Source organism: Curtobacterium sp. UNCCL17, from assembly GCF_000686685.1.
Classification (GTDB): Bacteria; Actinomycetota; Actinomycetes; order Actinomycetales; family Microbacteriaceae; genus Curtobacterium; species Curtobacterium flaccumfaciens.
Genome location: NZ_KK366000.1, coordinates 57,672 through 172,107, shown reverse-complemented (window position 1 = coordinate 172,107; position 114,436 = coordinate 57,672). Strand labels below are relative to the sequence as shown.

At 71.5% G+C, this 114,436-nt stretch carries 107 protein-coding genes, 1 pseudogene and 1 riboswitch (2 of these 109 only partly in view); of the genes and pseudogenes, 38 read left to right on the top strand and 70 right to left on the bottom strand.

The genetic code is table 11. The features are described from left to right. The 4 genes from ctaD to BR70_RS0105620 all read right to left on the bottom strand — a co-directional run. A protein-coding gene (gene ctaD, locus BR70_RS0105635; protein ID WP_027465266.1) for an aa3-type cytochrome oxidase subunit I crosses the window boundary here: on the bottom strand, positions 1-302 show its 5' end (the start). The gene continues 1,435 nt to the left of window position 1, outside the view; the window shows 302 of its 1,737 coding nt (coding positions 1-302); it begins with the start codon at positions 300-302; its stop codon lies beyond the left edge, outside the window. Between the two features lie 11 nt (positions 303-313). Further along, on the bottom strand, positions 314-1,216 hold the full coding sequence (gene ctaC / locus BR70_RS0105630) for an aa3-type cytochrome oxidase subunit II (protein ID WP_027465265.1): 903 nt from the start codon (positions 1,214-1,216) through the stop codon (positions 314-316). Between the two features lie 293 nt (positions 1,217-1,509). Further along, entirely contained in the window at positions 1,510-1,878 is a 369-nt protein-coding gene (locus BR70_RS0105625; RefSeq protein ID WP_035808216.1) for a HesB/IscA family protein, read from the bottom strand. A gap of 58 nt (positions 1,879-1,936) precedes the next feature. Continuing rightward, positions 1,937-3,382: a dipeptidase gene (locus BR70_RS0105620; RefSeq protein ID WP_027465263.1), complete on the bottom strand. Its 1,446-nt coding sequence runs from the start codon at positions 3,380-3,382 to the stop codon at positions 1,937-1,939. A 52-nt stretch (positions 3,383-3,434) separates the two neighbouring features. Between BR70_RS0105620 and BR70_RS0105615 the strand changes: the two genes are divergently transcribed. Further along, a complete protein-coding gene (locus BR70_RS0105615) occupies positions 3,435-4,010 on the top strand; it encodes a DUF3043 domain-containing protein (RefSeq protein WP_027465262.1) in 576 nt (191 codons plus the stop codon). Positions 4,011-4,171: 161 nt separating this feature from the next. Here the strand turns inward: BR70_RS0105615 and BR70_RS0105610 are convergent, their stop codons facing one another. The 26 genes from BR70_RS0105610 to BR70_RS0105485 form a co-directional block, all read right to left on the bottom strand. Further along, positions 4,172-5,248: a quinone-dependent dihydroorotate dehydrogenase gene (locus BR70_RS0105610; RefSeq protein ID WP_081827266.1), complete on the bottom strand. Its 1,077-nt coding sequence runs from the start codon at positions 5,246-5,248 to the stop codon at positions 4,172-4,174. Continuing rightward, positions 5,245-5,745, bottom strand: coding sequence for a transcriptional regulator NrdR (gene nrdR, locus BR70_RS0105605; protein ID WP_027465260.1), 501 nt, complete (start codon positions 5,743-5,745; stop codon positions 5,245-5,247). Before nrdR ends, BR70_RS0105610 begins: the two co-directional genes overlap by 4 nt. A gap of 13 nt (positions 5,746-5,758) precedes the next feature. Then, entirely contained in the window at positions 5,759-7,066 is a 1,308-nt protein-coding gene (hisD, locus tag BR70_RS0105600; protein WP_027465259.1) for a histidinol dehydrogenase, read from the bottom strand. Further along, positions 7,063-7,908 (bottom strand): hypothetical protein, encoded by an 846-nt coding sequence (locus BR70_RS0105595; protein ID WP_027465258.1) that lies wholly within the window; start codon positions 7,906-7,908, stop codon positions 7,063-7,065. Before BR70_RS0105595 ends, hisD begins: the two co-directional genes overlap by 4 nt. Next, positions 7,905-8,255, bottom strand: coding sequence for a DUF2200 domain-containing protein (locus BR70_RS0105590; protein ID WP_027465257.1), 351 nt, complete (start codon positions 8,253-8,255; stop codon positions 7,905-7,907). The genes BR70_RS0105595 and BR70_RS0105590 overlap by 4 nt, the downstream gene beginning before the upstream one ends. A gap of 11 nt (positions 8,256-8,266) precedes the next feature. After that, positions 8,267-11,746 (bottom strand): DNA polymerase III subunit alpha, encoded by a 3,480-nt coding sequence (gene dnaE, locus BR70_RS0105585; protein WP_051596774.1) that lies wholly within the window; start codon positions 11,744-11,746, stop codon positions 8,267-8,269. 850 nt (positions 11,747-12,596) lie between these two features. Further along, complete coding sequence (locus tag BR70_RS0105580) at positions 12,597-13,526, bottom strand: RluA family pseudouridine synthase (RefSeq protein ID WP_035808215.1); 930 nt, start codon at positions 13,524-13,526, stop codon at positions 12,597-12,599. After that, on the bottom strand, positions 13,523-14,209 hold the full coding sequence (gene lspA, locus BR70_RS19755) for a signal peptidase II (RefSeq protein ID WP_231495654.1): 687 nt from the start codon (positions 14,207-14,209) through the stop codon (positions 13,523-13,525). The genes BR70_RS0105580 and lspA overlap by 4 nt, the downstream gene beginning before the upstream one ends. Before the next feature lie 2 nt (positions 14,210-14,211). Continuing rightward, positions 14,212-14,889: a DivIVA domain-containing protein gene (locus tag BR70_RS0105570; RefSeq protein ID WP_027465254.1), complete on the bottom strand. Its 678-nt coding sequence runs from the start codon at positions 14,887-14,889 to the stop codon at positions 14,212-14,214. A gap of 185 nt (positions 14,890-15,074) precedes the next feature. Further along, on the bottom strand, positions 15,075-15,371 hold the full coding sequence (locus BR70_RS0105565; RefSeq protein ID WP_017886631.1) for a YggT family protein: 297 nt from the start codon (positions 15,369-15,371) through the stop codon (positions 15,075-15,077). Positions 15,372-15,439: 68 nt separating this feature from the next. Then, positions 15,440-16,024, bottom strand: coding sequence for a cell division protein SepF (locus tag BR70_RS0105560; RefSeq protein ID WP_027465253.1), 585 nt, complete (start codon positions 16,022-16,024; stop codon positions 15,440-15,442). Positions 16,025-16,065: 41 nt separating this feature from the next. Next, on the bottom strand, positions 16,066-16,791 hold the full coding sequence (locus BR70_RS0105555) for a YggS family pyridoxal phosphate-dependent enzyme (RefSeq protein ID WP_027465252.1): 726 nt from the start codon (positions 16,789-16,791) through the stop codon (positions 16,066-16,068). 7 nt (positions 16,792-16,798) lie between these two features. Continuing rightward, positions 16,799-17,959, bottom strand: a complete 1,161-nt coding sequence (gene ftsZ, locus BR70_RS0105550) for a cell division protein FtsZ (protein ID WP_027465251.1) — start codon at positions 17,957-17,959, stop codon at positions 16,799-16,801. Between the two features lie 146 nt (positions 17,960-18,105). Further along, positions 18,106-19,380 (bottom strand): cell division protein FtsQ/DivIB, encoded by a 1,275-nt coding sequence (locus BR70_RS22180; protein ID WP_051596681.1) that lies wholly within the window; start codon positions 19,378-19,380, stop codon positions 18,106-18,108. Next, positions 19,377-20,798, bottom strand: coding sequence for a UDP-N-acetylmuramate--L-alanine ligase (murC, locus tag BR70_RS0105540; protein WP_027465250.1), 1,422 nt, complete (start codon positions 20,796-20,798; stop codon positions 19,377-19,379). Before murC ends, BR70_RS22180 begins: the two co-directional genes overlap by 4 nt. Then, positions 20,795-21,892: an undecaprenyldiphospho-muramoylpentapeptide beta-N-acetylglucosaminyltransferase gene (gene murG / locus BR70_RS0105535; protein ID WP_027465249.1), complete on the bottom strand. Its 1,098-nt coding sequence runs from the start codon at positions 21,890-21,892 to the stop codon at positions 20,795-20,797. The genes murC and murG overlap by 4 nt, the downstream gene beginning before the upstream one ends. Beyond that, positions 21,889-23,154: a putative lipid II flippase FtsW gene (ftsW, locus tag BR70_RS0105530; RefSeq protein ID WP_027465248.1), complete on the bottom strand. Its 1,266-nt coding sequence runs from the start codon at positions 23,152-23,154 to the stop codon at positions 21,889-21,891. Before ftsW ends, murG begins: the two co-directional genes overlap by 4 nt. Further along, positions 23,117-24,652, bottom strand: a complete 1,536-nt coding sequence (murD, locus tag BR70_RS0105525; RefSeq protein WP_027465247.1) for a UDP-N-acetylmuramoyl-L-alanine--D-glutamate ligase — start codon at positions 24,650-24,652, stop codon at positions 23,117-23,119. The genes ftsW and murD overlap by 38 nt, the downstream gene beginning before the upstream one ends. Positions 24,653-24,656: 4 nt before the next feature. Next, the gene (gene mraY, locus BR70_RS0105520; protein ID WP_027465246.1) at positions 24,657-25,760 is read right to left on the bottom strand and encodes a phospho-N-acetylmuramoyl-pentapeptide-transferase; all 1,104 of its coding nucleotides are present in this window, start codon (positions 25,758-25,760) and stop codon (positions 24,657-24,659) included. After that, positions 25,757-27,265 carry a UDP-N-acetylmuramoyl-tripeptide--D-alanyl-D-alanine ligase gene (locus tag BR70_RS0105515; RefSeq protein ID WP_027465245.1) on the bottom strand — a complete coding sequence of 503 codons (1,509 nt, stop codon included), beginning with the start codon at positions 27,263-27,265 and terminating at the stop codon, positions 25,757-25,759. The genes mraY and BR70_RS0105515 overlap by 4 nt, the downstream gene beginning before the upstream one ends. After that, entirely contained in the window at positions 27,262-28,908 is a 1,647-nt protein-coding gene (locus BR70_RS19745) for a Mur ligase family protein (protein WP_035808210.1), read from the bottom strand. Before BR70_RS19745 ends, BR70_RS0105515 begins: the two co-directional genes overlap by 4 nt. Before the next feature lie 14 nt (positions 28,909-28,922). Next, on the bottom strand, positions 28,923-30,692 hold the full coding sequence (locus BR70_RS0105505; RefSeq protein ID WP_027465244.1) for a peptidoglycan D,D-transpeptidase FtsI family protein: 1,770 nt from the start codon (positions 30,690-30,692) through the stop codon (positions 28,923-28,925). A gap of 49 nt (positions 30,693-30,741) precedes the next feature. Then, positions 30,742-31,428 (bottom strand): cell division protein FtsL, encoded by a 687-nt coding sequence (locus tag BR70_RS22175; protein ID WP_051596679.1) that lies wholly within the window; start codon positions 31,426-31,428, stop codon positions 30,742-30,744. A 1-nt stretch (position 31,429) separates the two neighbouring features. Next, positions 31,430-32,395, bottom strand: a complete 966-nt coding sequence (rsmH, locus tag BR70_RS0105495) for a 16S rRNA (cytosine(1402)-N(4))-methyltransferase RsmH (RefSeq protein ID WP_027465243.1) — start codon at positions 32,393-32,395, stop codon at positions 31,430-31,432. A 106-nt stretch (positions 32,396-32,501) separates the two neighbouring features. After that, positions 32,502-32,933, bottom strand: a complete 432-nt coding sequence (mraZ, locus tag BR70_RS0105490; protein ID WP_017886616.1) for a division/cell wall cluster transcriptional repressor MraZ — start codon at positions 32,931-32,933, stop codon at positions 32,502-32,504. 749 nt (positions 32,934-33,682) lie between these two features. Then, positions 33,683-34,075 (bottom strand): DUF3040 domain-containing protein, encoded by a 393-nt coding sequence (locus BR70_RS0105485; RefSeq protein ID WP_027465242.1) that lies wholly within the window; start codon positions 34,073-34,075, stop codon positions 33,683-33,685. Between the two features lie 96 nt (positions 34,076-34,171). Here BR70_RS0105485 and BR70_RS0105480 point away from each other — a divergent pair, with 96 nt between their 5' ends. Then, on the top strand, positions 34,172-35,290 hold the full coding sequence (locus BR70_RS0105480; RefSeq protein WP_027465241.1) for a polyprenyl synthetase family protein: 1,119 nt from the start codon (positions 34,172-34,174) through the stop codon (positions 35,288-35,290). A 70-nt stretch (positions 35,291-35,360) separates the two neighbouring features. Here BR70_RS0105480 and BR70_RS0105475 read toward each other — a convergent pair whose 3' ends face one another. Beyond that, complete coding sequence (locus BR70_RS0105475; protein ID WP_173033316.1) at positions 35,361-35,717, bottom strand: Rv2175c family DNA-binding protein; 357 nt, start codon at positions 35,715-35,717, stop codon at positions 35,361-35,363. Positions 35,718-35,889: 172 nt separating this feature from the next. On the opposite strand from BR70_RS0105475, the gene BR70_RS0105470 reads away from it, so the two are divergent. Further along, positions 35,890-37,161 carry a LysM peptidoglycan-binding domain-containing protein gene (locus tag BR70_RS0105470; protein WP_027465239.1) on the top strand — a complete coding sequence of 424 codons (1,272 nt, stop codon included), beginning with the start codon at positions 35,890-35,892 and terminating at the stop codon, positions 37,159-37,161. 82 nt (positions 37,162-37,243) lie between these two features. Continuing rightward, positions 37,244-39,301 carry a Stk1 family PASTA domain-containing Ser/Thr kinase gene (gene pknB, locus BR70_RS0105465; protein ID WP_027465238.1) on the top strand — a complete coding sequence of 686 codons (2,058 nt, stop codon included), beginning with the start codon at positions 37,244-37,246 and terminating at the stop codon, positions 39,299-39,301. A gap of 291 nt (positions 39,302-39,592) precedes the next feature. On the opposite strand, the gene BR70_RS0105460 is transcribed toward pknB, so the two are convergent. The 3 genes from BR70_RS0105460 to BR70_RS0105450 form a co-directional block, all read right to left on the bottom strand. Continuing rightward, positions 39,593-40,978, bottom strand: a complete 1,386-nt coding sequence (locus BR70_RS0105460; protein ID WP_051596677.1) for a class II 3-deoxy-7-phosphoheptulonate synthase — start codon at positions 40,976-40,978, stop codon at positions 39,593-39,595. A 105-nt stretch (positions 40,979-41,083) separates the two neighbouring features. Further along, positions 41,084-41,809, bottom strand: coding sequence for a lysophospholipid acyltransferase family protein (locus tag BR70_RS0105455; protein ID WP_027465236.1), 726 nt, complete (start codon positions 41,807-41,809; stop codon positions 41,084-41,086). Positions 41,810-41,859: 50 nt separating this feature from the next. Then, entirely contained in the window at positions 41,860-42,813 is a 954-nt protein-coding gene (locus BR70_RS0105450) for an ROK family glucokinase (RefSeq protein ID WP_017886608.1), read from the bottom strand. A gap of 121 nt (positions 42,814-42,934) precedes the next feature. Here BR70_RS0105450 and BR70_RS0105445 point away from each other — a divergent pair, with 121 nt between their 5' ends. Continuing rightward, positions 42,935-44,953, top strand: a complete 2,019-nt coding sequence (locus tag BR70_RS0105445; RefSeq protein ID WP_027465235.1) for an AMP-dependent synthetase/ligase — start codon at positions 42,935-42,937, stop codon at positions 44,951-44,953. A 489-nt stretch (positions 44,954-45,442) separates the two neighbouring features. Here the strand turns inward: BR70_RS0105445 and BR70_RS23840 are convergent, their stop codons facing one another. The 3 genes from BR70_RS23840 to BR70_RS0105430 form a co-directional block, all read right to left on the bottom strand. Next, a complete protein-coding gene (locus BR70_RS23840) occupies positions 45,443-45,574 on the bottom strand; it encodes a hypothetical protein (protein WP_258366694.1) in 132 nt (43 codons plus the stop codon). A gap of 142 nt (positions 45,575-45,716) precedes the next feature. After that, on the bottom strand, positions 45,717-46,220 hold the full coding sequence (locus tag BR70_RS0105435; RefSeq protein ID WP_027465234.1) for a peptide deformylase: 504 nt from the start codon (positions 46,218-46,220) through the stop codon (positions 45,717-45,719). Between the two features lies 1 nt (position 46,221). After that, positions 46,222-49,632: a pyruvate carboxylase gene (locus BR70_RS0105430; RefSeq protein WP_027465233.1), complete on the bottom strand. Its 3,411-nt coding sequence runs from the start codon at positions 49,630-49,632 to the stop codon at positions 46,222-46,224. A gap of 60 nt (positions 49,633-49,692) precedes the next feature. Here BR70_RS0105430 and BR70_RS0105425 point away from each other — a divergent pair, with 60 nt between their 5' ends. Next, positions 49,693-50,505 carry a ParA family protein gene (locus tag BR70_RS0105425; protein WP_027465232.1) on the top strand — a complete coding sequence of 271 codons (813 nt, stop codon included), beginning with the start codon at positions 49,693-49,695 and terminating at the stop codon, positions 50,503-50,505. A 737-nt stretch (positions 50,506-51,242) separates the two neighbouring features. Here the strand turns inward: BR70_RS0105425 and BR70_RS0105420 are convergent. The 5 genes from BR70_RS0105420 to BR70_RS0105400 form a co-directional block, all read right to left on the bottom strand. Beyond that, complete coding sequence (locus BR70_RS0105420; protein ID WP_027465231.1) at positions 51,243-51,803, bottom strand: MerR family transcriptional regulator; 561 nt, start codon at positions 51,801-51,803, stop codon at positions 51,243-51,245. A 184-nt stretch (positions 51,804-51,987) separates the two neighbouring features. Next, positions 51,988-52,692: a transcriptional regulator FtsR gene (gene ftsR / locus BR70_RS0105415; protein ID WP_027465230.1), complete on the bottom strand. Its 705-nt coding sequence runs from the start codon at positions 52,690-52,692 to the stop codon at positions 51,988-51,990. Next, complete coding sequence (locus tag BR70_RS0105410; RefSeq protein ID WP_051596676.1) at positions 52,692-53,171, bottom strand: FHA domain-containing protein; 480 nt, start codon at positions 53,169-53,171, stop codon at positions 52,692-52,694. Before BR70_RS0105410 ends, ftsR begins: the two co-directional genes overlap by 1 nt. A 158-nt stretch (positions 53,172-53,329) precedes the next feature. After that, positions 53,330-54,361: a FecCD family ABC transporter permease gene (locus BR70_RS0105405; RefSeq protein ID WP_231495652.1), complete on the bottom strand. Its 1,032-nt coding sequence runs from the start codon at positions 54,359-54,361 to the stop codon at positions 53,330-53,332. Beyond that, complete coding sequence (locus tag BR70_RS0105400) at positions 54,358-55,392, bottom strand: FecCD family ABC transporter permease (RefSeq protein ID WP_027465227.1); 1,035 nt, start codon at positions 55,390-55,392, stop codon at positions 54,358-54,360. The genes BR70_RS0105405 and BR70_RS0105400 overlap by 4 nt, the downstream gene beginning before the upstream one ends. 159 nt (positions 55,393-55,551) lie before the next feature. Here BR70_RS0105400 and BR70_RS19735 point away from each other — a divergent pair, with 159 nt between their 5' ends. Further along, positions 55,552-57,036 (top strand): trypsin-like peptidase domain-containing protein, encoded by a 1,485-nt coding sequence (locus tag BR70_RS19735; RefSeq protein ID WP_231495651.1) that lies wholly within the window; start codon positions 55,552-55,554, stop codon positions 57,034-57,036. Positions 57,037-57,055: 19 nt separating this feature from the next. On the opposite strand, the gene BR70_RS0105390 is transcribed toward BR70_RS19735, so the two are convergent. Both BR70_RS0105390 and BR70_RS0105385 read right to left on the bottom strand, forming a co-directional pair. Next, positions 57,056-58,213 (bottom strand): hypothetical protein, encoded by a 1,158-nt coding sequence (locus BR70_RS0105390; RefSeq protein WP_027465226.1) that lies wholly within the window; start codon positions 58,211-58,213, stop codon positions 57,056-57,058. Positions 58,214-58,418: 205 nt separating this feature from the next. Further along, complete coding sequence (locus BR70_RS0105385; RefSeq protein WP_231495650.1) at positions 58,419-58,676, bottom strand: hypothetical protein; 258 nt, start codon at positions 58,674-58,676, stop codon at positions 58,419-58,421. Positions 58,677-58,709: 33 nt separating this feature from the next. On the opposite strand from BR70_RS0105385, the gene BR70_RS0105380 reads away from it, so the two are divergent. Continuing rightward, positions 58,710-59,072 (top strand): RNA-binding S4 domain-containing protein, encoded by a 363-nt coding sequence (locus tag BR70_RS0105380; RefSeq protein ID WP_027465224.1) that lies wholly within the window; start codon positions 58,710-58,712, stop codon positions 59,070-59,072. Here BR70_RS0105380 and BR70_RS19730 read toward each other — a convergent pair. The 5 genes from BR70_RS19730 to BR70_RS0105355 form a co-directional block, all read right to left on the bottom strand. Next, entirely contained in the window at positions 59,066-59,440 is a 375-nt protein-coding gene (locus tag BR70_RS19730) for a hypothetical protein (protein ID WP_051596675.1), read from the bottom strand. The two genes, BR70_RS0105380 and BR70_RS19730, sit on opposite strands and share 7 nt — an antisense overlap. Then, positions 59,440-60,375, bottom strand: a complete 936-nt coding sequence (locus BR70_RS0105370) for a J domain-containing protein (protein WP_027465223.1) — start codon at positions 60,373-60,375, stop codon at positions 59,440-59,442. Before BR70_RS0105370 ends, BR70_RS19730 begins: the two co-directional genes overlap by 1 nt. 173 nt (positions 60,376-60,548) lie before the next feature. Beyond that, positions 60,549-61,625, bottom strand: coding sequence for a winged helix DNA-binding domain-containing protein (locus tag BR70_RS19725; protein ID WP_051596674.1), 1,077 nt, complete (start codon positions 61,623-61,625; stop codon positions 60,549-60,551). Further along, complete coding sequence (locus tag BR70_RS0105360; RefSeq protein WP_027465222.1) at positions 61,622-62,368, bottom strand: phosphotransferase enzyme family protein; 747 nt, start codon at positions 62,366-62,368, stop codon at positions 61,622-61,624. The genes BR70_RS19725 and BR70_RS0105360 overlap by 4 nt, the downstream gene beginning before the upstream one ends. A 105-nt stretch (positions 62,369-62,473) precedes the next feature. Continuing rightward, complete coding sequence (locus BR70_RS0105355; protein ID WP_027465221.1) at positions 62,474-63,370, bottom strand: NUDIX domain-containing protein; 897 nt, start codon at positions 63,368-63,370, stop codon at positions 62,474-62,476. 68 nt (positions 63,371-63,438) lie between these two features. Further along, positions 63,439-63,534: riboswitch (TPP riboswitch) on the top strand. Here BR70_RS0105355 and thiM point away from each other — a divergent pair. From thiM to thiD, 3 genes are all read left to right on the top strand, one after another. Next, positions 63,523-64,389, top strand: a complete 867-nt coding sequence (thiM, locus tag BR70_RS0105350) for a hydroxyethylthiazole kinase (RefSeq protein WP_051596673.1) — start codon at positions 63,523-63,525, stop codon at positions 64,387-64,389. Its footprint overlaps the riboswitch before it by 12 nt. Next, positions 64,386-65,138 (top strand): thiamine phosphate synthase, encoded by a 753-nt coding sequence (locus BR70_RS0105345; protein WP_027465219.1) that lies wholly within the window; start codon positions 64,386-64,388, stop codon positions 65,136-65,138. Before thiM ends, BR70_RS0105345 begins: the two co-directional genes overlap by 4 nt. Continuing rightward, positions 65,135-66,703: a bifunctional hydroxymethylpyrimidine kinase/phosphomethylpyrimidine kinase gene (gene thiD, locus BR70_RS19720; RefSeq protein WP_081827264.1), complete on the top strand. Its 1,569-nt coding sequence runs from the start codon at positions 65,135-65,137 to the stop codon at positions 66,701-66,703. Before BR70_RS0105345 ends, thiD begins: the two co-directional genes overlap by 4 nt. Here the strand turns inward: thiD and BR70_RS0105335 are convergent. From BR70_RS0105335 to BR70_RS0105320, 4 genes are all read right to left on the bottom strand, one after another. Beyond that, complete coding sequence (locus tag BR70_RS0105335) at positions 66,648-67,157, bottom strand: metallophosphoesterase family protein (RefSeq protein WP_027465218.1); 510 nt, start codon at positions 67,155-67,157, stop codon at positions 66,648-66,650. The two genes, thiD and BR70_RS0105335, sit on opposite strands and share 56 nt — an antisense overlap. Then, complete coding sequence (locus BR70_RS22170) at positions 67,154-67,624, bottom strand: MarR family winged helix-turn-helix transcriptional regulator (protein ID WP_051596672.1); 471 nt, start codon at positions 67,622-67,624, stop codon at positions 67,154-67,156. The genes BR70_RS0105335 and BR70_RS22170 overlap by 4 nt, the downstream gene beginning before the upstream one ends. A gap of 83 nt (positions 67,625-67,707) precedes the next feature. Next, entirely contained in the window at positions 67,708-68,169 is a 462-nt protein-coding gene (locus tag BR70_RS0105325) for a VOC family protein (RefSeq protein ID WP_027465217.1), read from the bottom strand. Between the two features lie 21 nt (positions 68,170-68,190). Continuing rightward, positions 68,191-68,487 (bottom strand): GNAT family N-acetyltransferase, encoded by a 297-nt coding sequence (locus tag BR70_RS0105320; protein WP_027465216.1) that lies wholly within the window; start codon positions 68,485-68,487, stop codon positions 68,191-68,193. Between the two features lie 75 nt (positions 68,488-68,562). Here BR70_RS0105320 and BR70_RS0105315 point away from each other — a divergent pair, with 75 nt between their 5' ends. Next, positions 68,563-69,198, top strand: coding sequence for an NADPH-dependent F420 reductase (locus tag BR70_RS0105315; RefSeq protein WP_027465215.1), 636 nt, complete (start codon positions 68,563-68,565; stop codon positions 69,196-69,198). 144 nt (positions 69,199-69,342) lie between these two features. On the opposite strand, the gene BR70_RS0105310 is transcribed toward BR70_RS0105315, so the two are convergent. Next, on the bottom strand, positions 69,343-70,311 hold the full coding sequence (locus BR70_RS0105310) for an aldo/keto reductase (RefSeq protein WP_027465214.1): 969 nt from the start codon (positions 70,309-70,311) through the stop codon (positions 69,343-69,345). A gap of 112 nt (positions 70,312-70,423) precedes the next feature. On the opposite strand from BR70_RS0105310, the gene BR70_RS0105305 reads away from it, so the two are divergent. Next, entirely contained in the window at positions 70,424-71,626 is a 1,203-nt protein-coding gene (locus BR70_RS0105305; protein ID WP_027465213.1) for a hypothetical protein, read from the top strand. Positions 71,627-71,804: 178 nt separating this feature from the next. Here BR70_RS0105305 and BR70_RS0105300 read toward each other — a convergent pair whose 3' ends face one another. After that, positions 71,805-72,662 carry a LysR substrate-binding domain-containing protein gene (locus BR70_RS0105300; protein WP_017886578.1) on the bottom strand — a complete coding sequence of 286 codons (858 nt, stop codon included), beginning with the start codon at positions 72,660-72,662 and terminating at the stop codon, positions 71,805-71,807. A gap of 171 nt (positions 72,663-72,833) precedes the next feature. Between BR70_RS0105300 and BR70_RS0105295 the strand changes: the two genes are divergently transcribed. Continuing rightward, positions 72,834-74,156: an MFS transporter gene (locus BR70_RS0105295; protein ID WP_027465212.1), complete on the top strand. Its 1,323-nt coding sequence runs from the start codon at positions 72,834-72,836 to the stop codon at positions 74,154-74,156. 177 nt (positions 74,157-74,333) lie between these two features. Here the strand turns inward: BR70_RS0105295 and BR70_RS0105290 are convergent, their stop codons facing one another. Continuing rightward, positions 74,334-74,981: an NAD(P)-dependent oxidoreductase gene (locus BR70_RS0105290; RefSeq protein ID WP_027465211.1), complete on the bottom strand. Its 648-nt coding sequence runs from the start codon at positions 74,979-74,981 to the stop codon at positions 74,334-74,336. Between the two features lie 108 nt (positions 74,982-75,089). On the opposite strand from BR70_RS0105290, the gene BR70_RS0105285 reads away from it, so the two are divergent. Both BR70_RS0105285 and BR70_RS0105280 read left to right on the top strand, forming a co-directional pair. Continuing rightward, positions 75,090-75,452, top strand: a complete 363-nt coding sequence (locus tag BR70_RS0105285; RefSeq protein WP_027465210.1) for a winged helix-turn-helix transcriptional regulator — start codon at positions 75,090-75,092, stop codon at positions 75,450-75,452. A gap of 50 nt (positions 75,453-75,502) precedes the next feature. Continuing rightward, entirely contained in the window at positions 75,503-76,534 is a 1,032-nt protein-coding gene (locus BR70_RS0105280) for an NADPH:quinone reductase (protein ID WP_027465209.1), read from the top strand. 97 nt (positions 76,535-76,631) lie between these two features. Here the strand turns inward: BR70_RS0105280 and BR70_RS0105275 are convergent, their stop codons facing one another. Both BR70_RS0105275 and BR70_RS0105270 read right to left on the bottom strand, forming a co-directional pair. After that, positions 76,632-76,817, bottom strand: a complete 186-nt coding sequence (locus BR70_RS0105275) for a hypothetical protein (protein WP_027465208.1) — start codon at positions 76,815-76,817, stop codon at positions 76,632-76,634. Positions 76,818-76,858: 41 nt separating this feature from the next. Beyond that, the gene (locus tag BR70_RS0105270) at positions 76,859-77,668 is read right to left on the bottom strand and encodes a GAF domain-containing protein (RefSeq protein ID WP_027465207.1); all 810 of its coding nucleotides are present in this window, start codon (positions 77,666-77,668) and stop codon (positions 76,859-76,861) included. 113 nt (positions 77,669-77,781) lie between these two features. Between BR70_RS0105270 and BR70_RS0105265 the strand changes: the two genes are divergently transcribed. Continuing rightward, complete coding sequence (locus BR70_RS0105265) at positions 77,782-78,678, top strand: patatin-like phospholipase family protein (protein WP_027465206.1); 897 nt, start codon at positions 77,782-77,784, stop codon at positions 78,676-78,678. Continuing rightward, positions 78,675-80,734 (top strand): annotated as a pseudogene (locus tag BR70_RS19710) (alpha/beta fold hydrolase). The gene BR70_RS0105265 and the pseudogene BR70_RS19710 overlap by 4 nt, the downstream one beginning before the upstream one ends. Before the next feature lie 39 nt (positions 80,735-80,773). Here the strand turns inward: BR70_RS19710 and BR70_RS0105255 are convergent. Continuing rightward, positions 80,774-81,955, bottom strand: a complete 1,182-nt coding sequence (locus BR70_RS0105255; RefSeq protein WP_027465205.1) for an acyl-CoA dehydrogenase family protein — start codon at positions 81,953-81,955, stop codon at positions 80,774-80,776. Positions 81,956-82,014: 59 nt separating this feature from the next. Here BR70_RS0105255 and BR70_RS0105250 point away from each other — a divergent pair, with 59 nt between their 5' ends. Both BR70_RS0105250 and BR70_RS0105245 read left to right on the top strand, forming a co-directional pair. Next, complete coding sequence (locus BR70_RS0105250; RefSeq protein WP_027465204.1) at positions 82,015-82,623, top strand: QsdR family transcriptional regulator; 609 nt, start codon at positions 82,015-82,017, stop codon at positions 82,621-82,623. Further along, the gene (locus BR70_RS0105245) at positions 82,620-83,063 is read left to right on the top strand and encodes an acyl-CoA thioesterase (protein ID WP_027465203.1); all 444 of its coding nucleotides are present in this window, start codon (positions 82,620-82,622) and stop codon (positions 83,061-83,063) included. The genes BR70_RS0105250 and BR70_RS0105245 overlap by 4 nt, the downstream gene beginning before the upstream one ends. Positions 83,064-83,267: 204 nt before the next feature. Here BR70_RS0105245 and BR70_RS0105240 read toward each other — a convergent pair whose 3' ends face one another. Together BR70_RS0105240 and BR70_RS0105235 are read right to left on the bottom strand one after the other, a co-directional pair. Continuing rightward, entirely contained in the window at positions 83,268-83,708 is a 441-nt protein-coding gene (locus BR70_RS0105240) for a VOC family protein (RefSeq protein ID WP_027465202.1), read from the bottom strand. 223 nt (positions 83,709-83,931) lie between these two features. Then, positions 83,932-87,414 carry a proline dehydrogenase family protein gene (locus BR70_RS0105235; RefSeq protein WP_027465201.1) on the bottom strand — a complete coding sequence of 1,161 codons (3,483 nt, stop codon included), beginning with the start codon at positions 87,412-87,414 and terminating at the stop codon, positions 83,932-83,934. A 105-nt stretch (positions 87,415-87,519) separates the two neighbouring features. On the opposite strand from BR70_RS0105235, the gene BR70_RS0105230 reads away from it, so the two are divergent. The 6 genes from BR70_RS0105230 to BR70_RS0105205 all read left to right on the top strand — a co-directional run bounded on the left by BR70_RS0105230 (position 87,520) and on the right by BR70_RS0105205 (position 96,415). Further along, on the top strand, positions 87,520-88,422 hold the full coding sequence (locus BR70_RS0105230; protein ID WP_027465200.1) for a LysR substrate-binding domain-containing protein: 903 nt from the start codon (positions 87,520-87,522) through the stop codon (positions 88,420-88,422). A 166-nt stretch (positions 88,423-88,588) separates the two neighbouring features. After that, complete coding sequence (locus tag BR70_RS0105225; RefSeq protein WP_027465199.1) at positions 88,589-90,193, top strand: hypothetical protein; 1,605 nt, start codon at positions 88,589-88,591, stop codon at positions 90,191-90,193. A 227-nt stretch (positions 90,194-90,420) separates the two neighbouring features. Next, on the top strand, positions 90,421-91,761 hold the full coding sequence (locus BR70_RS0105220) for a hypothetical protein (protein WP_027465198.1): 1,341 nt from the start codon (positions 90,421-90,423) through the stop codon (positions 91,759-91,761). Between the two features lie 196 nt (positions 91,762-91,957). Further along, positions 91,958-93,835 (top strand): hypothetical protein, encoded by a 1,878-nt coding sequence (locus BR70_RS0105215; protein ID WP_027465197.1) that lies wholly within the window; start codon positions 91,958-91,960, stop codon positions 93,833-93,835. 209 nt (positions 93,836-94,044) lie between these two features. Further along, positions 94,045-95,658, top strand: a complete 1,614-nt coding sequence (locus tag BR70_RS0105210) for a putative Ig domain-containing protein (RefSeq protein WP_027465196.1) — start codon at positions 94,045-94,047, stop codon at positions 95,656-95,658. Between the two features lie 124 nt (positions 95,659-95,782). Beyond that, the gene (locus tag BR70_RS0105205) at positions 95,783-96,415 is read left to right on the top strand and encodes an FMN-dependent NADH-azoreductase (RefSeq protein WP_027465195.1); all 633 of its coding nucleotides are present in this window, start codon (positions 95,783-95,785) and stop codon (positions 96,413-96,415) included. 2 nt (positions 96,416-96,417) lie between these two features. On the opposite strand, the gene BR70_RS19705 is transcribed toward BR70_RS0105205, so the two are convergent. Further along, entirely contained in the window at positions 96,418-97,461 is a 1,044-nt protein-coding gene (locus tag BR70_RS19705; protein ID WP_051596671.1) for an MBL fold metallo-hydrolase, read from the bottom strand. 199 nt (positions 97,462-97,660) lie between these two features. Here BR70_RS19705 and BR70_RS0105195 point away from each other — a divergent pair, with 199 nt between their 5' ends. The 3 genes from BR70_RS0105195 to BR70_RS23130 all read left to right on the top strand — a co-directional run bounded on the left by BR70_RS0105195 (position 97,661) and on the right by BR70_RS23130 (position 99,148). After that, positions 97,661-98,704, top strand: coding sequence for an ATP-dependent DNA ligase (locus tag BR70_RS0105195; RefSeq protein ID WP_027465194.1), 1,044 nt, complete (start codon positions 97,661-97,663; stop codon positions 98,702-98,704). 142 nt (positions 98,705-98,846) lie between these two features. After that, entirely contained in the window at positions 98,847-99,008 is a 162-nt protein-coding gene (locus BR70_RS23135; protein ID WP_155896789.1) for a hypothetical protein, read from the top strand. Beyond that, on the top strand, positions 99,005-99,148 hold the full coding sequence (locus BR70_RS23130; protein WP_155896788.1) for a hypothetical protein: 144 nt from the start codon (positions 99,005-99,007) through the stop codon (positions 99,146-99,148). The genes BR70_RS23135 and BR70_RS23130 overlap by 4 nt, the downstream gene beginning before the upstream one ends. Before the next feature lie 22 nt (positions 99,149-99,170). Here BR70_RS23130 and ligD read toward each other — a convergent pair whose 3' ends face one another. Further along, entirely contained in the window at positions 99,171-100,193 is a 1,023-nt protein-coding gene (ligD, locus tag BR70_RS0105180) for a non-homologous end-joining DNA ligase (RefSeq protein ID WP_027465193.1), read from the bottom strand. 153 nt (positions 100,194-100,346) lie between these two features. On the opposite strand from ligD, the gene BR70_RS0105175 reads away from it, so the two are divergent. Genes BR70_RS0105175 through BR70_RS0105165 form a run of 3 tightly spaced genes read left to right on the top strand, consistent with a single transcriptional unit; the run spans position 100,347 to position 103,003 of the window. Next, on the top strand, positions 100,347-101,183 hold the full coding sequence (locus tag BR70_RS0105175; RefSeq protein WP_035808202.1) for a DUF429 domain-containing protein: 837 nt from the start codon (positions 100,347-100,349) through the stop codon (positions 101,181-101,183). Positions 101,184-101,192: 9 nt separating this feature from the next. Continuing rightward, the gene (locus BR70_RS0105170) at positions 101,193-102,395 is read left to right on the top strand and encodes a glycosyltransferase (RefSeq protein ID WP_027465191.1); all 1,203 of its coding nucleotides are present in this window, start codon (positions 101,193-101,195) and stop codon (positions 102,393-102,395) included. Beyond that, positions 102,392-103,003, top strand: a complete 612-nt coding sequence (locus BR70_RS0105165; RefSeq protein WP_035808200.1) for a uracil-DNA glycosylase — start codon at positions 102,392-102,394, stop codon at positions 103,001-103,003. Before BR70_RS0105170 ends, BR70_RS0105165 begins: the two co-directional genes overlap by 4 nt. A gap of 51 nt (positions 103,004-103,054) precedes the next feature. Here the strand turns inward: BR70_RS0105165 and BR70_RS22165 are convergent, their stop codons facing one another. Continuing rightward, positions 103,055-103,483, bottom strand: a complete 429-nt coding sequence (locus BR70_RS22165; protein WP_051596670.1) for a DUF6892 domain-containing protein — start codon at positions 103,481-103,483, stop codon at positions 103,055-103,057. Positions 103,484-103,580: 97 nt separating this feature from the next. On the opposite strand from BR70_RS22165, the gene BR70_RS0105155 reads away from it, so the two are divergent. Continuing rightward, entirely contained in the window at positions 103,581-105,035 is a 1,455-nt protein-coding gene (locus BR70_RS0105155) for an APC family permease (RefSeq protein WP_027465189.1), read from the top strand. 356 nt (positions 105,036-105,391) lie between these two features. Then, a complete protein-coding gene (locus tag BR70_RS19695) occupies positions 105,392-106,012 on the top strand; it encodes a hypothetical protein (protein ID WP_051596669.1) in 621 nt (206 codons plus the stop codon). 4 nt (positions 106,013-106,016) lie between these two features. Here the strand turns inward: BR70_RS19695 and BR70_RS0105140 are convergent, their stop codons facing one another. From BR70_RS0105140 to BR70_RS0105130, 3 genes are all read right to left on the bottom strand, one after another. Next, on the bottom strand, positions 106,017-106,451 hold the full coding sequence (locus tag BR70_RS0105140) for a hypothetical protein (protein ID WP_027465188.1): 435 nt from the start codon (positions 106,449-106,451) through the stop codon (positions 106,017-106,019). Positions 106,452-106,547: 96 nt separating this feature from the next. Further along, positions 106,548-107,021 (bottom strand): DUF6264 family protein, encoded by a 474-nt coding sequence (locus BR70_RS0105135; RefSeq protein WP_442854635.1) that lies wholly within the window; start codon positions 107,019-107,021, stop codon positions 106,548-106,550. After that, positions 106,994-107,374, bottom strand: a complete 381-nt coding sequence (locus tag BR70_RS0105130; RefSeq protein WP_027465186.1) for a DoxX family protein — start codon at positions 107,372-107,374, stop codon at positions 106,994-106,996. The genes BR70_RS0105135 and BR70_RS0105130 overlap by 28 nt, the downstream gene beginning before the upstream one ends. A 90-nt stretch (positions 107,375-107,464) precedes the next feature. Here BR70_RS0105130 and BR70_RS0105125 point away from each other — a divergent pair, with 90 nt between their 5' ends. Continuing rightward, positions 107,465-107,797, top strand: coding sequence for a hypothetical protein (locus BR70_RS0105125; RefSeq protein WP_035808197.1), 333 nt, complete (start codon positions 107,465-107,467; stop codon positions 107,795-107,797). Between the two features lie 93 nt (positions 107,798-107,890). Here the strand turns inward: BR70_RS0105125 and BR70_RS0105120 are convergent, their stop codons facing one another. Next, positions 107,891-108,391, bottom strand: coding sequence for a DUF427 domain-containing protein (locus BR70_RS0105120; RefSeq protein ID WP_027465184.1), 501 nt, complete (start codon positions 108,389-108,391; stop codon positions 107,891-107,893). A 232-nt stretch (positions 108,392-108,623) separates the two neighbouring features. Here BR70_RS0105120 and BR70_RS19690 point away from each other — a divergent pair, with 232 nt between their 5' ends. Continuing rightward, positions 108,624-110,057: an amino acid permease gene (locus BR70_RS19690; protein WP_051596668.1), complete on the top strand. Its 1,434-nt coding sequence runs from the start codon at positions 108,624-108,626 to the stop codon at positions 110,055-110,057. Between the two features lie 139 nt (positions 110,058-110,196). Then, positions 110,197-111,180: a matrixin family metalloprotease gene (locus BR70_RS22160; protein WP_051596667.1), complete on the top strand. Its 984-nt coding sequence runs from the start codon at positions 110,197-110,199 to the stop codon at positions 111,178-111,180. 157 nt (positions 111,181-111,337) lie between these two features. On the opposite strand, the gene BR70_RS22155 is transcribed toward BR70_RS22160, so the two are convergent. Together BR70_RS22155 and BR70_RS22150 are read right to left on the bottom strand one after the other, a co-directional pair. Further along, the gene (locus BR70_RS22155) at positions 111,338-112,282 is read right to left on the bottom strand and encodes a M15 family metallopeptidase (RefSeq protein WP_027465183.1); all 945 of its coding nucleotides are present in this window, start codon (positions 112,280-112,282) and stop codon (positions 111,338-111,340) included. A 114-nt stretch (positions 112,283-112,396) separates the two neighbouring features. Beyond that, positions 112,397-113,398: an AraC family transcriptional regulator gene (locus BR70_RS22150; protein ID WP_027465182.1), complete on the bottom strand. Its 1,002-nt coding sequence runs from the start codon at positions 113,396-113,398 to the stop codon at positions 112,397-112,399. 436 nt (positions 113,399-113,834) lie between these two features. Between BR70_RS22150 and BR70_RS0105090 the strand changes: the two genes are divergently transcribed. Continuing rightward, on the top strand, positions 113,835-114,436 hold the 5' end (the start) of the coding sequence (locus tag BR70_RS0105090) for a DEAD/DEAH box helicase (protein WP_155896787.1). Its footprint extends 2,839 nt past the window's final position; the window shows 602 of its 3,441 coding nt (coding positions 1-602); its start codon is at positions 113,835-113,837; its stop codon lies off the right edge, out of view.

Below are 114,436 nucleotides of genomic sequence, written 5' to 3'. Positions count from 1 at the left end.
AACAGCGGCGTCGCGAACATCAGCAGCATGATCGTGCCGTGCATCGTGAACAGCTGGTTGTACTGCTCCTTCGTCGCGACCACGTGCAGGCCGGGTTCGAAGAGCTGGGCACGGATCACGAGGGCCATCACACCTGCGAGCAGGAAGAAGATGAACGACGCGATCAGGTACATGTACCCGATGGTCTTGTGGTCGGTGGAGGTGATCCACCGAACGACGATGTTGCCCTTCCGACCCACCTTCGACGCCTGGAAGTCCGGCGACGAGGTCTGGGTCGGTTGGCCGACGAGTGACGTTGTCATCTGACGAGCCCCTACTTGTTCTCGCTGGACGCCTCGACCGGCGCCTTGTTGTTCGGTTCGTTGGTGTTGGTGTTGTACTCGTCACCGAGCAGACCGACCTTGCCCTGGTCCTTCAGGGTGTCGAGGTAGTCCTGGTACTGCGCCGGCGTGACGACCTTCACCTGGAAGAGCATCAGCGAGTGGTACTCACCGCAGAGCTCCGCGCACTTGCCCTGGTACGTGCCGAGCTTCTCCGGGATGAAGTACTCCCAGTTGGTCTTGCCCGGGAGCATGTCCTTCTTGTAGAGGAAGTCGATGACCCAGAAGGAGTGGTCGACGTCGCGCGAGGAGAGCTCGATCGCGACCTTCTTGCCCTTCGGCAGGTAGAGGGTCGGCAGCTGCGACTCGTCGATCGCCCCGTTGGCGTTCTCTTCTTCCTGGGCCTGGATGCCCTGGTAGTAGACGCTCTCTTCGGGGTTGTCCTTGTTGATGTAGTTGAAGTCCCACGCCCAGCGCTTGCCGTACACGTGCACGGTGGCGTCGGGGTCGGCGAAGGGCTTCTCGATCGCGGCCTGGTCCTTCGCGGTGAAGGCGAAGAAGCCCAGCACCAGGATCAGCGGCACGATCGTGTAGAAGATCTCGAGCGGCATGTTGTACCGCATCTGCACGGGCAGGCCGGTCTGGCCCTTCCGGCGGCGGTAGACGATCGCTGCCCAGATGATCAGGCCCCACACGATGAGACCGACGGCGAGGAGAACGACCCAGCTGGTGGTCCACAGGCCGACGATGCGGCTCGTGTGGTTGGTGACGTTCTTCGTCTCCTCCGTGCCGGGGAGCCATCCATTCATCTGCTGCTGCGTGCAGCCAGCCAGTGCGATGACCAGACCGACGGCCACCGGGACGGCCGCCCAACGTATACGGCGATTCGAACGCACTGTTACCTCTCGCAAAAGACGTGAGCTTCAGGAGGTCAGCCCGTCGAGTCCGACGGCGAGCCGCACGAAGGCGGCGCATGGCTGGCTCCCAGCTTGATTGGAACACTCCTAGCTTACTCGCAGCTCGGTACCGCTCGCGCACACACGACACGGTTCTGGCCTCGATCCGCACGTCGGCGGGCATCATTTCGCCCGGTCACGCCGCGCCCCGGCGCGCCACGTCCGGCCACACGAACGCGAGCGGGGAGCGACCGTTCCGGTCGCTCCCCGCTCGCGTGTCGGATCGCTGGTGATCAGTGGAAGCTGTCACCACAGGCGCAGCTGCCCTGCGCGTTCGGGTTGTCGATCGTGAAGCCCTGCTTCTGGATCGTGTCCTCGAAGTCGATCGTCGCGCCGTCGAGGTACGGGACGCTCATCTTGTCGACGACGACCTCGACCCCGTCGAACTCGGCGGTGACGTCACCGTCGAGCAGACGCTCGTCGAAGTACAGCTGGTAGATCAGGCCCGAGCAGCCACCGGGCTGGACGGCGAGGCGCAGGCGCAGGTCGTCGCGGCCCTCCTGCTCGAGCAGGCTCGCCACCTTGCCGGCAGCGGCGTCGCTCAGGAGGACGCCGTGCGACTGCGTTTCGGTCGCCGGTGCTTCGGTGATGGTGTCGCTCATCGCGCGTCTCCCTCCGGGCGGTGCTGGTCACCGCGCCTGGCGTCGATTGTAAGCACCCTCAGCTGCGCGTCGCGAGCCTGGCGAGCAGGATCGTCTCCGACGCGATGGCACGGTGCAGGACACCGAGGTGCTGCGACTCGTTCGGGCTGTGCGCACGGGTGTCCGGGTCCTCGACGCCGGTGACCAGGATCTGCGCGTCCGGGAACTCCGCGGCGAGGTCGGACACGAACGGGATCGACCCGCCGATGCCCTGCTCGACCGCCTCGGCGCCCCACCCCTCGCGCATCGCCGTGCGCGCCTCCTGGACGGCCCAGCCAGCGGTGTCGACGAGGAACCCGTCGCCGCTGTCCGGCTCGGTGATCTCCATCCGTGCGCCGAACGGGACGTGCTCGCGCAGGTGCCGCTCGACGGCCGCGGACGCCTGCCTGGCGTCCTGGCCGGGGGCGACGCGGACCGAGACCCGTGCCGAGACCGTGGGCAGCAGGGTGTTCGAGGCGTTCGCGACGCTCGGCACGTCCATGCCGGTCACCGTGATCGACGGCTGGAACCACATGCGCGACAGCACGGCGCCGGTGCCGATCGGGCGCACACCGGGGACGAGCGCGGCGTCGGCGGCGAGTTCGTCCTCGGTGCGCTCCGGCACGTCGGCCTCGTACGAGGTCAGCCCGTCGACGGCGACCGAACCGTCGGCGTCGTGCAGCGAGGCGAGCAGCCGCACCATGGGGATCATCGCGTCCGGGGCCGCTCCCCCGAACATGCCGCTGTGGCTGGCGTGCTCGAGCGTGGTCAGGGTGAGCTTGAAGGTGACGTTGCCGCGCAGGGAGACCGTGATCGACGGCACCTCGGTCGACCAGTTGTCGCTGTCCGCCACGACGATGACGTCGGCGGCGAGGTGCTCCTTCTGCTCGCGCAGGAACGTGCGGAACGAGCGGGAGCCGAACTCCTCCTCGCCCTCGACGAACAGCACGATCCCGAGGTCGAGGTCGTCACCGAACTGGGCGTGCACCGCGCGGAGCGACGCGATGTGCGTCATCACGCCGGCCTTGTCGTCCGAGGCGCCGCGGCCGTACAGGCGGTCACCGCGCAGGGTCGGCTCGAACGGTGGCGTCTCCCACAGGGCCTCGTCGCCCTGCGGCTGCACGTCGTGGTGGGCGTAGAGCATCACCGTCGGCTTGCCGTTCCGCGCCGGGCGCACCGCGAGCACCGCGGGCTGGCCGAGCTCGGCGTCGGCCTCGGCGACGTCGGCCGTCGAGCCGGACACCGCCGACCGCACGATCCGGACGTCGTCCGCACCGAACACCCCGGTGGACCGGGCGAGGTCCGCGACGGCCTCGGCACTCGCGCGCACGTTCGCCGGGTCGAAGGCCGACCAGGACACCGACGGCAGGCGCACCAGCGCGGACAGGTCGGCGATCGTCGTGGGCAGTGCCCCCTGCACGTGTTCGCGCAGGGCGTCGAGGAGCGCGGGGTCGGTCGCGGGGCTGTGCTGTTCGCTGTCGGTCATGCCCGGTAATCTAGAGGAGATCCCGCACGCACACCGCCGTTAGGAACGCACCGTGGCGAAGGCAGCCCCCAAGACCAACACGACCGTCAACCCGACCGACGCCGAGCTCCTCGAGCAGGGCAAGGGCCGCCCCACGCCGTCCCGCCGCGAGCGAGAGGCAGCGAACCGCCGCCCCCTCGTCGGCAACACGCCGGTCGACAAGAAGGCTGCGCGCGCACGTCTCAACTCGGAGCGCGAGCGTGCCCGGGTCGGCATGGCCAACGGCGAGGAGCGCTACCTGCCGGCGAAGGACCGCGGTGAGCAGCGACGCTTCGTCCGCGACTGGATCGACGCCCGCTGGAACGTCGGCGAGGTCATGATGCCCGTGCTCGTGCTGTTCCTGATCGTCGGGTTCGCGGCCGCGCAGACCGTGATCGCGTCCTACTCGCTCCTGCTGGTGTGGGCGTTCGTGGCGCTGTTCATCATCGACTGCGTGGTGCTGTGGCTGTCGCTCCGCCGCAAGCTCACCGCCAAGTTCGGCGATCTCCAGCGCGGCACGTTCCTCTACATCCTCACGCGGGCGTGGCAGCTGCGCTTCCTGCGGCTGCCGAAGCCCCAGGTCCGGCGTGGGCAGTACCCCACGCTCTAGCCACACGCACACGACGAAGCGCCGCCCGGCCTGCCGGGCGGCGCTTCGTCGTTCCCGCTCCCCCATTCCTGCTCACGAAGCGGCCGTGAGCGCACCCACACGACGGACTGGAGGCCCGTGGCGGTGTCGCCACGGGCCTCCGGTCCGTCAGGTGGTCGCGTCTACCGCGCGGCGCGACGCAGCCGCCGTCGGCGCAGCCGGTTGATGCGCGCGGCCCAGGTCGGTCCCTCGTAGAGGAACGCCGTGTAGCCCTGCACGAGCGTGGCCCCGGCGTCGATGCGGTCCTGCACGTCCTGCTCGGTGGTCACACCACCGACGGCGATGACGCAGAAGTCGGCGGGCACCGCGGCGCGGACGCGACGCAGGACCTCGAGCGAGCGGGCGGCGACCGGCGCACCGGAGAGGCCCCCGGCACCCATCGCCTCGACGTCGGACGGATCGGCCGTCAGGCCCTCACGGGAGATCGTCGTGTTGTTGGCGATCACCCCGGACAGTCCGAGCTCGACCGCGAGGCCCGCGATCGCGTCGATCTGCTCGTCGGTCAGGTCCGGTGCGATCTTGACGAGCACCGGCGTCCGGCCGGCGGCGTCACGCACCGCGGACAGCAGCGGTCGGAGCTGGTCGAGTTCCTGCAGTCCGCGCAGGCCGGGCGTGTTCGGCGAGCTGACGTTGACCGCCAGGTAGTCCGCGAACGTCGCGAGCCGACGGGTGGACTCGAGGTAGTCGTCGATGGCGTCCTCGACGGAGACGACCCGGCTCTTGCCGATGTTCACGCCGATGACCGGTCGGCCGGGGTTGCGGCGGGCGCGCTCGAGGCGTCGGGCGGCCGCAGCGGCGCCGTGGTTGTTGAAGCCCATGCGGTTGATCAGGGCGCGGTCGCCGATCAGCCGGAACAGGCGCGGGCGCTCGTTGCCGGGCTGCGGCTTGGCGGTGATGGTGCCGACCTCGACGTGGCCGAAGCCGAGCAGGCCGAGACCGGCGATGCCGCGGGCGTCCTTGTCGAACCCGGCGGCCAGGCCGAAGCGCGACGGGAAGTGGATGCCCATCGTGGTGACGCCGTCGGACGCCGCGGGACGGCAGTACCGCTCGACGACGCCGCTCAGGAACGGCACGCGGGGCAGCCCCGCGATGACGGCGAACGCCAGGTGGTGGGCGCGCTCCGGGTCCATGTTCGCGAACACGGAACGGAACACGACGCGGTAGCCGCCGCGCACGATCCGTTCGGCGATGCCGCTCACGCGCGCGTGCCGGACGGTGCGGACGACCCGGCGGCCGTGTCGGATGCCCCGTGGTGGTCGCGGCGGAGCTGGCCGATGGCGTCCTCGAAGTCCTCGAGCGAGTCGAACGCCTGGTAGACGCTCGCGAACCGCAGGTAGGCGACCTCGTCGAGCTCCCGCAGGGGCGCGAGGATCGCGAGGCCGATGTCGTTCGCGTCGATCTGGCTGGATCCGGAGGACCGGACGGTCTCCTCGACGCGCTGCGCGAGCACGGCCAGGTCGCCGTCGGTGACCGGGCGGCCCTGGCACGCCTTGCGCACGCCGGAGACGATCTTGTCGCGGCTGAACGGCTCGGTGACACCGTTGCGCTTCACGACGTTGAGCGATGCGGTCTCGGTGGTCGAGAACCGTCGACCGCAGTTGGGGCACTGACGACGGCGGCGGATGGAGGTTCCGTCGTCGCTCGTCCGTGAGTCGACGACGCGGGAGTCCGGGTGGCGGCAGAAGGGGCAGAACATGTCGTTCCCCAGGCTATCGGTTCGTGCGCTCCGTCACGGCGGCCCCGTGCGCGGGGAGCTGCTCCTCGGTGGACAGCGCGACGATGTGCGGCGCGACCTCGGCCAGGGCCTCGGGCGTGTACCGCACGATCTGCTGAGGTCGCAGGAACGTCGACGCCGACAGTCCGGACCCGAACCGGGCCTGGCCGCCGGTCGGCAGCACGTGGTTCGACCCCGCCAGGTAGTCCCCCAGGCTCACCGGCGTGCTCGGTCCGACGAACACCGCACCGGCGGCGTCGATGTCGGCCAGCACCGCGTCGTCGTCGACCGTCTGGATCTCGAGGTGCTCCGGCCCGTACGCGTTGCTCACGGTCGCCGCGTCGGTCAGGGAGTCCACCAGGACGATCGCGGACTGCGGTCCGTCCAGGGCGGCCTGGAGGCGCGCAGCCGTCCCGAGCACCGCCGTGCGTTCCGGGATGGCGGCCTCGACCGCGTCGGCGAACGCCGCGGACGTCGTCACCAGCACACTGCCGGCCTGCTCGTCGTGCTCGGCCTGGCTGATGAGGTCGGCGGCCACGAACCCGGCGTCGGCGGTGTCGTCCGCGATCACGAGGATCTCGGTCGCTCCGGCCTCGGAGTCGATGCCCACCACCCCGCGCACCAGGCGCTTGGCCGCGGCGACGTAGTTGTTGCCCGGACCGGTGACCAGGTCGACCGGCTCGAGGTCGATCTCGGCGACGCCGTACGCCAGTGCGCCGACGGCTCCCGCGCCGCCCATGGCGTAGACCTCGTCGATGCCGAGCAGCCCCGCCGCCGCGAGGATCGTCGGGTGCACCGCGCCGCCGTGGTCGCGCTGCGGCGGCGACACGAGGGCGATCGAGGACACGCCCGCGACCTGGGCCGCGACGACGTTCATCACGACGCTGGACGGGTAGACGGCCTTGCCACCGGGCACGTAGAGCCCCACCCGGCGCATCGGCTGCCAGCGCTGGTGGACCTCGGCGCCGTCGGCCAGGGTCGTCACGGACGGGGCGGGGATCTGCGCGGCACTCGCGGCCCGGACCCGGCGGATGGCCTCGTCGAGGGCTGCTCGGACCTCGGGGGTGAGCCCGGCCACGGCGGCGGTGATCTCGGCAGCGGGGACCCGGACGTCCGCGGGGGCCCCGCCGTCGAAGCGCTCGGCCTGGTCGTGCAGGGCCGCGGCACCACGGTGCCGGACGTCCTCGATCAACTCGCGCGCGGCGTCGACCGCGTGCGACACGTCACCCGCGGCGCGGGGCATGAGTCGGAGGAGTTCGGCACGGGCGGGGAGGCCGCCGCGGAGGTCGATTCGCTGCATCATGAGGCCTCCAGCGTACCGGCGGCGTGCTGCACGACGGCGTCGACCACGGGCCGGTGGCGGACCGTCTGCTCGGCGTCCCACGCGTCGAGCAGGTGCAGCGTGGCGATCCGGAACGCCAGGGCACGGACGAGCAGCTGCGGCCACTCGGGGACGCCGGTGCCGAGCACGCCGAGCCGACCGACGGCGACCCCGTGCCAGCACACGGCGTCGACCGCGGCGATCGCGGCGCCGAGGCCCGCCGGGCGCCAGTACGGTGCCCAGTCGAACACCGTGGGCGGCTCCCCCGGAGCGAAGAGCACGTTGCCGAGCAGGTCACCGTGGACGAGCTGCGACGGGGACGTCACCGGCCGGAACGTCGCGGCCAGGCGGTCCAGCGTCGGGTCGTCGGGAAGGGCTGCTCCGCCCCAGGCCGCGCGGTCCGCCCGGCTCCAGGGCTCGTCGCGGTCGTCGAGGAAGTCCGGGCGTGGCAGATGGGCGATCGCCCGGTGGAACGCTGCGCCCGCGGCGATCACGTCGTCCACACGAGTCGGGTCGGTTCGACCGTCGACCCACCGCCAGGCCTCCCAACCGTCGCTGTCGGCGTCGCCGGCAGCGGCGCGGGCGTCCACGACCCAGTCCCCGGACGTGGCGGCGACCGGGCGCGACGTCCGGAACCCGGCCGTGTGGTCGAGGCCCGCCAGCGTGGCAGACCGCCACCGGGCCTCCAGGCGGTCACCGGACGGGCGGAGGACGACGTCCCCGGCGCGCCACGTGAGTCCACGCCCGCCGCCGAGGCGCTCGAGCGCCCGGTCGTGCACGCCGAACGCCCGGAGGACGTGCGGTGCCGGCTGCCCGTCGGTCACGCGGTCCGCAGGATCTTCACCATCGGCCGGCCCTTGGCGACCTCGTCGACGAGCTTGTCGAGGTACCGGATCTGCCGCATGAGCGGGTCGTCGAGCTCCTCGATCCGCACCCCGCAGATCACCCCGGTGATGAGCGGGGCGTTCGGGTTGAGGTGCGCGCCGGCGAAGAAGTCCTCGAACGTGGTCCGGTCGGCCAGGTGCTGCGCGAGCGCCAGGTCGTCGAAGCCGGTCAACCACTCGATGACGGTGTCGAGCTCCGCCTTCGTGTGGCCCTTCCGCTCCACCTTCGCCAGGTAGTGCCCGTAGACGTCCGCGACGGGCGTCCCGAAGATCCGGTGACCGGCCATGGTCGACGCTCCTACACCAGGCAGCGGGGTCCGAGCAGGCTCTTCAGCTCGCCGAACAGGTCGGGGGTCAGGTTCACCGGGAACGGCAGCTCGAAGGTGCGCGCGACGTCGTCCTTGAGCAGCTTCAGCCGGACCTCGGTGTCACCCTGGTGGCGGCCGAGCACGGCGGCGAGTTCCGTCACCGTGGTCGTCGTGGCCTGTCGCTCCGGCAGGGACAGGGTGAGCGGGCCGGAGCCCATCGCGTCGCCGACGTTCGGCTGGAACATGCTCACCGCGTGCAGGGCCTTGCCGTCGTCGCGGACGTTGACGCGGCCGCGCAGGACGACGATCGAGTCGGGCACCAGGGACGGGCCGAACTCCTGGTACGTCTTGCCCAGGAACATCACGCCGATCTGACCGCCGAAGTCCTCGATGTCGACGATGCCGTACGGGTTGCCGCTCGTCTTCGCCACCCGGTGCTGCACGCTCGTCAGCAGACCGGCGACGGTGACCGTCTCGCCCTCGATCGAGTCGTCGGCCGTCAGCAGGTCGGCGATGGTGATCGACTGGTGCTTCGCGAGCTCGATCTCGAGCCCGGCGAGCGGGTGGTCGGACACGTAGAGCCCGAGCATGTCCCGCTCGAACGCGAGCTTGTCGCGCTTGGACCACTCCGGACGGTCCGGCACCTGCGACACCGCGGCGCTCGGGGCGTCCTCCGCTGCCTCGGCGAAGAGCGAGTCGAAGTCGAACCCGACGTTGCCGTGGGCCTCGTCGCGCTTGACCTTGACCGCACCCTCGACCGCGCCCTCGTGGATCTCCACCAGGGCACGCCGGGTGTCGCCGAACTCGTCGAAGGCACCGGCCTTGATGAGCGACTCGACCGTGCGCTTGTTCGCCGACGAGATCGGGATCTTGCGCAGGAAGTCGTGGAACGACTCGAAGGCGCCCTTCTCGGTCCGGGCCTTGACGATGTCGTCGACGACGTTGAACCCGACGTTGCGGATCGCACCCATGCCGAACCGGATGTCGTCGCCGACGGCGGCGAAGAAGCCGATCGACTCGTTGACGTCCGGCGGCATCACCTTGATGCCCATCCGGCGGCACTCGTTCAGGTACAGGGCGAGCTTGTCGCGGGCATCGCCGACGCTCGTCAGCAGCGCCGCCATGTACTCGGCCGGGTAGTGCGCCTTGAGGTAGGCGGTCCAGAAGGACACCACACCGTAGGCCGCCGAGTGCGCCTTGTTGAACGCGTAGTCGGAGAAGGGCAGCAGGATGTCCCACAGCGTCTTGATCGCCGCGTCGGAGTACCCGTTGTCCTTCATGCCCTGCTGGAAGCCCGCGTACTGCTTGTCGAGCTCGGACTTCTTCTTCTTGCCCATCGCGCGGCGGAGGATGTCCGCCTGGCCGAGGGAGAACCCCGCGACCTTCTGCGCGATGGCCATGACCTGCTCCTGGTAGATGATCAGGCCGTAGGTCGTGCCGATGATGTCCTTGAGGGGCTCTTCGAGCTCCGGGTGGATCGGCGTGATCGGCTGCTCGCCGTTCTTGCGGAGCGCGTAGTTCGTGTGCGAGTTCGCACCCATGGGCCCCGGGCGGTACAGGGCGATGAGCGCGGAGATGTCCTCGAAGTTGTCGGGCTTCATCAGCCGCAGCAGGCCACGCATCGGCCCACCGTCGAGCTGGAACACGCCGAGGGTGTCGCCGCGCTGCAGGAGCGCGTACGCCTCGGGGTCTTCCAGACCCATGTTCTCGAGGTCGAGCTCGGTCCCACGGTTCGTCTTGATGTTGTCGAGGGCGTCACTGATGATCGTGAGGTTGCGGAGCCCCAGGAAGTCCATCTTGATCAGGCCGAGCGACTCCGCTGCCGGGTAGTCGAACTGCGTGACGATCTGGCCGTCCTGCTCCCGCTTCATGATCGGGATGATGTCGATCAGCGGGTCGCTCGACATGATGACGCCGGCCGCGTGCACGCCCCACTGGCGCTTCAGCCCCTCGAGCCCGAGTGCGGTGTCGAAGACGGTCTTCGCCTCGGGGTCGGTCTCGACCACAGTGCGGACGTCGACGGCTTCCTTGTAGCGCGGGTGGTCCTTGTCGAAGATCCCGGTGAGCGGGATGTCCTTGCCCATCACGGGCGGCGGCATCGCCTTCGTGAGCTTCTCGCCCATGCCGAACGGGAAACCGAGGACGCGCGAGGAGTCCTTGAGCGCCTGCTTCGCCTTGATCGTGCCGTACGTGACGATCTGCGCGACGCGCTCCGACCCGTACTTCTCGGTGACGTACTTGATCGCCTCACCGCGGCGCCGGTCGTCGAAGTCGACGTCGAAGTCGGGCATCGAGACGCGGTCCGGGTTGAGGAACCGCTCGAAGATCAGGCCGTGCCGGATGGGGTCGAGGTCGGTGATGCGCATCGCGTACGCGACCATCGAGCCAGCACCGGAGCCACGCCCCGGACCGACGCGGATGCCGTTGTTCTTGGACCAGTTGATGAAGTCCGCGACCACCAGGAAGTAGCCGGGGAAGCCCATCTGGTTGATGATGCCGACTTCGTAGTCGGCGCGGTCCTGGACCTCTTTCGAGATGCCGTCCGGGTACCGGTAGTCCAGCCCCTTCGCGACCTCTTTCTCGAACCAGGAGTGCTCGGTCTCGCCCTCGGGCACCGGGAACTTCGGCATGTAGTTGGCCGAGGTGTCGAACTCGACGTTGCAGCGTTCCGCGATGAGCAGCGTGTTGTCGCAGGCATCGAGGTTGTCGCGGAAGACGTGCCGCATCTGCGCCGGGGTCTTCAGGTAGAACTCGTCGGCGTCGAACTTGAAGCGGTTCGGGTCGTTCAGGGTCGAGCCGGACTGCACGCAGAGCAGTGCCGCGTGCGACTTGGCGTCGTGGGCGTGCGTGTAGTGCAGGTCGTTCGTGCCGACCAGCGGGATGTCGAGGTCCTTCGCCAGGCGGATCAGGTCGCTCATGATCCGGCGTTCGATCTCGAGGCCGTGGTCCATGACCTCGGCGAAGTAGTTCTCCTTGCCGAAGATGTCGCGGTAGTCGGCGGCCGCCTGCACTGCTTCGTCGTACTGGCCGAGACGCAGGCGCGTCTGGATCTCCCCCGAGGGGCAGCCCGTGGTGGCGATGATGCCCTCGTGGTACTCCTGCAGGAGCTCGATGTCCATGCGGGGCTTGAAGTAGTAGCCCTCGAGCGACGCCTTGGAGGACAGCCGGAACAGGTTGTGCATGCCCGTCGTGTTCTCGGCGAACATCGTCATGTGCGTGTACGAACCGGCGCCGGACACGTCGTCGCCACCACCGTCACCCCAGCGCACTCGGGTCTTGTCCGAACGGTGCGTGCGCGGCGTGATGTACGCCTCGGTCCCGATGATCGGTTTGACGCCACCGGCCTTGGCGGCCTTCCAGAACTCGAAGGCGCCGAACATGTTGCCGTGGTCGGTCACCGCCACGGCGGGCATCCCCTGCGCGGCGGTCTCCGCCACGAGGTCGGAGAGCCTGGCGGCACCGTCGAGCATCGAGTACTCGCTGTGCACGTGCAGGTGGACGAAGGAGTCGGAATCCGACACGGAACCTCCGGTTCGTACGGTGTGCTGCGGGGTGGGAACAGCCTAACCGCGGCCGCCCACATTCCCGCGCGCGTCGGGGCGGGCTGGACGCGCGTGGCGGGGCCGCACCGTGCCTCCAGGCCCGCAGCCGGACGCGACGCGCGCGGGGCGCGGCGCCGAGCGGGCAGGACACGCCGTACGCCAGCCGCGGCGGGTGCGGAAAGCGTCGCCTGGCGGCCTCCCAACCGACAGTTCGTGACCCCTCAGCGAGAGAGGTCGGGCGCGTCGTCGGGCGCGTCGGGCGCGTCGGCCTGGAGGCGCGTGGCGGGGCCGCACTGCGCCTCCAGACCGGCAGCGGGTCGCGACACGCGCGGGGCGCGCCGCCCAGCGGTCAGGACACGCTGCGCGGGGGCCGCCGCGGGTACAGAACCCGTCGCCTGGCGGCCTCCCAACCGACCGTTCCTGACCCTTCGGCGCAAACGGCGGGGTGCGGCGGCCTGGAGGCACGTGGCGACCCCGCACCGCGCCTCCAGACCGGCAGCGGGACGCGACACGCGCGGGGCGCGCCGCCGAGCGGTCAGGACATGCCGCACGCGAGCCACGGCGGGCGCGGAAAGTGTCGCCTGGCCGCCCCCCGCCGACAGTTCGTGACCCCTCGGCGCAAGCTGCCGGGCGCGCCGGCCTCGGGTCGCGACACGCGCGGGGCGCCCGCCGAGCGGTCGGGACACGCCGCACGCGCGCCGCCGCGGGTACAGAATCCGTCGCCTGCCGGCCTCCCCGCCGACAGTTCGTGACCACTCGGCGCAAACGGCCGGGCGCGTCAGAGCGACGCCCTCCGGATCTGCTCCAGCGCGGCCTGCAGGTCGTCCGGGTACTGCGCCTCGAACGACACCCACTCGCCCGTGCGGGGGTGGTCGAAGCCCAGTCGGACGGCGTCGAGCCACTGGCGGGTCAGCCCGAGCTCGGCCGCCAGCACCGGGTCGGCGCCGTACATCGTGTCCCCGACGAGCGGGTGGCGTGTCGCCGCCATGTGCACCCGGATCTGGTGGGTGCGCCCGGTCTCCAGGTGCACCTCGAGCAGGGTGGCCGAGCGGAAGGCCTCGAGCGTCTCGTAGTGGGTGACGCTCGGCTTGCCCTCGGACGTGACCGCGAACTTCCAGTCACTCGACGGGTGCCGGCCGATCGGAGCATCGATCGTGCCCGACGTGGGGTCGGGGTGGCCCTGCGCGAGCGCGTGGTAGACCTTCTCGACCGTGCGCTCCTTGAACGCCCGCTTCAGGTGCGTGTACGCCAGCTCGGTCTTCGCGACCACCATCAGGCCCGAGGTCCCGACGTCGAGGCGGTGCACGATCCCGGCACGTTCGGCGGCACCGGACGTCGCGATCGTGAAGCCGGCGGCGGCGAGGCCCCCGGGCACGGTCGGCCCGTCCCACCCCGGCGAGGGGTGCGCGGCGACGCCGACGGGCTTGTCCACGACGACGATGTCCTCGTCGTCGTGCACGATCGTCATGCCGGGCACGGCCGCCGGAACGATGCGCGGCGGCTCCTTCGGGGTCCACTCGACCTCGAGCCAGGAGTCGGCATGGAGCCGGTCCGACTTGTCGACGGGCACCCCGTCGACGCGGACGCCCCCGGCGGCGACGACGTCGGCCGCGAACGACCGGCTGAAGCCGAGGAGCTTCGCGATGGCGGCGTCGACGCGCTCACCGGCGAGCCCGTCGGGCACGGGAAGAGAACGCGATTCGCTCACGTGGCGTCGTGGCCCAGCGTGTCGCGACGGTCGCGTTCCTCCGGCCTGGAGGCGCGGGTCGGCTCGTCGAACGCAGCATCACCCGACGAGAACGCGGCCCCACCGTCGAGCGGCTGCGCCGCGTCGACCGGCTGCGCCGCGTCGAGCTGCGCCTGGCGCTTGGCCGAGAGCGTGCGGGTGCCGTCGAGGTTCACCCCGAGGATCACCAGCAGCACGAAGACCACCATGCTGATGCAGATGAAGGAGTCGGCGACGTTGTAGATCGCCGGCATCATCCACGGCGTCGAGATGAAGTCGACGACGTGGCCCCGACCGAAGCCGGGCTCACGGAAGAGCCGGTCGAGCAGGTTGCCCAGCGCGCCGCCGAGCAGCATGCCGAGCACGATGGCCCACCACATCGACCGGATGCGACGCGAGTACACGATGATCGCGACGACGACCGCGGCCGAGATGACCGAGAACACCCAGGTCATGTTCACCGCGAACGAGAACGCGGCCCCCGGGTTCCGGACGTACAGGAACTGCAACGCCCCGCCGAGGACCGGGACGGGGGTGCCGTACGGCAGGTTCGCGACGACCAGCGTCTTGGCGACCTGGTCGAACGCCACCACCACGACAGCGGCGAAGGCCAGTGCCGCGATCGCGCGGACACTGACCTTCGCTCGTGATGCTGGTCGCGACAACGTCAGTTGCCGAAGCCCTGCGCCGAAGCCGGCGCCGGGGTGAGACCGGACTGCTCACCGGAGTCGAGCTCGGAGAGCTGCCCCTGGATGTAGCTCTTGAGCTGCGCACGGTAGTCGCGCTCGAAGGTCCGGAGCTCGTCGATCTTGCCCTCGAGCTGGCGCTGCTCCTGCTCGAGCACCGCAACACGCTGACGGTTCGTGTTCTCGGTGTCGGCGATGATCTGGCGCTGCTTCGCCTCGGCCTCGGAGACCAGGCGAGCGGCCTGGGCCGTGCCCTCGGCGATGAGTGCATCGCGCTTCTCGATGCCCTCGCGGACGTGCTCCTCGTGGAGACGACGCGCCAGGGTCAGGAGGTTCGTGGTGCCCTCGGTGTCCTCGTCGGCGGGGACCGTGGTGGTCGGTGCCGCCGCGGCGACCGGAGCGGGCTCCGGTGCTGCCTCGACCGGGGCCGGGGTGGGCTCCGGCTCGGCTGCGGGGGCGGGCTGCTCGGCCTGCGCCGACTGCGGGGCCGATTCGGCCGCCTGCAGGCGCTGGCGGAGCTCGTCGTTCTCCGCGGTCAGGCGACGGAGCTCGACCACGACCTCGTCGAGGAAGTCGTCGACCTCGTCCTGGTCGTAGCCCTCGCGGAACTTCGTCGGCTGGAACCGCTTGTTGACTACGTCTTCCGGCGTCAAAGCCATTGCCGTCACCTCAATAGAACTGCTGAACGTGTGGAACCGCGTGCGGTGCGACCGAATGTACCAGTCGTACCGTGCGGTGCGGATGCGCCACCGGAGCGGGCATCGATCCCGACCACCGTACACCGACGATGGGGAGGAACCGTGCCGCGCGCCTGGCGTGGCGCGTGTCGCGGACGGGAGTCCGCTCAGATACCGCGTGCCAGGGCGGCGACCACGAACCGGGCGATGATGACGACGAGCATCACGATCGTCCAGCCGAAGTCGAGCGCCACCGGCCCCAGGCGGAGCGGCGGGAGGACCCGTCGCACCGCTCGGATGGGCGGATCCGTGATCGTGTAGACGAACTCGGACACCACGAGCATGCCCCCGCGCGGACGCCAGGAACGGTTGAAGCTCTGCACGAGGTCGAGCGCGAAACGCCCCCACATCACGAAGAAGTACAGGAGCAACGCGAGGGAGATGATCCCTAGGATCACGGACACGATGGGGCTCGCTCGTCTCGGGCGAGCGTCGTCAGACGACGCTCAGGGGCGGGTGTGCCGGGTACGGCTCAGGACTGGGCGAAGAAGTTCGCCTCGATGTCGGACTCTACCTCAGCAGGCTCACCGCTCACTGCGACGTGCGCCGGCGACAGGAGGAAGACCTTGTTCGTGACGCGCTCGATCTTGCCGAACAGACCGAGCGACAGCCCGGAGGCGAAGTCGATCATGCGTCGGGCGTCACCCTCGGTCATCTGCGAGAGGTTGATGATGACGGGGATGCCGTCGCGGAAGCTCTCGGCGATGGACTGGGCGTCCTTGTACTCGCGCGGGTGGACGGTGAGGATCTCGTTCATTTCCTGGACCGGGGTCGCCTTCTGTGCGGTCGTGTGCGAGCGGCGGAGCGGAGTGACCTGGGCGCCGCGCTGGTGGGTGTGCGTCTTGGTGGGAGCCGGGACGGCTGCGGGAGCGGCCGCGGGGGCTGCTGCCGCCGCGGGGGTCTCCTGCGGCTCGGCGGGCGCCGGAGCAGCCGCCGCGGCCTGGCGTGCAGGGGCTGCCTGCTGGCGCGCGGGCTCGGCCTGCTGCTCGTCCTCGTAGTCGAGTTCCTCATCGGCGAGGCCGAGGTAGACCATCGTCTTCTTCAGCGGGTTGGCCATGGTTCCTCCGGGGTTCGTGCTCGTGGTGCCCTGCAACGAGGCTAGGGTGCGGGCGGCCGGTTTCCCGTGATTGCGGTGCCGATCCGCAGGTGTGTCGCGCCCTCGAGGATCGCCTCGGCGTAGTCCCCGCTCATGCCGGCCGAGATGTCGGTCGCAGCGGGTTCGAGCGCCACGACCCGTTCGGAGATCGAGCGGAGTCGGGCGAAGGCGGCTCGGGGCTCCTCGTCCAGTGGCGCGACCGCCATGACACCCCGCAGTCGGATCGTCCCGGTGTCCAGCACGCGCGACACCATGGCCTCGACGTCGCCCGGCTGCACCCCGCCACGGCCGGGGTCGTCGGTGAGGTTCACCTGCACGAACCCGTCGATGACCGGGGGTTCCGGCTCGGCCTCGGTCGGGGCGAACGCGTCGACGACGGACCCACGGTCGAGCGACTGCACCACGTGGGCGTACCGCCGGGCCTGCCGGGCCTTCTTCGACTGCAGCTGCCCGACGAAGTGCCAGGTCAGGCCGAGGTCCGCCAGCTCGGCGGCCTTCGCCTGCGCCTCCTGGTGGCGGTTCTCCCCCACGTCCGTCACGCCGAGTGCGGCGAGCTCGCGGACGAGCGACGCCGGGTGGTACTTCGTGATGACGACGAGCGTCAGCTCGTCGGGCGAGCGCCCTGCGGCGCGCGCCGCGTCGGCGATGCCGCTCCTGACGGACGCGAGACGCGCCTCCGGTCCGTCGTCGGGTGACGAGGCGGACGGGAGGCGCGTGTCGGCTACCAAGGGTGGGTTACTTCAGGAAGTCGGGGACGTCGAGCTCGTCGTCGTCGTCGAACGCCGGGTCGGCGGCGCGCTGCACCGGCGGCTGGTGCTCCTGCGAGGCCCAGGACGGGCTCGACGTGGTCGAGTCCTCGATCGCGCCGGTCGAGGCGGCGACGGGCGCCGCGGCGCTCGACTCCGGGTCGACGTAGCTCGAGCGGCGTTCCTTCTGCTGCTGCGCCGGCTCGCCGCCGTCGAAGCCCGCGGCGATGACGGTCACGCGGACCTCGTCGCCCAGGGTGTCGTCGATGACCGCACCGAAGATAATGTTCGCCTCGGGGTGCACGGCTTCCTGCACCAGACGCGCGGCGTCGTTGATCTCGAAGATGCCGAGGTTCGAGCCACCCTGGATCGACAGCAGCACGCCGTGCGCACCGTCGATCGAGGCCTCGAGCAGCGGCGACGCGACGGCGAGCTCGGCCGCCTTGATCGCACGGTCGGCACCGCGGGACGAGCCGATGCCCATGAGTGCGGAACCCGCACCCTGCATGACGCTCTTGACGTCGGCGAAGTCGAGGTTGATCAGACCCGGGGTGGTGATGAGGTCGGTGATGCCCTGCACACCGGCGAGGAGCACCTGGTCGGCCGTGGCGAAGGCCTCGACCATGGAGATGCCACGGTCGCTGATCTCGAGCAGGCGGTCGTTCGGGACGACGATGAGCGTGTCGACCTCGTCCTTGAGGCCCGCGACGCCGTTCTCGGCCTGCGACTGGCGACGCTTGCCCTCGAAGCTGAAGGGCTTCGTGACGACACCGATGGTCAGTGCGCCGATGGACTTCGCGATGCGTGCGACGACCGGTGCGCCACCGGTGCCGGTGCCGCCGCCCTCGCCCGCGGTGACGAACACCATGTCGGCGCCGGCCAGGGCCTCTTCGATCTCCTCGGCGTGGTCCTCGGCGGCACGACGGCCGACCTCGGGGTCCGCGCCGGCACCGAGGCCGCGGGTGATCTCGCGGCCGACGTCGAGCTTGACGTCGGCGTCGCTGAGCAGCAGGGCCTGGGCGTCGGTGTTGATCGCGATGAACTCAACGCCACGGAGACCGAGCTCGATCATGCGGTTGACGGCGTTGACGCCGCCGCCGCCGACACCGACGACCTTGATGACGGCGAGGTAGTTGTGGTTCGTGGTCACGTCAGTCAGGCCTCCGGTCGAACCCTCAACCTCTACTTGAAGTTCAGGGGCAATGCTGGTAGATGTGGTGCTGTCTTCGACGCTACGGGTGCGTTCGGCGCGCTGTCGCCCCGCCACGCCGCGTGTCGCCGATCAGGTCCGGCAATTCAGTCCTTGGCGCGGATCACGCCGTTGTCCGGCGCCGAGACGTCGTACTCGACGACGACGCCGGGGTTCCGCGCCGCGTGGTCCTTGACCAGCGCGGCGAGCAGTTCGGCCTTCGCCACCGAGTCGTCCGGGCTCCCCCACACGACGGTCGAGCCGTCCTTGAGGGTCAGGGTGACGTCGTCGGCCGTCGACCCGGCGACACGCGTCACCTGGGTACGAACGGTCGACGGCAGCGCCAGCACGACCTCGGTCATCGTTCGGAAGCTCGCGGAACCGAGGCGCGCTCGGCCGATGTCGGCGAGCGGCATCGTGGCGGGACGCTTCGGCGACGACTGCACGACGATGCCCGCGGGGTCGACGAGGTCGAACGTGCTGCCGGACTGCACCGCGACCACCGGCGTGCGCTCGGTCACCGTGACGACGAGCGTGTGCGGCGGAGCCTCCTCGGTCACGTAGCTCTCGATGAGCGGGAAGCCGGCGACGTCCCGCTTGATCGCGTCGAAGTCGAGCCGGGCCAGGGGCGTGCCGATCTGGTCGGACAGCGCCTGGCGCAGCGCGGACTCGTCGACGCGGTTGGTGCCCTTGATCTCGATCGTGCGGAGCGCCATCAACGGTGAGAACACCGCGACGAGGATCGAGACCCCGAGCACGAGGACGACGCTCGCCGCCGTGATCCACGCGGCGCGACGGTGCCGGCTGCGCCGGGTGAACCGGCGGACCTCGGCACGCTCGAGCAACCGGCGTCGACGCTTCGCGATGCGTGCCTCACGCGCGGTCTCGGCAGCGCGCACCCGCGCCCCGATGGGCGCCTCGGCGTGCTGGTCGGTCCGGGAGGCACCGGTCGCGTCGAGCACGTCGGTCACGGTCGCGTCGTGGTCGGCTCCACCGCTCGTGGCGGCTCGGCGTTCCGCGTCGCGGCGGTCGGCCTCCGGGTCCCGGTGGTCCTCGTTCGGCGTGTACTCACGCAGGCGGTCCGCCACGGTGGAGAGTCCGGCGCCGAAGCGGCGTCCGGCCGCACCGGCGAAGGCGCCGACGCGGTCCCGCTGGGGACCGGAGGTGTCGGCGTCGGGCTGGACCGCCGGGGTGGGGTCGACCGTCTCGTCGACCGGGGTTTCCGGGGCGGACGCGGGGCGGGCCTCCCGGTCGTCGGCGACGCGTCCGCGGAACGGGAGCCGCGGCTTCGAGGGACCACGACGCTGCCGGGGCGCTTCCGCGGCCTCGGCCGGGGCGTCCCTGCGGGCGTCCCCCTCGTCGAACCCCTCGGGGCGCTTCACCGGGCCGACGCTCCGTCGGCGCCCAGGGCGCCGAGCACCTGCGGGATGATCCGGTACACGTCGCCGCAGCTGAGCGTCATGATGATGTCGCCGTCGCGGGCGACCGCGGCCGCGCGTGCCGCCGCCTCGTCCCAGTCGGGCAGGAACTCGACGCGCGACTGGTCGGCGAAACGCTCCTGCACCAGGGCCCCGGTCACGCCGGGCTCCGGGTCCTCGCGGGCGCCGTAGACGTCGAGCACGACCGTGTGGTCGGCGAGCTCCTCGTACACCTTGGCGAAGTCGCCGGCCATCAGGCGGGTGCGCGAGTACAGGTGCGGCTGGTGGATGGCGATGATGCGGCCGTCGCCGACGACGTTGCGGGCGGCCTTGAGCGCCGCGGCGACCTCGGTCGGGTGGTGGGCGTAGTCGTCGTAGACCGAGACCCCGCGCTCGACGCCGTGCAGCTCGAAGCGGCGCTGGGTGCCGCCGAACGCCTCGAGCCCGCGGATCGCGTCGGCCGGGGCGATGCCGAGACCGGTCAGGACCGCGAAGGCGCCGACGGCGTTGATCGCGTTGTGCCGGCCGGGCACGCGGAGGGTCAGGTGGTACGCCTCGCCACCGGCGCGGAAGTCGACCTCGACGCCGGCCGACTCGGTGATGCCCTCGATGCGGACGTCCGCGTCGACGGCCTCGCCGAACGTGACGATCTCGGGGGCGTCGGCGCGCTGGCGGATGCCGGCCGTGACCGTCTTCGCACCGGCGTCGTCGCTCGAGATGACGACGCGCTCGCTCGCCTTCGCGGCGAACTCGACGAAGGCCTCGGTGAAGGCCTCCTCGCTGCCGTAGTGGTCCAGGTGGTCGGCGTCGACGTTGGTGACCAGGGCCACGGCGACGTCGTAGAGCAGGAACGAGCCGTCGGACTCGTCGGCCTCGACCACGAACAGGTCACTGGATCCCGGGGCCGAACTCGTGCCGAGGGACTGGATGACGCCGCCGTTGACGAAGCTCGGGTCGAGGCCGAGCTCGACCATCGCCGTGACGATCATGCCGGTCGAGGTGGTCTTGCCGTGCGCACCGGCGACCGCGACGAGGCGGTGCTCGGCGATCAGGGCGGCGAGGGCCTGCGAGCGGTGGAGCACCGGCAGACCGCGGCGCTGCGCCTCGAGGAGCTCGGGGTTGTCGGGCCAGAGGGCGCTCGTGACGACGATGGTGTCGGCCTGGCCGACGTTCGCCGCGTCGTGACCGATGTGCACGGTCGCGCCGAGGTCGCGCATCGTGCCGGTCGTCTCCGTCTCGCGGGAGTCGCTGCCCGTCACGCGGTGTCCGGCGGCGAGGAACATCCGCGCGATCCCGCTCATGCCCGCGCCGCCGATGCCGACGAAGTGCACCGTGCCCAGGTCGTCCGGGATCGGCTGGGTCAGGTCCGGCTTGATGGTCATCGTTCCTCCGTGGTGCTGGGGGCCTGCTTCGCGGCGTCGAGGACCAGGTCGGTCATCCGGTCGGCGCCGTCGCGGTGGCCGACGCTGCCCGCCCGCACGGTCATGTCCGCGATGCGGGAGCGGTCCTGCAGGATGCTCAGCAGCTGGAACGTCACCCAGTCCTGGTCGAATTCCCCGTCGGCCACGAGGACGGCTCCCCCGGCGTCGACGACGTCCTTCGCGTTGTGGCGCTGCTCGCCGTTGCCCACCGGGTACGGCACGAGCACGCTCGGCAGCCCGACCGCGGTCAGCTCGCACACCATGCCGGCACCCGAACGCGACACGACGAAGTCGCTCGCCGCGTACGCCAGGTCCATCCGGTCGCAGTAGGGCTGCACGTGGTAGCCCTCGAGCTCGCTCGGGCCGATGTCCGACGCGGCACCCACGACGTGCAGGATCTGCCAGCCGGCGCCCACGATCGTGGCGGCGGACCTGTTGATCGTCCGGTTGATGCTCCGCGCACCCGAGGAGCCACCGGTCACGAGCAGCACGGGCCGCTCCGGGTCGAGCCCGAACTCGGCGAGCCCCTCGGCCCGGACGGCACGGCGGTCGAGTGACTCGATCTCGCGACGGAGCGGCATGCCGACGACGCGGCCGTGGCGCAGGCGGGTGTTCGAGAAGGTCAGGCCGACGTGCTCGGTCAGGAACGCGGCGAGGCGGTTGGCCAGCCCGGGCTTGGCGTTCTGCTCGTGCACGACGATCGGGGTGCCGGTGCGGCGCGCGGCGATGTACGCCGGAGCGGCCGCGTAGCCACCGACGCCGAGGACCACCTCGATCTCGTGGTCGCGGATGATCTGCTCGGTCCGCTTGACCGCCGCCGCGAAGCGCTGCGGGAAGCGCAGGGCCGCGCCGTTGAGCTTCCGCGGGAACGGCAGGCGCGGGATCGTCAGCAGCTCGTAGCCGCGCATCGGGACGAGGCGGGACTCCAGGCCCTCGGCGGTGCCCAGCACGAGCACCTCGGCGCCGGGCTCCCGCTCGGTCAGCCGGTCGGCGACCGCGAGCAGGGGGTTGACGTGGCCGGCGGTGCCGCCGCCGGCGAAGAGGTACTTGCTCACCGCAGTGATCCGTTCGTGGAGGTCCGGCCGAGTGGGGCGTTCGTCAGGCCGGGGTCGTTCTTGCCGGGCAGGTCACGGGCGAAGGAGAGCACGACGCCGATCGCCACCAGGGTCATGATGAGGGCCGAACCACCGGCCGAGATGAGTGGCAGGGGCACACCGAGCACGGGCAGCAGTCCGAGCACGACGGCGATGTTGATGAGCGCCTGGCCGATGATCCACGCGAGGATGCCACCGGTGACCGTCTTCACGAAGGGGTCGCGGGACTGCCGGATGATCTTGATCATGCCGACGGCGAGCACCACGAACAGGCTGAGCACCACGACGGCGCCGATCAGGCCGAGCTCCTCGCCGATGATCGCGAAGATGTAGTCGTTGTCCGCCTCGGGCAACCACGACCACTTCGCCTTCGAGTTGCCGAGGCCGACGCCGAACACGCCGCCGGACGCGAGCGCCCACATGCCGTGCACGGGCTGCCAGCAGATGTCCTGGTACTGGCTGGTGTCGGTGCACCCGGACAGCCAGGCGCTGATGCGGGTCGAGCGAGATGCCGAGGCCATCGTCACGAAGGGCAGCATCACGGCGAACGCACCGAGGCCGACGAGCAGGTGCCGGGCGCGGACGCCGCCGATGTACAGCGCGCCGAACACCAGGATGAGCATGACCATCGCGGTGCCCTGGTCACCGCCGAGGACGACGAGCCCGAGCGAGAGCATCGAGGCGATCCCGATCGGGATGAACACCTCTTTCCAGTCGTCGAGCTTGTCCCGCTTGACGTAGATGATGGCGCCGATGCCGAGCACCAGGCCGAGCTTCACGACCTCGGACGGCTGCGCGGTGAACGACCCGAGCTCGATCCAGTTCCGGTTGCCCTGGATGTCGATGCCGAGCGGGGTGAACACGAGCAGCTGCAGCACGAGCGCCGCACCGAGCAGCCGCATCGCCCACTTCCGCCAGATCCGGGTCGGGACCCGGCTGGCGATGAGCATGAGCGGCACGCCGAGCACGGCGTACAGGCCCTGGCGGGACGCCGCCCCGAAGAAGTCGTGGGTCGCCGCGTACTCCTCGACGCTCGACGAGGACAGCACCATCACGACGCCGAAGACGACGAGGAACAGCGTGACGCCGAGGATCGTGTAGAAGGTGCTGGACTCCGCGACGAAGACGTTCTTGACGGCGACGATCGCGCCGTTGGTCCGTCGTGGGGTCGACGCGGTCCGGCCGTTACGGCTGTTCGGAAGATCCGTCGGTGTCGTCGCCATCGACTTCTCCTCCCAGGTGCTCGTTGACCGCGGCCGCGAAACGCTGCCCCCGGTCGGCGTAGGAGCCGAACTGGTCGAACGACGCCGCCGCCGGGGCGAGGAGGACGGTGTCGCCCGGCCTCGCGACCGATGCGGCATGCCGGACCGCCTCGCGCATGACCTGATCAGTGTCCGTCGTCTCCACCTGGAGCACCGGGACCGTGGACGCGTGTCGCGCGAATGCCTCGAGGACCGGGGTCCGGTCGGTGCCGATCACCACGACGGCGCGGACGCCGGGGCCGAAGCGCTCGACCAGACCGTCGACGTCGACGCCCTTGAACAGGCCACCGACGATCCACACGACGGTGTCGAACGACGCGAGCGACGCGGTGGCGGCGTGCGGGTTCGTGGCCTTGGAGTCGTCGACCCAGGTGATGCCGTCCGCCTGGGCCACGAGCTCGGTGCGGTGGTGGTCGGCGCGGAACGCCCGGACGGCCGACTGGATGGCGCTCGGCTGGACGGTGCCGGCACGGGCCAGTGCAGCGGCGGCCAGGACGTTCATGGTCATGTGCGGGCTGGCGAGCCCGGCGGCCTCGAGGTCGGCGATGGTGGACAGCTCGAGCGCGCTGTTGCGACGGTCCTCGTTGAAGGCACGGTCGCACAGGACGTCCTCGACGATGCCGACGTCGCCGGGAGCGGGGACGCCGGGGGTGAAGCCGACCGCACGGCAGCCCTCCACCACGTCGGCTTCCTGCACCATCTGCCGGGTGGCGTCGTCCGAGGTGTTGTAGACGCACGCCATCACGGTGCGCTCGTAGACCTTGGCCTTCGCCGCGCGGTACGCCTCGGCGGAGCCGTGCCACTCCAGGTGGTCGTCGGCGATGTTCAGGCAGGCGCTCGCGAGCGGCACCACGGCACCGTCGCCGGACGTCGCCGCGTAGTGCAGCTGGTGGCTCGAGAGCTCGACGACGAGCACGTCGTAGCCGACCGGGTCGCGGACGACGTCGAGCACCGGCACGCCGATGTTCCCGCACGCGACGGCACGCAGGCCGCCGGCCTCGTACATCGCGGTCGTGAGCTGTGTCGTCGTGGTCTTGCCGTTCGTGCCCGTGATCGTGATCCAGGGGGCGGCGACCGGGCCGCGGACGACCTTGTCGCGCACGCGCCAGGCGAGCTCGATGTCACCCCAGACGGTGCTGTTCGTCACCGACCACCGCACGGTGGCGTTGTGCGGGGGCAGTCCCGGCGACACGATGACGACGTCGGGTGCCTGCTGCACGAGCGCGTCCGGCACGGTGTCGAGCGGCGTCTGCAGGAATCGGGCACCGATCACGTCGAGCAGCTCGACGCTGTCGGCGGGGGCGTCGGAGGAGTAGACCGTCACCTCGCTGCCGAGCTCCACGAGTGTGTCGGCGACCGAGAACCCGGTGGCTCCGAGGCCGAGGACGGCGACGTTCAGCCCCTTCCACCCCTCGGAGTACCAGCTGTCGAGGGACTGGAGGCGGGACGGCGAGGACACCGGGTCAACCAACGCGTGCGATCCATTCGAGGTAGAAGAGTCCGACCCCCGCCGCGACGAAGAGCCCGGCGATGATCCAGAAGCGGACGACGACGGTCACCTCGGCCCACCCCTTCAGTTCGAAGTGGTGGTGCAGCGGACTCATCAGGAAGATGCGCTTGCCGTGGGTGATCTTGAAGTAGGCCCGCTGCAGGATGACGGAGCCGGTGACGATGAAGAACAGGCCACCGATGAGGATGAGCAGCAGCTCGGTGCGGCTGAGGATCGCGAGGCCGGCCAGGGCGCCGCCGAGGCCGAGCGAACCGGTGTCACCGAGGAAGATCTGCGCCGGCGAGGTGTTGTACCAGAGGAACCCGATGAGCCCACCGCAGACCGCGGCCGCGACCACGGCGAGGTCGAGCGGGTTCGACACGGTGTAGCAGGCGTGTGCGGTGTTCGAGTCGAGGCGGGCGCCGCCGCAGATCTGGTTCGACTGCCAGAAACCGATGATGACGTACGAGCCGATCGCCAGGATGCTCGACCCGGTGGCCAGGCCGTCGAGCCCGTCGGCCACGTTCACGCCGTTCGACGTCGACACCGTCAGCAGGACGATCCAGGCGAGGAACAACACGGTGCCGATCACCGTGCCGAGCGCCATGAAGTCGAGCCACGGCACGTCGCGGATCGCCGAGATCATCGTCGATGCCGGCGGCTTGCCGTTCGACGTCGGCACGACCAGGGCGATCGTGGCGAAGATGACGCCGACGATGACCTGGCCGAGGATCTTGGCCCAGCCGCCGAGCCCGAGGCTCCGCTGACGCCGCACCTTCAGGAAGTCGTCGATGAAGCCGACGAACCCGAGCCCGACCATCAGGAACAGCACGAGCAGGCCGGACAGCGTGATCGAGTCACGCCCGATCAGGTGGCCGACGAAGTACCCGATCACCGCACCGATGATCAGGACGATGCCGCCCATGGTGGCAGTCCCGCGCTTGGTGTGGTGGGACTGCGGACCGTCGTCACGGATGAACTGCCCCCACCCGAGACGGTGGAAGAGCTTGATGAAGAACGGGGTGAGCAGCAACGTGAACACCAGCGACGTGGCGCCGGCGACGAGGAGCGCGATCATTCGGTGACACCTCCGAGGCGGTCGCCGAGGAATCGCAGTTCGGCAGACTTCGAGGACTTGACGAGGACGACGTCGCCGGGGCGGAGCATCTCCTGCATGGCACGGACGGCGTCGTCGACGTCCTCGATGTACACAGACTCGCCGTCCCACGATCCCTCGAGGGTGGCGGCCTGGTGGATGGGCATCGCGCCGCGGCCGACGACCACGAGCTGTCCGATGCCGAGGCGGACGACGAGCCGACCGATGCGGTCGTGCTCCTCGACGGAGAACTCACCGAGCTCGGCCATCTCACCGAGCACGGCGACGGTCCGCTCCCCCGGGCGCACGATCTGCGCCAGGGTCCGCAGCGCCGCCGCGGTGGAGTCGGGCGACGCGTTGTACGCGTCGTTGATGACGGTGACGCCCTCGGGGCCGCCCTGGAGCAGTTCCATGCGCCAGCGCTCGGCGCGCGTCATCGACGCGAGCGCCGCGGCGCCGTCGGCGAGCGGGACGCCCCACAGGTGGGCCACCGTGAGCGCGGCGGACGCGTTCATCGCGTGGTGCTCACCCAGGATCGCGAGGCGCACGTCGACGTGATCCGGGCCTCCAGTCAGGGTCGCGTCCGTCGGACGGTCGCCTTCGGGGCGGCGGGGAGGCGCGGTGAGGGTGAAGCGGGTGCCGCTGCGGTCCGTCTCGATGCCGGTGATGCGGTAGTCGGCCTCCGCCGACGTGCCGAAGCCCACCACGCGCGCGGCCGTCAGGTCGCGCATCGACGCGACGCGGTCGTCGTCGACGTTGAGCAGGGCCGTGGCGGTCTCGGGAAGGTCGGTAACCATCTCGGACTTTGCGCGCTGCGTCGCCTCGATGCCGCCGAACTCGCCGGCGTGCGCGAGGCCCACCTTGAGGACGACACCGAGGTCGGGCTCGGCGATCGACACGAGTTTGGCGATGTGGCCGACGCCGCTCGCGCCCATCTCGACCACCAGGTACCGGGTGTCGTAGGTGATGCGGAGCATCGAGATCGGAGCGCCGACGTGGTTGTTGAACGAGCCCTCGGGCGCGACGGTCGCGCCGTGCTGCTCGAGGATCGTGCGGAGCATGTTCTTCGTGCTCGTCTTGCCGTTCGAGCCGGTGATGCCGACGACCCGCAGGGGTGCCGGGCGACCGTCGGCGTCGACGCGGTCCGCGGTGCTCATCCGGACGCGCGTGACGACCTCGTGCGCGAGCGCGGCGAGGGCCTCGTACCCGTCGGTGACGACGATCTGCGGCGCGGTCGTGTCCACGCGCTCGGGCGTGATCACCAGGGCGGCACCGGCGTCGACGGCCGCGGCCACGAAGCGTCGGCCGTCGGTGACCTCACCGGGCAGGGCGAAGAAGACGCTGCCGGGGCGGACCAGGCGCGAGTCGGTCTCGACCGAGCCCTCGACGACCAGGTCGCCGGGCTCGGCGACGTCGGTCGCCTGCTCGCCGCCGATCAGCTCGCCGCCGACCGCGGTGGCGATCTCGGCGAGGGTCATGGCGATCATCGGACGTCCTCCGCCGGACCGGAGTTCGGCTCCCAGCCGGCCTCGCGCAGGGCCGCGCGGGCCTCGTCGCGGGCGGAGTAGGGCGTGCGGACGCCCTGGATGTCGCGGTAGTCCTGGTGACCCGGGCCGGCCCAGAGGATCGAGTCCCCCTCGCCGACCAGGCTCACGGCCGTGCGGATCGCCGCCTCGGGCGGGCTGACCTCGTGGACCTCGTGGTCCGGGTAGGCGGCACGTGCTGCGTCGACCAGGGTCTTCCGGATCGACGCGGCGTCCTCGAAGCGCGGGTGGTGGTCGGTGACGACCAGGATGTCGCTGCCGGCCGCGGCCACGCGGGCCATGTCGCCGCGCTTCGTGGTGTCGCGGTCGCCGTCGGCGCCGAACAGCATGAGGACCTTGCCGGAGGTGAACTGCCGGACGGCGGCGAGGGTGTTCTCGAACGCGTCGGCGCTGTGGCCGAAGTCGACGTAGACGCTCGGGCCGTGCTCGCCGGAGACGCGCTCCGTGCGGCCGGGCAGGTAGCACTCGATGGCGGAGACACGGTGCGGCTCGCCGTCGCGCTCGCTCGCGTCGTCCTCGTCCGGGTAGCGGCGGTGGCCCGACTCGAGCGCGTGCGCGATGGCACCGAGCTCGAACCCGCCCTCGACGAGCATCACGATCGCGAGTGCCGCGTTCGCCGCCATGTGCCAGCCGATCAGCGGCACACGGGTCGTCAGCTCGCGACCCTCGGGGCCGGTCAGACGGAACTCGGTGTAGGCGGCGTGCGCCTCGACGATGTCGACGTGCCACTCGGCCTCGACGTCGGGGTGCACCGTGATCGTGGTCACGGGGATGCGGGAGTCCTGCACCACGCGGTGGCCCCAGTCGGTGTCCAGCGAGACGACGCCGCGACGGGCGTGCTCGGGCTGGAACAGCGGGAGCTTCGCCTGGTAGTACTCCTCCATGTCGGCGTAGTCGTCGAGGTGGTCGTGCGACAGGTTCGTGAAGGCTGCGACGTCGAAGACGATGCCGTCGACGCGGTGCCGGCTGAGGGCCTGGGCGCTGACCTCGACGGCGACCGCACGGACCTCGCTCTCGCGCATGCGGGCGAGGAGCGCGTGCATCTCGCTGGCCTCGGGCGTGGTCAGGCGGCTCGTCACGCTGAGCGAACCGATGTGGCGCTCGGCGGTCGAGCTCAGGCCGGTGACCAGGCCGAGCTGCTTGAGGATGCCCTCGAGGATGTACGACGTGCTCGTCTTGCCGTTCGTGCCGGTGACGGCGAACAGCTGCGGCAGGTCGGTGGCCTCGTCGGGGTGGGTGCGGTAGACCCACGCCGCGACGTCGCCGAGGGCGGCGCGGGGGTCGTCGACGACGAGCACCGGCAGCCCGGACGGCTCGACCAGTGCGACGCCGTCCTGGTCGGTCAGGACGGCGACGGCGCCGCGCTCGGCGGCCTCCGTCGCGAACTGTGCGCCGTGCCGGTTGGCACCGTGCACGCCGACGAACAGGTCACCCGGCTGCACCTCCGTGGCGCTCAGGGTGACACCGGTGGTCTCGATGCTGTCGACCGAGCCGACGACTCGCAGACCGAACGCGTTGGCGAGTTCGGAGACGGCCCTCGGGGTCGGGTGTTCGGGTCGGAGGACCGGGGGGATCCGTGCGGACAAGTGTTCCTTCTTCCTCACCACGTGGACGGGTAGAGCTTCGCCTCGGACGCGGAGGGGGCTACTCGGTACTTCTCGAGCACCTGGGACATGAGTGTGCGGAACGCCGGAGCCGCTCCGCTGGACCACTTGTTGGTCTGCGGCTTCGTGAACGTCACCGTGACAACATACTGGGGGTCTTCGGCGGGTGCCATTCCGGCCACCGACGTGATGCGCTGACCGCCGTAGCCCTGCGACCCCTCGGCCACCTCGGCGGTCCCCGTCTTCGCGGCGATGTTGTAGCCGGAGATCGGCTTCATGCCCACCAGCGTGCCACCCGTGACGACGCTCTGCAGCATGCCGGTGACCTGGGTGGCGGCGGCTGCGGAGACGACCCGCTGCTTCTGCACGTCGGGCGCGTCGATCGTCTTGCCGTCCTCCGTGGTGCAGCCCTTGACGAAGTGCAGCGGGATCCGGACACCGTCGTTCGCGATGGTCTGGAACACGCTCGCGACCTGCACCGCCGTGGTCGAGATGCCCTGGCCGAACATCGAGTTGATGTTCGTCTGCTGGTCCCAGTTCGGGGTGGTGCCGTAGTCCATCGAGGGCTGGCCCGGGTAGTCGATGGCCGTCTCCGGCTCGAACAGCCCGAACTTCTTCATGTAGTCGAAGCGCTGCTGCGATGTCAGCCGTGCGCCGAGCTCGGTGATGCCGACGTTCGACGAGTTCTGCAGGATGCCCGTCAGCGTGAGGTTCTCGGTGGCGTGGAACTCGGAGTCGTGGATCGTGCCGCCCCAGGGGAACGTGCGCGAGTACGGCACGACGGCCTGGTCGGTGGGGCTCGACTTGCCCTGGTCGAGCAGCGCGGCGGCGATGGCGGCCTTGATCGTGGAGCCCGGCTCGTACGACGCGGTCAGGGCGCGGGAACCGAAGGCGCCCTTGTCGGTCGTGGCGTCGACGTCGTTCGGGTCCACCGTCGGGTAGTCGGCGACCGCCAGCAGCTCACCCGTCTTGACGCTCGTGACCGTCGCCGTCGCGGACTCCGCCTGCAGGGTCTTGGCGGCGGACGCGATGGTCTGCTGCGCCATGTACTGCAGGTCGCTGTCGATGGTGGTCTCGAGCGTGCCGCCGTCCTTGGCCTTCTTCGTGGTCACGGTGCTGCCCGGGAGCTGCACGCCGTCCTCGCCACGCTCGTACGTCTCGGAGCCGTTGGTGCCCGCCAGGCACTGGTTGTAGGAGTACTCCAGACCGGCCTGAGCGCCGTCGGTGCCCATGAACCCGGTGAGGTTGCCCGTCGTCGCACCCGTCGGGTACACCCGCGCCGCCTGTGGCTCCGGGTACAGCCAGGGGATGCCGAGCGCGCGCACGGCCTCGTAGTGCTGCACGTCGAGGCCCTTGACCAGGTACGCGAAGTCGGACTTCGGGTTCGCGGCGATGTTCTTCCGCATGGTCGCGACGTCACCGCCCGAGGCCTTCGCCAGCGCACTCAGGGCGGTGCCGACACTGACGTCCTTGATGCGGGTGCCGCCGAGCTTGCCCTTGAAGCCCTTCACCAGGCGCGGCGAGGTCGTGATGTTGTACCGGGTGACGCTGTCGGCGAGTTCGGTGCCGTTGCGGTCCACGATCGACCCGCGGGTGCCGTAGATCGTCACGGGGATGCTGCGCTTCTGCGCCGACGCCTTGTTCAGCTCCGACGCCTGGACGACCTGGATGTCGACGAGCCGCACCACGAACACCCCGACGAGGGCGATCACGGCGAGCATCACGATGCTGTAGCGCAGGCGTCGGTTGCGGATCGTCTTCGTCACGCGGTGCGGTCCTTCCCGGGCGGTGCTGAGGGTGCGGCGGACCCGCCGGTCACCGGGTGGAGGGCGCCTGGAGCGGGTTCGCGTCGGACTCTACGGACGACTTCGCCGTCCCCTGGTCCGACGCGCTGGCGCCGCTCGTCTTCTCAGACGTGGCGGTGCCGTCCGCGGATCCTGTGGCGCCCGCCGTGTCCTTCGTGCTCGACGTGCCCGTCGTGCCGGTCTCCTTGCTGGTGGAGGTGTCCCCCGGCTTCGTGGCCAGCGGCACGTCGCTCAGCAGTGAGTTCGGCACCTGGTTCTCGGTGGACGCCGTGGCCTCGTCGGGCTTCGCCGGGGTCGGCGTGCCGTACACCCGACCGGTCTTCGGGTCGAGGTACACCGGCGTCGAGTTGGCGATCATGCCGAGCGACTGGGCGTTGCGGGCCAGGTTCTGCGGCGAGTCGAGGACCCGGAGCTGCTCGGACAGCGACTGCTGCGTGCGGGACAGGTTCGTCTGCTCGGCCGACAGCGAGTTGAGCGTGTAGGCGCCTTGGCTGAGCACCATGCTGATGCCGAGCTGGGCCAGCAGCAGGATCCCGAGCGCGGCGACGGCCACCACGGCGTACCCGATGCGGGGGCGTGCGCGCCGCTGGGCCGCGGTCGGGGTGACCTCGACCAGCTCGGGGCGGCGCTGACGGTCGGGGCGCGGGGCCCGCGACGGGACGACCGCAGGGTCGACGAGTGCGAGGTTCGTGCTCATGTCAGTTCCGGATCCGCTCGGCCGCGCGCAGGCGCACGGGCGTTGCTCGGGGGTTGGCGGCGCGTTCGGCCTCGTCGGCCAGCTCGGCGCCCTTGACGATCAGGGAGAAGGTGGCGGCGTGCTCGGGCAGCTCCACCGGCAGGCCTGCGGGGGCGCTCGACTTCGTGCGCGCCACCAGTGCCCGCTTGACGATGCGGTCCTCGAGGGACTGGTACGACTCGACGACGATCCGGCCGCCGACCGCGATGGCGTCGAGCGCCGCCGGGATCGCCCGCTCGAGCACGCTCAGTTCGGCGTTGACCTCGATGCGGAGCGCCTGGAAGACGCGCTTGGCCGGGTGCCCCTGGCGCTGGATGGCAACCGGGGTCGCGTCGTGCAGCACCTGGACCAGGTCGCCGGACATCTCGAACGGCTTCGTCGCGCGCCGCTCGACGATCGCTCGGGCGTAGCGTCCGGCGAGCTTCTCCTCGCCGTAGCGCTGGAAGATGCGGCGGAGTTCGCCCTCGTCGTAGGTGGCCAGGACGTCGGCGGCGGTCTGCCCCTCGGTCCGGTCCATCCGCATGTCGAGCGGGGCGTCCTGGCTGTACGCGAACCCGCGCTCGGCCCGGTCGAGCTGCAGCGAGCTCACGCCGAGGTCGAAGAGCACGCCGTCGACCTTCGTGAAGCCCTCGCCCTCGATCGCGTCGACGATGCCGTCGTACACGGTGTGCACGAGCCGGACGCGGTCACCGAAGCGGGCCAGGCGCTCCCCCGCGATGCCGAGTGCGTCGGTGTCCCGGTCGAGTCCGATGAGCGTGAGCTCCGGGAACCGCTCGAGCAGGCCCTCGGAGTGGCCGCCCATGCCGAGCGTGGCGTCGACGACGACCTTGCCCGGGCCCTCGAGCGTCGGCGTGAACAGGTCGACGATGCGCTGGAGCATCACCGGCGTGTGCGGGAAGCGTGGCGTCTCGTTGTCGTTGTCGGCCATGTGCAGCCCCTCGTCTCCTGGGCCGTGGGTCCGGATCCCCATCCATGCGACCTGACACCGGGGAAGTGGTGTCAGGGCTTCACGGCTGGGAGTCCCGATCCGCGGATCAGAAGATCCCCGGGATCACCTCCTCGTCGTTGTCGGCGAATGCCTCTTCGGCTTCGGCGTAGTAGGCCTCCCACGCGGGGGTGGACCAGATCTCGGCACGGTCACCGCTGCCGATGACCGTGAGGTCCCGCTCGAGCCCCGCGTACTCGCGGAGGTTCTGCGGGATCGTCACGCGGTTCTGCTTGTCGGGCTGTTCGGCGCTGGCCCCCGAGAGGAACAGACGCATGTAGTCCCTGGTGCGCTTCGACGTCATCGGGGCGGTCCGGATGCGCTCGTGGAGTTCCTCGAACGTCCGGGCACTGAAGACCACGACGCAGCGTTCCTGGCCGCGGGTCATCACGAGCCCGCCGGACAGTTCGTCCCGGAACTTGGCGGGGAGGATCACGCGACCCTTCTCGTCGAGCTTCGGGGCATGAGTACCGAGCAGCACGTCGGGCCTCCCCTCCGCTCCACCGGACCGTTGCGAGCCCCACTTTACTCCACTCCCCTCCCCACGCCCAGGATTCCGCTCCCTTTTCGGCCCGCGACACCCCTACTGGGGGCACGCAGACCGGAATGGACCAGGCAGCGACGACCTCCAAGGCCCGGAATCATGCGGTTCGACAGCACCGGGGATGGCGTGGAGGAAAGTGGAGGACTTTCGCAGCCGGTGGAGCACTCCGGGGCGCGCCGCGGGTGCAGGGTCGGCCCCACCACACCCGGCTTCCGGTCAGCGCACGGTCACGACGTGCCGCCGCCGCAACGCCGAGTGGTCACGAACCGTCGCTCGCGCCGGCCCCGGCCGACAGTTCCCGCGCCCTCGGCAACCCGCACGCAGCGTGTCGTGACCACTCGCGCACGCACGCGGCGACGGTCCACCCCCGGCCTGGAGGCCCGCCCCACCCTCGTCGCGTCGCCCACGCGGGCGCACGGTCGGCCCCACCACGCCCGGCTGCCGGCCAGCGCCAGGTCACGACGTGCCGCCGCTGCGACGCCGAGTGGTCACGAACCGTCGCTCGCGCCGGCCCCAGCCGACAGTTCCTGCACCCTCAGCGACCCGCACGCGACGTTTCGTGACCACTCGCGCGGCACGATCCCACCCCCGGAAACACGAAACGGGGCCGACCCGAAGGCCGACCCCGTGGAGGAGTGTGGAGGGAGTCCTGCTGACTCCTGTCAGCTACTGACTCTGGTCGTTTACTAGCCCTGATCGTTGCGCTTGTCCCAGCGCTCGTTCATCCGGTCCATGAAGGACCCGCCGCCACCGGTGGACGGACGCGCCGACCCACCGGACGCGGGCTTGCCCGGTCGAGCGGGCTTCGCCTTCGGGGCACGCATGCCCGGTCGCAGCGCGAACAGGACACCGGCGAGCATCACGACGAAGCCGAGGATGCCCAGCAGCGGCGCCTTGATGACGAGGCCGACGATGACGATGGCGACCCCGGCGAGTGCGCCGAGGACCCCGAGCGTGATGGCTGTGTACGTCGGACGACCCTGTCGACGTGTGACACGAGCCACGAAATCGGAATCGTTCTGGTAGAGGCTGCGCTCCATCTCTTCGAGAAGGCGCTGCTCCTGTTCCGAGAGCGGCATCTTGGTTCCCTCTGTTCCTGGGATCGACGCGGGGTTGAAAAACGCGGGTTGAGTGGACCGATTCTATGCCTCGACCACTCCACTAGGGTAGGGATCGTGGCTGAGAGTACGCGATTAGTGGACCTCGTATCGGCGCGTATCGACCGGGCACTCGACGAGCAGCGTGAACGGCTCCTCGCGATCAGCCCCGACCTCGCGCCGTTCGACCGGTACGCACGAGACCTGTTGTCCGGCGGCAAGCGCTTCCGGGCACTGTTCTGCTACTGGGGATGGCAGTCGGTGGCGGGCCGTTCGGGCTCGTTCGACCCGCTGGCCGAAGGGTCCCGACAGACCACCGCCGAGGCGGTCGTCACGGTCGCCGCCGCGCTCGAGGTCTTCCACGCCGCCGCCCTGGTGCACGACGACATCATGGACCGCTCGGACACCCGCCGCGGGCGTCCGGCCGCGCACCGCCGCTTCGAGTCCCTGCACGAGGAGTCCGGCTTCGTCGGCGACCGCGGGCAGTACGGCACGAACTCCGCGCTGCTCCTCGGCGACCTGCTGCTCTCGCTGAGCGACTCGGTCTTCGACGAGGGCCTCGCACTCCTCGACCCGGTGCGGGCCCGCATCGTCCGCCAGGAGTTCCACGCGATGCGCCTCGACGTCACGGCGGGGCAGTACCTCGACGTGCACGAGGAGACCGCCTGGCCGGTCATCGACGAGTCCGAGCACCTGCTCCGCGCCCAGCGCGTCATCGTCTTCAAGTCGGCGAAGTACTCGATCGAGGCCCCGCTGGTCATCGGTGCCCTCGTCGCCGGCGCGAGCGACTCCCAGCTCGAGGGCCTCCGCGCCTTCGGGCTCCCCCTCGGCGTGGCGTACCAGCTCCGCGACGACATGCTCGGGGTCTTCGGCGATCCCGAGGTCACCGGCAAGCCGGCCGGCGACGACCTGCGCGAGGGCAAGCGCACCGTCCTCATCGCCTCGGCGCGCAAGACGCTGGCGAACGGCCCACGGCAGCTCCTGGACGAGCTCCTCGGAGACCCCGACCTCGACGAGGAGCAGGTGCAGATGCTCCGTGCGACCCTCACCGAGTCGGGCGCCGTGGCCGCCGTGGAGCGGTCGATCGAGCGGCACGTCCAGCGCGCCAAGGCGGCGCTCGACGCCTCGCCGCTGACCCCGTCGGCGCGCGAGCAGCTCGCGTCGCTGGCCGACACGGTCAGCCGCCGGTCGTCCTAGACGCGAGGCCAGGACGGACAGGAGGCCCGTGGCGACGCCGCCACGGGCCTCCTGTCCGTCCGGATGGCGTCTAGAGCAGCGACTGGGCGACGCGACGCACCTCGGCCTTGCGGCCTGCGCGGAGCGCCGCGATCGGCGTGGTGCCCATCGCGTCGTCGACGGTGAGCATCCAGCGCACCGCCTCGTCGTCGGTGAAGCCGTTGTCGCCGAGCACGATCAGCGTGCCGCGGAGCTCGGGCATCGGCTCCCCGTCCTCGAGGAACTCGACCGGCACGCGCAGCACACCGCCGACGCGGGCTGCCAGCAGGGTCTTCTGCTCGAAGAGTCGGTGGATCCGTCCGGGGCTCGTGCTGAACATGTCCACCAGCTCGGGGACGGTCAGCCAGCGTTCGGAGAGGGACAGGTCGTCGGCGGGTGCGGCACTCACACGCCCATGGTGCCAGAGTGACCGCCGGAGTGAATCCGCCTCGTTCGTCACATTCGTCACATCCACCCCATCTGACTCTCTGGTTGACTTGGGAATCAGGCCATGCCAGCGTTGTGGCACCTGTGAGTGCGCGCACGCGTGCGCACGGCTCAGTCGAGATCAGGAGAAACCCGTGGACCACGCTGCAGACGAAGTCGCCCGGCGCGCACGATCCGCCCGGTTCGCCACCATGCCCATCGTCCTCGCGGGCACGATCGCCGTGACCGCCGGCCTGACCGGCCCGATCGCGCACGCCGAGCCGCGGCACGACGACGCCGACGCGAACCACAAGCGCCACGTCGACCAGGACCGCGCCGTGACCGACCGCCCGGTGTTCGGCACCGCCGTCGCCCGGCCGACGCAGACCGTCGTGCGGACGGTCGCCGCCACCACGAAGGCCCCCACCACCTACACCGTCCACCACGGCGACACGGTCTCGGGCATCGCAGCCCGCTTCGGCCTGTCGGCGCAGGAGATCCTCGTGCGCAACGGCCTGGGCTGGAACACGATCATCCACCCCGGGCAGACGCTCCACCTGGCATCGACGCCCGCCGTCACCACCGCATCGGTGCGGACCTCCGGGTCGACCGGCGGCTCCGGCTCGGACACCTCGAGCTACCACGTGAAGCAGGGCGACACCGTCTCCGCCATCGCGTCCCGCGTCGGCGTGTCGACCACTGCGCTCCTCAGCGCGAACAAGCTGTCGCAGCGCAGCGTCATCTACCCCGGGCAGACGCTCCGGGTGCCGCACGGAACGTCATCGACGCCGTCGGCGTCCACCGCCTCGGCTCCGTCGACGAAGACGAGCGTGAAGATCAGCGCCGGAGACACCGTGGCCTCGATCGCCGCCGCGCACCACGTCTCCGTCAAGTCGCTCCTGTCGGCGAACGGCCTGTCGTACACGAGCACGATCTACGCCGGCAAGACGCTCGTGATCCCGTCGTCGAACGCCACCGCCGCACCAGCGGTCTCCGCGAGTGCAGCGGTCAGCGGTGCCGTCGGCCTGAGCGCCGAGCAGCGCCAGAACGCCGCGACCATCGTGGCCGTCGGTCGATCGCTGGGCGTCCCGGACCGCGGCATCGTCGTGGCCCTCGCCGCCGCGATGCAGGAGTCGAGCCTCCGGAACCTGCCGCACGGCGACCGCGACTCGGTCGGCCTGTTCCAGCAGCGTCCGAGCCAGGGTTGGGGCAGCGCGCTGAAGCTGCAGGACCCGGCGCACGCCACCGCGCTGTTCTTCGGCGGGCGACACAACCCGAACGCCGGCAAGACCCGCGGCCTGCTCGACGTGCCCGGTTGGTCCTCGATGAGCATCACCGACGCGGCCCAGGCCGTGCAGCTCTCCGCCTACCCGAAGGCCTACGCCACCTGGGCGAGCGCCGCCCAGGGCTGGCTGGCGACGCTCTGAGCCTCATCCGGAAGATCGAGATTGGGTCACGGGCGGTGCGCCGGTGCGTCCGAGTGCGGTTCCGATTCGTAGAATGCCGCCGATGACCACCAACGCCGCCACGGATCCGATGATCGGTCGCATGATCGATCAGCGGTACCGCGTCCGCTCCCGCATCGCGCGCGGGGGCATGGCGACCGTCTACCTCGCGACCGACGTGCGCCTCGAGCGACGCGTCGCGATCAAGATCATGCACGGGCACCTGGCTGACGACCAGGCCTTCCGTGAGCGCTTCATCCAGGAGGCCCGGTCGGCGGCCCGGCTGTCGCACCCGAACCTGGTGGGCGTGTACGACCAGGGCGCCGAGGGCGAGATCGCCTACATCGTCATGGAGTACATCCCCGGCATCACGCTGCGGGACCTGCTGCAGGAGCACCACGCCCTGACGCCCGAGCAGGCGACCGACATCCTGCGCGCCGTGCTGGCCGGCCTCGCCTCGGCCCACCGCGCCGGGATCGTGCACCGCGACCTGAAGCCCGAGAACGTCCTGCTCGCCGACGACGGCCGCATCAAGCTCGGCGACTTCGGCCTGGCCCGGGCCACGACCGCGAACACGGCGACCGGCGCGGCCCTGCTCGGCACGATCGCCTACCTGTCCCCCGAGCTCGTGACCCGCGGCGCCGCCGACTCGCGCAGCGACATCTACGCGCTCGGCATCATGCTCTACGAGATGCTCACCGGCGAGCAGCCCTACAAGGGCGAGCAGCCGATGCAGATCGCATACCAGCACGCCAACGACTCCGTGCCGGCACCGAGCGCCGCCGTGTCCGGGGTGCCGCCGGAGCTCGACGAGCTGGTCGCCTGGTCGACCGCACGCGACCCCGAGGACCGCCCACGCGACGCCCGCGAGATGCTCGACCACATGTCGGGCAACCAGCAGCGCGCGACCGGCCAGTACCGCACCGCCGTGCTCCGCCCCGAGAACGGCACCGCGATCCTGCCCTCGGGTGGCGCCGGCACGCTCGGTGCCGCAGCGGCCGCAGGAGCCGCAGGTGCGGACGAGACCGCCATCATCGACCGGTCCGGCGACCGGGACACGGGCGACCGCGGTCGAGCACCCGCCCGTGCGCGCGGCAACGCCCCGGGCCCCCGTCGCACCGGGGCACAGCCGGGCGTGCTCTCCCCCGCCGGACAGCGGCTCGCCGACCAGTCGGCGAAGCGTCGGAAGCGCGGCTGGATCCTGCTGTCCGTGGTCGTCGTGCTCGCGCTGATCGGAGCCGGCTTCGGCTGGTACTTCGGCCCGGGGCCGGGTGGCAACGTGCGGATCCCGGAAGTCACGGGCAAGTCGGTCTCGCAGGCCCGGCAGCTGCTCGAAGCACAGGGCCTGCAGGCGGCGTCGAAGACCGGGACACGGTTCGACGCCGTCGTCGCGAAGGGGCAGGTCTCCACGACGAAGCCGGCCCCGAAGCGCGAGGTGCAGAAGGGCACGGCGGTGCAGATCGTCGTGTCGAACGGCCCCCGGATGATCCCGCTGCCGGCGATCGTCGGGCAGCCGCTCTCCACCGTGACGGCCGCACTCGACGACGACTTCGAGCTGCAGGACGACCGGTACGAGTTCTCCGCCGACGCCCCGAAGGACACCGTGGTCGCGGCGACCGGTCGCGCGTCCGGCGGCAAGCCGCTCGACCTCACGACGGTGAAGGCCTACGGCGAGACCGGGCAGGTCACGCTGACCGTCTCGCTCGGCCCCGTGCCCGACGTGGTCGGCAAGACGGTCGACGAGGCCGCCTCCGCACTCGACGACGTCGGACTGCTCCTCGGCGCCCGGACCGAGGAGTACAGCGAGACCGTGCCAGCGGGTCAGATCGTCTCCGCCGCCGTGCAGGGTTCCCCCGCTGTGCGCGGGTCGGCCGTGGACGTCGTCGTGTCGAAGGGTCCGACGCCGATCACCGTGCCCGAGGACGGCGTCGTCGGGGCGACGATCAACGAGGCGACGAAGACCCTCGAGGACCTCGGCCTCAAGGTCTCCGTGCCCGACTGCACGAACATCCTCTGCGGCTTCTACGACTGGAAGTCGAAGCTGCCGGTCACCGGCACCGACCCGGGCGCCGGTGCCACGGTCCACCGCGGCGACACGGTCACCCTGTCCTACGACCAGTAGGGGCCGGGGCGGACGCTGCACGGGCGGTGTGCCGCCAGAGCGACACTCTCTCGTCCGACAGCGCCGACACCGTCGCGAAAGCGACAGTGTGCCGCCACCGTTCGGCAGCACACTGTCGCTTTCGCGAGCAGCAGATGCCGACGCTCCGCACCCTCGGCCGTCGACGCGACCCCGGGACGGACGGGAGGCCCGTGACGGCGCCGTCACGGGCCTCCCGTCCGACACACGAAAGCGACAGAACCCCGCGAACATGCTGCGGGGTTCTGTCGCTTTGGCGACACGGTTCGTGCGTTACGAGCGGTCGGGCTGGTGCGCGCCGAGTTCCTCGGCCACCAGGAAGGCGAGCTCGAGGGACTGCATGTGGTTCAGGCGCGGGTCGCACAGCGACTCGTAGCGGGTGGCGAGGGTGGCCTCGTCGATGTGCTCCGAGCCGCCGAGGCACTCGGTGACGTCGTCACCGGTGAGCTCGACGTGCATGCCACCCGGGTACGTGCCGACCTGGCGGTGCGCCTCGAAGAAGCCGAGGACCTCGTCCACGACGTCGTCGAACCGGCGGGTCTTGTAGCCCGTCGGCGTGGTCAGGCCGTTGCCGTGCATCGGGTCGGTGACCCACAGCGGGTTGGCGTCCATGCCCTTGATCGCCTCGAGCAGCTTGGGCAGCTCGTCGCGGATCTTGCCCGCACCCATCCGCGTGATGAAGGTCAGGCGACCCGGCTCACGGTTCGGGTCGAGCTTGTCGACGAGCGCCTTCATGTCGTCGACGCTCGTCGTCGGGCCGAGCTTCACGCCGATCGGGTTGCGCACCCGCGACAGGAAGTCCACGTGGGCGCCGTCGAGGTCCCGCGTACGCTCACCGATCCAGATGAAGTGACCGGACGTGTCGTACGCCAGGCCGGAGCGCGAGTCGATGCGGGTCATCGGGCGCTCGTAGTCCATCAGCAGCCCCTCGTGCGAGGCGTAGAACTCGACGTGCTTGAGCGCCTCGAAGTCGGCACCGCAGGCGTCCATGAAGCGGATCGCGCGGTCGATCTCCTTGGCGAGGTGCTCGTAGCGGGCGTTCGCGGGGTTCGAGGCGAAGCCCTTGTTCCACGAGTGCACCTGGCGCAGGTCGGCGAAGCCCCCCTGCGTGAAGGCCCGGACGAGGTTCAGCGTCGAAGCAGCGGTGTGGTACCCCTGCACCAGGCGGCGCGGGTCGGCCGTCCGGCTCTCCGGCGTGAAGTCGTAGCCGTTCACGATGTCACCGCGGTAGGCGGGCAGCGTGACGTCGCCACGGGTCTCGAAGTCGCTCGAGCGGGGCTTGGCGAACTGCCCGGCCATGCGCCCCATCTTGATGACGGGCATCGAGGCGCCGTAGGTCAGCACGACGGCCATCTGCAGGATCGTCTTGACCCGGTCGCGGATCGAGTCGGCGGTGGCACCGGCGAAGGTCTCGGCGCAGTCACCGCCCTGCAGCAGGAAGGCCTTGCCCTGGGCGGCGGCGGCGAGCCGCTCACGCAGCTTGTCGACCTCGCCCGCGAACACGAGCGGCGGGAGCGTGGCGATCTCGGCCGAAGCGGCCTCGGCAGCGGCGGCGTCCGGCCAGGTCGGCTGCTGCTTGATCGGGAGCGTCCGCCAATAGTCGAGCCCCTCGATGACGTCCGGATCCTGCAGGGCGACGAAGTCGGTCGACTCGAACAAGGGCGTTACCTCGGTGTTCTGTGCGGGCGGCCCGACGACGCGCTACCGGCACCGGGCCGCACGTCGTCGATGGGCGTCCTGGCGGGGTGCCGGGACCATCAGAGCCTAACGTGCAGGCGTCGACTTCCGTTCCCGCATGACGGCCTCGCGCGCGGAGCTCGCCCGCTCCTTCACGCTGGTGGCGTAGACGTCCACGTACTCCTGTCGGCTCAGACCGGCGAGCTCGTGCATGACCTCGTCCGTGACGCTGCGCAGGATGAAGCGGTCGGTCTCGAACCCCTGGAACCGCGAGAAGTCGAGCGGCTTGCCGAACACGACCCCGACGCGCTTGATCTTCGGGAAGCGCTGCCCGATCTGCTGCACCTCGCGCGTGCCGACCATGGCGACGGGCACGACGAGCACGCGCCCCTCGAGGATCATCCGGGCGATGCCGGTGCGGCCGCGGTAGAGCTTGCCGTCGGGGCTGCGGGTGCCCTCGGGGTAGATGCCGAGCTGCTCACCGCGTGCCAGGACCTGCAGGCCGGTGCGCAGCGATGCCTCGGACGCCTTGCCGCCGGAGCGGTCGATCGGCAGCTGGCCGATGGCGTTGAAGAACGTCTTCGTCGCCCAGCCCTTCAGCCCGCGGCCGGTGAAGTAGTCGCTCTTCGCCAGGAACGAGAGTCGGCGGTCGAGCACCGCCGGCAGGATCACCGAGTCGATGAACGAGATGTGGTTCGACGCGAAGATGACCGGGCCCTTGGCGGGCACGTGCTCACGCCCGACCACCCACGGCCGGAACAGGGTGAGGATGAGCGGGCCGAGCACGAAGTTCTTCAGCAGCCAGTAGGTCATCGACGACTCCAGGTGGTGAGAAGGTGGTGGCCCGGGTGGGTGGCCCGAACCTACGCCGTGCGGGCGTGGATGCGGGCGAGGTCGGCGGCACCGACGACGCCGGCGTCGTTGACGAGCTCGGCGATCACGAAGTCCGGCTCCGGGTGGTACCCGCGGGCCGGCAGGTTGTTGAGGTACGCCTGCTTGATCGGGTCGAGCAGCCGGTCCCCCGCGCTAGCGACGCCGCCGCCGAACACGAAGAGCTGCGGGTCGAGCACCGCGGACAGCGACGCGCACGCCTCGCCGAGGTGTCGACCGAGCCGACGGAGGGCCGCGAGGGCACCCGGGTCGTCGGCCAGGATCAGGTCGCCGACGATCTTGCCGTCGAGCTGGCCGCCGTTGTCGGCGCGGGCGTCGGCCAGCGCCGAACCGATGCCACCGGCGTCGGCGACGTCGTTCGCCATGCGCTGCAGGGCACGACCCGAGCCGTACTGCTCGATGCAGCCGCGGGCACCGCAGCCGCAGGGCAGCCCGTTCGGGACGATGCGCAGGTGGCCGATCTCGCCGCCGGTACCGAAGCCCCCGCGGAACAGACGGTCCTCGGTCACGATGGCGCCGCCGACGCCCGTGCCGATGGTGAGCATCGTCATGTCGGACACGAGCCGACCGGCGCCGAACCGGAACTCGGCCCAGCCCGCGGCGTTCGCGTCGTTGTCCACCGTGATGTGCAGGTCGCCGAGGCGCTGCTGCAGCTTCTGCCGGAGCGGTTCGTTCCGCCACCGGATGTTCGGCGTGTAGTAGACGATCGACTGCGAGGCGTCGATGAACCCGGGGGCGGCGACCCCCACGGCGCCGACCTGGTGGAGCGAGCTGAGTCGCTCGACCATCGAGACGACGTCGTCGAGCATGGCGTTCGGGTCCGCAGCGTTGGTGGCCACGCGGTCCTCGGCGACGATCTCGCCCAGTTCCGTCACGACCGCACCCGCGATCTTGGTGCCCCCGATGTCGATTCCGATGGCGTGCACGAGCAACGAGCCTACCGGTTCGCCGCGAAGTCACGGAACGCCCGGTGACGCGTCCTATGCTGGCGGTGTCGCCTCGGTGTTGAGGCGCACTCGAGTCGAACCGGCAGACAAGGGAGTCACCGTGAACGATCAGCGTCCTGCACGCAGCAGCGCCTCCACCGACACGTCCACCGCTGGCAGCGCCGCCACCGGGACCACACCGTCGGCCGGCAGGCACGCCACACCCGCTGGCGTCGGCACCGGCGCGGCTGCACCAGCCGCCCCGGCCGCACCGACCGCCCCTGCCCAGGACCACCCGGTCTCCGCGGCCCACGGCGGTCCCGTCGCCCCGGACCACGGCTCGGCGGCACGGCTCCTCGGCGACCGCGTCCGCCTGACGCCCGACCGTCCGATCCTGGCCCAGCGCCACGGTGACACCTGGACGACCTTCACCGCGGCGGAGACGCTCGCCCGGGTGCGCGGCATCGCCAAGGGCTTCGTCGCCGCCGGGCTCGAACCGGGCGCGCATGTCGCGATCCTGTCGCGGACGCGGCTCGAGTGGACCCTGGTCGACTTCGCCGTGTGGACAGCCGGCCTCGTGTCTGTGCCCGTGTACGAGACGAGCTCCCCCGACCAGGTGCGCTGGATCCTGTCCGACTCCGAGTCGGTCGCGATCGTCGTCGAGCAGGAGGAGCACGCGCGCCGCGTCGCCTCCATCGCGCCCGACCTGCCCTCCCTGGGTCAACACTGGACGATCGACGGCGGCGGCCTCGACGACCTGACCCGGCTCGGCGAGGACGTCACCGACGACGAACTCGACGCCCGGACCGCGAACGTGCACGGCCACGACGACGCCACGATCATCTACACCTCGGGCAGCACCGGCCGACCGAAGGGCTGCGTCCTGCGGCACGACAACTTCACCGCCACGGTCGAGGGCGCGAGCGAGGCGATGCCCGAGGTCGTCGCCGACGGCGCCTCGACCCTGCTGTTCATCCCGCTCGCCCACGTCTTCGCCCGGTTCATCGCCGCGATGTCGGTGTCCGCCGGCGTCCTCGTCGGCCACGAGCCGGACACCAAGGACCTGATGCGCGCGGTGTCGACCTTCAAGCCGACGTTCCTGCTCGCGGTCCCCCGGGTGTTCGAGAAGATCTACAACTCAGCGGAGCAGAAGGCCGACCTCGGTGGCAAGGGCAGGATCTTCCGCGCGGCCGCAGACACCGCGGTCGCCCACTCCGAGGCCCTCGCAGCCGGCAGGGTGCCGTTCCTGCTCGGCCTGAAGTTCAAGCTGTTCGACCGGCTCGTGTACGCCAAGCTCCGCGACGCCCTCGGCGGCCGGGTCGGGTACGCCGTCAGCGGTTCGGCACCCCTCTCCCCGCGGCTCTCGCACTTCTTCCGCTCGATCGGAGTGCTCATCCTCGAGGGCTACGGCCTGACCGAGACCACGGCACCCGCCACGGTCAACCGCGCCCGCGAACTCCGCATCGGGACCGTCGGCCGCGCGCTGCCCGGCATCGAGGTCCGGATCGCCGACGACGGCGAGATCCTGATCCACGGCGTCGACGTCTTCGACCGGTACTGGCGGAACGACGAGGCGACCGAGCACGCCTTCGCCGACGGCTGGTTCCGCACCGGTGACCTCGGCCGGCTCGACGCCGACGGGGTCCTCACCGTCACCGGACGTGCCAAGGAGCTCATCGTCACCGCGAGCGGCAAGAACGTCGCCCCGGCACCGCTCGAGGACGGCATCCGCGAGCACCCGCTCATCGGCCAGGTCGTGGTCGTCGGCGAGGGCAAGCCGTTCGTCGCCGCGCTCGTGACGCTCGATCGCGAGATGCTGCCCGGCTGGTGCGAGTCCCGCGGGATCACCCCGGCACTGAGCGGGCACGAGGCCGCGTACGACGAGCGCGTGCTCTCCGCCGTCCAGGAGGCCATCGACGCCGCCAACGGACGGGTCTCCCGCGCCGAGTCGGTCCGGTCGTTCACGATCCTCGACACGGACCTGACGGAGGCCTCCGGGCACCTCACGCCGAAGCTGACGATCAAGCGGTCGGTCATCCTGAAGGACTTCGCCGCCGACATCGACCACATCTACTCCGGGTCGAAGGTGCAGACGACGGCGACCCCGGTGATCGAGGGTCGGCGGCGCAACCGCGCGTAGCGCCCGTCGGGCGTACCGGGTCGATTCGGGCGTACCGGATCGGTTCTTCTGACCAGGTACGCCCGATTCCGCTAGGTGGGCGCAGGTCGGAGACGCGACCGCCTGGAGGCCCGGCGCCGGTCCGCCGGACTGGCGCCGGGCCTCCAGGCGGTTGCCGCGCGGTCGGCTGGCAGCTTTCGGTCGTACCGGGCCGATTCGGGCGTACCGGGTCGTTTCTTCCGACCAGGAACGCCCGATTCCGCCAGGCACACGCGGGGCCGACCCTTAACCGACCGGCTACGGGCGTACCGGGCCGACTCGGGCGTACCGGGCCGACTCGGGCGTACCGGGTCGATTCGGGCGTACCGGATCGTTTCTTTCGACCAGGTACGCCCGAATCCGCCAGGTACGCGCGGGTGTGGACGCAACAGCCTGGAGGCCCGGATCACGTCCGTCGGACGTGATCCGGGCCTCCAGGCCGTACAGCGGGCGCCGGGGCGCCTGCGGGGCTCAGGCCTCCTGCGACTGCTCCGTCGCGGGGGCGTCGAGGACGGCGGTCGAACCGGTCGTGACGGTGGTCTCGGCTGGCCGACGGTTGGTGCGGGTGCGGTGCGAGCTGAGCTCGTCGTTCTGACTGGTCATGCGGGAGTCCTGGGGGGATGGGATGGTCGTCGGTGGGAGGCCGACAGCAGCACGGTACCCCCTCGTCAGGACAAAGCGACAATTCCCCGTGGGGGTGTCAGACCACTGTTCACAGCCGGCGAACGCGGGCCTGTGCAGGCACTCAGTGGAACCAGTCCTGCGCACGGATGTCGCGCAGCGCCTGTCGGCGGATCTCGGGGTCGAGCGTCATCACGTAGACGGTCCCGTCGAGGTGGTCGCACTCGTGCTGGAGCGCCTCGGCCATCAGGCCCGTGCCCTCGAGGACGACCTCGTCGCCGTCGACGTCGACACCCCGCACCTTCGCGTACGGGGAGCGACGCGTCGGGTAGCCGAGCCCCGGGACGGAGAGGCACCCTTCTTCCATGAGCTCGGGCTCCCCGGAGACCTCGACGATCTCGGGGTTGAGGACGTAGCCGACCTCGCCGTCCACGTTGTACGAGAACGCACGGAGTCCGACGCCGATCTGGGGCGCGGCCACTCCGGCACGTCCGGGTTCCTTGACGGTGTCGATGAGGTCCTGCACGAGGTCACGGACCCCGGCGCTCCCGAGCAGTTCGGGGCGGATCGGGTCGGCCGGCGAACGGAGGACGGGGTCGCCGAACAGGCGGATGGGACGAACGGTCAATTTACTGCAGCACCACCAGGAGGTCGCCGGCGTCCACCTGCTGGGTCACCGGGATCGCGAGTCGGCCGACGGTGCCCGACACGGGCGCCGTGATGGCCGCTTCCATCTTCATCGCCTCGATGCTCGCCACCGGCGTACCGGCCTCGACGACGTCACCGACGGCGACCTTGAGCGTCACCACGCCGGAGAACGGCGCGGCCACGTGCTTGGGGTCGGACGCGTCGGCCTTCTCGGCCGCCTTCGTCTCGACCTCGACCGAACGGTCGCGGACGGCGACCGGGCGGAGCTGCCCGTTCATCGTCGCCATGACCGTGCGGATGCCCTTGGCGTCCACCTCGCCGATCGCCTCGAGCCCGACGAACAGGTCGACGCCCTTCCCGAGCGGAACGCTGTGCTCCTGTCCGGGGCGCAACCCGTACAGGTAGTCGACGGTCGGCACGACGGACAGGTCGCCGTACTGCTCCCGCACGCGCTGGAACTGCTGCGTCGGCTGCGGGAAGAGCAGGCGGTTGAGGGCCTGCTGGCGCGCGGGTCCGGGGGTCTCGAGGTGCGCACGCTCGTCCGCGGGCACGGGGGTGATCTCGAGTCGGACCTCGCGACCGGCCAAGACCTTGGAGCGGAACGGCTCGGGCCAGCCGCCGGGCAGGTCGCCCAGCTCGCCAGCCATGAACCCGACCACGGAGTCCGGGATGTCGTACTTGTCGGGGTTCTGCTCGAAGTCGACCGGGTCGGCACCGACCGCGGCGAGCTGCAACGCGAGGTCACCGACGACCTTCGACGACGGCGTGACCTTGGTCGGGCGCCCGAGGATCCGGTTCGCCTCGGCGTACCAGTCCTCGACCTGCTCGAACCGGTCGCCGAGCCCGAGGGCGATCGCCTGCTGCCGGAGGTTCGACAGTTGGCCGCCGGGGATCTCGTGCTTGTAGACACGCCCGGTCGGACCGGCGAGCCCGGACTCGAACGGGGCGTACACGCGACGGACCGATTCCCAGTACGGCTCGAGGTCACCGACGGCGTCGAGGGACAGACCGGTGTCGCGCTCGGTGTGGGCCAGTGCGGCGACCAGGGCGGACATGCTCGGCTGGCTGGTCGTGCCGGCCATGGGTGCTGCGGCCACGTCGACGGCGTCGGCCCCGGCGCGCGAGGCGGCGAGCAGGGTCGCGAGCTGGCCGCCGGCGGTGTCGTGGGTGTGCACGTGCACGGGCTGGTCGAAGCGCTCGCGCAGGGCGGTGACGAGCTTCTCGGCTGCACCGGCACGGAGGAGCCCGGCCATGTCCTTGATGCCGATGACGTGCGCGCCGGCCTCGACCATCTGCTCCGCCAAGCGGAGGTAGTAGTCGAGCGTGTAGAGCTCCTCGGCGGGGTCGAGGAGGTCGGCGGTGTAGCAGAGCGCCGCCTCGGCGACGGCCGTACCGGTCGCGAGCACCGCCTCCAGGGCTGGACGCAGCTGGCTGACGTCGTTCAGCGCGTCGAACACGCGGAAGACGTCGACGCCGGACCGAGCCGCCTCGTCGACGAAGGCGTCGGTGACCTCGGTCGGGTACGGCGTGTACCCGACGGTGTTGCGGCCGCGCAGCAGCATCTGGATCGGGATGTTCGGCATCGCTTCGCGCAGCGAGGACAGGCGCTCCCAGGGGTCTTCACCGAGGAACCGGAGTGCCACGTCGTACGTGGCACCACCCCAGGCCTCGACGCTGAGCAGCTGCGGGGTGAGCCTTGCCACGTGCGGTGCGACGGCGACGAGGTCCTTCGTGCGGACCCGGGTCGCGAGGAGCGACTGGTGGGCGTCCCGCATCGTCGTCTCGGTCACCGCGAGGGCCGTCTGGGCGCGCAGTGCCTTCGACCACTCGGCCGGACCCATCGCCAGCAGGCGGTCGCGCTGCCCCTCGGGCACCGGGGCCGTCAGGTCGGTGGCCGGGAGCTTGTCGGCCGGGTCGGTGATCAGCGGCGACCGCTCACCGTTCGGCTTGTTCACCGTGACGTCGGCGAGCCAGGTGAGCACCTTCGTGCCGCGGTCCTTCGAGACGTGACCGCCGAAGAGCTGCGGGCGTTCCTCGATGAACTTCGTCGAGACGTCGCCGCGGGCGAAGTCCGGGTCCTCGAGCACGGCCTGCAGGAACGGGATGTTCGTGCTGACGCCGCGGATGCGGAACTCGGCGAGGGCACGCTTGGCCCGGGACACCGCCGCCGGGAAGTCCCGGCCGCGGCACGTCATCTTCGCGAGCATGGAGTCGAAGTGCGGGCTGATCTGCGCGCCGGTGGCGACCGTGCCGCCGTCGAGCCGGACGCCGGCGCCGCCGGGGCTGCGGTAGGTGCTGATCCGGCCGGTGTCCGGACGGAAGCCCTGCGTCGGGTCCTCGGTCGTGATGCGGGTCTGCAGCGCGGCGCCGTGCACGGCGACGGTGTCCTGCGACAGGCCGAGGTCGGCGAGGGTCTCCCCCGCCGCGATGCGCATCTGCGACTGCACCAGGTCGACGTCGGTGACCTCTTCGGTGACCGTGTGCTCGACCTGGATGCGCGGGTTCATCTCGATGAAGACGTGCTGCCCCTCGCGCTCGCCCTCGGTGTCGAGCAGGAACTCCACGGTGCCGGCGTTGACGTACCCGATCGACCGGGCGAAGGCCACGGCGTCGCGGTGCAGTGCCTGCGCGACCGCGGGGTCGAGGTTCGGCGCCGGCGCGATCTCGACGACCTTCTGGTTGCGCCGCTGCACCGAGCAGTCCCGCTCGAACAGGTGGATCGTGCCCGCGTCGGTGCCGGTCGCATCGGCGAGGATCTGCACCTCGATGTGGCGCGGACGGATGACGGCCTGCTCGAGGAACATCGTCGGGTCGCCGAACGCACTGTCGGCCTCGCGCATCGCTGCTTCGAGGGCGTCGCGCAGCTCGGGCTTCGTCTCCACGCGGCGCATGCCACGGCCACCACCACCGGCGACGGCCTTGGCGAAGACCGGGAACCCGATCGCGTCGGCGCCGGCGATCAGTTCGTCGATGTCGCGGCTCGCCGGGGTGCTCGCGAGGACCGGGACGCCGGCCGCGATCGCGTGCTCCTTCGCGGTGACCTTGTTGCCGGCCATCTCGAGCACGTGCTCGCCCGGACCGATGAAGGTGATGCCGTTCGCGGCTGCTGCGGCGGCGAGCTCGGGGTTCTCGGACAGGAACCCGTACCCCGGGTAGATCGCGTCGGCCCCCGACTCGCGGGCGACGCGGATGATCTCGGAGACGTCCAGGTACGCCCGGACCGGGTGGCCCCGCTCCCCGATCAGGTAGGCCTCGTCGGCCTTGAGGCGGTGCAGGGAGTTCCGGTCTTCGTACGGGTAGACGGCCACCGTACGGGCCCCCAACTCGTAGGCGGCACGGAACGCGCGGATGGCGATCTCGCCACGGTTCGCAACGAGGATCTTCGTGAACACGACGTCCCTTTCAGCCCGGGTTGAGGTGAGACAACCCTAGTGGCGGTAACGTTGCTCAACGTGCATGTACTCAGCGTGAGCTCCCTCAAGGGTGGTGTCGGCAAGACGACGGTGACGCTCGGCCTGACCTCGGCCGCGTTCGCCAAGGGACTGCGCACGCTGGTGGTGGATCTGGACCCGCAGTCCGACGTCTCCACGGGCCTCGACATCAACCTCGCCGGCCACCTCAACGTCGCCGACGTCCTCGAGAACCCGAAGGAGAAGATCGTCCGTCAGGCGATCGCCCCCTCGGGCTGGACGAAGGGGTCGCAGGGCAAGATCGACGTCATGGTCGGCTCGCCCTCCGCCATCAACTTCGACGGGCCGCACCCGTCGATCCGCGACATCTGGAAGCTCGAAGAGGCCCTGGCCAACGTCGAGCAGGACTACGAACTCGTCCTCATCGACTGTGCGCCGTCACTGAACGCCCTGACGCGCACCGCGTGGGCCGCGTCCGACCGCGTCACCGTCGTCACCGAGCCCGGCCTGTTCTCCGTCGCCGCCGCCGACCGTGCGCTGCGCGCCATCGAGGAGATCCGCCGCGGACTCTCCCCGCGCCTGCAGCCCCTCGGCATCATCGTGAACCGTGCCCGGGTGCAGTCCCTCGAGCACCAGTTCCGCATCAAGGAACTCCGCGACATGTTCGGCCCGCTCGTGCTCTCCCCGCAGCTACCGGAGCGCACGTCGCTGCAGCAGGCGCAGGGTGCCGCGAAGCCGCTGCACGTCTGGCCCGGCGAGTCCGCGCAGGAGATGGCGAAGAACTTCGACCAGCTGCTCGAGCGCATCATGCGCACCGGCAAGATCGGTCCGTACGCCGAGGGTGGCGCCGCGTAGGTCGGTGCTCGTGCGGTCGCGGCGCGGTCGCGGTCGCGTGACGTGCCGCTCACGTCCGCCGAGTGGTCACCACCTGTCGGCCGACAGCGTCGCAGCCGACGGTTCGTGACCACTCGACGACACGCACACGGCAGTTCGGGACCAAGCGCAGACCGCCGGGAGGCCGACCCGGGCTCCGGCAGACACGCCCGGCCCCGGCTCGCCGCGCGGTCACAACACACCGCTCACGTCCGCCGAGCGGTCACCAACTGTCGCCCGGCAGCGTCGCAGCCGACAGCTCGTGACCACTCGGCGAGGCACACACGACGGTTCGCGACCACGCGCACACCGCCGGGAGGCTCGCCCCGGCCCCGGTAGACACGCCCGGCCCCGGCTCGCCGCGCGGTCACAACACACCGCTCACGGCCGCCGACCGGTCACCAACTGTCGCCCGGCAGCGTCGCAGGCGACAGCTCGTGACTACTCGGCGACGCGCTCACGACGGTGCGCGACCACGCGCAAACCGCCGGGAGGCACGCCCCGGTCCCGGTAGACACGCCCGGCCCCGGCTCGCCGCGCGGTCACAACACACCGCTCACGTCCGCCGAGCGGCCAACAACTGTCAGTTGGGAGCGCCGCAAGCGACGGTTCGTGACCACTCGGCGACGCGCACACGGCGATTCGCGACCGTTGGACCCGAACCCGAACCCGAACCCGAACCCGAGCCCGAACCCGGGCCCGAACCCGAACGCGAAAGGTCAGGAAGCGCGGGAAGCGCGACGAGCGGCGAGCTCGTCCGAGGGGTCGGCCGCAGCGGTGGCGTCGAGCTCGACCAGGGAGCTCTCGACCTCGCGCAGGACCTTGCCGACCGCGATGCCGAAGACACCCTGGCCGCGTGACACGAGGTCGATGACCTCGTCGTCGGAGGTACACAGGTACACCGAGGCGCCGTCGGACATCAGCGTGGTCTGCGCCAGGTCGGACACGCCGGACTCACGGAGCTGGTTGACCGCGGTGCGGATCTGCTGCAGCGAGATGCCGGTGTCGAGGAGGCGCTTCACGAGCTTGAGCACGAGGATGTCGCGGAACCCGTACAGGCGCTGCGACCCGGAGCCGGCGGCCCCGCGGATCGTCGGCTGCACGAGTTCGGTGCGGGCCCAGTAGTCGAGCTGTCGGTACGAGATGCCGGCCGCCCGTGCGGCGACGGTGCCGCGGTAGCCGTTCTGCTCGTCGTGCTCGGGCAGACCATCGGTGAAGAGCAGCCCGAGGTCGTACCGGGTCACATCAGACTCGGTGCCAGGGGTGTCGTTCCCACTCATGAGCTTGCCTTCCACGACGATCGAGCTCCCACCCGAAGCTTCAACGACGGGTTGAGAGTTGTTCCGAGGTCCACGGTAGCGACTCCGACCGCTCCCGCGCGGGACATCCGACCCGGCGCGTCCGGCGTGTCGAGGATACGCCTCGGCCACTGACACACAAGCCCCGTCGGAGCACCGGACGGTGTCATGCGTCGAGACGACCGATGGCCTGGCGGATGAGGTTCGACCGGATGATCTCGAGGTGCCCGGCGATCTCACGCGCGAGTTCGGTGGCCTTGGCCCGCGAGGTGGCGTCGCCCCGGCGGGAGACCGGCATGAGGGCGGACTCGATGAGACCGACCTCGCGCTCGGCGGTGCTGCGCAGCGTGCGGAGGTGTCGCGGTTCGATACCCGTGCGCTGCAGTTCGACCAGGGCCTTCAGCACGGAGACGCCGTCGTCGCCGTAGGTGTCGGTGGCTGGGAGCAGCGAAGCCGAGACCGCGTCGGCGAGGAGCATCGGGGAGGCTCCGGCTGCCCGGACCGTCTCGTCGCGGGTGTACCGACGCTCGCGTCCGAGGATCGACGGCTTCGGCGCGTCGCCTCCGCCGGGCAACACGGGTTCGCGCCCGGCATCGAGGTCGGCGAGGTACTCCTTGATGACCTTGAGCGGCAGGTAGTGGTCGCGCTGCAGTCCGAGGATCACCCGGAGCCGCTCGAGGTCGGCAGCGGAGAACTTGCGGTACCCACTGGCCGTGCGGATCGGGGTGACGAGCTCGCGCTCTTCGAGGAACCGCAGCTTGGAGCTCGACAGGTCCGGGAACTCGGGCTTGAGGCGAGCGAGGACCTGCCCGATGGTGAGCAGGTCCGGTGCCGCGGACCCCGCCCGGGCCGCAGCGGACCGTGCGGCCACTACGCGTTCGCCAGGCGCGCCAGGTCGACCCGAGATGCGTAGAACGTCAGGCGGAACTTGCCGACCTGGACCTCGGCCCCGTCGGTGAGCAGCGCTTCGTCGATGCGGACACCGTCGAAGTACGTGCCGTTCAGGGAACCGTTGTCCTTGACGCTGAAGCTCGTGCCGTGGCGCAGGAACTGCGCGTGCTTGCGCGACACGGTGACGTCGTCGAGGAAGATGTCGGCGTCGGGGTGCCGACCGGCCGTCGTGACGTCGGAGTCGAGGAGGAACCGCGCACCCACGTTGGGGCCGCGACGGACCACGAGCAACGCCGAGCCGGAGGGCAGGGCGTTGACGGCTTCACGTTCTTCGGTCGAGACACCGGACTCGGCGGTGAGCGCCGCGCCCATGTCCATGCTGAAGGTCAGCGTGGTGTCGACCAGCCGCTGCTCCGGGGTCTTCTGACCGCCCGGCTGCGGGACCACTGGATCTGGCATCGGTGGACCTCCTCCTCTTGGCCCACCAGCGTATCGGAAACGAAGGCCCGAGCGGCAGCCCCGATCTGGGACTGTGGAGGGACTTCCGCGATCCGCGAACGCACGAGCCGCGTCAGAGACCCGTGGAACCCGAAATCATCGACTCGTGCGACCCGTCGTCACCGGCCCCGCGCGAGCAACCAGAGCAGGTACGGCGCCCCCACGACGCCCGTCACGACCCCCACCGGCAGCGCGTTGCCGGGGATCACGAACTGGGCGAGCAGGTCGCTGCCGAGCGTGATCGCGGCACCGACGGCTGCGGCCGGCGCGAGTGCGACCCGTCCACCGCCGACCAGGCGTCTGGCGATCGGCGCGGCCATCAGCGCCACGAACGAGACCGGCCCGGCCGTGGCGACGGCTGCGGCGGTCAGGCACACGGCGGTGAGGAGCAGGAGCACCTTCGCCCGGTCCGGCCGGAGTCCGAGCGCGGCGGCGACCTCGTCCCCGAGGCTCAGCACCTGGAGGCGTGCGGACTGCAGCAGTGCGAGCACGCCGAGCACGACGAATGCGACGCCGAGCACCCCGACCAGGTCGCGGTCGACGGCGTTCAGGCTGCCGGAGAGCCAGAGCAGCGCGGTGCCGGCCTGGGTGACGGTGCCGCTCGTGAGCATCCAGCCGGTGATGCTCAGGCAGATCGCCGCGACGCCGATCCCGACGAGGATCACCCGGTTGCCGGTGATCCCCCGTCGCCAGGCGAGCCCGGCGATGACGATCGAGACCACCACGGCGCCGACGAGCACGACCGAGAAGAGCGTGCCACCGCTGGCACCGAACAGCACGATGGCGGTGAGTCCCGCGGCACTGGCCCCCGAGGTGATCCCGATGACGTCGGGGCTCGCGATCGGGTTCCGCACGACGCTCTGCACGATCGCGCCCGCGACGCCGAGACTGGCCCCGACGAGGACGGCACCGAGCACCCGCGGCCCGCGGAGCTGCCCGATGACGAAGTCCGAGATCCGGTCCCCCTGGCCGAACAGGGCGGCGAGCACCTGGCCCGGGGTGAGCGGGATCGAACCGGCGCCGAGCCCGACCAGGACGAGCACCACGACGACCACGAGCACGGCGACGAGCACCGCGACCTCACGACGCAGGCCGGCCGAGCGGCGCAGACCGCCGGACCGCGGGCGGCCGGAGCCGAACAACTGCCTCACAGTCCCCGCACCACCCTCGACCGCACGAGCGCGATGAACACCGGCGCCCCGATGAGCGCCGTGACGATGCCGACCTGCAGCTCCCCCGGGTACGCCACGACGCGGCCGATGACGTCGGCGACGAGCAGCAGTGCGGGGGCGACGATCGCCGACAGCAGGATGGTCCAGCGGTGGTCGGGGCCGCTCAGCCGACGGACGGCGTGCGGCACGGCGAGCCCGACGAAGGCGATCGGCCCGGCGGCGGCCACCGCGGACCCGGCCAGCAGCACCGCGACCAGACCGCCGACGGCGCGGACGAGCACGACCCGCTGCCCGAGCGACGCCGCGAGTTCATCCCCGAGCGCGAGGGTGTTGAGCGACCGACCGAGGCCGAACGCGATCGCCAGCCCGACGAGCACCGGCGCCGTGATGATCCCCGCCGTGCCGAGGTCCTTGCCCGCGAGGGCACCGACCTGCCAGAACCGCAGCTGGTCGAGCAGGCTCTGGTCGGTCACGAGGACCGCGGTGGTGACCGACGACAGCGCTGCGGCGACCACGGCTCCGGCGAGGGCGAGTCCGACGGGTGAGAGGCCGCGACGGGCGACGGTCGCGATCCCGTACACGAGCAGTGCGGCGAGGGCTGCCCCGACGAACGCGAACGGCAGGTAGGCCGCCGTGCCGCTCACGCCGAAGAGCGCGATCCCGGCCACCACGGCCAGGGTCGCTCCGGAGTTGATGCCGAGGACGCTCGGGTCGGCGAGCGGGTTGCGCGTCACGCCCTGCATGACCGCCCCGGCCACCCCGAGCGCGGCCCCGGCGAGCAGTCCGACGACGGTGCGGGGCACGCGGTTGCCGAGCACGATGAGCCCGACCTCGTCGCTCCGACCGGGGTGCATCACCGTGTCGAGGACGGTGCCGAGCGGGATCGGCCGCGAGCCGTACGCGATCGACAGCGCACACGCCACGGCGAGGACGACGACCGCCAGCACGGTCGCACCGACGAGTCGGGGGACGGAGCTGGGAGCCGGGGGCGTGGACGTCGACGGAGGCATGGAAGTAAGGCCACCCTAACGCCGGAGCCCCACTCGGCGTCCCCCGAGCAAGCCCGGAGCGTGCGCAGGGTTCGTTCATAGGCTCGTCATGGGGAAGCGCTCTGTACTGGTCTCCATCGACGCCCGACCGGGTTGTCGAGGGACGACCGGAGAGCACCGATGAACGAGACCCCGAACCCCGCAGCCGCCGACCACGACGAGAACGGCACCCCCGCCGCGCAGCAGCAGGCTCCCGGGATGCACTGGGAGGCGCCGCACGCCGACCCGGCCTCCCTGCGCCCGGCGTACGCGTTCGACGGCTCCGGTCCCTACCTCTACGGCCCCGACGGCTCCGGTCCCTACGCCTACACGCCGGACGGCCGCGGCCCCTACCTGATCGGCAGCCCGGCCCTCGCCGGCGCGAACCACGCCTGGGCGTACTCAGCGGCGACCGCGAACCACCCCGGTACGACGAAGCGACCGCGTCGGCTCGGGCTGGTGATCGGCTCCGGCATCGCCGCGCTCGCCATCGTCGGTGCGGCCGGTGGTACCGCCCTCGGCCTGTCCTCGCAGGGGACGACCACGACGTCGAGCCAGTCGCAGGGCACCACCACGCTGCCCGGCACCGGATCCGGCACCGACGGCACCGGCGGCACGGGCAGCAGCGACGGCACGAACGGCTTCACGGTGCCCGGCGACGGCACCGGGAGCGGCAGCGACACCGGCACCGGCACGACCCAGTCCCCCGCCACGGCGGCGACGGCCGCCGACAAGAAGGGCGTCGTGACCATCAACACAGTCCTGAACTACGACGAGTCGTCGCAGGCGGCCGGCACCGGCATGGTCCTGACCTCCGACGGCACGATCCTGACGAACAACCACGTGATCCAGGGTGCGACGAGCATCACCGTCACCGACGAGACCACCGGCAAGGAGTACAAGGCCGACGTGGTCGGGGCGGACGCCACCAACGACGTCGCCGTGCTGAAGCTCGAGAACGCCTCCGGGCTGTCCACGGTCACGCTCGACGACGACGGTGAGCCGAGCACCGGCGACACCGTCAAGGACGTCGGGAACGCCGAGGGCACCGGCAACCTCGTCGCCGCCGAGGGCACCGTCACCGCGACCGACCAGGACATCCAGGTGCAGAGCGAGTCCGGCACCGGCACCGAGTCCCTGACCGGGCTGATCGAGATCTCGGCGGACATCGTCTCCGGTGACTCCGGCGGGCCGGTGCTGGACAGCGAGGGCGAGGTCGTCGGCATGGCCACGGCAGCGTCCTCGGGCACGGCCGACGTCACCGGCTACGCCATCCCGATCACCACCGCGAAGACGATCGCCGAGAAGATCCTCGCCGGGGAGTCGTCGAGCACGATCACCATCGGGCTGCCCGCGTTCCTCGGGGTCCAGGTCAGCAACACCACCGGCACCACGGGCGGCGTCACCGTCGCCGGCACGGTCGAGGGCTCCGGCGCCGCGAGCGCCGGCCTGACCGCCGGGGACACCATCACGAGCGTCGACGGCACCGCCGTGACGAGCTCGGACCAGCTGACCAAGGTCGTCCAGTCGCACTCCGTGGGCGACAAGGTGAGTGTCCGCTACACCGACAGCACCGGCGCCGCGAAGACGGTCACGATCACCCTGACCGCCGGCCCCGCCGCGTAGCGGGAGAACCCAGGCGCGCTCAGCCCAGCAGCGCCCGCACCACCGACCGGTAGACGTTGGCCGGGGAGTCCGTCCGGAAGGCGGTCTCCCCGGCCTTCGTCGTGCCCACGCGCGCGAAACCGTGCCCCTCGGCCCGCACGATCGTGATCGGCTTCGGCTTGCCCGGCCGACGCAGGTACGAGACGGTCCACGGCGCAGCCCAGAACCGCGCGAGGCGCGGGTCCGCCTCGACGAGGGCCTCCGGCAGGTCCGGTGCGTCCGGACCGCCGGCCAGCTTGCGGCCGAGCAGGTGCCCTGGGAGCGACCCCGTGCGGAACGGGAAGGTCCACGTCGGACCGATGCCGAGCCTCCCGGCCAGCAGCGCGACGGCGCGGTCGGGCGTGACGGACGCGACCACGGCGCCCGCCGCGTCGGTCCCGTCGACGACGGTCTGCGACCAGGCCTGGAGGCGCGACTCGCCACCGTCGGGCAGGTGCTGTTCCAGCGTGACCGGCTGGGCATCGCCCTGCCAGGGTTCGAGGAGGGTCTGGGTCGACTCCGGCAGCGTGCCGAGCCGGCCGACGAGGCCCGCCTCGATGAGTTCGCGGCCCGCCGCGGTGCGGAGGAGCGTGGGGTTCCACCGGCGTCCGGCGAGGCTCTGCAGGGTGCCGATCGCGTCCGTGCTGAGCCGGGGGCCCTCGAGCGGTGTCGTCGGGGCGGGGGCCGGCAGGGGTTCGAGGTCGCGCTCGGGGCGGACCGGGACCGTCTCGGTGGCGCGGACGCTCTCGAGGACGGCGAGCACGAGGTCGTCGGTCTCGAGCAGCCGGGCGAGCGGGCGTTCGATCGTCAGGTCGACGCGGTGCCGGCCGGTGACGAAGAGCAGGTGGGTGCCGGCGACGTCGCCGTGTTCGTCGGGCCGGACGTACTCGACCAGCCGGGCCGGGGCGCCGGCGGTGGTCCACGGGTCGCAGCCGACGAGCAGCAGGCCCTCGACCGAGCCGGGCAGCCGCGCGAGCAGACCGGTGTTCTCGTCGCCGATCGCGCGGTCGCTGGGTCGGGATCGAACGGTGAGGACGACGTCGTCGCCGGTGACGCGCAGGTCCGCCTGGGCTGTGTCCTCGCGGCGCCAGGAGTCCGGGCGGCGGAGGGTGAGGCGGGCGGTGCGGTCCTCGGTGCCGAGCGGGACGGGGACTGCCATGGGATGAGCGTATGTCGGGAGCGGGGCGCGGGGGTGTGCGGCTCGCCGGGCTGGCTCGCACGGTGCGAGGTGCTGGGCGAGTGGTGCGAGGTGCTGGGCTCGCACCGTGCGAGGTGCTGGGCGAGCGGTGCGAGGTTCCGTCTTCCGTGCGACCGCTCGTGGGTCGCACGGAAGACGGAACCTCGCACCAGACGCGCCGAGCGCGTCAGCGCCGAGCAGGCCGCGCGGGCGGGGGCGGCGGGACGGGCTTCGCGGCGACGACGTCGGCGAGCCGGACCTCGACCGGGCCGCGGCGGGTCGCGATCGTCACGGCGGCGGGCGTCCGGGCGACCAGGTCGCCGAGGGCGTCCTGCGCACCCTCCCCGTGGTGCGCCCGGACCACCAGGCGGTCCCCGATCGCGGCGTCGTGCAGCACCCCGAGCGCACGGGCCCGGGCGATCGCCGCCTGTTCGTCCGCATGCACCGCCCCAGGGTACGGGCCGCCTAGAGTGTCGGCATGGAGAAGGCCCGGGTCGACAGCTGGATCTGGGCCGTCCGGATCACCAAGACCCGGTCGGCCGCAACTGCCGCGTGCAAGGCCGGGCACGTCCGGGTGAACGGGGAGCGGGCGAAGCCAGCGCAGCCGATCGGCCCCGGTGACGAGGTGCGGGTGCGCCAGAACGGCTTCGACCGCATCGTCGTGGTGACCGGCATCATCCTGAAGCGGACGAGCGCCCCCGAGGCCGCGAAGCACTTCGAGGACAAGACCCCGCCGCGGCTGTCGAAGGAAGAGGCCGGGTTCGTCCCGATGCGCGACCGCGGGGCCGGACGGCCGAGCAAGCGGGAGCGCCGCGACCTCGAGAAGCTCCGCGGCTACTGACGCTTCGGCTCGCCGTACGGGTCGATGACGACTTCGAACTCCGTCTCGCCGTCAAACTCGACGGTGACCGGCTGCCCGGTCCAGCGGGCCTCGAGGTGACCGTCGTCGTCCTCGTCGGAACCGCACAGGGCCGAACCGCTCGGCACCCGCTCGATCGCCACCCGTCCGGCACGGCCGACCGCGTACAGCTCGACCACCCGTCCACGGATCGACTGCGTCCGCGCCGAGTCGTGTCGGACCTCGCCGAACCGCCGTGCTCCGTCCGCGGAGACGACCCAGTACTCCACGACGTCGCCGATCTCCACGGCCGGGCCACAGCACTCGTGCTCCCAGCCGCCGATCTCGATCACGACGTGCGACGCGGACATCAGACGAAGCGGACGGTCTGCTGCAGGCGGTCGCGGATCTCGAACACGTCGACGGAGCCGGCCGGCGACCAGACGCCGCCCAGCACCTGGGCGAGCGCACTGCGACGGACGACGAGCGCGGTGGGCTTCTTCGGGGAGCCCACGAGCTGCACGTCCTCGGTGACGGCGGCGTCCGGCACGACGAGCAGCCGCCCGGAGAACCGAACCCGGGTCTGCTTCTGCACGGCGCGGGCGGCGCGGACGAGTTCCTTGACAGGTCGCTCCCCCGGTGCGAGCGTCTCGCCGACGATCTCGCCGTGCTCGACGCGGACCGGAGCGCCCCAGTCGATGGACTCGACGGCCCAGAGTCCGCTCGGGGTCAGGACGGCGTGGTCGAGCTTGCCCTCGGCCCCGGCGTCGAGGTCGTGCCACACCGTGACGCCGATCCCCATGTCGGAGACGATCAGGGCGGTCGCCTCTTCGGCCAGGGCTTCGGCGAGCAGCCGTCGGATGTGCCGGGGTGCGGAGCGGATGAGCGTGGGGTCGTAGGGGTCCTCGACGGGGTCGCCGAGGCCGACCCACTCGCGCTCGGCCTGCAGGAAGACCTCGCGCGATCGACCACCGGGGTGTCCGTGGGACCGTGCCCGGGGGCGGGTGTCGCGACGCGCTGCCGGGGGTGCGTAGGCGTCGCGACCGGTGTCACCCCTGCCGCTCGAGCCGGGAGCACCGAAGGAAGCCGATGCTCGGGACCCGATGTCGTACGCGCGCCGGGCTTCCGGCGTGCCGATGCGCTCCCATGCGAGCTGGACCTGGCGGAAGCGCTGGGCGTCGCCGCCGAGGTCGGGGTGCGTCTCGCGGGCCGCCCGCCGGTAGGCGCGGCGGAGCGCGTCGTCGTCAGCCGTCGCGGGGACGCCGAGGACTTCGTAGGGGGTGGCGTCGGCCGGGCTGTCCGTCATGGCCCTGCGACATTACCGGAGGCAGTGTCGGAGTCCGCCGCATGGTTGCTGGGTACGGTCTGGGCCCACGCCGCCGGTTCCGCACCGACGCGCCAGCGGCGGGGCGGCCGTGCCGGTGGGGAGAGGGGCGGTGCAGTCTCGGACCGTCGGCACACGGTCCGCAGGTGGTCGCGTCAGACCACCGTGGTCACGACCGGCGCTCCGAGGAACGCCGCGTACCGCGCGGCCGCAGCATCGAGTGCACGGACGGACGATGCGTCGAGGGTGCCGAAGGGTGTGACGGTGACGAGGTGCTCGGCCCGGCGCTCGGTGCGCTTCCAGGTGCCGACGACGCGACCCCGGACGACGGCCATCGGCAGGAACACGCCGTTGGCCCCGGGGACGACCCGGTCGGCGTGGGCGGGGTCGAGCTGCGCAGACCGGTCGGCGTACCCGAGCAGGTACTCGTCGAAGCCGGGGAGCAGGTGCCCGGTGGGGACGCGCGCGGCTGCCGGCCGGTCGGCGAGGGCGAGGAGCCCGTCGCCGAGGTCTTCGACCGCGTCCCCCGCCACGGCTCGGGCCCGGCGGAGGTCACCGAGCGGCAGTTTCGTCCAGCTCGCGGCGTCGGCCTCGGTCGCGGGGCCACGGCCACGCAGGTACCCGAGCAGGACCCGGCGGAGGGCTTCGTCGCGGTCCGGCGGGTCAGCGGTGGCGGGTGCCCACTCGTCGAGCAGCACGAGCCCCTGCCCGACGCGGGCGGTGGGGCCCCAGGCGACGAGGCGTTCCTGCGCGAGCTGCAGGACCAGGTGGTAGCCGCGACCTCCGGCCGGGTCGATGCCGGCAGCGCGGTACGCGGCGAACAGGTCGTCCCGGACCAGCGCACGGCCGCCCTCGAGGGCCGCGACCGTCGCGTCACGTGCCCGGCCGAGCAGGGCGTCGTCGATGCCGAGCTCGGCGGCGCGTCGGGCGATCGTGCGGAGCGTCCGTTCGGCGGTGAGCGAGAGCAGCAGTCGCAGGTCGTCGGGGCGCAGGGCGTGCAGGGTGCCGCGCATCGGCCACGAGCGGACGAGTTCCCCGCGGTCGAACGCCTCGCGGACGTCGTCCCGCGTCGCTCCGGGAGCGCGGACCCCGATGGCCCAGAGCACTTGACCGAGGTCCTGCCCCTGCACCGCCAGCATCCGCTCGACGACCTCGGTGGGGCCCAGCCCGGGCGCCGCGATGCCCTGCGCCGCGAACCGCGCCGTGCGGAGCCGCGCGGGGCTGGTGGTCACGCGACGGCGGCGGTGACGGCGTCGGCGTGCTGCTCCAGGTAGGCGACGTCGGCGCGGTACAGGTCGGCGTGACCGTGCTGCAGGTCGCTGACGAACTTCGGGTTGCCGGCGGCGGCCTCGTGCTCGATCGTCGTGACGAGGGCGACGAGGGACGCGATCATCGTCTCGGCCAGGACGCTGCGGGAGCGGTCGTCGAGGGCGTAGGCGCGGCAGAACTCAGCGGCCCGTGCGAGCCGCTCGTCGAGGTCGGGGGCGGTCGATCCCTCGACGGCGCCGGTGGTGAACGGCGCGAACCGGTAGACCGCACTCGCGACGTCCCAGACGCGGGGCCCGGGGTGCGCGGTGTCGAAGTCGATCAGGCCGACGGCGGCGATGCCGTCGTAGACGCAGTTGTACGGGGCGAAGTCACCGTGCACGATCGTCTCGACCGGGGCACGGTCGGCCTGGGACCAGAGGTCGTCGGTGGCGCTGCGCGGGAAGCTGGCGGCGGCGTCGTGGAACTGGCGGAGCAGGCGGGCGCTGGTGACGAGGGCTGCTTCGCTGGCGATGTCCTCGGTCCAGGGGTACTCCCCCGCGACGCCCGGGACGAACGAGACCGTCTCGAGGGTGTCACCGAGGGCGATCGGTTCGGGGGCTGCGACGAACCCCTGCTCGTGCAGGTGGGCGAGCAGCCGGTGCACCGTGGGGGTCCACGGCCCGGCGGGGCGGTGGACTCGGTCGTCGGCCCTGGTGATGCGCTCCAAGGGGAACCTCCTGCGTGTTGCGTCTCCGTTGACGGAGGGCCAGCGTACCGGCAGCGACCGACGGCCGCTCCGCGACCATCCGGAACACGGCGGTCCGAGTGTCGGCTACAGCTGGTCGCGCAACCAGGACGGCCCGTGGACGACCGCGCCGAGGGCCTCGACGCGGTCGCGGAGCTCGCGGTCGGCCGTCACGACGACGACCGGCCCGTCGCCGGCCTGCACCGCGGCCCGCGCGGACTCGACGATCGCGTCGTCGCCGGAGGCCGGAGCACGGACGACGTCGACAGCACCGGTGGCGGCGCCGTCCGCAGCGGCCCGGGCCTCCCCCTCGAGCACCACGGTCCACCGCGGCCACCACCGCGCGAACGGCAGGTCGAGCAACGACGCGGACACCCCGCCCGCGGCGAGCGCCGACACCTGTGCGAGCAGGCGTGACGCGGCGCCGGCTCGGTCCTTCCACCAGCCGTCGGGCACGCTGCCGACGACGTTCGCCGCATCGACGACGACGTGCGGCGTGGTCGAGACCGTGGCGCGGAGCGCCGGCCACGACCTGCCGAAGCCGGGGTGCAGGGGCAGGTCGTCGACCTGGTCGATCGGGATCCACGACAGGGCGAGGCTCTCGCGGTCGGCGATGACGGGTTCGAAGGGTCGGGAGGCGCGCCCCACGACGGTCGTGTAGGTCCAGAATCCCAGGTCGAGCAGTGCCGTGTGGCGCAGGGCGATCGCGTCGTCGGGCAAACCGGCTTCCTCGGCGGATTCGCGGAGGGCGGCGGTCACGGCTGCTTCGCCCTGGTGCCGTGCGCCGCCGGGGATGCCCCAGGTGCCGCCGTGGTGGCTCCACTCGACGCGGTGCTGCAGGAGCACGCGGCCGGCGCCGTCGTCGACGAGCAGGCCGGCGGCGCCGAAGCGTCCCCACGCCTTGGTGCCGTCGGGGCCGACCGCCCAGGCGTCGCCGGGGTCGCGGGGGCCGGGTGGGGGCCCGGGGGGCGTTGCATCTGGCACGGTCCAACCCTGGCACACGGTGCCCGGAGCGGGCCTCGAAGTGGTCACCGGGCGTCGTGTACGGTGTCGCTCGAGACACGGGGTGCCGCATCCAGCGGCTGAGATCACACCCGTCGAACCTGCTCGAGTTCGTACTCGCGAAGGGATCGTCCATGGAGACCGCTGCGCCCTCCCCTGCCTGGGCCCACCGAACCGCCGAACTGCTCGAGGCCGTGCGTGCCCGGGCCCCGCTGGTGCAGTGCATCACGAACACCGTCGTGCAGAACGTCACTGCGAACGTGCTGCTGGCACTCGGGGCCTCGCCCGCGATGGTCGACGTGGCGACCGAGGCGGGGCCGTTCGCCCGCGTCGCGGATGCTCTGCTGGTGAACACCGGCACCCCGCACGCCGAACCGCGGGTCGCCGCGCTCGAGGCCGTGCACGCGGCCCGTGACGCGGGCACCCCGTGGGTCATGGACCCGGTGGCCGTCGGTTCGCTGCCGGTGCGGACCGCCTTGGCGCGTGACCTGCTCGCGCTGCGCCCGACGGTGCTGCGGGGCAACGCGTCCGAGGTACTCGCCCTGCTCGGCGACTCGGCCGGTGGCCGCGGGGTCGACAGCACCGTGGGCACGGAGGACGCCCGGGTCGCGTCCGTCGCTGCTTCGGACGGGAGGCTCGTGGCCGCGGTGGCCGTGTCGGGTGCGGTCGATCTGCTGGTCGCGCCCGGCATCGGTGTGGTCCGGGTCGCGAACGGGACCGACCTGCTGACGCGGATCACCGGTGGCGGGTGCGCGCTCGGCGCGGTCGTCGCCGCGTTCACGTCGGTCGCGCCGGAGGACGCGGGGGCCGCTGCCGTCGCCGCCACCGCGGTGCACACGATCGCCGCCGAGCTCGCGGCACGGGAGGCCGGCGGGCCGGGGACCTTCCAGCCGCTGTTCCTCGACCGGCTGGCGTCGCTGACCCCGGAGGACGTCGTCCGCGAGGCCCGGATCACCCTCGAGGCCGCTCCTGCGGTCGACGCCCGGGCGGTGTCGGCGTGAGCGGGCTGCAGTCTGCGGGGTTCGGCGTCTACCTGGTGACCGACGGTGCCCTGGCCGACCGGCACGGCATCGGGGTGCTCGGGGTCGTCCGCGCCGCCGTGCACGCCGGGGTCCGGATCGTGCAGGTGCGGGACAAGGACGCCTCGGCGCGTGACCTGCTCGCCCTGACCGCCGCGGTCGCCGACGCCGTCGGGGACCGCGCGAGGGTGGTGGTCGACGACCGGCTCGACGTCGTCCTCGCCGCACGGCACGCGGGACACCGGGTCGCGGGCGTGCACCTCGGCCAGTCCGACGTCCCCGTCACGGCCGCCCGTGCCCTGCTCGGAGCGGACGCCCACGTGGGCCTCACGGCGAACACGTTCGCGCACCTGGCTGCCGTCGAACGACTCCCCCGCGGCACCGTGGACCTGCTCGGCGTCGGGGTCGTGCACCCCACGGCGACGAAGGCCGACCACCCGCCGGCCCTCGGCCACGACGGGTTCGCCCGGTTGGCCGCCGCCACCGACCTGCCGTGCGTGGCGATCGGCGGTGTGACCCTCGACGACGTCGTGCCGCTCCGGGCAGCCGGTGCCGCAGGGGTCGCGATCGTGTCGGGCATCTGCGCCGCGGCCGACCCCGGGTCCGCCGCGGCGGCGTACGTTGCCGCGTGGGGCCCTGGACCCGGCCACGCGGTGGAGGCGGGGCGGCCCGCAGAAGGTGCACCGGTCCTCCCGGCCTCCACCTCCACGCGCCGCGGGGCGGACGCATGAGCGTCCCACGGGTGCTGAGCATCGCCGGGACCGACCCGACGGGCGGGGCCGGGATGCAGGCGGACCTCAAGGCGATCGCCGCGCACGACGGGTACGGGATGGGGGTCGTGGCGGCGCTCGTCGCGCAGAACACGCACGGGGTGCGGTCGGTGCACGTGCCGGACGTCGGGTTCCTGCGGGAGCAGCTCGACGCGGTGTCGGACGACGTCGTGGTCGACGCGGTGAAGATCGGGATGCTCGGCACCGCCGACGTCGTGCGGACCGTGACGGACTGGCTGCGGGAGCACCGGCCGCCCGTGGTCGTCGTGGACCCGGTGATGGTGGCGACGAGCGGGGACCGGCTGCTCGACGAGGACGCGGCGTCGGCCATGGGGGCGCTGTTCGCGCTCGCCGACCTGGTGACGCCGAACCGGGCCGAGCTCGTGGTGCTGGCGGAGCTGGCGGAGTCTGGTGCGGCTGGTTCCGGTTCGTCTGCATCGTCGTCGGCTTCGTCGCTGGATGCCGCGCGTGCGGTGGCGGCGCGGTGGGACGTCCTGGTGCTGGCGAAGGGCGGCCACGACGAGGGACCGACCTCCGACGACGTGCTCGTGGCACCGGACGGCACCGTGCGGGTGTTCACCGGCCCCAGGGTCGCGACGACGAACACGCACGGCACCGGGTGCTCGCTCTCCAGCGCGATCGCGACGCTCGCCGCACGGCACGGCGACTGGGAGCTCGCGGTCGGGGTGGCGAAGGAGTGGCTGACGGCGGCGCTCCGCGGGGCCGACGCCCTGACGGTCGGGAGCGGCAACGGCCCGGTCGACCACGGGGCGCAGGCGCGGGCGGCCCTGCCGGCGCTGTCGTACACGGACGTGTGGTGGGCGGATGCGGCATCGATGCTGCAGGAGACGATCGACTGCGCGTTCCTGGTGGCGCTCCGGGACGGGACGCTCGAGCCGGAGGTGTTCGCGGGCTACCTGGCGCAGGACGTCCACTACCTGCGGGCGTACGAGCGGCACCTGGCGGCGCTCGGGGTCGGTGCGCCAGGTGCCGGTTCGGATGCGGGTGCTGCCGCTGCTGCTGCGTTCTGGGCGGCTGCTGCGCAGGGGTGTGCCGACGAGGCCCGCGACCTGCACCACCGTCGGCTGGCCGGTTCGCACGCCGACGATCCCGTGCACCCCACGTGCGCCGGGTACCTCGCACACCTGCAGCAGGCGGCGGACTCCGGCTCCGCGGCGGTCCTCGCAGCCGCGGTGCTGCCCTGCTTCCGGGTCTACGCCTGGGTCGGGTCGCAGCTCGGGGTAGCTCCGGACGGGCACGCTTTCGCCGACTGGATCACGGCGTATGGGGACCCGGGGTTCGCGGCGTCGAGTGCCGAGGCGACCCGGCTCGTCGAGGAGCTGGCCCGTGCCGCGACGCCCGACGAGCGAGGGCGGATGGCGCGGGCGTTCCGGCGTTCGACGGAGTGGGAGCTCGCGTTCTTCCGGATGCCGACGGAGGCACGCGACCGGGGCGAGCGGGCAACCGGGGCTAGCGGGCGACCGGCGGCAGCCGCACCAGTTCGACGGACAGCTCGGCGCCGGTGACCGTGCCGCGCATCCACGTGTGGTCGGGCTGGCGACGGCGGTCGGTCGGCGAACCAGGGTTCAGCAGGCGCATCCCCGACGGCGCCACGGTGTCCCACGGGATGTGCGAGTGACCGAAGACGAGCACGTCGGTGTCCGGGTACTCGGCGTCCATCCGCCGCTCCCGACCGGTCGACGCCCCGGTCTCGTGCACCAGGGCGAAGCGCAGGTCCTCGACGCCGAACCGAGCGACGAGCGGCAGCCGGTCGTCGAACTCCGGGCCGTCGTTGTTTCCCCGCACCCCCGCGAAGCGGCTGGACCGCGCCTGCACGGCGTCGAGGGTGGCGAGGTCGACCCAGTCCCCCGCGTGCACCACGAGGTCGGCCGCGTCGACGTCGGCCCACAGCCCGGGCGGCAGGTCCCTCGCGCGCTTCGGCAGGTGCGTGTCGGACAGCAGGACGAACGACGTCGTCACGACTCGGTGGGTGCCGGCATCGGGAGCCCGGCCTCGTCCGAGGCGCCGAGGCGCTCCAGCAGCCCGGCGAGCAGCGCGATGTCGTCGTCCGACCAGTCGGCGAGCCGTTCGTCGAGCGCGTCCCGGTGCAGCTGCACCGACCGCTCGAGCGCTGCGCGGCCGGCGTCGGTCGCCTCGAGCGGCTTCGCGTTGCCGCTGCCGCCGTCGGTGGTCCGCACCAGCCCGGTCGCGAGGAGCCCGGACAGCTGCCGCGAGATCGTCGAACGGTTCAGCCGCAGGTAGCGGGCGATGTCGATGGCCATGCAGCCCGGGTGCTGCACGACAAAGTCGACGAGGGACTGGTCGACGACGCTCAACACCTGGTCCGAGCCCCGGGCACGGATGCTCGCCCGACGGGTGATGCGGGCGAGCTCGGTGTACGCCCGGCTGATGTCGCTGTTGCGGACCCTCGAACTCGGGTGGTCCATGGTGGCTCCAGCCTGTCTGTGCCGGCGCCGGCCGGCGGTCTTCTCGTCCGGTCACACTACCGGCGGGCCGGCGGAGAGTGGGGTCAGTGACCGGAGGCCGCGGCCTGCAGCGCGGGGATGTCGAGCTTGACCATCTGCATCATGGCCTCGAACACGCGGGCGTTGGCCTCCGGGTCGCCCGATCCGCTCATCAGCTCTCCCAGCATCGACGGGGTCACCTGCCACGCCAGACCCCAGCGGTCGGTCAACCACCCGCACGCCATCGGGCTCCCGCCGTCGGCGAGCAGGGCGTCCCACAGCCGGTCGAGCTCGTCCTGGGTGTCCACGTCGATCTGGAACGAGACCGCGTCGGTGTGCGGGTGCCCGGGGCCGCCGTTCATCGCGCGGTACGGAGCACCGAGCAACGTGAACTCCACGACGAGGGCACGGCCGTCGGGCATCCGGCTGACGCTGTTGACGCGACTGTCGGGGAACAGTCCGACGTAGTACTCGGCGGCCTGTTCGGCCTGGTCGTCGTACCAGAGGAACGGGGTGATGGTGGGCACGGGAGCCCCTTCGTTCGGTGCTCAGTCCGCGGCGCTGCGGCTGAGCAGGTCGGCTTTCTCGGGGTGTTCGTCGAACCACTTGCCGACGAACCAGCACATCGGCACGATGCGCTTCGTGGTCGACGACTCGACGTCGGCGACGGCGTACTCGACGAGTTGCGCCGCGTAGCCGTGGCCGCGGTGCTTCGGGACCGTGTAGGTGTGCGGGAACGCCACCGCGTCACCGTTCACCCGGTAGTCGAGCACGCTCACGAGCTCGCCACCGACGTACATCGCGTAGCGGTCCTGGTCGGTCTCGTCGCGGAACTCGTGGTCCATGCCGCCATCATGCTCCCGGCGGGGCGTCCGTGTCCCCGGGGAATGCACGACGGCGGGCAGCGTTGCAGGGACACCATGACAACCATCGGAATCATCGGCGCCGGCAACATCGGATCCCAGCTCGCACGACTCGCGGTACGGAACGGCCACCAGGTCGTCATCGCGAACTCCCGCGGCCCGGAGACCCTGACCGACCTGGTCACGGAACTCGGCGACGGCGCACGCGCAGCGACCCGCGACGAGGCAGCCGCAGCGGGCGAGCTCGTCGTCGTGACGGTGCCGCTCGCCGCGATCGAGACGATCCCCGTCGAGCCCCTCGTCGGCAAGGTCGTCATCGACACGAACAACTACTACTGGGAGCGCGACGGCCACATCGCCGCCCTCGACGACCAGTCCACGACCACCGCCGAGCTGCTGCAGGACCACCTGCCCGGCGCCCGTGTCGTGAAGGCGTTCAACCACATCGGCGCCGACGACCTGACCGGCCACGCGACGCCGGCCGGCACCCCGGACCGTCGTGCCCTCGTCATCGCCGGCGACGACGACTCCGCCAAGCAGACCGTCGCCGAGCTCATCGACGCGTTCGGCTTCGACGTCGTCGACGCCGGGCCGCTCGCCGAGGGCTGGCGCATCCAGCGGGACACCCCCGGCTACGGCCCGCGGATGACCGCCGCCGAGCTGCGCGAAGCCCTGGCCGCCGCGACGCGCTAGTCCTCGGCTCCGCGCAGCCCGCCGCGCCACGCCGCCGTTTTGCGCTGAGCGACACCTCACGGGCTCCGCACCCCGTGACCTGTCGCTCAGCGCGAAACGGGCCGGCGCGAAACGACCCGGCGCGAAACGGCGCGAAGCGCCCGCTCAGGCCCGGTCGAAGATCGTCGTCATGTCGGCGATGTCGTCCTCGGTCGGCGTCCACGTCGTGCCGGCCTCGACGTTCTGCGTGATCTGCTCCGGCTTCGTCGCCCCCGCGATGACGCTCGACAGCCCCGGCTGCGCCAGGAGCCACGCGAACGTCGCCTGCAGCATCGTCACACCCCGGTGGTCGCAGAACCGCTGGTAGTCGTCGAGAACGTCCCACGGGGCGTCCTCGAGCACCTGCGGCTTCGAGGTCGTCAGCCGTCCGTCGGCCGGGCCACCCGCCTTCGTGTACTTGCCGGTGAGCAGTCCGTTGTACAGCGGGAAGAACGGCAGGAACCCGAGCGCGTACGCCCGCACCGCCGGCAGGACCTCGTCCTCGGCACCGCGGGCGAGCGGGCTGTACTCGTTCTGTGCGGACACGAACGCGGTGGTGCCGGCGATCGACGCCGTGAGCTCGGCCTCGGCGATCTGCCACCCCGCGAAGTTCGAGTGGCCGACGTAGCGGATCTTGCCCTCGCGGACCAGGTCGTCGAGGACCGACAGGGTCTCCTCGATCGGCGTCACGTCGTCGGGCCGGTGCATCTGGTACAGGTCGATCCAGTCCGTGCCGAGGCGGCGCAGCGACGACTCGACCGCGAGCCGCACGTACCGACGGGATCCGCGGACGCCCCAGTCCGGGCCGTTCGCGCCCTGCATGTCCATGCCGAACTTCGTCGCGAGGACGATCTCGTCGCGCCGGCCGCGGATCGAGCGACCGAGCATCTCCTCGGACATGCCCGGCACGCCGCCGTAGATGTCGGCGGTGTCGAAGAGCGTCACCCCGGCGTCCAGGGCCGCAGCGACGACGGCGTCGGTGCCCTCCTGCGTCTCGGACGCGGTTCCCCGCCGCCCGAAGTTGTTGCAGCCGAGGCCGACGGTGGAGACGACGAGCCCCGAGGGGCCCAGGGGACGGTGTTCGATTCCGGTCATCACCCGAACGTACCGGCGACCCCGAACTGGGGCTGCGATCCACACAGCGGTTGCCGCTACAACTGAGCATGGATCAGTCGACGGAAGGAGCGCCGCAGTGGCAGCGCATCGCATGCCCGAATCGGACCGGCCCCGTCGGCCCGTCCCGGCCTGGGTGACCGCGCCGCCCGTCGACGAGGTCGCGCCCGAGCGGGTCGCCGCCGCCGGTCACGTGAACGCCTCCGGCCGGGAGGCCCGCCCCACCCCCGCCTCGTCACGCGCCGCCCACGCGGCGCCGGTCCCACCGACCACGGTCGCCCCCGCCGGGAACGCGCCCGCCGCGCACGCGCTCGCACCGACCGACGAGCCCGTGTCGATCGCCGCCCTGGTCGAGGCCGACGCCCCCGTGCCGGACTTCCCGCCGCAGCAGGAACTGCTGCCCCCGGCCCCGACGTCGCCGAACGTGCACACCGTGCCGTTCGAGACCCCCGCGGTGCCGCCGTCGTCGGTCGTCCCCGCGTCCGGGCTCGTGGTGCCGGTCTCCCCGGTCGCCGCCGCACCCACCTCGGCGGACGCCGCACCGCTCACCACCCCGTCGCCGGAGGCCGCCCCGGCACCGCCGACCGCTGCGCCCGCGGTGCCCGTCGCCGGACAGCCGCGGTTCTCGGTGCCCGGCCTGGAACACGTGGTCGTCGAGGGCACCGAACCCGAGCCCGTCGGCCCGATCGGCTACCGGACGCCCCGACGCTTCGCCCACCAGCAGGCAGCCGCACGGTCGGCCGCACCGGCGCCCGCACCCGCACCCGCACGATCCTTCGACGCCGTCCTGCACGCGGCGCCGGCCTCCGCCGCTCCGGGCAGCCCCGCCGTCGTGACCCCGAACGTCGACGCGACCACGGCCGTGGTCGCACCCACCCCGGTGCCGCAGGGTGCTCGCGGGGGCGAGGCGGGCCTCCCGACCGAACTGCTCGACCAGCCCGTGGCAGCAGCCGCCGTGCCGGAGCCGCGCCGTGCGCTCGGCGCGACCGCCGGTGCGGTGCTCGGCGCCGTCGCCGGGATCGCGACGATCGGTCTGGCGGCCTGGTGGTTCACCGCTCCCGCGACCGTGCACGGTGTCGGCGTGGTGCTCGGACTGCTCGCGCTGGTGCTCTCGATCGTGACGCTGCGCGACCGGACGGCCACGTGGCAGCGGCCGGTCGCGGTGCTCGGCGCCGTGCTCGGTGGTGTCGGTACGGTCGTGCTGCTGTGGGCCGTCGCGGCGGCGCTGCTGCCGCTCGCGGGGGTGACGCTGCCGGACGTCACCGGCACCGGCACGACCCCGACGCTCGCTCCGTAGCGCCGCGCGGCCCGCGAGCGCTCGGACGCCGGCGTCTCGGCAGGACGCCGCGTCGACGTCGAGACGCCCCCGAAAGTCGAGGCGTCTCGGCGGCTCGGCGGCGGCGGGACAACACGACGGCGTCTCGTCGCGTTCACCATCCCGGAACACGACGGCGTCTCGGCGCCGATGCGCGCGCTCAGACGGCGCGGACGACCCCGCGGGACAGGATCGCGTTCGTCAGCGCGTCGATCGGCTCCCGCTGCACCGTCGGGTTGGCGATGAGGACGTAGTCCACCGCCGGCAGGTCCGGCAACCCGAGCCGCTGCGACACCTTCACCAGGTCGGCCGGGATCAGCGAGTGCGGGAACACCGCGACGCCGATGCCCGCGCGCACCGCGGCGAGCACCCCGTTGACATCGCGGGTGTTGCAGGTGATCCGCCAGGTGCGGCCGGCGGCCTCGAGGGCGTCGATCGCCATCTGCCGGCTGATGCTCGGCGCCTGGTACGCGATGAGCGGGACGGGTTCGCCGGGTTCCAGGGCGATGCCGTCCTGCGCCATCCACACCATCTGGTCGGTGGCGACCCGGGTTCCCTCGGCGGACTCCCCCGCCGTCTGCTTGATGAACACCAGGTCGAGCTGGCCGGCGTGCACCCGGCGGAGCAGCGGTGACGACTGGTTCACCGTGAGCTCGAGGTTCACCTGCGGGTGCAGTCGTCGGAAGTCCCGCAGGATCCGCGGCAGCTGCGTGATGGCGAGGTCGTCCGCCGCCCCGAACCGCAGCCGTCCGCGGGTGGCTGCGCCCGAGAAGTAGGCGTCGGCGGTGGCGTGCGCGGCGAGGATCGTCCGCGCGAACCCGGCCATCGCGTCTCCGTTGTCGGTCAGGGCGACGCCGCGGGTGTCCCGGGCGACCAGAGTGCGCGCCACCGCGGTCTCCAGGCGCCGGACGTGCTGGGACACCGTCGGCTGGCTGATGCCGAGCCGGGTGCCGGCCTGCGTGAAGCTGCCGGTCTCCGCCACGGCCAGGAACGTCTGCAACAGGACCGGATCGAGCACGGGGCACCTCGTTCGTTCGCGCGGCGTTCGCGCGGTCGTTCGCGCGGTCGTTCGCGCGGCCATTCGACATCGCAATGGAGTGATAGCCACCATAGGGGTATCGAATGGGCGGGCGCCACGTAGTTTCGTTGGGGTACCAGATCCACACCGACGTCCGGAGAACCCCGCACCGTGAGCGCGTCACCGACGACCCTCCCCCCGCCCACCGAACCGCTCCCGATCCAGGCCACGCGACCGCCGTGGCGCCACACGCTCATCGCCCTGTCCGTGCCGAACTTCCGGCTGTTCACGGCGACCAACCTGGTGGCGATGACCGCCGGCTGGATGCAGCGCATCGCACAGGACTGGCTCGTCCTGCAGCTCACCGGGTCGGTCGCGCAGGTCGGCATCACGGTCGCCTGTCAGTTCGCACCGATGCTGCTGTTCGGGCTGCTCGGCGGCGTCCTGGTCGACCGGTTCTCGAAGCGCGCGCTCATGATGATCACGCAGGGAGCGTTTGCGGTGCTGTCCGCGCTGCTCGCCGTCCTGACGCTGGCCGGCGTCGTCGAGGCGTGGCACATCTGGGTGATCGCGTTCCTGGTCGGCATGGTCACCGTGATCGACAATCCGGCACGGCAGGTGTTCGTCACCGAGATCGTCGGCCACAAGCACCTGCGGAACGCCATCAGCGTGAACTCGTCGGTGTTCCAGCTCGGCGGCATGATCGGTCCGGCGCTGTCCGGGGCCCTGCTCGTGGCGGTCGGCGCGGGGTGGTCGTTCGGGGTGAACGCGATCGCCTGCATCGCCGTCGTCGTGACGCTCGGGTTCCTGAAGGTCTCGGAGCTGCACCGCACACCCCCGGCGCCCCGCGGCAAGGGGCAGCTCGTGGAGGGCCTCCGCTACGCCGTGCACAAGCCGACGATCATCGTGCCGGTGATCCTCGTCGCGTTCTTCTCGGTGTTCGCACTGACGATGCCCGTGCTGCTCTCCGCCTTCGCGTCACAGGTGTACGACGTCGGTGCCGGCGGTTACGGGGTCTTCAACTCCGCCGTGGCGATCGGCGCCCTGGTCGGCGCGCTGCTGTCCACCCGCCGGGCCGTCGTCCGGCTCCGCACCATCGTCGGCGGGGTGTTCTGGACGGGCGTGCTGCTCGTCGTCTCGGGGTCGATCCCGGCGATCGCACCGTTCACCGTCGCGCTCGTGGCGGTGGGGATGTCGCAGCTGCTGTTCCAGACCGCGTCGAACTCGCTCGTGCAGCTGTCGTCGAACGTGGCGATCCGCGGCCGGGTGATGTCGCTCTACGTCCTGGTGCTGCTCGGTGGGCAGGCGATCGGCGGGCCACTGATGGGACAGATCGTCGACCACTACGGCGCGCACGTGGGGATGATGGTCGCCGGTGGCGTGCCGGCAGCGGCCGCCGCGGTGATCGCGCTCGTGCTCGCCCGCCGGGGCGGCCTGCACCTGGCGGTGCGGATGCGCCACCACCTGCCGGTGCCGGCGATCGTCGCCCACTAGCGGGGGCCCTGGCGGTGACCACCCGCCGGCCTGGAGGCCCGTGGCGGCCCCGCCCCGCGCCTCCCGTCCGCCCGTTGGTCGCGCCGGGCAGTACGCAAAACACCGGTGTTCACGCTCGACGCCGCGGGATCCCGCGGTGTGTTGTGTGAACACCGGTGTCTTGCGAGGGGCAGTGCCTCAGTAGGCGACGCCGAAACGCGTCTGGTGGTGCGCCGGGGTGACGATCTCGTCGACGAACGCGATCGCGTAGTCGGCGCCGGAGATGTCCGAGTTGCCCTCGGCGTCGGCGAGCAGGACCTCGTCCGAGGCGCGGTAGGTGCCGCGACGCTCGCCCGGGTTGTAGTCGCCGAAGGCCGCGGCGGGGCTCACGTAGAACCAGTCGACCTGGGTGTCCGAGGCGCGCAGGGCGTCGAGGATCTGCGCGTGGCTCTTCGCCTCGCCCTTGAAGGCGTCCGGGAAGCCGTCGGTGTCGAAGAGGCGGGGGCCGTCCTCGGACACGCGCATCGAACCGGCACCGCCGACGATGCCGAGACGCGCACCCGCTGCGGCGGCGGCGTCGACGAAGTGCTGGAACTTGTCCTTCAGCTCGCTGCCGTCCGCCTGCACGGCGTGGAGCGAGACGACGACGACGTCGGCACCCTTCGTGACCTCGGACACGAAGTCGGCGTCGAACGCGTCACCCTGCGCCAGGGTGAGGCCCTCGGCCGGCTCGAGCTTGCTCGTGTCGCGGGCGACCGCGGTGACGGTGATGCCGCGGGAGAGTGCCTCGTGGGTGATGGCGGAGCCGGCGTAGCCGGTGCCTCCGAAGACGACGATGTTGGTCATGGTGTTCCCTTCGTGGACGTGCTGGGCGTCAGTGACGTTGACAGTCACCGTACAAGAGTTACTCTCTTTGAGTAAGTAGGCACCTGGCGGTGCGTTGCGGAGGACACCATGTCAGCACTCGAGTACAGCCCCTATGCGGCGGACTGCCCCAGTCGGCAGCTGCTCGACCGCATCGGCGACCGGTGGAGCGTGCTGACGATCGGCGCCCTCTCCGACGGTCCCGCACGGTACTCGGCGGTGGCGGCCCGGGTGCAGGGGGTCTCGCAGAAGATGCTCACCCAGACGCTGCGGGCCCTCGAACGCGACGGCATGGTGACGCGGACGGTGTTCCCCGAGATCCCGCCGCACGTGGAGTACGAACTGACCGAGCTCGGCCGATCGCTGCGCACGGTGCTCGTGCCGCTGGAGGACTGGGCCACCTCGCACATGCCCGACGTCGCCGAGGCGCGCGAGGGGTACGACGCGCGCTGAGCACCGGCGCACTCGGAATCCCCGACGGCGACGAGTGGTTGCCTGGGGACATGCGATCGATCGTCTACACGAAGCCCGGTGCCAGCAGCGTTCTCGAACTCGTCGAGCGGGAGATCCCGGAGCCCGGAGCCGGTGAGGTCCGCGTCCGCGTCGTCGCCTCCGGCGTCAACCCGACCGACTGGAAGGCCCGCGCCGGCGGGACCTACGGCGACGGGCTGCCGTTCCCCGAGATCACGCCGAACCAGGACGGCGCAGGTGTCGTCGACGCCGTCGGTGCCGGAGTCGACGGACTGGCCGTCGGCGACCGTGTCTGGCTGTTCATGGCGGCCGCGTCGCGTCCGACCGGCACCGCGCAGGAGTACACGGTCGTGCCCGAGTCGCGCGTGGTCCCGCTCCCCGACGGCGTCTCGTTCGACGTCGGCGCCTCGCTCGGCGTCCCCGCCATGACGGCGCACCGAGCGCTCACCACCCACGAGGACGGCCCCGCACGCCTGGGCCCCGGCGCCCTGGACGGCTTCACCGTGCTCGTCGCCGGCGGTGCCGGTGCCGTGGGACACGCCGCGATCCAGCTCGCCCGCTGGGCCGGCGCGACCGTCATCACGACGATCAGCTCGGACGCGAAGGCAGCACTGGCGACTGCGGCCGGTGCCCACCACGTCGTGAACTACCGCGAGGAGGACGCCGCCGAGCGCATCCGGTCGATCGCGCCGGACGGTGTCGACATCGTCGTCGAGGTGTCGATCCCGCAGAACGCCGCGCTGGTCGCCGACGTGCTGGCGAACCACGGCGTCGTGTCGATCTACGCGAACAACGGCGGTGACGAGGCGAGCCTGCCGATCCGCCCGAACATGAGCGTGAACGCCCGCTACCAGTTCCTGCTGCTCTACACGATCGGCGATGAGGCGCTGTCCGCGGCGGCCGAGGACCTCACCGAGGCGCTGCACGACGGTGTGCTGCCGGTCGGCGAGGACGCCGGTCTCCCGCTCACCCGGTTCGCGCTCGAGCAGACCGCCCAGGCGCACGACGCCGTCGAGCAGGACACGGTCGGCAAGGTGCTCATCGACGTGACCGAAGCGCGGTAGCCGCGGCACCGGCACCGGCTCCGGCTCCGGCTCCGCAGACGATGAACGGCCCCCACGCACGCGTGGGGGCCGTTCATCGTGGACGATGCGGGAGGGGTCAGCGACCCAGACGCGCGGCGATGGCTGCGGTGACCCGGAGCCGGGCTGCAACGCGCTCGCGTTCGATGTTGGCGGCGATGACGTCGAGGTCTTCGTAGTCGGCGTCGGTGGTGGTGTCGTTCCAGTTCGGCGAAGAGATCCGGGCGCGCCCGAACGACGGCGGAGCAGGGTTCACGGTCGTCATGGGGGCATCGTACGTCGAGCGTCCGACAGAGCGTGTGAGCATCACGGGCCTTTCCTTGGATTGCGGTCGCGCTCAGGGAACGAGTAGGTCAGCGAGAACGCGACGGCCATGAACGACGCCATCATCGCGATGTTCTTGGCGTCGAGTTCGGTGAAGGCGTCGGGGACCGGGGAGTCGACGGTGAGCATGCCGAACGAGTACTGGTCGGACCGGATCACCACCGAGACGTACGAGGTGTACCGCGGTTCGAAGCCCGGCTGGTCCTGGTCGACGTCCACGTCGGCCGAGCGGTCACCGACGATCCGGGGTGATCCCCCGACCAGCACCCACTCGAGGTTGCGGTCGCCGTAGGGCGTGCCCGCTCGGAAGACCCCGGCGGTGTCGCCGGCGCCACCGTGACCGATCGGCTCGAGCGCCCGCAGATCGGTGGACAGCTGGTACACGTTGGCGCGGACGTCGGGCACCTTCGGCAGCAGGTAGAACGCCAGGGCCACGGCGACGCGGTCGGCGACGACCGAGAGTTCGCCGTGGCGATCGGACCGGGGCAGCTCGGTGAACCGGACGAGCCGGGTGGCGATCTGGCCGAACGCGTACCGGACCGCCGTCGACTGCTCGAGCTCGGCCGCGGTGGCGTTGTCCTCGGCCACGGACCGTGCGGCGTCGCTGCGCCGGGTCCGAACGACCTGCACGGTCACGGCACCGACGAGCACGACGAGCCCGAACGCGACGAGCGACAGTCGGACCGCCGGCGTGACGAACAGGTTCGGCAGCTGGAACGCCGCGGTGGGCGCAGCAGCCACCACGATCGGCCACACGACCGTGCCGACCCGTCCTGAACGCTGGTTCCCCATGACCACGACGCTAGGTCACGCCACCGACGCGGACGGAGTTGTCCACAGGCGGGTTCTCCACAGGATCCATCGGCCTCCACCGGCCCGTCGCACGCAGCTGGTAAGCAGGACCCATGACCGACGTCAGCACGCCCGTTCCCGGATCCAGAGCCCTCGTCCTCGGTGGCGGAGGTGTCGCCGGCATCGCGTGGGAAGTCGGTGTCCTCGTCGCCCTGCAGGAAGCCGGCGTCGACCTCGACGCCGCCGACCTCGTCGTCGGCACCAGCGCCGGCAGCGTCGTCGGCGCGTTCGTCCGGAACGGCGCCGTCCAGCAGGCCTACGACCAGCAGCACACCCCTGCGCCCACCACCTACGAAGAGCCGGCGCCCATCGACGTCGAAGCCGTGCAGCAGCACATCGGCGCAGCACTGCAGGGTGCGACCGGCGAGCAGGACGCCCGCGCTCGACTCGGCCAGGCCGCCCAGCAGGTCGTCGGCGGGCAGAGCGACGACGAGCGCACGGCGACCTTCGGCGAGACGCTCCCGTCCACCGAGTGGCCGGAGAAGCCGCTCGCCGTCACCGCGGTCGACGCCACCGACGGCACCTTCCGCCTGCTGACGGCGGCCGACGGTGTGCCGCTCCCCCGTGCGGTCGCGGCCAGCTGCTCGGTGCCCTTCGTCTGGACACCGGTCGCCGTCGACGGCCGCCCGTACGTCGACGGTGGCGTCCGCTCGGGCACCAACGCCGACGCGGCCGCCGGGTACGAGCGGGTGCTCGTCATCGCCTGCGGCCCCGAGGGCCCGTCACCGTGCGGGCCATGGCTCGACGTCGCCGTCGAGGCGCTGCGCGCCGGCGGTTCGTCGGTCGAGGTCGTCGTGGCGGACAGCGCGTCCCAGCAGGCCTTCGGCACGAACTCGCTCTCGCTCGCCACGCAGGCGCCGTCGGCCGAGGCCGGTCACGCCCAGGGCACCGCGGTCGCCGAGCAGGTCGCTGCCTTCTGGGCCGAGGACCTGGCGAGCGTGCACGCATGAGCACCCCGTTCTCCGACCTCGACCAGTACATCGCGCTCCCCCGCGTCGACGGCATCGACGTCAGCCCCGACGGCACCCGCGTCGCGCTGACGGTCAGTGCGCTCGACCCGGACGCCACCGGGTACCGCCGATCGATCTGGCAGGTGCCCGCGACGCCGACCGCCGACACCGCCGCGCGCCCGGTCCGCCTGACACGCTCCGCCAAGGGCGAGGGCGGCATCGCCTTCACCCGCACCGGTGACCTGCTCTTCGTCTCCGCCCGGCCCGACGCCGACGCCACCGACCTCGAGGCCGCCCAGCTCTGGGTGCTGCCCGCGACCGGTGGCGAGGCCCGTCCGCTCACCCGCCTGGCCGGGGGCGTCGGTGGGGTCCTGGCCACCGCGGCGTCGTCGGACGTCGTCGCGCTGACGGCCGACCTGCTGCCGGGGGCCGGCTCCGACCCGGCGACCGTGCTCGAAGCCGACGCGGAGCTCCGGAAGACCCGGAAGGACAAGCACGTCCGCGCGATCCTGCACGAGACCTACCCGGTCCGGTACTGGGACCACGACCTCGGCCCGGCACAGACGCACGTCCTGACCCTCGACACGGCGGGCATCGACACCGACAGCGACGGCGACGCCGCCGGCGTGAGCGCCGAACCCGTCCCGCCCGTCGACCGCACACCGGCCCCCGGCCGTTCGCTCGACCACGTCGGCGGAGCGCTCACGCCCGACGGCTCGGTCCTGTTGGCATCCGTCGGTGTCCGGGAGGCCCGTGGGGACCGCTCGACGCTCGTCACCATCGACCTGTCCAGCGGCCACCGCACAGTGCTGTTCGACGACGTCGACGTCGACCACGAGATGCCGGCGCTCAGCCACGACGGCCGGACGATCGCCTGGGTCCGCACCGTCCGCTCCACCCCGGCCGGCGCGAACCAGCAGGAGGTCTGGGTCGCCGGCATCGACGGCTCCGACGCCCGCCGCGTCGCGACCGACTGGGACCGCTGGCCGAGCGAGCTCGTGTTCGAACACGGCGACCGCGCGCTCCTGGCGGTCGCCGACCAGGACGGCCGCGCGCCGGTCTTCCGCATCCCCCTCGACGGCGGAGCCGTCGAGCAGCTGACGCACGACGACTGGGCGTACTCGAGCCTGCGCGTGGCGGCGGCGACGAGCGTGGTCGTGGCGCTCCGGGCCTCCTGGGCGGCCCCGCTGCACTGGTGCGGATCGCGACGGACGGCACGGTGACCCCGTTGGCGACGCCGGCGTCCCTGCCGGACGTGCCCGCCCACCTGGAAGAGGTCGAGACGACCGCAGCCGACGGCACCCGCGTGCGCGGCTGGCTCGTCGTACCCGAGGGCGACGGGCCGCACCCGCTGGTCCTGTGGATCCACGGCGGACCGCTCAACTCGTGGAACCAGTGGTCCTGGCGCTGGAACCCGATGCTGCTCGCAGCCCGGGGCTACGCCGTGCTGCTGCCGGACCCCGCGCTCTCGACCGGTTACGGACTCGACTTCGTGAACCGCGGCTGGAACGCCTGGGGGCAGGCGCCGTACACCGACCTGATGGCGATCACCGACGTGGTCGAAGCGCGGGCGGACATCGACGCGACCCGGACCGCAGCGATGGGCGGGTCGTTCGGCGGGTACATGGCGAACTGGGTCGCCGGGCACACCGACCGGTTTCGGGCGATCGTCACCCACGCGAGCCTGTGGGCGCTCGACCAGTTCAACGGCACGACGGACTCGTCGCAGTACTGGTCGTCGATCTTCGACGCCGACGGGATCGCGGCGAACGACCCGCACCGGTTCGTGGCCGAGATCACGTCACCGATGCTCGTGATCCACGGCGACAAGGACTACCGGGTGCCGATCGGCGAGGGGCTGCGGCTCTGGTCCGAACTCGCGGAGCACCACGCGGCACCGGACGGCTCGATGCCGCACCGGTTCCTGTACTTCCCGGACGAGAACCACTGGGTCCTCGCTCCGCAGCACGCCGTGGTCTGGTACGAGACGGTGTTCGCGTTCCTCGGGCAGCACGTGCTCGACCAGGAGTGGGAGCGGCCGGCCCTGCTCGGGTAGCGCTCGCGCCCGGCGGGCGGGCGCGAGCCGGGCGGGCCGCTAGACGAACGCGGCCTGCCCGGTGATCGCCCGCCCGACGATCAGGGTGTTGACCTCGCGCGTGCCCTCGTACGAGTAGATCGCCTCGGCATCGGCGAAGAACCGGGCAACGCCCTTGTCGAGCACGATGCCGTTGCCGCCCTGCACCTCGCGGCACCAGGCGACGGTCTCCCGCATCTTCGCGGTCGCGAACGCCTTGGCCATCGCGGAGTGCTCGTCGCCACCGACCCCGGCGTCCTGCATGGCCGAGGCCTGCGTGCACAGTGCGATCGAGGCCGTGATGTTCGACAGCGACTTGACGAGCAGGTCCTGCACGAGCTGGTGCGCGGCGATCGGCTTGCCGAACTGGATCCGCTCGCGGGCGTAGGCCAGCGCGGCCTCGTATGCTCCGACCGCGATGCCGACGGCCTGCCAGGCGACCTCGGTGCGGGTCAGTCGGAGCACCTCGGCGGTCGAGCGGAACGACGTCGCGTTCTGCAGCCGACGCGACTCGGGCACCCGGACGTCCTGCATGACGATGTCGGCGTTCTGCACCCCGCGCAGGGCGATCTTGTCCTCGATCTTGGTCGCGGTGAAGCCCGCGGTGTCGGTGGTGACCAGGAAGCCCTTGACCTGACCGTCGGCGACGTCCTTCGCCCAGATCACGACGACGTCGGCGAAGGTGGCGTTGCCGATCCAGCGCTTCTCGCCGTCGAGCACCCACTCGTCGCCCTCGCGCCGGGCGGTGGTGCGCAGGCCCTTCGCCGAGTCACTGCCCGAGTACGGCTCGGTGAGCCCGAACGCCCCGACGATCTCGCCCGTGGCCATCCGCGGCAGCCACTCACGCTGCTGTTCGTCGCTACCGGCGACCGCGATCGAGTTCATCGCCAGGCCGGACTGCACGCCGATGAAGGTGGCGACGCTCGCGTCCACGCGTCCGAGTTCGAGGGCCGCCCAGCCGCGGTACACGGCCGAGTTCTCGAACTGCCGCACGAGCGGGACGCCGGGCCCGTACATGCCGAGCTCGGCCAGCGGCGCGATCACCTGCATCGGGAACTCGGCGCGCGCCCAGTACGCGTCGGCGATCGGCGCGACCTCGCGCTCGAGGTACTGCCGGAGCCGCCCGAGCGACGCGCGCTCCTCGACCGTGAGCTGCTGCTGGAAGCCGTAGAAGTCCGATTCGAGCAGGGGCGTCGCGGGCATGGTCGTTGACATGGGAACCACGATGCATCATTCTCGAAAACGTTGCAAGAGAGGATCGCGTGTACACATCGGATTCAGCGCTGCGCGCCTTCCGGGAGGCCCGTCACACCTTCATCGCCGGCTCACGGATCGACATGGGGGCGTTGGCTGCCGCACTCGGCGTCGACCGCACGTCGCTGTTCCGGTGGGTCGGCAACCGTGACCGGTTGCTGTCCGAGATCCTGTGGTCCCTCGCAGTCCCGACCCTCGACGGGGCGACCCACGCCGCCGACGAGATCGGGGCGACCGGAGCAGCCCGGCTCGTCGTCGTGCTCGACCGGTTCACCGCCGACCTGATCGACGCCCCGTACTTCCGGGCGTTCCTGACCCGCGAACCCGCTCGGGCGATGCGTCTGCTCACCACCTCGGACAGCGACGTGCAGAGCCGGTTCGTCGCCCGGGTGACCGCACTCATCGAGCAGCAGGAGTCGTCCGGTACGTTCGATCCGGCACCGTTGTCGGCTGAGGAGCTCGCACGGCTGCTCGTCCGGATCTCCGAGTCGTTCACCTACGCCGAGTTCATCTCCGGTGAGATCTCTGATCCCGACCGGGCACGTGCGGCGTTCGAGTACGTCCTGCGGCCCGACGCGGTGCACGCCACACCCGCACCACCGATCGGAGACCGATGACCATCGACGAGTACCCGTTCCGCCGGACCTACCCCACCAGGTGGAACGACAACGACATGTTCGGGCACGTCAACAACACGATCTACTACTCGGCGATGGACAACGCGTCGACGTACTGGTTCCGCGAGGTCGCCGGGCTCGACCCGTTCTCGTCGGAGTGGATCGCCGTGCTGGTGTCGTCGAGCTGCCGGTTCGTCGAGTCCGCCGTCTGGCCGGACGTCATCGAGGTCGGGATGCGCTCGAAGCACCTCGGCACCACGAGCCTGTCGTGGGAGTTCGGCCTGTTCCGCCAGTCCGACGGCGCCCTGCTCGCCACGGGTGAGTTCGTGCACGTCATCATCGACCGCGAGGGCGCCCGCCGACCGATCCCGCTGCCCGCCGAACTCCGCGAGCTCGTGACCGGCTCGATGGTCGCGCAGCAGCCCGCCGTCGCCGACTGACCAGCCGCGCGGCGCACGTCCCGCCCGACCTGGCGCACGTCCCGCCCGACCCGGCGCACGTCCCGCCCGACCCGGCGCACGTCCCGCCCGGAGCCCCGCGCACAACCAAAGTGCTCCCGAACCGCGCATTCGCGTGGTTCGGGAGCACTTTGGTTGCGCCGATCGGATCGGCACCGGGTTCCGGCCGAGGGCGGCGCGGACTGCTCAGGACTTGAGGGCTGCGAGCTCGAGGTTGATGTCGTCGGGGTCCTGCACGGACAGGATCACCATGCCGGCGTCGCCCAGGTCGGTGACCTCGCCGTGCTCGACACCCGCGGCATCGAGTCGGGCGGCCGCCTCGTGCAGCTCATCGACCGAACCCACGACGAAGCTCACGTGGTCGAGGCCGACGGTGTCCGGATCGAACGTCTGCCCTGCGGGAGCGACCGGACGGAGCCCGAACACCTGGTCACCGAGCCGGAACACCGATCCGCCGTAGAAACGCTCGCGATCCTCGCGGACACCCGGCTCGTCGACCTGGTCGCTGAAGTCGATCGCCGGATCCGTGCCGAGCAGCAGCTGGTAGAAGGCCTTGCTCCGGTGGATGTCGGTCACGGTGACACGGACGTGGGCCAGGGCGGTCGGGCGTGCGAACGGCTCGGTCATGGTGGAGCTCCTCAGGGTTGCGCGCCGTGGTTGCGACGCGCACCCGAGGCAACGCTCGGTCCCTCCGAAGCACCCGAGGCCGTGCGGCGACCGGACAGCCCCGGACACGACGTTCCGCACGCCGCACAACCGAAGTGCCCCCGAACCACGCGATCGCGTGGTTCGGGGGCACTTCGGTTCTGCAAGCGGCGCTGGACCCGAACGCCAGCGCCGCAGTCCGGGGTCAGATCAGGTCGTCGGTCAGGTGGTTCGGCGTGCCGAAGCGGTGCGCCGTGATCGACACCGCCTGCTCGCGGACGAACGGCAGGACCTCGAGCCGCCCGGCCTCGGTCACCGGGCCGCCGTACACCGCGACGTCCGGACGACCACCGACGGCCGAGTACAGCGCCGAGGTGTCCCCACCGATGAGCCGCACCCGGGTCGACGGCCCTGAGGCGACCGAACTGGCGAAGGCCTCGTCGGACACCGTCTGCGACAGGGAGCGGACGATCGGCAGCGAACGGATCGCCGCGGCGACGGACGACGGCAGCGTCGCGGCCGTGGAGACCTCGATCGTCGTGCCGGCACGGAGCGCAGCGGCGACGACGCGGACGAGCTCGACCACCGAGGCGTCGGGGTCCGTGTCCGAGCCGGCACCCGCGGCCAGCCGCACCTGCACCGACGGGAACGGCAGGTGCCGGGCGATGTTCCGCTCGGCGGAGAGCGCCGAGACGTCGGTCGCGGTGCCGAACAGCGTCGACCACGCCTGCTCGTCGGACGCGAGCGAACGGTCCAGCACCGGCGAGGACACCTCGGCCGCCCGGACGAACGCCGAGACCGGACCCGAAACGGCGACACCGGACGCAGCGACCGCCGGTGCAGGCGTCCACGACCCGAGCCCGAGCAGGTAGTTCAGCCCACCCGCCTTCGTGCCGGCACCCACGGCCGACTTCTTCCACCCGCCGAACGGCTGACGCCGGACGATGGCACCCGTGATGCCGCGGTTGACGTAGAGGTTGCCTGCCTGGATCCGCGACAGCCACGTGCCGATCTCACCCGGGTCGAGCGAGTGCAGGCCCGAGGTCAGGCCGTAGTCGACCTCGTTCACGATGTCGATCGCCTCGTCGAGGGAGTCGGCGGTCATCATGCCGAGGATCGGGCCGAAGTACTCCGTGCGGTGGAACTCCGAACCACGGCGCACGCCCTGTCGGACGCCCGGGCTCCAGAGCTTGCCGGTCTCGTCGAGCTGCTTCGGCTCGACGGCCCAGGACTCCCCCGCGCCGAGCTTCGTCAGCCCGTCGAGCAGCTTGCCCGAGGCCGGCTCGATGACCGGGCCCATCTGCGTCGCGGCGTCGGTCGGGTACCCCACGGTGAGCGAGGACACCGCGTCGAGCAGCTGGTTGCGGAAGCGCTTCGACCTGGCGACCGAGCCGACCATGACGACGAGGGACGCGGCCGAGCACTTCTGGCCGGCGTGCCCGAACGCGGACGCGACGACGTCCTTCACGGCGAGGTCGAGGTCGGACGACGGCGTGACGATCACGGCGTTCTTGCCCGAGGTCTCGGCGAGCAGCGGCAGGTCGGGGCGGAACGAACGGAACAGCTCGGCCGTCTCGTAGGCACCGGTGAGGATGACCTGGTCGACCATCGGTGACGCGATGAGCTGCTGCCCGAGGTCGTTCTCCGACACCTGCAGGAACGCGAGCACGTCGGCCGGGGCCCCGTGGGCGTCGAGCGCGGTCTCGATGATCGAGGCGAGCACGGCGCCGGAGCGCTCGGCAGGCGGCGCGGGCTTCAGCACGACCGCAGACCCGGCCGCCAGCGCAGCGAGGGTCGATCCGGCGGGGATCGCGACCGGGAAGTTCCACGGCGGCGCGACCAGGGTCAGCGCCGCGGGCGTGAAGGTCGCACCGTCGACGTCGTCGAGCGAGGACGCCAGGGTGCCGTAGAAGTGCGCGAAGTCGATCGCCTCGGACACCTCGGGGTCGGCCTGGTCGATGGTCTTGCCGGTCTCGGACGCCATGACCTCGACGAGGGCGGCGCGGTTCGCCTCGAGTGCGTCGCCGACGGCGTGCAGCACGGCGCCACGTGCACCACCGGACCAGGTCCCCCAGACCGCACCCGCGGCCTTGGCGCGACCGAGCGCGGTGTCGAGCGCCGTGGCGGAGCCGACCCGGGCCTCCTGGACGGCACGGACGCCGAGCGTCGACGAGGCGACGCGTGCGGTGATGGCGTCGCCCCAGGCGCGGACGGCGCCGACGGAGGGGTCGCTGTCCGGGGTGTTCTCGAAGTGACCGGGGCCGGGGCGGCCGACCGCGGCGTAGCGGTCGGCGACACGGTGTGATGCCGGTGCTGCGAGCCCCTCGGGCGTCGCGAGCGGCACGAGGGACGCGCGGAAGCGCTCCTCTTCGCGGGCGAACAGCGGCGGCGAGGACACCAGCGAGAAGACCGCGGACATGAAGTTGTCCTGCGACGCGCCCTCCTCCAGACGACGGATCAGGTAGGCGATCGCGACGTCGAACTCGCCCGGGTGGACGACCGGCGTGTAGAGCAGGAGCGAACCGACGGTGTTCTTCACTGCCGACGCCTGGCCCTGCGCCATGCCGAGCAGCATCTCGAACTCGATGCCGTCCCGCACCCCGCGTTCGCCGGCGAGCAGCCAGGCGTGCGCGACGTCGAACAGGTTGTGCCCGGCGACCCCGACGCGGACGTTCTCGACGCGCGACGGGGTGAGCGCCCAGTCGAGCACGCGCTTGTAGTTGGTGTCCGAGTCCTGCTTGGTGTGCCAGGTAGCGAGCGGCCAGCCGTGCACCGAGGCCTCGACCTGCTCCATCGGCAGGTTCGCGCCCTTGACCAGACGGACCTTGATGCCCGCGCCACCACGAGCGCGGCGGGCGGCGGACCACTCCTGCAGCTCCTGCATCGCGGCGAGCGCGTCGGGCAGGTACGCCTGCAGCACGATGCCGGCTTCGAGGCCGAGGAACTCCGGCTCGTCGAGGAGCTTCGTGAAGACCGCGATGGTGAGGTCGAGGTCCTTGTACTCCTCCATGTCGAGGTTGATGAACTTGGCCGGGCTGGCGGCTGCGGCGCGCTGGAAGAGCGGTCGGAGCTGTTCGACGATGTCGTCCACCGCGTGGTCGAACGCCCACGGCGAGTGCGGGTGCACCGTCGAGGACACCTTGATGGACACGTAGTCGACGTCGTCGCGGGCCAGGAGCTTGTGCGTGCCCTCGAGACGGCGGGCGGCTTCGCGCTCGCCCAGCACGGCCTCGCCGAGCAGGTTGACGTTGAGGCGGACGCCGTCGCGCTTGATGCCGGCGATGGCCGGGCCGAGCTTGGAGTCGGTGGCGTCGACGATGAGGTGGCCGACCATGTTGCGCAGGACCCGTCGGGCGATGGGGACGACGACGTTCGGCAGCACCGGTGCCATGCCGCCGCCGAGCCGGACGAGTCCGCGGAGCGCGGCGGGCAGGAACCCGGGGGCGTCCGGGGCGATCTGGCGGAGCTTGCGGGCGGCGACGGCGAGGTCCTCCGGTCGCACGACCCCGTCGACGAACCCGACGGCGAAGTCGAGGCCGGCGGGGTCGGCGAGCACGCCGGCGAGCTGCTTCGCGGAGCCGTCGACCGGGTACGACTCGGCCTCGGCGAGCCACTGTCGGACGAGCGCGACGGACTGGTCCGCCAGGGCGTCGTGGTCGATGGCGGAGTCCTCGTGCAGCGTCGTCATGGGTTCAGTGTGGAGGTCCGGGATGCGGTAGCGGAAGTGAGCGTTCCTGATGGATACCGTTCAGTTGCGCTACCGTTCCGGCCGTGACCCGGCTAGCGTCGGACCATGCTCGACGTCCGCCGTCTCGTGCTCCTCCGTGAGCTGTCCATCCGCGGCACGATCGCGGCCGTCGCCGAGGCGGTGAACTTCACTCCGTCGGCGGTCTCGCAGCAGCTGAGTGCCCTGGAGCGGGAGGCCGGCGTGCAGCTCCTCCGCAAGGCCGGTCGACGACTCCAGCTCACCCCGCAGGCCGAGGTGCTGGTGGCCGCGGCGGGCCAGGTGCTCGACGTCCTCGAGCACGCGCAGTCCCAGGTGGAGGAGACCCTGTCGTCCGTGCAGGGCCGGGTGCGGGTCGCCGTGTTCCAGTCGGCGGCCCTCGCCCTGATGCCGAGCGCCCTGCACGAGATGGCCACGGAACACCCTGACGTCCGGGTCGAGATGGTGCAGCGCGAACCGGAGACCGCGCTGAACGAGACGTGGGCTCGCGACTTCGACATGGTCATCGCCGAGCAGTACCCCGCCCATGCCGCTCCGCACCTGCCGGGGCTCGACCGTTCCGACCTGACGACGGACGCGGTTCGGCTCGCCCTGCCCCCGCGCGACACGGCGCTGCGCCCGGTGTCGTCACTCGAGGACGCCCGCACCATGCCCTGGGTGATGGAGCCCCGCGGGACCGCGTCGCGGCACTTCGCCGAGCAGGTCTGCCGACGCTGGGGTTTCGAGCCCGACGTCCGGTACGAGACCGCCGACCTGCAGACGCAGATCCGCCTGGTCGAGTCGGGCAACGCCGTCAGCCTGATGCCCGACCTGATGTGGACCGGTCGGACGACGACCTGCCGGTTGCTCGAGCTGCCCGAGCGCCCCCGTCGGACGATCTTCACGGTGGTCCGCGCCGCTGGCGCATCGTCGCCAGCCGTGCGCGCACTCCGCTCCGCGCTCGAACGTGCCGCGTCCGTCGTCGGAGCGTGACACGGCGGCCTGGAGGCGCGGCGCGGGTCCGGCACGACGGCTGCGGACCTCCGTGCCATCGTGATCGTTCCGTGATCGAGCGATCGTCAGGACTGGTCAGCGGGCGACATTCCCTGAGTAGAGGACGCTGATCCGGCGTCCCACCCAGGCATCCGAGGGGGATCCCGTGAACCAGTCCTGCAAGTACACCTTCCGCCGCAGCGCGGCGATCGGAGCGGCGATCGCGATCGTCACCGCTTCGTCGGCGTTCGGCATCGGGGCGAGCGCCGCCTCCGCAGCGACCGACGAGACGGCTGCACCGAGCACCACCGCGACGTCGGCACCGCAGGACGCGACCACCGCGACCGCCGCAGCCGACACCACGGCGGCTGACACCGGCACCGACACCGACACCGCTCCCGACAACGCGCAGGCCACACCGGACGGCGAGACCGCCGACCCGGCACCGGCGCCTGCACCGGCACCGGCCGACGAGACGGCGACGCCGGACACCACCCCGGCCACGACCACGACGCCCGCCGCGGGCACCGCGCCGACGACCCCCGCCGCCGCCGAACAGCCCGCCCCCGAGGCATCGACGCCCGTCACCTGGGCAGAGCCGTCGACCGAGGACGCGCCGATCGTCCTCACCGCGACCGCCGGTCAGCCGTTCTCGCACACCTTCACGGCCCAGGGCGGTGACGGCCCACTGGAGTACCTGTTCAACCCGCTGAACTTCTACCCGAACAACGACGTCAACGGCTGGTCCTGGAACGAGCAGACCGGCGTCCTGAGCGCCACCCCGAAGAGCACCTTCGACGGGCCCGCACTGTTCGCGGTCACCGCGACCGACCTGCACCAGACCGCCGTACAGTACGTCCAGGTCGACATCGAGCCCGGCGCCCCGGTGGGTGTCACGTTCGGCGTCGACAGCTCGGACTCCGACGTCAGCTGGCAGGTCGACGCCGACGGGACGATCCGGGAGTACGCGCCGGGTGGCACCGGTGAGACCGTGGTGTCGGAGGTCCCCGCCACCGTCGGCTCCTCGATGACCCTCGCGGGTCTGGCCGTCGATGCGCTGGGCAACCCCACCACCCCGGGCGACGAGTACCCGCGCTCGACCGTCACGAGCACCACCGCGTCCGACGGCGTGGTCTGGGACCCGAACTGGTCGGCGAACACGGTGACGTTCTCGGAGCCGGGTACCCGCACGCTGACGGTGTCCGAGGGCGGCGTCTCCACCTCGTTCACGGTCCGCGTCTCCGAGGCCCCCGCTCCCGTCGCCGGCATCACCATCGGGGTGCTCCCGGCGGACGGGACGTCCGGCGACCGGTGGGGCGTCGAGGGCGACGTGATCACCTACTACCCGGAGGACGGCGACCCGCAGCAGGTCGACGCGATCCCGGCCCGACAGGGTGACCGGGTGCAGATCCGCGCCCTGGCCGTGGACGCCGAGGGGCAGCCGGTCGGCGACCACACCGACCTCACCTTCACGAGCGACGTGGCCAGCGACCGCATCGAGTACGACCCCGAGGCTGCTGCCACGTGGGTGACCTTCGAGCACGCGTCGCCGCACACGGTCACCGTCGCGTCCGGAGACGTGACGAGCACCATCCGCTTCGAGGTGCAGCCGACGGCGACGACCACGGTCACGACCACCCACACGCCGACCGCGTCGGGCACGCTCGCGTACACCGGTGCCGACGAGTCCGGCCCGCTCGCGTGGGCCCTCGGTCTCCTGGCGTCGGGTGCCGGCCTGCTCGTCTGGCGCCTGCGTCGCCGACTCGGCTGAGGCACGTCACAGCGACCGCCTGACGGACCGGAGGCGCGGGGCAGGACCGCCCCGCGCCTCCGGTCCGTCTTTGCGCGATTCTGTGAAAAACCCCAGATGAGAGTCGGTAGTACCGAGATGAAACCGTGATCTCCAGTAGGGGTCGGAACGCGTCCGCGAACCGTAACGTCAGCACCGAGGAGCGCGCGGGCACCGTGTGCTCGCCACCAGACTCCCGAGGGGGAACCATGCACCAGTCCACCAAGCCGCCCGTCCGCCGCGCGGCGGCGATCGGCATCGTCGTGGCGGCGACCGCCATCGGCTCGGTCATCGGCGTCGGCGCGCCCGCGACGGCGGCGACGCCGACGGGGACGACGACTCCGACGAGCACCACGGCGACCTCCACGGCCGCCAAGACGCCGAGCGCCAGCCCGACGCCCGGCACCGGCCCCGCCGCGAAGGCCACGGACAGCGCCACCCCGGCGGCGTCACCGGGTGACGGCAGCGACCTCGCGTTCACCGAGCCGTCGACCCAGGCGGCCCCGATCGCCCTCACCGCGACGGTCGGCACGCCGTTCAGCCACACGTTCACCACCACGGGCGGCAACGGCACCGTCGCGTACGCCATCCAGGACGCCCCGTCGGCGGACTACACGGTGAACGTCGAGACCGGCGTGCTGAGCGGCACGCCGACGACCGCCGGCACGTTCGACTTCGAGGTCGTGGCCCTCAGCGGCTCGACACAGGTGACCGAGTACGTCCGCCTGACCGTCTCGCCGTCGCCGGTCGTCTTCACCGAGCCGTCGACGAAGGCGAAGCCGCTCGCCCTCACCGCCACCGCCGGCGCGACCTTCACGCACACGTTCCGCACCACGGGCGGCACGGGGTCGCTGGCGTACGCGATCCAGGACGCACCCTCGTCCGACCTGACCGTCAACGTCGAGACCGGGGTGCTCACCAGCACCGTCACCACCGCTGGCACGTACGACTTCGAGGTCGTCGCCCTCCGTGGCACCGCGACCGCCACGGAGTACGTGCGCCTGACCGTCCTGCCGGCCGCACCCATCGGGGTCCGCGCGATCGTCGACACCGGCACACCCGGCGCAACGGTCTGGTCAGTCGCACCCGGTGGCGTCGTCAGCGCCTTCTCCGGCGGGGGCGAGCCCCTCGGCACCGTCGCGTCGGTCCCCGTCCAGCAGGGCGGTTCGCTCGTGGTGTCCGGCCTCGCCGTCGACCGGTTCGGCAACCCGACCGCGCCGGCTTCCGCGAGCACCGGGTTCGGCACGACGGTGACGAGCTCGGTGGCGTCGGACCGGGTCGTCACCGATCCCCGGGGCGACGCCTCGAAGGTGACGTTCCCGCACGCCTCGGACCACCGTCTCACCATCACCCAGGGCGGTGCCTCGACCACGTTCGTCGTCGCCGTCCGCCCCCTCGCCACGGCCGCGGTCGCGACCACGACGAGCGGCACCGGCGGCACGCTCGCCTACACCGGCGCCGACGAGACCACGCCGTTGGCGTGGGCTCTGGGCCTGCTCGCCGCCGGCGGCGGCCTGCTGGTCCACCGCTTGCGTCGCCGGCGCGCCTGAGACGCGACCGACGAGCGGACGGGAGGCCCGGTGCCGGCTGGCACCGGGCCTCCCGTCCGTTCGCGGTCGCGCCGGTCCCGGCGCAGGTCGTGACCAATCCGTGACCGAAGGATCGTCAGGTCTGCTCCCCACGGGACATTCCCTGAGTAGAGGACGCTGATCCGGCGTCCCGACCTGGTATCCGAGGGGGATCCCCGTGAAGCAGTCCTGCACATCCACGTTCCGACGCAGCGCCGCGGTCGGCGCAGCCGTCGCGATCGTCGCCGCGTCGTCCGCATTCGGCATCGGCGCCACCGCCGCCGTCGCCGACACCGCCGACACCGCCGACACCGCCACGTCCAGCACCACCGAGGTGACACCGACGGCACAGCCAGGGGGCACGACCGACCCGGCAGCGCCGGTCGCCTCCCCCGCTCCCGACGCTCCGGACGGGGCCGCCGTCCCCGGCACGCCGGCAGCGGACCCGGCTCCGACGCCGAGCCCGGATCCCGCAGGGCCGGTCGACCCGATCCCCACGCACACGCCCACGCCGACACCGGCTCCCGCGGCACCGGCCGGAACGGAGTCGACCACGGCGGCCTCGGTTCCGGTCACCTGGTCCGAGTCGTCGAGCCCCGAGGACCGGATCGTCCTGCACGCGACGGCCGGCGAACCGTTCTCGCACACGTTCGTCGCGAACGGCGGCGACCGCCCACTCGAGTACCTGTTCAACCCGCACACCACGCCGCCCGGTCTGCACTGGGACGAGAAGACGGGCGTCCTCAGCGGAACCCTCACCAACCCGGCGGACTCGTTCGACATCGACGTCGCTGCCACCGACCAGTACCAGAGCGCGACCCAGTACGTCCGGGTCGAGATCCAGCCGGGCGCGGCCGCGCACATCGGCGCCCAGGTGTACTCGAACGCCGAGGGGCGCAATCCCTCCTGGTCCGTCGCGGGCGGCCCGGACGGCGGCATCGCCCCGATCGGCGGCGGCGGTCTGATCGACGCGGTGCCGGTCGGACGCGGTGGGTCGCTCTGGGTCAGCGCCGTCGTCACCGACCGGATCGGGACCCCGCTCAACGGCACGGAGATGCCGTCAGAGTCGACCCTGACCAGTGACGACCCCGACGATGTCCTTCGCTACGACGACGAATCCAACACTTGGAAGGCGACCTTCGACGGCACCGGTCCGCGACAGCTCACCCTGCGCTCCGAGGGGCTCTCGCTGTCGATCCCGGTCGACGTCGCCGACACCCCGCTCACGTTCACGGAGCAGTCCTCCTCCGATGCCCCGCTCGACCTGACGGCGACGTCGGGCACGCCGTTCAGCCACCGCTTCTCGGTGCAGGGCGCGACCGGCCCGGTCGAGTACTCGCTCGCCGGCTCTGACGGCGGCGACGTCATCGGTGACGGGGACTTCTTCCGCTCCGAGTTCTCGATCGACCCCGCCACGGGCGTCCTGTCCGGCACGCCGCGCCCCGCGACGCAGTACGACTTCGAGGTGATCGCACGCAGTGGTTCCGAGACCGCGACGGCGCACGTCACCCTGACGGTCGAGCCCGGCGCCCCGGTCGGAGTCCTGGCGTCGGTCTACCACGGCGCTGAGGGCCCGGAGTGGGAGGTCGCACCCGACGGATCGGTCACCGAGTACACGATCGACGCTGCGGGGTCGGTGCAGACGAAGTCGGTCGACAGCGTGCCGGCGGACCAGGGCATCCCGTTGTTCGTGAAGGCCGTCGCCGTCGACGCCAACGGCAACCGCACGACGACCCCGGGCAGCCCGCACCCCGTCGTGACGAGCGACGTGTCCACTGACCGGATCACCTGGGTCGCGGAGGCGGAGTCCAACCAGGTCGACTTCCCGCACGCGTCGATCCACACGCTGACCGTGTCCAACGGAGGGGTCACGACCTCGTTCCGGGTCGATGTCCGAGCGAACGCCGATGCCGCCGGGTCCTCGACGACCCGTCCGGCGTCCGGCACGCTCGCCTACACCGGTGCCGACGAGTCCGGTCCCCTGGCGTGGGCGCTCGGTCTGCTCGCCGCCGGCGGTGGCCTGCTGGTGCACCGTCTGCGCCGTCGACGCGCCTGACACGCGATCCGATGCGGACGGGAGGCGCGGTGCGGGTCCGCACCGCGCCTCCCGTTCGTGAATCGTGCGGGAACCCCCAACCCGGGTCACATTCCGATCAAGCCCGTCGCGCACGTGCGCGGATAACCCCTACGATCCGATCATGCCGAGGATTCTCGGCGAACTCTTACGTTCCGGCACCCGACCGGACTCAAACCCTGGGGGACGAAGTGCGCCGCAGCACCTCCACCGTCCGACGCGCCTGCGCCGTCGGCACCACCGTCGCGCTGATCGGTCTCACGACCGGTCTGGGCGTCATGACCGCGACCGCAGCGACCGCTGCCGAGTCGAACCCGGCCGTCAGCGCTCCTGCGACGGCCGCCGCCGACGGCACCACGCCGAGCGACACCGCCACGGACGGCACGGGCACGCCCGCGACCGGCTCCGAGGCGGACGGCAGCACGCCGCCCGCCGGCGACACCACCGGTGACGACGCCCCCGCGGGCGACGACACCGGCGTGACCGGCCCGGACACCGAGCCGACCGACGCCGGCACCCCCGGCACCGGCTCCACGGCTCCGGCCGGCACCCCCGCCGCCCCGGCCGCGACCAAGCCCACGGAGCCCACCGCCACCGCGACCACCCCGGCCGCCGCAGCCGCCGTGGAGCAGTCGGTCACCATCACCGGCGACCTGTACGTCGGCTCGGACCTCGTCGCACGACAGTCCGGGTTCACCAAGGGCAGCAAGATCTCGTACGTCTGGACCTCCCCGACCGGGGCCGTCCTGTCCGAGAGCGCCACCTACACGATCACGACCGCCGACGCCGGCCAGGAGATCACGGTCACGCTCGAGGGCTCGGTCGCGGGCGAGACCGCCACGGCGACCACCGAGACCGCAGTGGCCCCCGTCTTCGTGGACGAGGACGGCCAGCCGCTCTCCGACGAGGACGGCGACACGTCCATCGAGGCGACCGCCGGCGAGGCTTTCTCGCAGACCTTCCGGGCGCTGAGCACCCCGGCGCCGGAGCTGTCGGCATCGTCGTTCGACGACGACGGCAACGAGCAGTCCACCCTGCCGAAGGGGATCTCCTTCGACGCGGAGACCGGCGTGCTCTCCGGCACCCTGACCGACACCGACCAGTACTACCAGGTCATGATCACGGCGACGTCGACGAGCCCGAGCGGCACCGTCTCGAACCAGCAGTTCGTCGACATCGACGTCCAGGCCGGTGCCCCCGTCGGCATCGAGGTCGTCACGCTCAACCAGAACGCGCTCGAGGACGCCAGCGACACCACGGCGTGGATCATCCACCCGAACGGTGACGTCTACACGGGTGACCTGCTCAGCGACTCCGAGCCGGTCAAGGGCGGCAAGGTGACCGTCAAGCAGGGCGGCACGCTGCTCGTCTCCGGTGCCCAGGTCGACCGCTTCGGCAACCAGATCATGCCCGACTTCGACGAGGAGACCGGCGAGCCGGAGTTCTTCACGCCGACCGTCACCTCGGACGTCGCGACCGACGTCATCGCCGCGGACTCCGACCTGGGCGGGGTCGGCCTGGTGTCCGTCACGTTCCCGCACGCCTCGACGCACACCCTGACCGTCTCCGGTGCCGCGGTGCCGAGCACGGTCTTCGCGGTGGACGTGCAGCCGACGATCGCCCCGGCCGCCGTCATCAAGCCGATCGTCCCCGCGGCGGTCGCCACGCACCACACCGGCTCCGGTCGGCTCGCCTACACCGGAACCGATGCGACGGGTGCCCTCCCCTGGGCGCTCGGCCTGCTCGTCGCCGGTGCCGGTCTGATCGGCGCCCGCACCCTGCGCCGTCGCCGCGCTCAGCGCTGACGGTCGCCGTCGTCTCCCGTCCGTCGCGCGCCCGCGTGACGGACGGGAGGCCCGGCTCGGCCCCGCCTGTCCCCGCACGGGGCGGCGGGGCCGTTTCCGTCCCACCGTCGGTAGCGTGGGCACCATGCCCACGCTGCTGCACATCGACTCCTCGGCCGACCTCACCCACTCCCGCTCGCGCGCACTGACCGCGGCCTTCGCCGACGCCTGGCGCGCCCGCGGCCCGGAGTACACGGTCGTCCGGCGGGACCTGCACGTCGACCAGCTCCCCCACCTGGAGAGCTCGGCGCTGCACTGGGCCGCCGCCGACCGCACGGCCGAGGAGACCGTGGCGCCCGAGGCCGAGGCCCTGCGCCAGCAGGTCATCGACGAGCTCCTGGCCGCCGACGTCGTCGTGGTGGGTGCGCCGCTGTACAACTACACCGTGCCGTCGACCCTGAAGGCCTGGATCGACCGCATCCACGTCCCCGGCATCCTGACCGGCGGCGTGCAGCCCCTGGCCGGACGACCCGTCGTCACCGTGGTGAGCCGCGGCGCGACCTACGACGCCGGCACCCCGACGGAGGGCTGGGACCACGGCTCCCCCGTCCTGCACATCGTGCTCGGCACCGCGCTCGGCATGAAGCTGTACCCGATCACCGTCAGCGCGACCCTGGCCGACCGGCTGCCGGACCTCGCACCGCTGGCCGACCACGCCGCCGCGGAGTTCGCCGACGCGAAGACGACGATCGAGCGCCTCGCGACCACTCTCGGCTGAGGTCAGGCGGGCCGGATCTCGCCGGCCCGCCCGAGCAGCTCCGCGTGGAAGGCCGTCTGCGTCAGCGCGCTCGCGAGCAGGAACCCGGTCATCGACTCGATCCCGCCGCTGAAGGGCACCCGGGCCGCGACCTCGAACAGCGTGGGACGGTCCAGCGCATCGAGGGCCGCGGCGACGTGACGCGAGCGCTCCTCCCGGTGCCGGGCCAGGGTCTCGGCGCGGGTGACGACGTCACGGAACCGGTACTCGTGCCCCGGGCAGACCTCGAGCTCGGCGTACGGGTCGAGCCGCTCGAGCGACGCCAGGTAGTCCCCGAGCGGGTTCGTGCCGGTCCGGCCGCCGAGCCCGATGCCGGAGTTGATCCGCGGCAGCACGTGGTCGCCGGAGAACAGCAGCCCGTCGGCCTCGTCCAGGAAGCACACGTGCCCGGTCGTGTGGCCCGGGGTCCAGAGCGTCCGGATCGTCCGACCGGGGATCGGCAGCAGGTCGCCGTCCTCGAGCAGCACGTCCGCGTACGGCGCCTCGATCCGGCCCATCCCGATCCGGCGTCCGCTGCCCCACGCCTCGACGACCCCGGGGCGAAGGTGCTCGGGCAGCCCCCACGTCGCGATGTCCGCGTCGTTCCGCTCGGCGTCGATCCGCTCCCGTTCGAGCGCGCTGACCTCGAGGCCGTGCATCGCCACCCGGGCCCCCGTCGACCGGCGGATGGCAGCCGCCGCCCCCAGGTGATCGGCGTGCAGGTGCGTCACGGCGACGAGCGACACCTCGTCCAGGGAACGGCCGATCCCAGCGAGCCCGTCCCGCAGCTCGGCGAGTCCGCCGTCGGCCGACCACCCGGGGTCGATCACCGCGAGCGAGCCGTCCGACCCCTCGACGACGTACACGAGGGTCGCGTCAGGCACCCCGAACCGGAACGGCACCGCGAGGGTCCAGATGCCCGCCCGGACCTGCTCGACGGGTGGCAGGACGCCGTCGCGGAGCGCGGCGGCCTGCACGGGGCTGATCGGTTCCGGGGCCGGCGCTGCCGGCGGGGGCACGGTCGTCACGCCGGCCACCCTACCGACGCGTGTCTGGCCCGTGACGGCCCTGCTCCCGACGCATGGTGAGCAGAAATGGTCGGGTGCGGGCCGTGGACCCGACCATTTCTGCTCACCGAACGCACGTGCCGGGCGGAGCACGGGCCTCCAGGCAGACGGCGCAGGCCGCGCCGACAGCCCCGCCCACGTGCGCGAGTAGACAGGACCCATGGAGATCGCACCGATGCTCGCCAAGGCCGTCGCCACCGTCCCCGAGCCGGACAGCACGAAGGGCGGGCTGCGGTACGAACCGAAGTGGGACGGCTTCCGGGGCATCGTGACCATCGACGGTGACGACGTCGAGATCGGCAGCCGCGGCGCCAAGCCGCTCACCCGGTACTTCCCCGAGCTCGTCGCGGCGTTCCGCGCGCAGTTCGGCGGCCGCGACCACCCGGTCGTCCTGGACGGCGAGGTGATCCTGCGTTCCGGCGAGCCCGGTGCCGAGCGCCTCGACTGGGAGGCCCTGTCGCAGCGCATCCACCCGGCGGCCTCGCGGATCGCCAAGCTCAGCGTCGACACCCCGGCGCAGTTCGTGGCCTTCGACCTGCTGGCCGTCGACGGGCAGGAGCTCCTCGACCTGCCCTTCGACGAGCGCCGTGAGCGCCTGGAACAGCTCGGTGACGCGATGACCGACCCGCTCTTCGTCACGCGCACCACGCTCGACGTCGAGCAGGCGCGCGAGTGGCTCACCACCTTCGAGGGCGCCGGGCTCGACGGCGTCGTCGCGAAGCCCCGCGCGCGGCCGTACGAGCCGAACAAGCGCTCGATGCTCAAGATCAAGCACCACCGCACCGCCGACGTCGTCGCCATCGGCTACCGCGTGCACAAGAGCGGCTCCGGCGTCGGGTCACTGCTGGTCGGACTGTACGACGCGGACGGCGAGCTCCGCCAGGTCGGCGGCGTCTCCGCCTTCTCGGACAAGCGGCGGGCCGCGTTGATCGACGAGCTCGAGCCCGTCGTGCTCCGCGAGGCGGACGGGAGGCCCGTCACCGGTGACGGGGAACGGTCGCGGTTCTCGTCGGGTCGCGACACGTCGTTCGTCCGGCTGGCGCCGGAGCTGGTGCTCGAGGTCCGGTACGACCAGATGGAGGGCGACCGGTTCCGGCACACCGTGCAGTTCGAGCGGTGGCGGCCCGACCGTGACGCGACGTCGTGCGGGTTCGAGCAGCTCGAGGTGCCGAGTGCGTACGACCTGAGCGACGTGCTGTCCTGACGCGGAACGCACTGCGGTGTCCGTTTGTCGCTGTTCTGTCACGTTCGGGGAAAAGTAGTTAGCCGAACTAGCGAAGCCGTGCCAGGATGATCTCAGCAGCACGAGGCGTCCAGTCCGGATGCCCTGATCGGAGCGGATCGACATGAGCACCAGCACGCTTGTCCGCCACCCTCGGCGGAGCCCCTTCACAGAAGTCCGAGAGGCACGGCGCCAGCGCGTCCTGCAGCTCAGCGCGGTCATCAGCGCCATCGCCGGCGTGACCGCCACGGCGCTCGCCCTCGTCACTATCGGTCTCGGCTCGTGATCGTCGACGGCATCACCGACGTGCACCGCGGCACCTGGTCGCGGCTCACCCGTCTGCACACCGCCAGCATCGGGCTGCCGACGCACACCACGCGCGTCGAGGACCCGGACCGTCAGCGGGACGTCTCCTCCGCAGCCTGAGGCTCGGTTCGGCTGCTCGGCCTCAGCTCGGCTTCTTCGCCCGTGAGGGCTGCACGCGCGGCGGCTCCCCGGGCATCTTCGGGAAGTCCGGCGGGAACGGCAGCTCACCCTCGCCGTTCGCCAGGTCCCGCTCCCACCACTCGAGCAACGGTGTGATGCTGCCCGGCTGCTCCCCCATCGACTCCCACGGGTCGCCGGTGGTGCGCAGCCGCTCCGGCACCGTCCGGATCGTGAAGGCCGTCGGGTCGGCGGTCCGCAGTTCCTCCCACGTGATCGGCGTCGACACCGAGGCGTGCGCGAGGGCCCGGGGGCTGTAGGCACCGGCCATCGTGCGGTCGCGGTTCGCCTGGTTGAAGTCGACGAAGATCCGTTGCCCCCGCTCTTCCTTCCACCACGCCGTCGTGACCCGGTCGGGCATCCGTCGTTCGAGTTCGCGCGCCGCGGCGATCACCGCGTGCCGCACCTCGAGGAACTCGTGCTCGGGGCGGATCGGCGCGAACACGTGCAGGCCGCGGTTGCCGCTCGTCTTGATCCAGGTGGTCAGGCCGACCTCGTCGAGGACCTTCCGCAGCTCCTCGGCCACCGGCACCGTGTCACCGAAGTCCGTGCCGGGCTGCGGGTCGAGGTCGATGCGGAGCTGGTCCGGGTGGTCGCTGTCCTCGGCACGAGAGGCCCACGGGTGGAACACCACCGTGTTCATCTGGGCGGCCCACACCGCCACGGCCGGCTCGTCGATCACGAGCTGCGGGTGCGACCGGGCACTCGGGTAGGTCACCGTGACCGAGCGGACGTAGTCGGGCGCCCCCTTCGGCGGGTTCTTCGAGAAGAACTGCTCGCCGTCGACACCGCCCGGGAACCGCTGCAGCGAGATCGGCCGGTCGCCGTTCGCCCGGAGGAAAGCATCGCCCACCGTCACGAGGTACTCCGCCAGGTCGAGCTTCGTGATGCCCGCCTCGGGCCAGAGCACCCGCGAGGGACTGCTGATCCGGACCTCGCGGTCACCGTCGGGCCCGGGCACCCGCACCGTCGTCGCTTCGCTCGCCATGCAGCGGACCGTACACGCGTGCCGGCCGCCCGCCCGCAGCCGAGTGCGCGCCGCCGAGCTCTCGCAAGACACCGGTGTTCCCTGGTCGAACACACGCACGCCGGTGTTCAGCGCGCGAACACCGGTGTCTTGCGGGCACGGCAGGATGGGCGGGTGAACGCGTACCTCGGCATCGACCTCGCGTGGGGGCTCGGCTCCGAGCGCAAGGCCGCGAACGAGACCGGGCTGGTCGCGATGGACCACGACGGCACGATCACCGACGCCGGGTGGGCCCGCGGGGTCGACGCCGTCACCGACTGGATCGCCGAGCACCTCGGGCCACGATCCCTGATCGCCGTGGACGCCTCGCTCGTCGTGACGAACCCCACGGGCATCCGCGAGTCCGAGCGGCAGGTCGGGCAGCGCTACGGCCGGTGGAAGGTCGCGGCGAACCCGACGAACCAGGCATCGGCGGCGAGCGCCGGCTCAGCGCTGCTCGACCGGCTGACCGCGCTGGGCGTGGGGTACGTCTCCGACACGGACTCGATGCGCCGACGCACCGGTCCGGCGATGTTCGAGTGCTACCCCTACACGACGCTGGTCGGGGTCGAGGAGCTCGGCTACGACGTGGAACGACCCCGGTACAAGCGGCTCGACCTCCGGATCCCCGCCGCCGAGGCACGTGCCCGTCGCGCCGAGGCCTTCGACGAGCTGGTCCGGCGGCTGCGCGAGACCCCGCTCGACCCGCCGCTGCTGCTCGACTCCCATCCGCTGACGCGGCGGCTCGCCGACCCGTCGGTGCTGCACGGTCCGACGCACAAGCACCGCGAGGACCTGCTCGACGGGGCCCTGTGCGCGTGGACGGCGGCGTTCTGGGAGCGACACGGCGACCAGCGCGTGCAGATCCTGGGAGGTGATCGGGGCCTCCCATCCGACCCGCTGGACGAGGCGGGCCGCCGGCCCGTCGTGGTGGCACCCGCACGCCCGTCGCAGCGGAGGCCGCGCGGCTAGGGTTGAGCGGTGAGCACGACGACCGAACCCCTGCACATCGGGCTGGTGTCGCTGCACACCTCCCCCGGAGACGAACCCGGTTCGGGCGAGGTCGGCGGCATGAACGTCGTCGTCCGGCACCAGGCCGAGGCGCTGGCCGACCTGGGCCACCACGTGGACATCATCACGCGCCGGTCCGCTCCGACGCAGCCGGACTCGGTGTCGCTCGTGCCGGGCGTGTGCCTGCGGTTCCTGTCCGCGGGGCCGGCCGAGCCGGTGCCGAAGGGTGAGCACGACGCGTTCATCGAACCGTTCCGTCACGAGCTGCAGCAGCTCGGGCCGTTCGACGTCCTGCACTCGCACCACTGGTTCTCCGGCGCCGCCGCACTGCCCGTCGCCCGCGAGCGCGGCATCCCCCACGTGCAGTCGTTCCACTCCATCGCCGCCGACCCGGCCACGCCGCTGTCCGAGGGCGAACGCCCCGAGTCCGCCGGCCGCATCGCCGGCGAGGAACTGCTGGCCCGCGAGTCGGACGCCGTCGTCGTGGTGTCCGAGGCCGAGGCGTCGACCGTGCGCACCCGGCTCGGCGGCGACGACGCCCGCATCTGGATCGTGCCGCCGGGGGTCGACGGGTCCGTCTTCCGGCCCGCCGCGGTCGGTGCGCGCCGCGCCGCCACCCCCTACGTGGTCGCGGCGGCGCGCGTGCAACCGCTCAAGGGCCTGGACCTGGCGATCGAGGCGATCGCGGACATCAGCCTGGAGGCCCGCCCCACGTTGGTCATCGCGGGCGACGTCTCGAGTGAGGCGGGCGACTACGTGGACGAACTGCGTCGGCTCGCCGACGCGCGGGGCATCGCCGACCACGTCACCTTCGTCGGGCCGCAGTCGCGTGCCGACCTGGCGTTCCTGTTCCGTGGCGCGGCAGCCGTGCTCGTGCCGTCCCACTCCGAGACCTACGGGCTCGTCGCGCTCGAGGGCTCCGCTTCCGGGGTGCCGGTCGTGGCCGCGGCTGCCGGGGGCCTGCGTGAGGCCGTGGTAGACGGGGAGACGGGCGTCGTGCTCGAATCTCGCGACCCCCAGGCGTGGGCGGACGAGATCGAGCGGATCCTGACGGATGCGCCGTACGCCGCCGGGCTCGCCGCTGCGGGTCGGGAGCACGCGGAGCGCCTGAGCTGGGAGCGGTCGGCCGCGGGGCTCGAGGACGTCTACCGCCGGGTGCTCGGACGATCGTGAGCGGGACGGGTGGTCGGTTCGCCGCGTTCTGGGCGGCGCTCGACGCCGTGCCCGTCGAGTCGGACGCCGAGGCGCTCTACGACGTCGGATCGGCCGAGGGACGGCTGCGGCGCGCGAACCTGGCGCGGTACCTGGAGCAGTCCGGGGCAGGGGCCGACACGTTGCTCGTGGCCGAGGCCCCGGGGTGGCGCGGCATGACGAACACGGGTGTGCCGTTCACGAGCATGCGCGAGCTCGCGTCCGGGTACTCGGTGCCACCGGAGCCGACGGCACCGTGGGAGGCCTCGTCCCGCGTCGTGCACGCTGCACTAGAGGGCTGGCGCGGTGCGCTCCCGGTCGCATGGGCGATCTTCCCGCACCACCCCTTCGTGGCACCGGACCGGCTGACGAACCGGACGCCACGGCCCGCCGAGGTCCGCTCGGGCGCGCCCGTCGCGCTCGCGCTGCTGGAGGCCCTCGGCGGCGCGGACCGGCTCCGCGTGGTCGCGGTCGGTCGGAAGGCGCAGGGAGCGCTCGCCCTGGCCGGCATCGAGGCGATCGCCGTGCGGCACCCGGCGCAGGGCGGCGCGAAGCAGTTCACCGAGCAGCTGCGGGCGCTGGACCGCTAGCCAGCTGTTCGATCGCGTGGGCGTCCCGGTCGCGCCCTGGTCGCGTCCCGCTCAGGCGGAGCGGACCTCGACGCCCTTGGCCGCGAGCCGCTCGGCGACGTGGGCGGGCAGTGGAGCGGCGGCGTACACGGTCCGGAGCTCCGGCAGGTCGAGCAGGTCGTCCCAGTTCTGCGGGTCGAAGCGGTCGTCCGAGCCGTCCCAGCCGGGGTGGACGTCCCGCAGCACCTCGAGGTCGGAGTCCACGGTGATCTCGGTGACGAGCGACAGGTGCGACGGCAGCAGGTCGAGGTCGTCGTAGTACTCGCGCGCCCGGTCGTCCTGCCCGTCGACGTCGAGGTCCTCGTCGGTCTCGTCCTCGGCGTCCGGGTCGTAGGGGTCGAGGACGTCGAGGTCGTAGCAGAGGACGTCGAGCACCAGGAGCTTCGCGTTGAAGTCCGCGAACTCGATGGGCTCCTCGGTGGTGTTCGACTGCTGGTCCATGGCCGGAGCGTATCCGTCGCCGAGCGACCGTGTTGCGATCGCGAGAAACCTTCCTGTGGGACTGGACAGGAAGGCATCTCGCGCGCAAGGGTGACGCATGGCCACCACCAAGACGGACCGCCCACAGCAGGAGCAGCACGAGCTCCGCCGGGTCATCGGTCCCAAGCTCCTGCTGCTCTTCATCGTCGGCGACATCCTCGGCACGGGTGTCTACGCGCTCACCGGCCAGGTCGCGGCCGAGGTCGGCGGGGCAGCGTGGCTCCCCTTCCTCATCGCGTTCGCGGTCGCGCTGCTGACGGCGTTCTCGTACCTCGAACTCGTGACGAAGTACCCGCAGACCGCCGGTGCCGCCCTCTACGTGCACAAGGCATTCGGCATCCACTTCGTCACCTTCATCGTGACGTTCATCGTGATGTGTTCCGGGATCACGTCGGCGTCGACGGCATCGCGGGCGTTCGCGGCGAACCTCGGCGCCGGGTTCGGCATCGAGCTGCCGAACGGCGTGGTGATGCTCATCGCGATGGGCTTCATGCTCGCGGTGATGTTCATCAACTTCCGCGGGGTGAGCGAGAGCGTCAAGACGAACGTCGTGCTGACGCTCGTCGAGCTGTCCGGTCTCGTCATGGTGATCCTGATCGGGTTCTGGGCGATCGCGGGCGGCAACGCGGACTTCTCGCGGGTCGTGATGTTCGAGACGCCGGAGGACAAGTCCCTGCTGCTGTCGATCAGCACCGCGACGTCGCTGGCGTTCTTCGCGATGGTCGGGTTCGAGGACTCGGTCAACATGGCCGAGGAGACCAAGGACCCATCGCGCATCTTCCCGAAGATCATGCTCACCGGCCTCGGCATCACCGCCGTGATCTACGTGCTCGTGTCGATCTGCGCCGTGGCCGTCGTGCCGATCGGTGAGCTTGCCGGCAACGAGACCCCGCTCGTCACCGTCGTGCAGACCGCCGCGCCGGACTTCCCGATCGCCGACCTGCTGCCCTTCATCTCGATGTTCGCCGTCGCCAACACGGCCCTGATCAACATGATGATGGCGTCGCGCCTGCTCTACGGCATGAGCAAGCAGGGCGTGCTGCCGGGCTTCCTGTCCCGCATCTCCCCCGCCCGTCGCACCCCGTCGACCGCGATCGTCTTCACCACGCTCATCTCGCTGCTGCTGATCGGGTGGGTCTCGCTCGACCCGGACTCCCCCATCGTCGTCGTCCTCGGTGGCACCACCTCGCTGTTGCTGCTGACGGTGTTCGCCGTCGTCAACGTGACCGTGCTCGTGCTGCGCCGCGACAAGGTCGACCACAAGCACTTCCGAGCCGGCGTCGTCATCCCGGTCATCGGCATCGTCACGTGCCTGTGGCTCGTCATGCCGTTCTCGTCCGGCCGCGACCCGCAGCAGTACCAGATCGCCGGCGCACTGCTGGCCCTGGGCGTGCTGCTCTGGGTCCTGACCTGGTTCACGCACGGACGGAAGCAGGCCGAGAAGGCCCCGACCGGACTCGTGACGGAGCCGACGAAGGTGCAGCGCCCGCCGCACGACCACCGCGACGTCTGATGGACGCGACGAGCGTCATCTGGACCGTCGCCGTCGTGGCGATCGCCGCACTGTCCCTGTCCGCCGGAGGCTGGCGCCTTCGTCGGGGTCGCCGGGACGACCGACGCGACCGGTGACCGCCGCGCACGGATGACCCGTGACGGTTCTGGTTCGCGAAGCCCTGCGCTTCGTGAACCAGAACCGTCACTCGTTGCCGGGAACGCACCTGCCCCGGAGCGAGCAACCGACGGCGAACCCAGAACCGCGGAGCGCGGAGCGTGCGATCACGGCGGGCCGCCGCACGCTTCCCAGGAGGCGCCCGTACGCTCGTGCTGCTCTTCCTGCTCCGCCCGCCCAGCCCGTCGAGAGGTCCCGTCATGCGCCGCGTCGGCATCACCCTCGCCTCGGTGTTCGGCGCCGGGATCGTGGCGGTCGGCATCGGTGTGGTCGTCCTCGTCGTGATCGCGGTCAACTCGCTCGCCGGCATCGCGAAGTCGAGCGCCGCCACCCCGACTCCCGCGTGCCCGGCCGTCGCCTCGAAGACGATCGGCGGGATGGTCGTGCCGGCCGGACCCGTCGGCGGCTTCTGCCAGGACCGCCTGGTGAACGCCGCGCACGTGATCGAAGCCGCCCAGGCGCTCGGCATCGGCCCGCACACGCAGGCCGTCGGGGTGATGACCGCGATCGGCGAGTCGAGCCTGGTGAACCTGGACCACGGCGACGCCGCGGGCCCGGACAGCCGCGGCCTGTTCCAGCAGCGTGACAACGGCGCCTGGGGCACGTACGAGCAGCGGATGGACCCGTACACGGCCGCGTCGATGTTCTACGCGAAGCTGGTGAAGGTGCCCGGCTGGAAGACGATGAGCCCGACGCAGATGGCGCACGCGGTGCAGATCAACTCGGACCCGGACCACTACGCGAAGTCGTGGCCGCAGGCGAAGGCGATCGTCGAGGAGCTCACCGGCCAGGACGTGCCGGACGCCGCTCCCCAGGGCTGACCACTCACGAGGCCACCGGCTGCGTGTCCTCGTCGAACTCGACGATCGCGGCTCCGCCGGAGTGCACGACGACCTGGGCGCGGAGCCGGATCGAGTGCTCGTCGAGGGCACACGCACAGGCGTCGACCCACTCCCAGTCCACCGGGTAGAGCCGGTCGGCGTCAGGGCGCTCCCACACGAGCACGACGTCGACGGCGCCGAGCTGCGCCACGATGTCCGCGATCAGGGCCGCGAAGTCGTCGACGTGCTCGTCCGGGGAGTACGGCAGATCGGCGATCGGCAGCAGGAACGGGATCGACATCCCACGGTCGTCGAGGAACAGCACCCAGCACTGCCGGCGCAGCGGTCGTTCGACGACGGCTTCGACGAGTCGGACGACGTCGTCGTCGGTGCGGACGGGTTCACGGATCAGGCGGTCGAGCATCTCGGTGTCAGGCATGGCTCCAGCGTGTCGGTCCGACCGCCGCCACCGAGGCGCGCGTCGGCTTCTGTGGAGAGACGTCCGACACTCCCCCACCTGTGGAGGAAGAAGCGCCTAGATGCCGTGCGTGACCGAACTGTCGACGAGCAAGAGCGAGGCGAAGAACGCGGCGACGATCGCCGCCATGCCGACGAGCACCACCGGCCAGGTCAGCCGCCGTCGCACGAGCCGCAGCACGCAGACCGCGATCGTCGCGACCAGGACGGCCGCCACGATGATCGGCCCCACGACGACGACCGAGTCACCCAGCGTCTCGTTGCACGTGTTGCCCGGCGCCCCGCACGACACGAACGCGAGCGACATCAGCCGGATCCCCCACCCCGCTGCCAACGCGCCGACCGTCAGCACGACGAGCAGGGCGGTGGAGGCGACCAGGTCCGCGACGCGGCTGCGACCGGCCAGGGGGTGGCGGGCCTCCCGACCGAAGCGTGACGGGCCGGACCCGAGCGGATCCGGACCCGCGCCGGGGGCCGGACCGCTCTGCCGCGCGGGCGCGCCCATCAGGAGCGCCGGCCGCGCGTCGACCAGAGGGCGAGCGCGATGAGGACGGGCTGACCGAACAGGCGGACGAAGCGCTTCTCGTCGCTGTCCAGACCGAAGGCGTCGCGACGGTTCACCCACTGCGACAGGTTGCCGGGGAAGATGACCGTGAAGAACAGGGCCGCGACCGAGCCGACGAAGCGGCGGGCCGGCTTCGGAGCGAGCACCAGGGCCGAGCCGAGCGTGATCTCCGCGACCCCCGACGCGAGCACCGTCGTGTCGTCGTCCAGGGGGACGAAGTCGGGCACCTGCGCCGTGAACTCCTTGCGCGCGAAGGTGAGGTGGCTCGTGCCCGCGACGACGAGGGCCAGGCCGAGCAGGACGCGGAAGAAGGAACGCATGCCTCCATGGTGCCCGTTCCCGCGATCGGGTGCCCGCGCTGCGCGACCTGGACGTGCTCGAAGCGAGGTTCACTCGCTAACATGCGGTCCATGGGAGCAGTTGCTCGTGACCACGAACCGCCGGCAGCCCCGGCGACCTTCGCGGTGCTGCTCGGACCGGTCGCGTTCTACCTCGGCATCATCGTGCCCGCGCAGTCCACCGTGCGGCACGTGCTGCTCGGTGCGGTGTTCGGGCTCGTGTGCGTGCTGAGCGGCTGGCGGGCGATCCGGATCGCCGGGCGTCGCCGCGCGGTGCAGGTGTGGTCGTGGATCGGCATCGTGATCGGGACCGCGGGACTCGTCATGCTCGTGTGGCAGGTGCTCGTGATCGTGACCGGGGGCGCGTTCCCGCCGCCGTTCTGGTCGCCGTACGCCAACCGCTGACGCGGTCCGGCCGGGAGGCCCGGGTCGGGTCCGCCCCGCCGCGCACGACTCCGGTCGGTCCGGATCAGGACCGCCCCGCGAGACGAGACCGGGTCACCAGCCGAGCGTGCCGGGAGCGCCCTTGAACGGTCCGACGATGTCCGCCGTGATCCAGCCGCCGTAGAAGTCACCGTCCTGCGACTGGACCCGTTCGCCGCCGACCTCGCACGAGTCCATCGCCGACGGGTAGATCGCGACGCGTTCCCGCAGCGACTCGTAGCCGGGCACGGGCGTCGGGTAGTTCCAGGCGGCACGGCTCGCGACCGTCCCGTCGCCGCCGACGACGTCGAAGTAGCGCGCGAGGCCCTTGAACTCGCACATGCTCGATCCGGGTGCCTTCACGAGCGCACCCTCGGCCAGGTCGGCCATCGGCAGGTAGTAGACCGGCGGGTGCGAAGTCTCGAGCACGCGGACGGCGTCGGTCGTGTCGGCGACGACCGAGCCGCCCAGCCGGACGACGACGCGGGCGGTGACCCGCTCGACGGCGGGTGGGCGGGGGTAGTCCCAGACGGACTCCTGGCCGGGGCCGGGCTCGGTCCTCTTCGGGTGGCGCATGCTCCAGGTCTACGCCCGGTGCCTGCGCTGCAGCCGCGTGCGGCGGGGGCGCGTGCGGGCGTGTCGGGCCGTTCTTTCGCGCTGAGCGACAGTTCACGGGCTCGGCGGCGCGAGAAGTGTCGTCCAGCGCGAAACTCCGCCCGGCCCCACCGCCGCGCACGCGCGCAACCCGCCGCCGGAACGCCCACACCCCGCCCGTGCGCACGACCGCCTCCGGGTGCACCATGGGCGGGTGACGACGACGACACGCACCCTGTTCCGACGGAAGCCCATCGACACGATCGATGACGAGGCCGGGGGCGAGGGCGGCCTGAAACGGCACCTCGGTCTGTGGCAGCTCACCGCGATCGGCATCGGCGGCATCATCGGTGCCGGCATCTTCACCCTCGCCGGCACCGTCGCGAACGGCGTCGCAGGCCCCGCGGTGCTGATCAGCTTCCTGGTCGCCGGGGTCGCGAGCGCCGCCGCTGCCCTGTCGTACGCCGAGTTCGCGGGGCTCATCCCGAAGGCCGGCAGCGCGTACACGTACGGCTACGCGGTGCTCGGCGAGATCGTCGGGTGGTTCATCGGCTGGGACCTGCTGCTCGAGTACACGGCGATCGTGGCGGTGGTCGCGATCGGCATCTCCGGCTACGTGGGGTTCCTGGTCGGCCAGTTCGGCATCGACCTGCCCGCATGGATGCTCGGCGCCCCGGGCACCGGTGACGGCCACGTGATCGACGTCTTCGCGATCGCGCTGTGCCTGCTCACCGCGTTCGTGCTGACGCGCGGCATCCGCAGCGCCGCCCGGTTCGAGTTCGTCGCCGTCGGCATCAAGGTGGCGCTCGTCGTGCTCATCGTCGTGCTCGGCGTGTTCCACATCAACAGTGCGAACTACTCCCCGTACTTCCCGTTCGGCTTCGGCGGCGTGATGACCGGCGCCGCCACCGTGTTCTTCGCCGTGTTCGGCTACGACGCCATGTCCACCGCGGCCGAGGAGTCCACCGACGCCCGCAAGCACATGCCGAAGGCGATCCTGCTGTCCCTCGGCATCTCGATGGTGCTGTACGTCCTGGCGACCCTCGTGCTCACCGGGATGCAGAAGTACACCGACATCGACCCGGCGTCGGGCTTCTCGTCGGCGTTCGCGTCCGTCGGCCTCGGCGGTGTCGCCAACGTCATCGCGATCGGTGCCATCGTCGGCATCGTCACGGTTCTGGTGACGTTCATGCTCGGTGCCTCGCGCGTCTGGTTCTCGATGAGCCGCGACGGTCTGATGCCGAAGTGGTTCGCGAAGACCGACCCGAAGCGGCACGTGCCGACACGGGTGACCTGGATCCTCGGCATCGCGTCGGCGATCCTGGCCGGGGTGCTGCCGATCGGTGTGGTCGCCGAGCTCACGAACATCGGCATCCTGCTCGCGTTCGTCGTGGTGTGCTCGGCCGTGGTGGTCCTGCGCTACCGGCAGCCCGACCTGGACCGCCAGTTCCGGCTGCCGTTCATGCCCGTCATCCCGATCATCGGCGTCATCGCGTCGCTGTGGCTCGTCACGTTCCTGCAGTGGGAGACGTGGGTGCGGTTCGCGATCTGGTTCGCGATCGGGCTCGGTGTGTACTTCGGGTACTCGCGACGCCACAGCAAGTTGGCGACGGGCGAGGTGACCGGCGGGAAGCCCCTGCGCGACTGAGCACCCGACGCCTGGGAGGACCTGACGCGTGCTCGCTCGTGAACAACCGGGTGTCGGCACGTTGCGATTCGGTGACGCCTCTCGCTCCCCATCGCGGGAAGTGCCAGAGTTCGAGTGCTCACATAAGCGAAGGGGACTCATGTACCGCACACTCACTCTCGCCGTGCTCGGCACGGCGCTCGTCGTCGGCGCGGGGGTCGCCGCACCAGCAAACGCTTCCAGCGGGTGCACGGACGGCACCGTCACGTCGACCGATCTGGACGCAGGCTGCACCGTCGGCGCCGGCTCGACCGTGGTGGTCGACGGCCGGACGTTCGTCGTCCCCGCGGCCGGAACGGCCGTCAGGGTCGACAGCGTCAGTGCCGCGGGCGCACAGCCGGCGACCGACGTGACCGTCTTCAACACCGACGCCGGCGTCTCCGTGCAGGTCGGGAGCGACTGGCACGGCACGTCGCCGGCAAGGTCCTCAGCACAGCGTGCGACGCAGGGCGCTGCGCAGTCCAGCAGCGGGACCCAGGCGCCCGCCACCGCGCCCGGCACCTCGATCGGCGCTGCGTCCTGCGCTGGTGACTACAACCTCGCGGGCAACACCTGGAGGACGTCCGTCGAGTGGCGCTACAACGAGGCGAACAGCAAGGGGACGTACGCCTACGACGAGCTCAAGGCAGCGGCGAACAAGTGGGGCGGCAACATCTCGGCGTGCGGTGCGTCGGGGATCTCGGGGGCCCGGAACACTCCGCTGGGCGCGACCGGATCAGACCCGGCAGTGACCAGCGCGCTGTCCTGCTCTGCGCAGGACAACAAGAACGTGATCGGGTGGGGCAGCCTGCCGACCGGGACGCTCGCCGCGACCTGCACCTTCTACAACCTGAGCACGCTCGCCTCGACGGAGTCGGACCAGAAGTACTCGACGCGGTACGCGTGGAACTCCGTGCAGGCATCGTGCTCGGGCGATCGGTACGACGTCCGAGGGGTCGCGGTGCACGAGTGGGGCCACACCTTCGGTCTGGACCACGTCGACATCGCGACGCGTCTGGTCATGAAGCCGTCGTCGGACGTCTGCGAGCTGTCGCAGCGCTCCCTCGGCTACGGGGACTTCCTGGGCATCATCCAGGCCTACTGAGGCCGCCGGACCGATCCGACACAGTCGCGCCAACGCCCCACCGTCTCCTCGAACGAGGCGGTGGGGCGTTCCGCGTGCCCGGAGCACCACCGAACACACGCAGACGAGGGGCCTGCCGGATCGCCGGCAGGCCCCTCGTCCGTGCAGTGATCGGTGGTCAGCGCTTGAGCTCGCTGACCAGGCCCGCGCGGTTCTTCTTCGCGACCGCGATGATGCCCTCGACGTTGCCGGCGGCCTGGATGGCGACCGGTTCGCCGTACTGCGCCGCGAGTGCAGCGCGCAGGTTGCCGAGCGAACCCGGGACGTTGTAGGCCGACTTCAGCTCGTTGAGGAAGTCGGTGTCGATCTCGACCGCCGTGAACTCGCCGACGAGCCAGGTGCGTCCGTTGTTGGTGATGAGCTTCATGTCTGTGTCTTCCTGTCGTTCGTTGACGGGCGGTGCTGGTTCTTCCGGCTGGTAGGAGCCGTCGTACTCGAAGTGCCACGGTTCACGGAAGTCGAAACCGTCGCCGACCGGCTGCCAGCCGAAGGTCGGGCCGTTGGCGTTCATCCACGCCTTCTCGGGCGTGCCGTAGCTGTTGACCCCTCCGCTGAAGTCCACGGCTCGACCCAACCCGTGGATCGAGGTCCCGGGGTACGCCGCCTTGTTGAACCCGGGCTTCCCCTGGATGTACCCCTGGTAGAGGTACTCCTGGCGCGCGTAGTCCCGGTACCCCTCGGCCATCGTCATCGGCTTGTTGAGCGCGGCCTGGTAGGCCTTGCCCAGGGCGATGTAGGCCGTGGCGGCGCTCGCCAGCAGGTACTGCTTGCCCAGGTTGTTCGTCGACTCCGCCACGTAGGTCAGCTCGCTGACCGGGATCTTGCCGTTCGCGTACTCTTCGGCCGCTCTGGCCGAGAACGCGCGATCCCGCGTCGAGGTCGACTCGGGGTACGACGGGTACGTCAGGTTGGACGGCTCGACGGCGAACGCCCGGGACGTGCCACTGAGCGTCGCCGCGGTGACTGCTGCCGCGGCAGCGAAGAGCAGGACGGATCGTCTGCTCGTCTCCCCGAGGAAGACGGGCTGGCCGTCGTCCTCGGTCGGACTGGATGGACTGCTCATGGAGCTCCCCTCAGGGGGTACGCCCCTCGCACCCCCTGAGCAGACTGTCAGTTCTACCCCGAATCGAGGGACCCCCAGAACAAGGGGCGCTCACGCTGCCGCGACGAGCCGCCCTCAGCGCCGCAACGTCTCCCGCGGGTACTCCCCGAACCGGTTCGCGTACACCGAGGCGAACCGCCCCATGTGCGCGAAGCCCCACCGCCGGGCGACGTCCGCCACCGAGGTCGCCTGCGGGTCGAGGATCCGCAGTTCCTCGTGCACCCGTCCGAGCCGGACCTCGCGCAGGTACGTCATCGGCGAGCGCTCGAACGCCCGCTGGAACGACTCCTGGATCCCACGGATGCTCAGCCCCGCGGCCTGCGCGATGTCGGCGACGGTGAGCGGCTGGTGGGCGTGCGCCTGGATGAACTCGACCGCGGCCCGGAGTCGTCCGTCGCTGCGGGTGCCGTAGCCCGCGGGGAACCGCTCGGCCTGCAGCGGGTACATGCGGAACAGGGCGCGGGCGACGTCACGCTGCGCCTCGTGCCAGGCGAGGGACTCGTCGCCCTCCTCGCGCAGCGCACGGAGCGCGCCGGACACGGCGGTCCGCCACTGGCCCAGAGCTGCGGAGTCAGGCGTCGTCGTGGTGTCGAACGCCATGGTGCCGTTGACCAGGTGGTCCTCGGCGGCGACGTCGAGCACCAGGTCACGGCGCAGGTGCACCAGGCGCTGGTCCCAGTCCTGGTACTCCATCTCGAACCGGCGCTCGACGGGGAACAGTGTCGGGACGCCGGGCTGCATGCGGACCTCGTCGCGGCCGACGTCGACGCGGGCCTCGCCGCGTTCGAGCCACTGGACGACGACCTCACCCTCGGTGGCGACGTCACCCCGCAGGTACCCGTGCATCTGGGAACGGCGGACACTCAGCCGTTCGTCACCGACACCGACGTACTTGAACCAGTAGTCCTGGTCGAGGGCTCGGGAGTACCAGGCCTTGCCCGCGTACATGCCGGCGAGCGAGCTGATGGCCTCGTCGGTGTCCTGACCGGCCACGGCGACGAGCGAACGCGGCGAGGTGGGGCGTGCAGCAGGATCGGAACCCGGAGCGGGCGCCTGCGACTCGGTCGTGTCGGTCATCGGAACACCTCTCTCTCCTGGAGCAGAGCGGTGTGGTCACCTCCGGGTGGACCCCGGCCTGCCCTCTCACGCTAGGGAGCAGCGGGTGGACGTACAACCGAGTTGCGCTCTGCGGCCTAACGGCCGGTCCAGCGAACCCAGCCGTGCACCTGAGCGGCCGCACTCTCGAAGGACGAGTGCCCGCCGGTCAACGAGTGGTCCGGGGAATCGACGGTGTACGTGTCGGTCCGGGTGATGTCGCACACGACCTCGGCGTCGATCCACCCGTTCCAGTGGTCGGCTGAGTCGCGTACCCACCGCAGTCGGTCCGGCATGAGGTTCCAATCGATTCCGTGGACCGCTGTCGTCGCGCTCCGCGTTGGACGGTAGTCCTGTCAGATGTCCGTCGCACAGGGTGGCGGCGGGGATCGTCGGTGGCGACTGGCACGATGGTCCCGTGCCTGCTGCCCCGATGATCGACGCCGTCGACGTCATCCGCTTCGTCGGGCCGCAGACCTTCGGCCGCGCACGCGACGTCGTCCGCGCCGGCCTGGTCGACGACGCCACCTGGCACGACGACGACGGCACGGTCACCGCGGTCGTGTCCGACACCGCCGACGACCCGTACGAACTCCGCGTCGACACCACCCCGGCGCGCGGCGACTTCGTCCGCCCGGTCCGCAGCACCTGCAGCTGCCCGCTCGGCGGCGACTGCAAGCACGTCGCGGCCGCGCTCCTCACCATCAACGCCCGCGCCCTCGCCGCGAACGCCGGCCCACGTCCGGAAACGCCGGCTCCGCCGCCCTCGGACTGGAGGCACGACCTCGCCCGCCTCGCCGGTGACGACGAGCGGGCGCCCACCCCGCAGGGCACCCGGATGGGGCTGCAGTTCGAGTTGCGTGACGCGGTCCCCGCCAAGCTCGCCTCGCGAGCCCGTGCCGCCGGCCGTGCCCTGCCCGCGCCGTCCCGCAGCGTGCGGCTCGGGGTCCGGCCGGTGACCCGCAGCGACGCCGGCAACTGGGTGCGCGGGCAGCTGACCTGGGGCACGCTCCCCTACTC

Excerpts from the sequence above, each read along its gene's own strand:
- BR70_RS22175 (WP_051596679.1), bottom strand. The coding sequence starts at position 31,428 with ATGAGCACGAACCTCGCACTCGTCGACCCTGCGGTCGTCCCGTCGCGG.
- BR70_RS0105410 (WP_051596676.1), bottom strand. The coding sequence starts at position 53,171 with ATGCCAGATCCAGTGGTCCCGCAGCCGGGCGGTCAGAAGACCCCGGAG.
- BR70_RS0105400 (WP_027465227.1), bottom strand. The coding sequence starts at position 55,392 with ATGCCTCCGTCGACGTCCACGCCCCCGGCTCCCAGCTCCGTCCCCCGA.
- BR70_RS22150 (WP_027465182.1), bottom strand. The coding sequence starts at position 113,398 with ATGACCGACACGACCGAGTCGCAGGCGCCCGCTCCGGGTTCCGATCCT.
- nrdR (WP_027465260.1), bottom strand. The coding sequence starts at position 5,745 with ATGTTCTGCCCCTTCTGCCGCCACCCGGACTCCCGCGTCGTCGACTCA.
- rsmH (WP_027465243.1), bottom strand. The coding sequence starts at position 32,395 with ATGGCCGACAACGACAACGAGACGCCACGCTTCCCGCACACGCCGGTG.
- BR70_RS0105275 (WP_027465208.1), bottom strand. The coding sequence starts at position 76,817 with ATGACGACCGTGAACCCTGCTCCGCCGTCGTTCGGGCGCGCCCGGATC.
- BR70_RS0105130 (WP_027465186.1), bottom strand. The coding sequence starts at position 107,374 with ATGCGTTCCTTCTTCCGCGTCCTGCTCGGCCTGGCCCTCGTCGTCGCG.
- ftsW (WP_027465248.1), bottom strand. The coding sequence starts at position 23,154 with ATGGCGACGACACCGACGGATCTTCCGAACAGCCGTAACGGCCGGACC.
- BR70_RS0105120 (WP_027465184.1), bottom strand. The coding sequence starts at position 108,391 with ATGCGCCACCCGAAGAGGACCGAGCCCGGCCCCGGCCAGGAGTCCGTC.
- ligD (WP_027465193.1), bottom strand. The coding sequence starts at position 100,193 with ATGGCGAGCGAAGCGACGACGGTGCGGGTGCCCGGGCCCGACGGTGAC.
- BR70_RS0105235 (WP_027465201.1), bottom strand. The coding sequence starts at position 87,414 with ATGACGACGCTGCACGAGGACTCCGCCATCGACCACGACGCCCTGGCG.
- BR70_RS23135 (WP_155896789.1), top strand. The coding sequence starts at position 98,847 with ATGAGCACCAGCACGCTTGTCCGCCACCCTCGGCGGAGCCCCTTCACA.
- BR70_RS22155 (WP_027465183.1), bottom strand. The coding sequence starts at position 112,282 with ATGAGCAGTCCATCCAGTCCGACCGAGGACGACGGCCAGCCCGTCTTC.
- BR70_RS0105310 (WP_027465214.1), bottom strand. The coding sequence starts at position 70,311 with ATGACCGGAATCGAACACCGTCCCCTGGGCCCCTCGGGGCTCGTCGTC.
- BR70_RS0105230 (WP_027465200.1), top strand. The coding sequence starts at position 87,520 with ATGCTCGACGTCCGCCGTCTCGTGCTCCTCCGTGAGCTGTCCATCCGC.
- BR70_RS0105155 (WP_027465189.1), top strand. The coding sequence starts at position 103,581 with ATGGCCACCACCAAGACGGACCGCCCACAGCAGGAGCAGCACGAGCTC.
- BR70_RS0105570 (WP_027465254.1), bottom strand. The coding sequence starts at position 14,889 with ATGGCTTTGACGCCGGAAGACGTAGTCAACAAGCGGTTCCAGCCGACG.
- BR70_RS0105320 (WP_027465216.1), bottom strand. The coding sequence starts at position 68,487 with ATGGACCACGAGTTCCGCGACGAGACCGACCAGGACCGCTACGCGATG.
- BR70_RS0105245 (WP_027465203.1), top strand. The coding sequence starts at position 82,620 with ATGACCATCGACGAGTACCCGTTCCGCCGGACCTACCCCACCAGGTGG.
- BR70_RS0105590 (WP_027465257.1), bottom strand. The coding sequence starts at position 8,255 with ATGGCCGGTCACCGGATCTTCGGGACGCCCGTCGCGGACGTCTACGGG.
- BR70_RS0105370 (WP_027465223.1), bottom strand. The coding sequence starts at position 60,375 with ATGACGGACAGCCCGGCCGACGCCACCCCCTACGAAGTCCTCGGCGTC.
- BR70_RS19730 (WP_051596675.1), bottom strand. The coding sequence starts at position 59,440 with ATGTCCGCGTCGCACGTCGTGATCGAGATCGGCGGCTGGGAGCACGAG.
- BR70_RS0105270 (WP_027465207.1), bottom strand. The coding sequence starts at position 77,668 with ATGGGGAACCAGCGTTCAGGACGGGTCGGCACGGTCGTGTGGCCGATC.
- thiD (WP_081827264.1), top strand. The coding sequence starts at position 65,135 with ATGAGCGTCCCACGGGTGCTGAGCATCGCCGGGACCGACCCGACGGGC.
- BR70_RS19695 (WP_051596669.1), top strand. The coding sequence starts at position 105,392 with ATGCGCCGCGTCGGCATCACCCTCGCCTCGGTGTTCGGCGCCGGGATC.
- BR70_RS0105305 (WP_027465213.1), top strand. The coding sequence starts at position 70,424 with ATGCCCGAATCGGACCGGCCCCGTCGGCCCGTCCCGGCCTGGGTGACC.
- BR70_RS23840 (WP_258366694.1), bottom strand. The coding sequence starts at position 45,574 with ATGACCAGTCAGAACGACGAGCTCAGCTCGCACCGCACCCGCACCAAC.
- BR70_RS0105265 (WP_027465206.1), top strand. The coding sequence starts at position 77,782 with ATGACCGACGTCAGCACGCCCGTTCCCGGATCCAGAGCCCTCGTCCTC.
- thiM (WP_051596673.1), top strand. The coding sequence starts at position 63,523 with ATGGAGACCGCTGCGCCCTCCCCTGCCTGGGCCCACCGAACCGCCGAA.
- BR70_RS0105390 (WP_027465226.1), bottom strand. The coding sequence starts at position 58,213 with ATGGCAGTCCCCGTCCCGCTCGGCACCGAGGACCGCACCGCCCGCCTC.
- BR70_RS0105205 (WP_027465195.1), top strand. The coding sequence starts at position 95,783 with ATGCCCACGCTGCTGCACATCGACTCCTCGGCCGACCTCACCCACTCC.
- BR70_RS0105220 (WP_027465198.1), top strand. The coding sequence starts at position 90,421 with ATGCACCAGTCCACCAAGCCGCCCGTCCGCCGCGCGGCGGCGATCGGC.
- hisD (WP_027465259.1), bottom strand. The coding sequence starts at position 7,066 with ATGATGCAGCGAATCGACCTCCGCGGCGGCCTCCCCGCCCGTGCCGAA.
- BR70_RS0105515 (WP_027465245.1), bottom strand. The coding sequence starts at position 27,265 with ATGATCGCCATGACCCTCGCCGAGATCGCCACCGCGGTCGGCGGCGAG.
- BR70_RS0105380 (WP_027465224.1), top strand. The coding sequence starts at position 58,710 with ATGGAGAAGGCCCGGGTCGACAGCTGGATCTGGGCCGTCCGGATCACC.
- BR70_RS0105420 (WP_027465231.1), bottom strand. The coding sequence starts at position 51,803 with ATGAGTGGGAACGACACCCCTGGCACCGAGTCTGATGTGACCCGGTAC.
- BR70_RS0105195 (WP_027465194.1), top strand. The coding sequence starts at position 97,661 with ATGGAGATCGCACCGATGCTCGCCAAGGCCGTCGCCACCGTCCCCGAG.
- BR70_RS0105455 (WP_027465236.1), bottom strand. The coding sequence starts at position 41,809 with ATGACCTACTGGCTGCTGAAGAACTTCGTGCTCGGCCCGCTCATCCTC.
- BR70_RS0105620 (WP_027465263.1), bottom strand. The coding sequence starts at position 3,382 with ATGACCGACAGCGAACAGCACAGCCCCGCGACCGACCCCGCGCTCCTC.
- BR70_RS0105315 (WP_027465215.1), top strand. The coding sequence starts at position 68,563 with ATGACAACCATCGGAATCATCGGCGCCGGCAACATCGGATCCCAGCTC.
- BR70_RS0105125 (WP_035808197.1), top strand. The coding sequence starts at position 107,465 with ATGGGAGCAGTTGCTCGTGACCACGAACCGCCGGCAGCCCCGGCGACC.
- BR70_RS0105280 (WP_027465209.1), top strand. The coding sequence starts at position 75,503 with ATGCGATCGATCGTCTACACGAAGCCCGGTGCCAGCAGCGTTCTCGAA.
- BR70_RS22160 (WP_051596667.1), top strand. The coding sequence starts at position 110,197 with ATGTACCGCACACTCACTCTCGCCGTGCTCGGCACGGCGCTCGTCGTC.
- BR70_RS0105485 (WP_027465242.1), bottom strand. The coding sequence starts at position 34,075 with ATGCCGCTCTCGGAACAGGAGCAGCGCCTTCTCGAAGAGATGGAGCGC.
- BR70_RS0105290 (WP_027465211.1), bottom strand. The coding sequence starts at position 74,981 with ATGACCAACATCGTCGTCTTCGGAGGCACCGGCTACGCCGGCTCCGCC.
- BR70_RS0105560 (WP_027465253.1), bottom strand. The coding sequence starts at position 16,024 with ATGGCCAACCCGCTGAAGAAGACGATGGTCTACCTCGGCCTCGCCGAT.
- mraY (WP_027465246.1), bottom strand. The coding sequence starts at position 25,760 with ATGATCGCGCTCCTCGTCGCCGGCGCCACGTCGCTGGTGTTCACGTTG.
- pknB (WP_027465238.1), top strand. The coding sequence starts at position 37,244 with ATGACCACCAACGCCGCCACGGATCCGATGATCGGTCGCATGATCGAT.
- dnaE (WP_051596774.1), bottom strand. The coding sequence starts at position 11,746 with ATGCTCGACGGTGCCGCCAGGCTCTCCGACCTCGTGGCGGAGACCGCC.
- BR70_RS0105255 (WP_027465205.1), bottom strand. The coding sequence starts at position 81,955 with ATGCCCGCGACGCCCCTGCTCGAATCGGACTTCTACGGCTTCCAGCAG.
- BR70_RS0105285 (WP_027465210.1), top strand. The coding sequence starts at position 75,090 with ATGTCAGCACTCGAGTACAGCCCCTATGCGGCGGACTGCCCCAGTCGG.
- BR70_RS22170 (WP_051596672.1), bottom strand. The coding sequence starts at position 67,624 with ATGGACCACCCGAGTTCGAGGGTCCGCAACAGCGACATCAGCCGGGCG.
- BR70_RS0105140 (WP_027465188.1), bottom strand. The coding sequence starts at position 106,451 with ATGCCTGACACCGAGATGCTCGACCGCCTGATCCGTGAACCCGTCCGC.
- BR70_RS0105240 (WP_027465202.1), bottom strand. The coding sequence starts at position 83,708 with ATGACCGAGCCGTTCGCACGCCCGACCGCCCTGGCCCACGTCCGTGTC.
- BR70_RS19735 (WP_231495651.1), top strand. The coding sequence starts at position 55,552 with ATGAACGAGACCCCGAACCCCGCAGCCGCCGACCACGACGAGAACGGC.
- BR70_RS0105625 (WP_035808216.1), bottom strand. The coding sequence starts at position 1,878 with ATGAGCGACACCATCACCGAAGCACCGGCGACCGAAACGCAGTCGCAC.
- murC (WP_027465250.1), bottom strand. The coding sequence starts at position 20,798 with ATGACCATCAAGCCGGACCTGACCCAGCCGATCCCGGACGACCTGGGC.
- BR70_RS22165 (WP_051596670.1), bottom strand. The coding sequence starts at position 103,483 with ATGGACCAGCAGTCGAACACCACCGAGGAGCCCATCGAGTTCGCGGAC.